We start from the raw sequence: 115,343 nt of genomic DNA, 5'->3' as shown, positions 1-115,343 counted from the left end.
CCCCGGTCATCATCGATTCATCGATCGACGTCTCTCCTTTTTGAATGATACCATCCACCGGTATTTTTCCGCCAGGACGAACAAGGATCATATCATTCTTCACTACGTCACTTACTGCAACATCGACATATGCGTTATTTCGATATACTTGTGCTGTTTTCGGTTGGATCGACATCAGATTCTTCATAGCATCTGATGCACGTTTTTTGGCACGAGCCTCAAGCATTTTACCGAGAAGAATAAGCACAATAATCGTTGAAGCTGTATCGAAATAAACATCCATCATTCCAACAGTGTCAGGAAGCCATTCCGGAAACAACACGACAATTGAACTGAAGAGATATGCTACCCCCGTACCAACGGCAACAAGCGTGTTCATATCTGCTTCAAAATGTTGCACTAGTTTCCATGCAATCATAAAGAAACGTTTTCCTGAAACAACCATCACCACTGTTGCCCCAAGAAAAAGTAATTTATTCACTTCATCCATTCCCAGTGGAGAAATCTCCATAAACCAGTCAGTCATACCAATCATACTCAAGATCATCACCGGAAGTGCAAAGATCAGACTGATGATAAATTCTTTCTTAAGTTTTTGATACCCGTCTAAAGATTTTGAATCGTTCGTTGGCTTTATATTTTCAATGACAAGTTTATATCCTGCCTCATCAACAACTTTTGCAAATTGTTCCGGGGTCGCTCTCGCGGGATCATATTTGATTGTTGCTTTTTCCGTGGCGAGATTGACTGTTGTTTTTTCCACGCCGTCCACTCGTGTCAGGACTTTTTCCACACGCGCAACGCAACTGGCACAGGTCATCCCTTCTACGGGAAGCGTGAGTGTTTGAATTTTTAGATCTGTCATTTTTCACCTCATCATAGACGTCCGACACCACTAAGGTGTCGAACATCTGCATTTCTTTATCGAATTGAAACCACTTCATATCCTGCTTCTTCAACAGCATGTTGAATGGTTTGATTCGTCACTTTAGATTCATCAATCTCAACATCCGCTGAACCAATTGCGACGGAATTGACTGTAATTCCTTCCACTTTACTTAATTCTTTTTTAACACTCATGACACAATGACCGCAGGTCATTCCTTGTATTGCAACATGAACAGATTTCATTGGTATCTCCTTTTATGTTCAAGCTAAATATACGGAGACTTTGCAACTTGTCTTTACATTTTAGGGAAAAAGATGTGCAGAATTATGAAGAGACTATTTTACCTTATCCAAAGGAATGCGATGGTGGTGGTGATGTGCGGGAGTAAGTTTTTTGAATTGACTGGGAGTAAATCCGGTAACAGATTTAAATTGATTGGAAAGGTGCTGCACGCTACTGTAATTCAGCATATATGATATCTCGCTCAACGAACGATCATCATATTTAATCAATTCTTTCGCTCGCTCGATCTTTTGTTTGATGATATACTGTTCTATGGTAACATTCTCTACAGACGAAAAAAGCACACTCAGTGAATGGTAATCCCTTCCAACTTTTTGACCTATATATTCGGAATACTTAATCTTCATTGGCTTGGCATCATGATTATAATGAACCAGTTGAATGATGGCTGTTTTGATCGCCTCAATCGTTTTTCCATTTTTATCTTCAATCAGTTCAAAACCGTTATTCTGCAACATATTTTTTACTGTATCCATCTCACTTTGCTTCAATGTATTACCAAGCTCCACTTCGCCAAGTTCTACTGTTCGAACATCATGACCAAGTAATACCATTTCATTCCGAACAACACGAATGCATCGATCACACACCATGTTTTTAATATAGAGCTTTTGAAGATTTGATTTTTGTTTTTGTTTTTTCTTCATAATGCTTCATGATACGCAATAGTAGAACCAACCCATGTCTTGTTCTTATTAAAATCCACTCCCATCATCGCTCCTTTACTTAAGCGGACAAGATTCTTCACGAGTGTTGGTTTCTCCTGCCAAATGAACATCATCCTCACCTCTGCTTTTGAAAATCCATCAGGAGTATTTATCAACTCCGCATATTCTACTTTTCGTTGCAGCAAGTATTGCGATTTGTCCACCAACGCATCTAATTTTTCCTTTGTCACATTGATATCAACACCTAGTCCTGCAAAAGAATAGAGCGGCTTAAGAACATAATTCTGAAGATCGTTCGGATATTCTTTAAGATCATTAACGAAATAACATATCGGCACATATTTGCTTTTAAGAAATGGCAGCGTGTGTTTGCTGATTCTAAAATACCAATTGGGATGCCCTACCCAATGCACATCAGCTTCATCAGTAAATCTAAATTCAGATTGAACTTTCTTTCGCTCCAGTTCGTCAAAAATGACACGATTATAAATCCGTTCAATCCGAATCTCTTTCCCATTTTCGATATAGAATACTTGTTTGCCATGCTTCTTCACTTTGGTGAGGCAGACTGTCTGAATGCCAAGCATTTTTTCCATGACAGCAAAATCTATTCGTGTCTTTTGCTTTTCCGGTTCGATCTCCAATAGCACGACGTTCTTTGGATCTGAATCTCCAACAATCACATCGCGAAGTAAATTTTCATATGATGCTCGGACAAATCCGTTGAACGATGCACCATATGTTGGTGGTATAGAAAAATGTTTTCGAATCGTATCGTTAAGAAATGCCTGATATCCATAGAGCGAAGGAAATCCCTGCAGTTCAATCAATTGAGGAATAAAATTACCCTTGGCATCCTTACAAATCCCGAAATCGATTTGCAGAAAGATAGGATGAGAAGTTTCGTTCGGAACGGAGAGTCCTGCCGGTATAGCATTTGCTGCATGGTTGGTAAATTGTTCTGTTTGTAGTTGTGTAACGATTTCGTTGCACGCTTCAATCAATTGCCTCTTTACATCTTTCGTTAAAAAGATTGGAGTTTCTGCTGTTCGAAATTCGGTCGGGTATTGATAGGTACTATTAAGCTCGTGCACAAACGATTGATACTTTGCGTCTGTGAACTCCGCATTTATTTTTTGCCGAATCTCAGGGATCATGATATGAGAAATCCCCGAAGTCTTTTGGACTTCGGGGATGTAATTGTGGAGTTAAAAATTTTCGAAGATGAATTTCCCTTTTTCCATCACTTGTACGTCATCCATCCAAATATCAAAATTTCTTCCGACGCAATCGATGTGTGTGGTAGAAACCCAATTTTGCCCGGTATGATCAGCATATGGATGTCCGAAAGCGATATGGATGCCGGGAAACTTTTCATCCTGCAGTATATGGCCGATAATGCTTTTTAGTGCGATGTTTGTACCGATAGCAAACTCACCTACACGGTCGCTGTTTCCATCGGTATGCGTATAGTCAATAAACTCTTGCAGTAATTCTTTGTTTGAACATTCAACAGATTTAATTCTGTTCTCAACCACCTGAATGAACAAGGGATATTCTTGAATATTGCCCCACTTTTGACAAAGGTAATCGCCAACCACACCGTCAACAACAAATAAGCCATTCGTATTGCTCGGAGATGTAAAGATCTCTCCTCCCGGAAGATTTCCCCATTTATCCGGAGAAATAATGCCGCTGGTTTTTAACCATTTCAGATGCGGTGCAAACTCCGCAACAAAATCTGTCCCAGCGGGTGTTTTTGCTTTAATTATTTTCGTTTTTCGTGCTTTGTTTACGAGTCGTTCACTGATTTTATCAACTTCTAAAAAATCAGCGCACATCCCCTCCATCATAATCTGCTTATTGATATTCACCATGTGGCCATGACGGATTTTATTCTTATTCACCACGCTTGTCATTTGAATGCGTGAACCCAGTTCTCCGGTCTGTGTAATGGCGGCAAAAATGCTTACTTGAGATTTCCCAAGATCATCCAAAATCACCTGCGGCATATCTTTCAACGGGCGTACGGCATAATCTTCCATCACAAACACATTAAATTCCGAACCGACTTTTTCAATTTCATGAACAAGTGATGCGGCAATTTCGATACAATCTTTATCGGTGATAATGGTAATGCGTTCGGAGGGTTTTATACGAAGGCAATCGTTGACAGCATTTCGAGCTCCTTTGCTCAACGCAGTATCAAATTCAACTGAAGTTATTTCTGTGCTCAAACACTATCCTCATTTAATGTAAAATAATAAAAATACAATTACCAAAATCTCATCTGAAGTACACTGTCAATCTAAACCCATAGCAGTTTCTTTAATAATCAAATCAACCACAGCATTCAGATCCTTTGTTTCATTCCAAACTTTAATTTGCCGATCGGCACCGGTTCCTGTTTTCAGAATCTCTTTGACATATTCAACTTCTTTTCGACTTCCTAATTCATCAATCTCATCATCAACAAATTCGAGAAGTTCATCCACCAAACTTGAAAATGGAACCTCCTCCTGTTTGCCAAAATCAATTAGCTTACCTTGCACTCCGTAACGAGCTGCGCGCCACCGGTTCTCATTCAACAAGCGTGTTTTGTAAATCCGGAAACCGAGATTCTTTTTAAATAATTTGTACAACTTTGCCGTTACCGCCTGCATCAATGCGGCAAGGGCAATTGTTTCATCCACACGCATGGGAATATCGCATACTCTCCATTCAATCGTATCAAAGAACGGATGCAGTCGAATATCCCACCAAATGCGTTTCGGATTATCGATGCATTTCGTCTTCATCAACAATTTTATATAGTCTTCATAATCCGACAATGATTCAAAGATATCGGGAATTCCAGTGCGAGGAAAACGTTCAAAGATCTTGATGCGGTAAGATTTGAATCCGGTATTGCTTCCCATCCAAAACGGAGAATTTGTGGAAAGAGCGAATATGTGCGGTAGGAAATATCTTGCTGTGTTCATCACCTGGATAGCAGTTTCACGATCCGGCATACCTACATGTACATGCAAACCAAAGATCAGATTGGCGCGGGCAACTTGCTGCATATCTTCCACAATTTCCCGATATCGTGCATGATCGGTAATTTTTTGCGCATCCCATCGAGCGAACGGGTGTGTTCCTGCGGCAGCAATCCTTAATCCTTTTTTTCGCGCGAGCTGATCGAGCGTACTGCGCAATTTTGATACTTCTCTTCGTGCTTCCTGTACTGTTTCACAAATTTCCGTCCCGACTTCAACAACGGACTGATGCATTTCCGGTTTAATATTTTCACGAAGAATAAACTTCCCATCTTCAAGAATCTCCTCTATGTGGGATTTTAAATCTCGAGTATCAGGATCGACAATCTGAAATTCTTCTTCAATTCCTAACGTGAATAATTTCGAACTCATCAAATACCTTTACCGGATGCAAACGATGTGATAAATTTTCCCCATCGCAAATTATTTTTTCCATCCTGATGCGCTTTTGCTTTTCGGATAGCCATGTTGGCAGCCGCTTCAACAATCCAATCAAAATTTTCCTGTCCAACAGAATGAATGTCCGCATCCGGTGCCGGATTGCAGAAATCAATCGCATACGGAACACCATCGCGGATGGCAAACTCTACCGTATTAAAATCATATCCGAGATATTCATTCAACGCAAGCACACCTCGTTTCACTTCATCGAGGATCTTTTGCGCTACTGGAGGTCCGTCCTTCACATAACGCAGATGGTGAGGATTCCGGGGTTCATACTGCATGATATGAACATCTTTACAATCGATACTATAACAACGAAAATATTCCGTGAAGGTAATTTCTTCCTGCAGCATCATTACTAACTGCCCGGTCTCGTTGTACGCCTTGAAGAACTCTTCGACCGTATTCACCTTATACACATTTTTCCAACCGCCGCCGGCAAATGGTTTAAAGAATGCCGGAAAACCGATGTAAGCAAAAATTGCTTCCCAATTGAGAGGGTAAGCAAGATTGCGCATGGAGCGTTCATTGGTGTCAGGCGGATGTTGATTTGAAGGCAAAATGACCGTCTTTGGAACGACAACACCGATTTTTGTTGCAAGACAATTGTTGAAGAATTTTTCGTCTGCGCTCCACCAAAATGGATTGTTGATGACTGCAGAGCCATTCAATGCGGCATTTTTTAGGTATGCTCGATAAAATGGGATGTCCTGTGAAATGCGATCAATAATTACGGCGTATTCAGTTGATTCCCCTTGAATTACTTTATCAATCGTTACCGATTCCGCAATAATGCCGTTTTCTTTTTTTGAATTCACATGTTGTATGAATGCATGTGGAAAAGTATTTTCCTGTCCGTAAAGAATCCCAATTTTTTTCATATCACCCCTTTGATATTCGAATCCAAACTCAGATTGAATATAGCAATTTATTGTAAATCGTCAAATTTGCATTGTTTGCAGGGCAATCTTTCATTATGATTAGGAAAAACCAGGCAGGAATATGATCGTACGTTACAGTTTTCTTTTTCTCATTTGCACCCAATTTTTGTTCTCACAAGTCACAGTTGTGGAAGATAGTCTGTTTTCACCTTCTCTGAATTCTTTTACGAAGTATTATGCCATTTTACCTGACGGCTATTCCAAAGTACAGGAACGATATCCCGTGTTATACCTTTTGCATGGACTGACGGGTAACTATACTAATTGGGTTAAATATTCTAATATCGTCCGATACGCTAAGGAATATCAACTGATTATTGTTACGCCAGACGGGAAAAACGGCTGGTATACAAATTCTCACACTCAGCAGAATGCAAAATACGAAGACCAGATCATGAACGATCTGATTCCAAATGTGGAAAAAAAATATAGAACTATCCAATCGAAATTCAGTAGAGCAATTGCGGGACTTTCGATGGGAGCCTATGGAGCAATTAAATTTGGCTTGAAATATCCCGATAAATTCTTTTTTGTCGGAGGAATGAGCCCTGCCATCCAATTTCCGAAAAGCCTGGAAGATTCTGCAATTATTGCACGACGCTCTAAGGAATCTACATTGAATTTACAAGATATTTTTGGAACAGTCCGTAATGAATCGTGGGAGGAAGACGATGTCTTTTCCCTTGTTGATAAATCCACCTCCACATCACTCCCCTATTTTTATCTTTCAATTGGTTCACAGGACGGAATTCTAGAGCTTGTCGATCTTACTCACAATTTTGCTGCGGCGCTTCGGAGAAAGAAGATCGCGTTTGAGATGCACGAAACTGCCGGTGCACACGAATGGAAATTTTGGGATAAAGAAATAGAAATAATACTCAAACGTATCGCTGAACTGAGCGGAAAGAAGAAATAGTCGTGAAAGAGACATCCAATCCACAAACATCAGATATCCCTCTCCGATCCAACATTCGTCTTCTCGGAAATATTCTTGGAGAAGTAATCAAAGAACAAGAAGGAAAACCGTTCTTTGAATTGGAAGAGTTCATTCGTCGTTCAACAAAAGAGTATCGATCGACACATAATAAAGACGTTCACCACCAGTTAATAAAAAAAATTAGAACGCTGGAAACACGTTCCATGAGGAAGCTCATTCGTGCTTTTTCTACGTATTTTCAACTCGTGAACATTGCGGAGCAACACCATCGAATCCAGCGATTGCGAGGACAAAAACAACTCGGAACTTCTCATTATCCGCAAGGTTCATTACGGCATACGTTACTCTATGCAAAAAAGAAAAAAATCACTGCAGCTGAGATCCGACGGTTTCTTTCACAATTGTTCATCTCCCCTGTCTTCACTGCTCATCCCACAGAAGCTCTTCGGCGAACAGTGCTGGAAAAACATTCACGCATCTGGGAGCTTCTTGAAGAGATCGATAAGAAAGATTCGCTGCCGAGTGAGCGTGAAGAATTACGTTTATCCGTGAAACGCAATATTACCAGTCTTTGGCAAACGGAAGAGACAAGAAGTTACGATATCACTCCATTGGATGAAGTAACTAATGGCCTGTTTTATTACACACAAGTGCTTCAACACACGATTCCTGCATTCTATCGCGAACTTGAGTATGCGTTAGCAGATACCTATCCAACGCTGATCGAACAGATCCCCTCATTTATACAATTTGGCACGTGGATCGGCGGCGACCGGGATGGAAATCATTTTGTCACAGCCGATGTTACTTGGGCGGCGTTGAAACGGCAGTCTCATTCCGTGGTCGATTTGTATATCAAAATGATTGACGACCTTTATGTGGTTCGAAGTGAATCAAAAAAGAGCGTTCCCGTTGATACGAAATTGGAACAGTCCATCGATGATGAGTTGAAACAATTTCAGGAAGCATTTCCTCCCGGTATACGAAATAAAAATGAAGTATACCGAGTGAAAATTGCGCTTATCTATCGTAAACTTCTTCGGTACAAGAAAAAATTGGATGGAACTCTTCCTTCTGGGGAAACGACATATTCCTCTTCTGCTGAATTTCTCGATGATCTTTATCTCATAAGATACAGTCTGATGAAAAATAAGGGTGCCGATCTCACGAGCGGAACATTAAAGGATCTTATTCGAAATGGTGAGACGTTTGGATTCCATCTTGCAACGCTTGATATTCGACAGCATAAAAAAATCCATTCCGCTGCCATTGCAGAGATCTTCGCACAATCCTTAGTATCGTATTCATCCTTTTCCGACGATGAACGATTGGAATGGCTTACAAAGGCTATCTATGGACGGTCAACATTTACTTTTAAAGAAGATACACTGACCGATCAGTCAAAAGAAGTTTTTGCAACATTCAGAACGATTAAGCGCGCATTGGATGAAATTGATCATCGCGCAATTCGTTCGTACATCATCAGCATGACAGAGTCTGCAGCTGATGTTCTTGAGGTCTTATTCCTGATGAAATTAACCGGGTTATATTCACCCGACAAGAATTTCAGTGGATTAAATATTGTTCCTCTGTTTGAGACTATTGGTGATTTAAGAGGTTCCGTAGAGATTATGGAACGATTATATACGAATCCGGCTTACAAAGAACATCTTGCATTACGCAACCAACATCAGGAAATAATGCTAGGGTATTCAGACAGCAGTAAAGATGGTGGAATCGTAACGTCGAATTGGGAATTGTACAAAGCACAGCGCGCGTTGGCAAAGTGTTCTGCTCACCATAAAATTGATTGGATGTTCTTTCACGGGCGCGGAGGAACAGTTGGACGCGGAGGTGGACCGGAGTTTCAAGCGGTAATGGCATTGAACGGACATTCCATCAACGGAAAGATCAAGATTACAGAACAAGGAGAGGTGATCTCGCTGAAATATTCACATAAAGAGATCGCACAACGGACTCTTGAGTTAACGACATCGGCGATGTTGCTGAAATATTTCGACAAAACGAATCTTCATAAGATAAAAGTAGCTCGTCATCCACAATGGCTAGAAACAATGGCGGAACTTTCTCAGCAATGTTTTGAAAATTATCGTAAAGTGGTGTACGATGATCCCAACCTTGTCCGATATTATTTTCAGGCGACACCGTTAAAAGAAATTACAAAAATGAAGATCGGCTCCCGTCCGGCAAAAAGGACGAATACGGAACGGATTGAAGACCTTCGTGCTATTCCTTGGGTGTTTGCATGGATGCAAAGCCGTCACAACTTACCCGGATGGTTAGGTGTTGACGAAGTGTTGGATGCTTCTCAATCGGCAACGGTAAAATCTTTACAGCAAATGTATCGACATTGGAACTTTTTCCGAGCAATGATTGACAATATTCAAATGATCGTTGCCAAAGCTGATTTTGATATTGCACGACATTATGCTGAATTAGTTCAGCCGACTGCTCTCGGCGAAGAAACTTACTCGCTATTGAGAAATCGATTTGAAAGAACAAAACACGTTTTAGTGAAAATATCTGAACAAAAAAATATTTTAGATAGCAATGCGGTGTTACAGCGATCTATAACCCTGCGTAATCCCTATGTCGATCCAATGAGTTTGATGCAGGTAGAATTATTAAAGAGACTTCGCTCAGAGAAAATCACCGAATCGCAACGGAAGGAATTAGAAGAAGTGGTATTCCTCTGTATTAACGGAATTGCTGCGGGATTACGAAATACGGGGTGAAAATAATGGTGCGACTCACTCTATCATCAAGATTCAAATGAATGTCCTCGCGGCAAACCGCGAGGTAACTTGTCATGTCCCGCCTTTCGGATTCCGCATAGCGGGATTCAAAAAGGCGGAACCAGCGTACGCTGGCATCCAGGTCCTGGATTCCGGCTTCCCGCCTGAACGCTTGGCGGGCAGGTCGCCGGAATGACACCGCAAGCGGCGGGTCTACGACCTCGTAGAGGGAATTAGGCCCTGAAGAGATTAAACACAATCAATCTAAAATTTACCTCCAATGTGAGTCGCTCATACTCCCTCTTATTCCAATAATTTGCCAACTAACTTTGGCAATTGTTCGCTTGCACTCCCCTGCAAAACAGTATATCCATCCAATAATTCGTAATTCGGATGCGGATCGATGAAATATTTTTCTTTCGTCCGGCGAAACATCGGTAATAATCCTGCAGCAGGATACACTTGTGCCGACGTTCCAACCCCAATAAATATATCGGCAGATTTGATCAACTGCCTCAGAAACTCGTCCCGCATATCAACAGGTTCCCCAAACCAAACAATATCCGGACGTAGTTGTCCACCACATTGCGGACATTCCTCTCCCAACTTTATCGGTTTGACGATTTGTGATTTATAATCACAGTCGAAATTGGAATCAAACTGAAATGCTAACGAATGATGAAATTCACATTTTTGGATATCAATTCTTCCGTGAAGATGCCATACATTTTCGCAGCCTGCCCGTTCAAGCAGAGTATCGATGTTCTGCGTGATATTTGTAATCGTGTAGTGTTGGGAAAGTTTTGCGATGGCGTGATGTGCGGGATTTGGTTGACACTCAGCTTGTTTCAGAAAGCGCATGGCGTAGAAATCAAGAACAAGTTTCCGATTTTTTTGCCATCCCTCAGGCGATGCAACGTCTTCTATGCGATGCTGTTCCCACAACCCTCCGCTATCTCGAAAGGTCGGGATTCCGCTTTCTGTTGAAAGACCAGCACCGCTGAAGATAACAATATTCATAAAACAAAAAAGGACAAACATCGATGTCTGTCCTGCAATATTTCTATTGATAAATAGTTCTTGTGCCGTTTCTAATAAATCGTATTGTAAAAAATTATGTTCATACTGAGCAAGATGTCGCCGTTTTAGAAATCCTTCGACGCATGCCGATAAACAACATCGGCATTTGCTCAGGATGAAAATTCCGGCGACATCGCGCCTCCCAAAGGGACCCCTTTGGGGGAAGTATGTTCTAAAAATACAAGATTACTTTCTAAAAATTGCACTAGTTATCTGTTGTCAGCCGATATAGTACAATCCTGTTATTGTCTGTATCGCACACAAGCAACGTATTTTCTGCAACAGCCGCTCCGCCGGGATGGTTGAGCGTAATGCCTGAACTCTTTTTCCCGAATGATTCTACCTTAAATTTTCCACGATTATTGAACTTAACCACGCTATCTAATTGCGTGTCTACAACAAAAATATCCCGACGAAATCGGTCAATACCTACACCAGCCGCATTTTTAAATCTATTTGGACTGATGAATTCTACTGTTCGGTGATCAGGATTTGTCGGATCGAATTTTGGAAGCCACCCTTCGAAATCAGCATTTTTAGTAAATGCCATCCAGATTGTTGAATATTGAATTCCATCTGAGCTTTGAGTTACAATAAAATCTCCGCTATTGGGAAATGTAGCAATTCCTGTAGGGTGGTTGATATTGGTAATAGAGCTGCCGGCTCCAGATTGCAATTCGCCCAACGGTGTAATAAAGGAATCTTTTTTTGTCGTAGCATTCGGTCGATACTTAAAGCGCAGCACACGTGCATCGGGATCAACAATACTGCTGTTATCCGGTCCGTCCCTTACCACTAAATATTCATTATTCAAAATAATGCCGATACCGACAAATCGGCGTTTAGGACGGGCCGGTTCTTTCCAGATTGTATCAATTTGTGCATTATTCAAATTATGATTTGCAGCAACAAGTTTGATTCTCAGCAACACACCAATGGTATCTCCAGTAGTCGGTTCGATGGTTTCAGCACCAACTAAAAGATCGAGCTTCAAATCCTGTGCAAGAGATATTGGTTTTCGAATCGGTTTGCTAACACTCATTATTTGTCCTGCTTGATTCAGCATGACAACACGATTATTTTCAGTATCCGTTACGTATAACAATTGATCCAGTCCGTAAATAATCGTTCGAGGTTTGTTAAATATTCCGCTCCAAGTGTTTTTCTCAACATACGAAGTATCACCAATCTGTGGCAATGGTACTCCGGTCGGAGTATCGATTGGTTTTACACAACCGATCATCGTCAACCATATTGATGCAACTCCAATTACCGTAATATGTGAAAATAATTTGTTCATACTTAATATGTCAATAGCACAGAAATCCTGTGAACACTCCCTAGCTCATTAAAATTTGAAAATGAATAATCCACATTAGCGACGGTGATACCGAGCGGGATTTTTACACCGCCACCAAACGAAACATCCTCGGCAGAAGAGATCGATTTTCCAAGCAACGATTCGCCAATCGTTCGTTTTACTCCAGCGCGCAGGAAGAACATTTTATCGTATTCATATTCTACTCCAAAGCGAACATTCTCTGCATTATCGTTCGGATGATTCAGCTGTAGAGATGTTGTTAATCGGTTGGTCTCATCCTGCCATGGCTCAAAGGCATATCCCAATTTGAATAATGTTGGCGGAGAAAATCCTTGGAAAGAATTGACCTTCTCCCCTGCCCCATTTAAAGTTGATCCTTTTGGTTCAACGTTATCTCCAAAATTGGTAACCACAACGGAAAAACGGGACGAACCTAATCCCATAAAATAATATGTTCCAATATCGACCAATATCGCATCTGTATGCAACTCCGCAATATTTTCTCGGACATATCGCGCGGTAATCCCAAAACTAAATTGATCAGTCATCTTTCGAGCATATGTTCCGCCGATGGCGACATCGCTAAAATTAAAATAATTTCCATTCCCGGTCGGTTGATATTCCGTTGTAATCGGCATCGGATCCGTATGAAGCGATGTGAATGAAAAACCAACAAAGTCATTTTCGCCGAGTGCGTAACTCATCCCAAAAAATTCATGTTTTAGGTCAACAAGCCATTCTGCATGTGATACGACTATCTGATTTGAGGTTGAATTTACTAAGCCTGCAGGATTCCAATACAATGCTGAAACGTCGTTTGTTACTGCAATCACTGCTTCGCTCATCGCTGAACCACGCGCATCTCCGCCGATCTTTAAGAATTGGAATGAAGAAATACCTGAACGCTGACTGCCGAGATTCGGTACCAATTGGGCAAACGAAGAATAAACAAATACTAAAGAGCAAAGAGCAATAAACACTCTTCTACTCATTCCAAATATATTTTTGTTATTCAGTCTCATTAAGTCAAATTGATGAATACTTAAAACCGCAACGCAACACCCAATCGGGCTGTGCGTGGTGAAAGATACCGCGCCGGATTATAGGGATACGGCGAAATAGTACCTTGTAGATCCGGGAAGCGTGGATCGTTAAACGAAGCCGGAGTATTATCACCATACTCATACGCTTTTCCGGTCACTGAATTAATAATCTGTGAATTCTTATTGTCCAAAAGATTTTGAATTTCCAGACTCACCGTCATTCTACCAAAACCAAGATCAAAATATTTTTCAATATTCATATTGATATAAAACCAATATTCGGCAAGTTCTTGCAATGGATCTTCAATCTTTCCGCGATATTGCGGTCTTCCCTCTGCATCAATCCCTGTATAGATCTGTTCCGTATATCGTTTACCGGATTGAAAAAATGCTCGCATATAAACGGAATAGTCATCCAGAATACCCGGCGCAAAATCATAGAGAGGTTCATTCTTTTTCACGCTGAGAATGGATGTGAGATTCGCCTGCCAGGGACGATCCCATGAAACAAAATTCTCTTTAATGGTTGCATCACCGCTGCCGGTGGTCAGATTGAATAATGCTTCCGTTGCCGAAGAACTTTTACCGGTGGCGATTGAGTAAGATCCGGCAAATGTCGACCGGAACTGCGATGTGAAACGATGCGTGTAATCAAATTCAAATCCGCGTGTTCGCGCATAATCAGAATTGACATATGTTGTGTATGTTCCTCGCGAGATACGAGCACTGGTAGCTCGAACGCTTCGGGCAGTGATGTAGTCAAAGATATCTTTGTAATATGCTGTTAATGTGAGAACATCATTTTCGGTGATCTGATTTCGTAGACCAAGTTCGTATGCTACTGTTGTTTCAGGATTCAAATTAGGATTACCGACTGTTTGCACAGAAGAACGGGCACTGCTTTCGGTCAATTTTGAATAGACGTATGTCGGTCTCGGTAGTTTGGAGAAATGTCCATAAGAAAAGAATAATGTTTGATTATCAGATACGGGATGTGAAATTCCAAGGCGAGGACTTAATCTTCCTTTCCATCGATGGCCAAACAACGATGATGTTTGTGATCGATATTGGTCACGAATATCTTCCGAAGCTAGTGCAACATTGGGATTATTGATGGCATCGTCAACAAATTTACCGGGGAACCAATAATCAAACCGTAACCCAAAATTTAAAACCATTCCGCTGATCGAAATATTATCCTGAGCATACAACGCACCAGAAGCGGGACTAACTTTGTAGATATCGTTGTTCAATCCAAGCGGTTTAATCCACGGCTGCGAAATATCAATCATTTGCAGCTGTTGGAATTTCATTTCAATTCCGGACTTGAATTTATTTTTTTCTGTAAAGTGATTGGTAAAATCAAATTTTACAGTATAATCGTCGATGTAATGATCGCGCCAACTGTATGGTCCGCCGAGATCATAAAATCCGTCACCGGGAATGACGCCAATTCTGTTTGTATCAGGATAAAAATATTCAATTGGAAGTGTTACGATGTCACGCGGTTCGTTGTATAGTTGATATCCCTTCCCATTAGCGTCGCCGCGAACATGCGCCGTATATCTGCTAATGCGCAGATCAAAAAATGTTTTCGATGAAAGAGTTTGCGTCAGCGATAACGTATGCTGAATATTGATCTGTGTAAATGTATTGGCGCTGTCCAGAATATTTTGGTACTCATACTGATATCCCGGAGTTGGCTCTTCACGCTCTAATGATGTTTTGATCGTTGCAGAATTTTGGTCAATAGAAACCGATTGATTAAATGCGTATGCTAATTTAAATGTCGGCGAAGGTTTCCAGGTCAATTTGCTTGAGACGGAAAAACTATTTGCCAATCTCAATGCATAATCCGATCCGTTAAAGATTGTTGAATTAAGCTGTTGAGGAATGTACTTATCATATTGACCGGTTGGGACACCTTTTCTAATTCGTTCGCTCCATCGAGTGTAGCCATCTGTTACATTACCGGATACATTGGTGAAAAAGCTCACCGTCCCTGGCAATAGTTCAGTAATCAACGGAACCGGACCGCTGATATTTCCTTCAATCTGATCGGAGTTAAAGAAATGCCGGGATGATACACCGACAACACGGTCCGTCTTGTATGAAACACCACCACTATATTTATCACTTCCCTCTTTGGTGGTAATATTCACGACGCCCGAAGTTGCCTGGCCATATTCTGCATTGTAGCCACCGGTGATCACTTCCATTTCCTGAATTGCTTCAGGGCTGATCTGCAAACCAAATCCCGATCCTCCAAGAACATCCTGCACCGAAACACCATCCACAAGATAAGCGTTCTCGTATCCGCGGCTTCCGCGAATATGAATTTCATTATCGGATTGAACAACACCGGTCTGCAAACCGACAACATCTTTTACGTTCGTTACAGCAGCAACTGTTATATCTTCTGTTTTAATCGTCCGCTTACTTGATGTTTCTTCAACATCGAATAATCGTTTTTCACCGATGATAATTACTTCCTGCCCAAGAGAAAGAACAGATTCAACCATTTTCACATTCAGTTCAACTGTTTTTCCTGCTTCAACTTTTATTCCTGAATACTGAACGGTCTTGTAACCAAGCAGAGTCACGTCGATATTATATGTACCGGGATTAAGTTTTTCAATTTTGTAATTACCGTCGAAATCAGTCGAAGCTCCATAATATGTTCCTTTGATAAGGATATTCACACTCGGAAGACCATCTCCAGTATTTTCATCGACAACTCTGCCAATAATCTTTCCAACAGAGCCTTCTTGTTGTTGTTTCTCACGCATTTGATCCAGCACTTGCGCAGTGGACGTTGTGCAAAACACAAATAGGGTAAATAAAGATATGTGGACAATTTTCCGCATCAATTCAAACCAAACTCGTCAACAATCACTTTTTTAAAGAAATTAGGAAGATTTTTTTGTCGACCGTTGAGTAGATGTAAAGGAACAGCTATAAAAACAATTGATCTATTTGCATCAATTGTAGCAATCTCTGGAGAACCTTGATATCTAAATGTGCCGTTGGTATAATAAAACTTTGAAGAATCAAGTTCATACAAATATCTAGCGTCAGTTCGTTTGTACACTCTGCGCATATTTACCGAATGAATATTTTGTGTTGAATCAAACGCTAAATCAGGATACCCACTTTCAAGTGAAAAGACTTTTGTACCAGCAGGAATTCGTGTATCAGCATTAGTATGTACGGGGGGTGTCTTTGACGGAGTTGAGACCGTATCAGTACTTATACTGTCAATTGGTGCATAATCGTTTATAGTCCTTATTGCTCCTGGAATAATTGCTTTTTCATTTGTAGGAAATCCTGTCGTGAAAATTACTTTCCCTCCAGTTAAATTGTAATTAAACAAGCTAACTTGTGCAGGTATAAAACTAGGTGATAAATCACTAATCCACATTACAATATCATATAATTTAAGGGTGTGTATTAAAGCTGGATTGAGATAAGCAGGAACAAACGATCCATATTTTGGATTTGAAAACTGGTTCGCCTTCTCACTAGCTGTAAGACCATATCCAACATCTAAAATATCAAAGTTGCTAAAACTCTTACCAGGTAATCCTTGCTCAAGGGCATTTCTGTAATTGTTTAATGCGGTTTGACGATCAAACTGATTATAATCTACCACGACTAACATTCGACTCGTCGGTTTTTTCACATACCATTTCTTAGTGGTTGGACTCGACGGCATAGTGATTGTTACGCTGCTATCACCTGCCACGTCCCTCGCTTGAATGTATAAGACATTGTTTGAGTTCAGTTTCAATCCGGAAATCTTACCGCGAAATTGCATCGATGGGAATGTGCCGGTATAGACATCGGCCTCCACTTCACCCGTTGCATTATTCGTTACCAAACGAGGAGCAATGAATGTAACAAGTTTCACTGCACCACTGATTGAGAACCAGCGTTTATTTGGTCCCGAATCATTCAACGCTAATCGGAAATTGGAGATAGTATTATCGCCATCAATATCCGTTCCATACCAAGAGAATGTCGCAACGGTGAATGTTGTATCCGGCTGTTGAATGGTAGCGGAGTCGATTGGATTGACAGAGAAAAATACTTTCGGTGGAGTGTTACGAATCGGCAACAATTGTGAAGCGCTTTTTTTATCAATTGATGAATTGAGAGATGTTAAGAGAAGATCTCCGCCGTCAAAAATTCCATTACCATTTTTATCCCAATACGGCTGAGGCGTGAGACGAATGATGGCCCCTTCTTGCAGCAAAGAATGTTCTTTAAACGTATTGTCTGTTGCACGAGCAATAATGGTAAAGATACTTCGAGCTTTAATCAATGGGAGCGCAATAATACTGTCTGTCTTTGTCGTCCACGCATACGTAAACGTGTCAGGAAATGCGATATTCGATGTTGCGATTGATTCCGGCGTAGCGATCAAAAATCCATTAACATAACCGTCCGGATCTTCGCCATACCAATATGCATGCTGACGCGAAGAGGTTTCATTTAATGTTGTAGAAGACGACAACCATAACCGGGTCAGCGGCGACTGATTTGCCTTCGGCTGATTCGGAAGATCTTTTTGGCACGATCCGATGATCAGTCCCACAAGAATAAGAACGATATTTTGTAAAATATTTTTCATGCGTTGAACCTTGTCAAGGTTTCAAACCTTGACAAGGTTATTGTACTTTTATTTCAGCAACAACATTTTCTTCACTTGCGAAAAATCTCCAGTCGTAATGCGATAGAGATACATACCGCTGGACAATTTTGACGCATCAAATTTTACAGAGTATACTCCGCTCGATTGATATTCGCTCACCAATGTCGCTACTTCCTGTCCAAGAATATTAAACACCTTTAACGAGACAACTCCTGAAACCGGTATTGAATATCGCAATGTTGTTGCAGGATTGAATGGATTTGGGAAGTTCTGTTCCAATGCAAATTCATTCGCAATGACATTTTCACGACGAACAAACATGGGGTTGTATCCTTTAAAATCAGTATCAGTTCGTGGGGTAACTTTATACCGACCGCCACTGTAATAGAGAATTCCCGTTACATTTGTAAATTTATGACCAACTTTCACAATGGTCAGACCAACACCTGTATCAGCAAGTGCATTGGAATATTTATGCCGTCCATCGCGACGTACCAACACTGCTTGTGAGCTGTTACTGATCCAGAATTCCGTCGGTTCCGAAAAGACAGGATCAATACTGGTTACCGTTACCGAATCAAAAGAAACCAACATCCCTTCATACGGTTCAGCAACAAGATTTCCGTTGCTTGCTCCATCACCAAATACTTCTGTTTTTAATTTTACAGGAGTAGGAAGTGTTTTTCCGGATGCGACGATTCTCCCTTTGGTGATATTGGAAAGACGTGTGACATCAAAATTTTCCTGAATCGATCCGGTGACAACAACGCTGTCACCCATTTTCAATTTTCCCATAATCGAATCAGGTCCGACAATCCACAATCCACTGAACAGAGCATTGCCACTCTGCATATACCATGCATTTGTTCCACCGGTCGATAATGGAGACAATCTCAGCGCCGATGTATCTGCAGTAATAATTCCACCGACGGAATCAATTGCACCAATGTACGGGCTGCGTCCATTTGCATACAATGTTTTTTGAATATCGCTCGGGGTCAAAACAGGTTTTGTGGAACGGTCGATGACTGTATAGAAGAAAAATCCTTTTGATGTATCATATTGTGTCAACGCTCCACTGTTTGCCAACATGGTTACTTGAGTATCAACATCTGACACCTTAATAAAATATCGCACGGTACTTCCGGGTGTTTGCGCAGGAATGGATGCCGTTGATGTTGAATCACTCGAAATTGGAATAGGCATTGCAATCTGCTGCCATGCACCATTATTCACGCTGTAGAAAAGAATTTGTGATGCTAAATTAGCACCATTAACAACTGCCGATGTCTGTTTATAAATCTTTGCAGAGATAACGGCTAAACTATCCTTGCCGACAATGACCGGATTACGACGATGCGTTGTGACAGCCGGTGCAATTTTTCCATACTTAACATCACCGGGATAGATCGGACAAATTCGGTACCCTCTGTTTGCTTCCTGACCGGATGAGGTTGAAATATAACCGCGCATTGTATCAATCTTCGTGCCGACAGGAGGAACTTTATAATTTGGATCACCGGGAACAATTATTGAACCATTACCAATCGTAAAATAATATGACCAGTCATAATCCGACAATGTGTTACCGTTTGCGTCCGTCACCGCCCATGTTCCGCGAGCAGAGTTCACAATTGCAGTAACTGTCAAATTGGTAAATTCCACCTCCATTGCTTCATACGGTTCACCGGTTGTGAACTTTGCCGTTCCACCAGGATTTGCTCCCACATTGAAATCAGTAATACTTTTCTTTAATGGCGGTGGAAGTGGATTTCCGGAAGATAAAATATCAATCGGGAACGGAAGAACGTTATTGGAGTTGTCTTTATATGTAACGATTGGTGTAAATTGGGTTAAGCTATTCATGCTCGTTGAAGGGAACTCATCGATGTATCCGGTAATTTTAATGATATCACCACGCTCGATATTATATAATCCGCTAGCATCTGCGGAGGCGGAATCACCTGACCAACGGACAAATATACCAGCAAAAGGATTTGAAACTCCTGCACCGGTATCACGAAGACATAACGTTTTTCCTGCTGCCGTATAAGAGATTACACGGGGTTGAACAGTAACTAGCGCAATGATCGTCACAGTTTCACGTAATGCCGCCGTTGTTTTGAAAATCGGAGAGGTCTGTGTTAACCAACGGGTAGAGCCAATTCCTAATGAATCGGCAATTTTTAACGAATCCAGGCTGACTGACTGAAGTTGTTGAATCGTCTTTGTGGGATAAACTTTTTGTGCAAAAAGATTTGTCATTCCGAAGATGACAAGTAGTAATAAGAGTTTTTTCATCTCTTCTCCTCTATCATTGGTGATTGTCTGTTGATTAAAAAAATTATTTTATGATAGCAAACTTACCGCGTTTGACATCATTGTTTTCCAAATTCTTCACCGTAAACAAATACAGACCTGTGGCAATCGCCTGGTCGTATTTTGTAATAAGATCCCACGCATGCTCGCCGCCAGCAAATTGAGCAGAAGCACCGAGCGTGGAAAAATCATCGAACCATTTTATTCCTGAACCGGCATATGTGGCAGCGTCATGGAGTAATTCGGCTACCAGATCACCGGTTAGTGTAAAGATTTTTATTTCTGCGCGTGCAGGAAGATTTCGAAAATAAATTTTTCTGGAACGTTCACCGGCGCCATCCCACGCTGCTTTTGCATAGTATGGATTTGGATAGACAATAATTTCAGTATTCCGATCGGTAGTTGGTCCAACACCCGGAACAACTCTCTTAATGATTTTTGCACTTTCTAAGCTAGGCAGTCCGTTAACCGAATCGCCTCCATCAAATGCAGAAACTCCATAAAGATATTGCCATCCGTTTAAGCTCGTAATCGGATCATTCTTCGGAGGAAATTGATAGCGGCATACCACGGTATCTATACCGTTGATAAATATTTTCGGCGTATCAAGTTTAATGTTGGAGAAGCCGGTGTTGTATCCGATGGTATTGTCATTTCGGTCAAACTCGCCGATCATCTGCATGGACAGTAAAAAGTTCTCAGGATTTTTAATATCAGCGCCGGGAGTGGAACGATAAATACGATAACCTTCAAAATCGAATTTGCGGCTGATGGGATCAAAACTTTGTTCGGAACGAACGCTATCCCAATATAACGTTACACGCTGATTTTCGACAACAGAAAAAACTCTCGGCTGCCTTGGAGGCTGCGGAAGTGTAAACCGATCCAATCTGCCATTATCGTTAATGTCTTCTCCGTTATCCAACCGATTGTTTCCATTCAGATCTTCACCGTTATATGTCTGCTGTGACCATGCAGCGTTTGCATATAACCGTGATCTCATTTGTGGTGTTTTATAATCCTCGCTTGCAGCAACGCTTCCTGTTTTTTTTGCACCAATCAATCCAAAAACAACTTGAACACTTTCCCCCGGCGCGAGAGATTTGAACGGACCAACAGAAAGCAGATCGCTTAAACTTGCCGGCAATTCTCCTGAAGTTATTCCATCCGATGTCAGGACGCTATTGTGTCTGCCAAGTGCTTCAATATTTGGTTTCGGCATCATTCGGGACAAGCGTTGGTAACGTCCAAGATAGAAATCACCCGGATTATATTCATCACTGGGAAATGCATAAATAGAATTTCCCGAACCGCTCGATCCAAATCTCCACCCATTGTAGTATGTATCTTTTGAAAGATCACCGATCGAATCGATCTCCGACAGGATTGGAACGCCGACGGAATCTTTTTTCAACGGGAATGGTGTCGTGCCCAACATTTTAATTCCCAAATAACTGTTTGCCGGAGGTCCATACGGTGCACCGTCGAAATCAAAAACATAGCTCAAACGAAGGCTATCAATATATCCTCGTCCGGAATGACTAAAAAACTGACTCGCCGAAGAAGGATTACCGGTTAATTTTGTATTGCGAACAGCGCCATTATTCCACAATCCAACGTAGAGACTGTCGATGATGGTGTTACTGACGTTTTTAATAGTATAGTTGAGAATGACAAAAAAATCTGCGAAGGGATAGTTCCACGCATAACTTTCCAAATGTATATTAATACCAAGCGGTTTATGCAATGGTATTGCCAACGTTGATCCGGGGAGTGTATCATTTTTATCGGTGAAGTCCATCACCAGATCTTGATGACTGACAGCATTTAAATCGAAGTAGGGAGATTCGAGAAGTGTTGAACGCTGCGAAATTACCGAACCAATGTTATTGGTAATTTCCAATCCTTCCAGAGGATTTGTCGTCGTAGCTCTGTCTAATCCTGCAGTAGAAACACGAGCAACAGTTTCATTCCGATGAATGCCGCCGATCCAGATTCCTCCGACCGAAAGATGTTCAATGCCAGATCCTTTTGGATATTCTAACGAAGGTTGGATCGGCCATTTTTTGAACCGATTACCGATCTGTCCGAAATTGGTGATGGTAACATTAAGATTTCCGATGGATGTATATTTCGTGTCATCATCTTCTGTAATCTTATTCAGAGATTGACCAAACAGCGGGAAACCACCGATGGTGAAAAGGAAGGATACATAAATAGGTAAAAAGCGTCGTAGCAATGATCTCTATGAGTACGTTGTTGGATTAATTAACTGAAAAAATATACGCCGTATTAGAGAGAAAAACAAGGCAAGTTTAAGAGATAAACATTTGATAAAACTGGACAGCCTCGTTAATACAACGAGGCTGTCCGGGAGGGATCAACTTTGGATCTTGAGTTTTTGTCCGATACTAATGCGTGACGTTTTTAGGTCGTTCCATTTTTTTAATTCAATGATGCTGACACTGTACTTTTCCGCAATCTTCTCCAGCGTATCGCCGCGTTGAACCACGTACATTTTTGATTTGGCATTTTGTGTCACAATTTGTTTTTTTGACACCGGTTCATCAGCCGGTTCTTCCGTTTGATCCGGCGCATATATCTCTAACACTTCTCCGGCATTGATCCTGCTTGTCTTAAGTTTGTTCCAGCTTTTAACATCGGCGATTGCAACATCGTAATTCGCTGCAATTTTTTCCAGGGTCTCTCCTCTTTTCACTTTATGCTGAATCCATCCGATCCCGGTTCGTTCCGGACGGTCCGTCTGCTGTTTTTTCTTTGAAGTTTGTGAAACCAGCTTCATCTTTTCCGCTAATGATTCATTCGCAATTTTTTTATACTGCTCAAGTTTCTCTTCCGGTACCCAAATTGCCAGACGTTGTCCTTTGTAAATATGTTTGCCATACGGAATGTTGTTCCAGTTTCTGATGTGACTTGCGCGAACGTTAAACCATTCAGCAATATGTCCCAGTGTTTCACCTGTTTTTACCACATAGGAAATTTTTTCTCTCCCTTTTGGTTCATACGTAGTTCGTAATGCTCGCGATTTTCGCTTTGATGTCATTTGCGCCACTGATGTCCCGGCAGAAGCCGCAACATATTTTCTTCCTTCTTCTTTTAATTTGTTCGCGCGTTCAATATCACTTTTTTCTTTCTTCTTCTGCGCTTCAACAAGTGCCGATGCAGAGTTCGAACGAATTGGGATAACAAGTGTCGATCCAACTTTCAATCGTTTGGAACGAGTAAGTTTATTCACTTCAAGCAACACGGCAGTCGTTATTTTATAACGATTTGCTATCTGACTAACTGTTTCACGGCGACGGATTGTATGTGTTGCGAAATCAAATTTCTTTTCTTCCGGAATTTTCAAATAATTGTCAGCAAATATAGTCGACTTTCCAACCGGGATCCGAAGACGATAACCTTTGTAATTCGGAGGAGTGCACCATTGCGTCAGTTCGGGATTGAGATCTTTAATTGTTTCAAGATCTGTTTCGGCACACTCAGCAAGGATGGAAAGATCGATACAATCATCAACCGTCACCGTCTCAAATGACAGCGAGTCCGCTTTTTTTATATCACCAAAGCCAAACGCTTCCGGACGCATGATGATAAGTGCAACAGCAATATATTGTGGAACATAATTTCTTGTTTCTCTCGGTAAACGACGGCGCATTTCCCAATAATCAGTTGAACCGGATCTCCGAATTCCCCTTCGTACCCATCCTCCTCCGGCATTGTATGCAACAAATACTAAATGCCAATCATTAAATTCACTGTATAAATCCTTCATATGACGGGCCGCGGCTCTTGTTGCTTTCTCAAAATCACGCCGTTCATCGTACCAATAATTGGAACGTAGTCCATATTGCGACCCTGTTGCTTTCATAAACTGCCACAATCCGACAGCTTTTGCCCACGATCTTGCAGTAGGATTTAATCCACTTTCTGGAAGAGATAGTATCATCAATTCCGGAGGAAGTCCTTCTTCGGCGAAAATACGGGACATTGTCGGAAAATATTTCCCAGATCGATTAATCCAATTTTCCATGTGCGAACGCCCTTTTCCCATAAAAAAAGCTAACGTTCGCTTTGTGTACTCATTAATGTGTAGAGGGACTTCTGTTTTGGGTATGAGCGATGGTGGAATTTGAATATTTGTGATATCAATCTTTTCAATTTCCAGATTCAATTTTTCCCGAAGAGCAAAAATAGAACTGCTGGAACCCAAACTATCGATAGCAGCGATATATTTTTCATAATCTTCAATAACACTTCTGGTCAATTCATTAAAATCGGTATTCCCATCGATGTTTGGAAAGTAACTTGCTTCGTTAAGATGTTTTATGGCCTCTTCAAACTCATCGGCAGACATCATTGAATCACCTTCTGCCTGCGCTTGTAATGCAATGAGATAATGTTCACGCGCACGTTCTAGAAGCTCTGAAATTTCCTTTTCATCCATATCACCGGAGGAATCCGCGGCTGTGGAATCACCTACATCAACAGACTGATTCGGACGTTTTTTGAGAGTATCTGTATCCTGGAAAAATCGAGCGGATGAAGCTAATAATACTGGCTTACTGGAAGAATTTTTTATGAGCGAAAATGAGGACTGAGATTCAGGTTTTTGAGGAGTTGTATTTGTACAGCCGGCCCACAGCACGAAAACTAGACATACTACTAACGTTTTTTTCAATACTTTTCCCTTTTTTTAGATATTCTTATCTATTAAATATAAGAATTGAGCATCAAAAATCAAGGAGTTATTGAGTTTACCTAAAGTGTTAACATAACAGAGGTTATTCTACGAAGATTTTTATTGGAGCACTAACCATTCTTTTACCCTTGGTTGTTCCAACCAATTGAAATTTATGCTTCCCCTTGCTTAATTCCCACCAAATTTGATTCTTTTGAAAGGGAAGTTCTTTGTTATCATTAATCTTTAATCGGACATTTAGAATATTCTGAGGGATGACAGCATCCACTTTAATTTTTTGATATTCCTTCCGCAATATCGGGTCTACCTTAAATACATCACCCGTATGGGGAAAAATAATAGAGAACGAGTGATCTCTACCGGACTTTTCTGAGTCATTTGCTTTATACGCATTTAAAGGAGGTTTAGGAATCTGCTCAATGAAACTCCACTCATCATATTCAGGAGGGAAAATTTCGTACACCTTTCCCATCGTTGTTGCATTCATTGCCGTAGTGTAATATCGCTGATGGATTGTACATTTTTTCACCGGCATCGAAGCGGGAAGAAAATATTCAAATCTTCCTTTTTCACAATTCTCCCCCTTCAACATTCCGGATCGCGCACATACTTCAATTGAGTGAACGGTCGTAGGCCGTACAAATTCTTTTCCTGCAGCATCGTACTTTGTCGCCAGCACATTCATAATATCTGTAAATATTTGTCCAGCGCCGCTGACGCCTGAAACTTTCCGCATGGGTGTTGCATCGAAATTTCCAACCCACACTCCAACAGTATATTCAGAAGTAAACCCAAGTGTCCAGTTATCCTTATAATCTTTTGTCGTTCCGGTCTTCACGGCACAAGGAAATGAGAAATTGAAATTTTTGCCGAACGCCGGACGGCGGGCTGAATGATCAGAGAGTATGTCGGATAAAATAAATGAAACATCAGAATCAAATAGTCGATGCTCAAATTGTGATTCCATTACCATAGGGGAAACATCTGCTACTTTTCCATCAATGGTCATAACTGACTGCATCAACTTCATCGGCGATACCATTCCAGCATTTGCTATAGCACGATAGGCATTTGTCAATTCCAACAACGATACTTCTGCGTTACCGAGTGTTAATCCAAACCCATAATGTTTTGGCGATTCAGTAAGAGAAGTCAGTCCTGCGTTTTGCATTCGTTGATACAAAGCATCAACACCAATTGCATGCAACACTCGCACAGCAGGAATATTATAGGAACAAGCAAGCGCTGTCCGAAGCAGAACAGGACCGTGATATTCTCTGTCATAATTTTCCGGAACATAGTCTCCCCCTTCATTCGGGATGGAGGTCGGAATATCAGCAATCATTGAAGCGGCATTAAATCCCGATTCCAAAGCGACACCATAGGTGAATATCTTTACGGATGAGCCGGGCTGACGCAAAGCAAGTGTGCCGTTGATCTTCCCCTGAATTTGATCATTAAAATAATTTGCTGACCCAATGAGTGTTCGTATCTCCCCTGTCCGATTATGGAGAATGACTACAGAAGCATTGGTGACATTTTTATTTTTCAAATGCTCAAGATGCCCTTTAATCATCCATTGAACGTCCGTTTGAATCGCCGCATCGATAGTAGTATGAATTGTTGAAAGGTTCGATTGATGCTTCACATGTGCATACACCATTTCTACGGCATGAGGAGCTTTGAATTTTTTTTCGGGAAGCACAATGGGAATCGGCTGTTGTAATGCACGTTGATACTCTTCTGTGGTAATCTTTTTTTGTTCCGATAATTTTTTCAAAATCAAAGACTGGCGACGAATTGCCTGTGTGTAATGCAGATGTGGATTCAATAATGTCGGTGAATTTGGAAGCGCTGCTAAAAATGCAGATTCGGCGATAGTGAGATCAGAAGCAGGTTTATCAAAATAATATTTGCTGGCAGCTTGGATGCCGAACAATTGATTTCCGTACGGAGCACGATTGAGGTATTGCTCAAGAATTTCCTCTTTCTGCATCATCCTTTCAAGACGCAATGCAAACCATGCCTCTGTTATTTTGTATAATATTGTCCGGGGATAATGATATACATTTCGAATCACCTGTTGAGAAATTGTTGATGCACCATATCGGTCGTGATCGGAAGTGATATTTTCTCCGATAGCCCGAACGATAGCGATTGGATCGATACCAACATGACTGAAAAATCGCCTGTCTTCAATCACAACAGTTGCATTGATCACCGATTGTGATATTTTTTGAAGAGGAATCCATTCACCCCGCCCCTGTTCATCGTTCAGAAACTCCCGCAATAACTGATTGTTTCGGTCGAACACTTTGATCGAATGGATATTCTCTTTCGTCAATCGACTCTGTTCTAAAGGAATAAACAGCGTTCCTATTAATACCAGTATCATCACTAACGATGAGACAATACAATATTTCAAAAATCGTTTCACTGAATGGTCACGACACCGGATGATGTTTGGCCGAATACTTCCGGTTCATACATTTGTTCTATCCGCGTTGCCGGCATTTGGAATGTTCCATATGACGTAACTCGGACAAGATATGTCAGCGTGTGAACACCGGCTGGTAAATAATCTGAGAAGAACATTACGCGATCATCTTTTCGTTCTTTGTGATTAAAATACCAGCTTTGGCGATCGTTTTCGTCGAGATTCCTTCCGGTTGTCTGAAACGACGTGTTAATCACTTCAAATCCTGCCGGAAGCGGATCATCCACAACAACAAACGAACGGTCCTGCTTTGTTGTAAGCACAAGTGTTACGCGCGCAATATTGCCAATACCGATGCGTTGAATGCCACCCTCCCCTTTGACAAGATGTTCAACTGATTTGGAGATACTGAACCCTTCTTCTTTTACCTGACTCATATCTTTTGGGTAATAATACATCCGCATTGTATAATACATTCTTCCCACACCGGTGCGTGTTACATCTAAAGGAGCTGTTTCGATCGGCATCATAGCGATTGGAGTCGAAGCCAAACGTGTCTTTAATGTTCTGCCTTCGAAAGTTTCTTTCAGAATTTGCTTCCCTGCTAAAGAGATCTCCGCAGTGAAATGCGGCTCATCTTTTTCATAGACTGAAAAGTATGTCGTTAAAGCGTCAATCACATATAAATTTTCCTGAGTTGTCCTCCAGATTCCGTTCCGTTTCTGATCCAACAGCCACCGAACAACTTTCGGAATGATCTCATTGGTCGGCTGCGTTTCAACCAATGCCTGCATAATTACTGCAGTAGTTTTTACGTTTGAGTGAAACATCCACCACCAATCATTTCCGTTCCGTTCTTCAAAATGAGCTGTTGTGGGTGAAAGTTTAACGCTGTTCATAAATTCCGATGCAAGTGTGGTGATCATGGAGCTGTTCCCGTGTGATCGTTTTAGCGCTCTCAATAAATATGCTTTTGCAACTAATGGGAGTTTTGCGCGATCGGAATACAAGCGCTCCATATATCCAAAATCCGGTTTGCCATTTAACGCAAGCACGTACAGGATCAGCGATTTCGTCCCCGCGTCGACATCCCAGCTATATCGAACAGGAATTGATCCCGTCAATACTCCCCGAATATAATTCATTCCCTGATCGAACGAACTCTTATCCACACGGTAATTGTTTTGCATTGCCATCGTTAAGCCGAGCATGGCATACGAAGAAAGATATGGATATGGTTCGCTGTCATACGAATTTTTCCAGTATGTGAATCCGCCGTTCGATTGCTGAAACTGCGGTACTTCATCTAACACATCCTGAACAACTCTACGATGGTCTTTTCCTTTTAATATTTCAAGATTGAACGACTTCACCATGTCACTACCGATGATAATCGGCAAGGCGCGGGACATTTTCTGTTCTAAACATCCATAAGGATACTCGAACAAATATTGCACGCTGTTCTGCAATCCGACAAGTTGCGTGGAAGATACCGAAACATCAAAACTGCCGAGTTCTTCAAACACATCCGCGGGTCTGGTGATTTTCTCTTGCACAGAATTCTCAGTTAAGGAACTTGAACTTGCAACAGTTTCCCGAACACGCGGAATTTGAATAGGAATCGTCCACTGCATACCATCATAATCATCATCCGTGTATGCTCTAAAAATGAACTTTGCCGTTCCAATCTTTTCCGCCCGGAGTTTCAACCGGATCTCTTTTGATTCTCCAGGTTTCAATATATACGTCATTGTATCTTTGCTTTCCGAGACAATACCTTCTACAGAAACAATGATTTTTACACTTTTCTCTTTCTCGGAATAGTTCAATGCAACCACACCTCCTTCAAAAACATCGCCGACTCTCGCAAATCGCGGAAATGATGGCTGAAGCAAAAGCGGCTTGCTGACAGTAATGGTATTCTCCCCATAGCCGAATTCCGATTCAAGTGTATGGGCTGCGGCCATCAATTGAAATGCCGTAATGTTGTCCGGCAATTTAAATTTTAACACTGCCTTTCCTTTGGCATCTGTGATAATGCGAGGATTCCAATACGCTGATGGACGGAAATCTTTGCGTATGCCGTCGGCATCAACTTGAGATGCCATTTTTTCCGCTCCACCTCCGCCAATCTCTTCCGCTTTTTCTCCAAAATTCCTTTGTTCGATTAAATGAGCCCGCGATTCTGTCGTAGAAACAGCAAGACCTCGCTGTCGATAAAATTCATCAAACAATTCCGGCAGCCGGTATCCAATTAAATTCAAAACACCAAGATCGGCTACGCTGAGTGTAACTTCCGCCGGAACTGGTTTGCCGTTTGATAATTGTGTCATGATCCGAACTTCTACGGAATCTCCCGGACGATAATCTTTTTTGGATGTTTCAATCTTCACTCCCAATTTTTTTTCCAGAGGTGAAACCGACAATTTTGCATAACCAATCTTAAATGAAGGACGGCCAATATCAGAATCCTTTGTAGCAGCGATACTGTCCACTCGGCCCTGCAACAGAACGACTGAGACATAAACGTTCGGAAGGAAATCATTACGAATGGGAATATCAATCTGCGGAGCACTCCCTTTCACTTTCGTTGTAAAATGTTGAAGCACACCCTCCCGTTCGATGGAAATAAGCGCATCGGCGGATTCATACGGATTCTTAATGATTATGCTTGCAACATCACCCGGTTTATAATTTGTTTTGTCCGTAATAAGTTCTATTCGGTCATCATTCGTCCGTTCCCACGGGACATAACCGGAACCGCTCACATAGAAATAACTATTGGATGAAACGGTATTCCCTCGACTATCCGTACCGGAAAGCTCCGTAAAATAGAATCCTGGATCTTTTGGTACATACCGATGTTCAATTGCCTGCAGAGAACTTATGATATTCCCTGAGTCAACCAAAACATTCTCCACTTTGGAATCCCAATAATATCTTCCACCAACTTCTGCGCGTCGAACAGAGCGCCAAATGCGGTTAAAGATTTTGAATTTCATGGCAATGTTTGGTACGAACTTCCCTTCGGGCGTCACAGCAATTAATTTGAATTTCATAGATGAATCAGATTTGACGAACGAACTCTGTTGCCCAATACCGAGATAAAATTCACCAGGATGGACAACTACGGAAGTTCTGCCTGAAATCACCTGACGGTTGGATGAAGTTGCATCTGCTTCGAGCATCAACATGGAAGTTGTATGAATCTCTCCGACTTTCAAATGAGAACGAATTTGAAGATTCCCAAAATCGTCCAGCGTTGCATCTGCATTTTCCAATTCTCTGTAGTGGGATTGATCGTAGCGCGAGAGCCAATAGAGTGTTGAGAAATAGTACCCGTCAAATCCGGGCGGTTCATACGATCCGCCGTTGATTGTCAGGCGCCATCGGACATCAGCATTTTTCAACGGAGCACCGAAGAGATACTTTGCCGAAATGATTCCGCTGACGGAATCACCAACGATAAAACTTTTTTTATGCAGCATTGTGGTAACATCAAATTCTGCGGGACGAAATGCTTCTACCCGAAAATTTTGATACGCAATATTCATCCAATGACCGATTCCGCTTCTTACCTCCTTCAATTCCAATGTCATGGAATAATATCCCAACGGCGCATTTGCTGAAAGTTCCACAGTAGCATCGGCTGTACTGTATGAAGAAAGCTGCATTGTTTTTGTAAAGATCTCCTCATTGCGGGAATTTCTTACCGTCAGCCGGACACTGTCCCCTTTGATAATTTTCCAGCTCCCCTCTTTTAATGATCGAATCACTCCCTTGACTTCCACTTTTTCGCCTGCTTTATAGAGACCTCTATCCGTAAAAATATTTCCCTGCACACGCTCAAACGCAGGCCGCCATTCATAATTGATGTCGAATGACCAGGGATCGATTCCGCTTCCGTCATGTGAACTGATGTAGGTAAAATCATTCCCTTCTTTTACAAATATCCAAAGCATCGGTTTGCGAACGTCATAATATTCTTCATCATCATAAACGTCGGAAATTCGTTCTGTATAGATTCCTAATTTTCCCCATCCCGGAGCTTTCACCGTACCGTCTTTGGTGGATTTTCCTTTCCAGAGGATTGCATTATCGTCGTTTCGAATCTCAATTTCTGCATTTGCCACCGGACCGGCGTTGTTCAATTTCGTTACCCACACCAGAATATCATCCGGAGAAAATTTTGCCGTTACACCCATATTGCTGACATTCACCAGCGTTTGATAGAAGGAGTTTCGTTCGGAGGAAAATAGCAGCACGGTACCTAATTTTGTTTTCCCCAACACAGTATCCAGACCTGCATAATAATATCCGATGGAATTTCGTTTCGTACTTGGGACGACTGAATTGGTAAAGGTGAATATGCTGTTATTTCTATACGATTCGAATGTGGGAGTAACTTTTCCATTTTGCACGGTGGTCAATTCCCCGTATTCGCGAAATTGTTTTCGCAGACCAATAATATTTTCAGGATCGACTTTTCCCATTTTTACTTCAAATTTGTCGATGTTCACTGTAGTAATAGGAATTCTTCGTTTTGCGTACGCTTCAAGCAAGCCAATACCCGTCGGCATACTATAATAAGGCCAAAATTGATCTGTCGTAAACTCAAACGTAATCGTATCGGTTGTTATTTGACCGAATTGATCTTTAAATCCCGGAAGGATGAAACCCTGATACGTTTTCTCCGGTTCCAGTTCAAGATTCACATACCATTCGTTGCTTGCATAGTTCGAATAATATTCTCTGTCCGCTATACTCACCGCAGGAATAAGGCGAAGATGATCAAGAAGATCCTGCTCGAAGACTGGATTAGAAAAACGCATTCGTAACGGTTGTCCCGGCGTAACAAACTGTCCATTCATAATACCGACAAAGGACAATCGATTTGCGGTTTGGAATTGAAATGAAAATTCATTGGTCATGGAGAGGTTTCCTTCCACTCCCTTTGCTCCCGGTTTTACTCTCACCACGACAGTTGATTGCAGAGGAAACGGCTGTTCTGTTTTAATATGAACCTGATTGGTATCCTTTTTCCCTTTCCACAATGTCAGAAATTTTGGAAATGACGATTTCCCATCCGCTCGCACCTCGACAGAAATAAATTTCGCAATATCGGTCGGAATAATTCGCTGATTAAATTCGATCATAATGGAATGATTGGCTTCCACATATTGTTGATTTGTATACGGCGATGTGGAAATCACTGCCGGAACCGGTGTAACAAATCTCCATTCGAATTGTTCAGATAATTTCTTCCCTGAGACAGATTTTATTCCGGCAGGAATAGTGACAGTATACGCAGTAGAATATTCCAGCCGCTTGCTCGGAATAAATGTTAACGTGGATGTTCCCTGCCATCGAAACACTCCCGATACTTTCGGAGAGACCTCTATGAATCCGCTTGTTTGATTATTCGAAACAGCTTGCAAAGCAATCATCGGTTCGGAGAACGTTACTGCGATTGCTTCCACTTGATCCAACGAATTTACCGTTCCGGTAGGAGAAACCACCATGATCTGAAGAGGCTGTTGCGCAACAATGATTGATGTAAACAAAAGAAGGGAAAGAAATATATTTTTCATACGAACCTTTTTGTGGGTATAAGCGGGATGAGTTTCGATAAAAAAAAAGAGTTTATTTTTTTTGAACTTCACGAATAAGTTATATTGACATAAAAAAAGGTATTGATTACACTAGTCTTTGGGCGGGAACTGCGTAGCGGGTCTCGCTTTTTGTGTTTTAGGGAGCACCACTACCCGTAACTCTCAAATTTTCCTGCGCTATTCTTTCGAAATTTCTGAGATTTAGGAAGATTTGAATGAAGAACCATTATCAGTCTTTAAGCAAATTTGTTATCAAAGCGATCATCTGTTCTTTTTCCTTCGGGTCGCTTTCTGCAATAAGCAGCGCAAGAGCCGTCAATGCGGTATCATTGATTTTTACTGTACGATCTTTCTTAAACAACGCATTGTTCCTTCTTAAGTATTCAAGAAAAAGAAACGCTCCGCTCCGTTTGTTGCCGTCGGAAAACGGATGATCTTTTATTGTGAAATAAAAAATGTGTGCTGCCTTTTCTTCAATACTTGGATATAATTCTTGTCCGCCAAATGTTTGATCTATCGCGCCAAGTATTTGCTCTATTCCGTGGTCGCGTTCTGCTGCAAACAGATCGCTCGCTTCACCTTTGCGAATCAATTCTTTTTTCAGTGCAGCAAGTTTTTCACGGACATCACCCGGTGTAAGAGAAATGGATTGCTGTGACGACGTTCGCTTTTGTAATTTTTTTGAATCGTATGCTTCTAACGTTGTCCACGTGTCGGCGTACTGCTTAATGATTGTCAGCAATCCCTGCGCTTCATCTGAAGAAAGCTTCTTATCGCGGACACTGGTAACTAGCGCGATGGTTTTTTGTAACTCTGCAATGCTTGCAGTCGTTCTGGCAAGTGCTTTTTTGTTAACCGTATATCCTTTTACTAGATGATCCCGCAACACATTCGTTGCCCAGATGCGAAATTGCGTCCCTCGTTTTGATTTGACCCGGTAACCGACAGAAATGACCACATCGAGATTATAATACTGCGTTTTATATGTTTTTCCATCCGCTGCAGTATGTAAGAAATCCTTACATACTGATTTTTTTTGCAGTTCTTTTTCTTTAAAAATATTGCCGATATGTTGTGTAATAGCCACCCGATCTCTGCCAAACAATATTGCCATTTGTGATTGATTCAGCCAAACAGTCTCATTTTCCAAGTGGACATCAATTGCTTCTCGCCCACCTTCGGTTTTGTAAATGATTACTTCGCCTTTATTTTCGGATTTATTTTTCATGTGATAACATTAGTCAACAATATAAATGCACTGTTCCATCTGCAGCAGTATGTCGGAAATCCCGACATACTGATTTTTCATTAAGTTCTTTTTCCCTGAAAACATTGCATCAATAAAGGCAAAGAGGGATGATTCACAATATTCAAAAGAGGACAAAGCAAAGATATATGATAACTCTATTCTTACAATTGAAAAACTCCACTACTTATACCCATACCATAATTCTCTCAATTAAATACTCTTATATTTTGAATTATCTCTCAACATTTCCTTAAACATTTGACTTGCTAAAAATGCGCGAAACTCTGGATTATCAGTATATTCTTTGAATACTTCAAAATTGCTATCAATATGATTTATCATTTTTTCTTTCAGCATATCGGTAAATGTGATCTGAGCATTCTGAATATCCTTTTTTGAGAATGATGCATTGATATTTTCTATCAAACTTTTGTAGATATCCCAAAAGTATGTTGTAGGTAACGGTACGAAGAGAATAGTTGAATTGCTATACCGTACATCAGGTATGCTATGCGATGTAGGCCCCTCGTTGAGTAAACAAACCAACCGTAATGATGCAAGTGGCAGCAAAATTAAAAGGCTTGCGCGAATGTGAGGCAATAAATGAAGAGGCGTTTTTATGGCCGAATAGCGCCATCTATTTTGCGGAGAGAGTAGGATTCTCCCGAAGGGATGCCGTCACGAAATGATCCTTTGGATCGGCAGAACCTACAAATCCTTCAGGACATCCGCCAAAGGCGGATGCAATAGCCGTTCTTATAAAAATATTGTTGTAAAAGATTACGTGCAATACTTTGCGGAGAGCGTAGGATTCGAACCTACAAGCCCGTCAGGGCGCCAGTTTTCAAGACTGGTGCAATAGCCGTTCTGCCAGCTCTCCAAAAAAAAGTGCAATAGTTGAGTCCCATTTTTTATGGGACGAAATCCCGCGTTCTTTGCAGGACCGTTCTGCCAGCTCTCCTCATTTCAGATGTAAATATACGAAAATCAGCTTTCTCAACAAAATGTTTTTTCGCAAAGCGTACAAATTTTCACATCAGAAAAATAAATTACTGATACGTATAGACACTGTTCTCCATAAATTTTTATATTGTCCTTGTCATTATGGACTCATCATCGTTCGACATATCTAGAGTTTTGATCGCAGCCGGTCTTGCGGCAATTTCAATGATATCCATGATCATTGGAACGGCCATCGGTGTCTATACTAAACCGGCACAGCGAACAACGGCAATCATTATGGCCTTCGGAACCGGAGCATTAATCCAAGCGTTAGCCATAGAACTTGCCTTAAAAGGTGCTCATCGATTAACCAATCAAGCAATGTTTAGCGGAGTCGATGCGTGGGCATGGGTTGCTTCAGGTTTTGTTGCCGGCGGATTGATCTATTATCTGGTCAATAAATGGTTGGAAAAAAAAGGTGCCGCCATTCGTCATCCCGCGCTGGCAAAATTCTATTACTTGCAGAGAAAACGAGCGGACTCAAGCATTGTTCTTAATCAACTTTCGAAAGTCGAGCTTGTCCGTTCCCTTCCTCCTGAAGAGATGGAAGGTGTGCTCAGTTGCATTGAACCGGTTACTGTTAAAGCCGGAGAAATAGTGTTTCACCAAGGCGACCCTGGAAATGCGTTATATCTTATTGATAACGGAGAAGTTGATATCACATCCGGTTTGGGAAGTGATCAAAAAATTATTGCAACACTTGGAGTGGGACAATCGTTCGGCGAGATGGCGTTATTGAATAACGATCTCCGGACTGCAACAGCAGTTGCCAAGAGCAATGCTCATCTTTTAAAAATTGGGAAGGAACAATTTGACGCGTTGATGGAAATTTCGCCAGCATTGCGGAAGTCCGTTGAGCAGCTAAACACTAAACGGATACTGATGAATGTGCAGAATCTACGAGACGCGGGCGATTCACAACATTGGAGAAAGGTAGCAGCGGCAAACATCAATCGAATCTCACGAGCCGAAGAACTTACCTACATGAAACAGAGCGTCATCAGCGGAAATCCGTTGGCATTATTTCTCGGAGCGATGATGGATACCATACCGGAATCGATCATTATCGGCGCCGGATTTCTTTCGCTTGATTCGTATACGTTCACATTCATTCTTGCCGTTTTTCTTTCAAATCTACCAGAATCAATGGGAAGTTCCATGAACATGCTTGAGGCAGGCTACAGCAAATCGAAGATTTTCGGATTGTGGTTTGGATTAATTGTTGCTGGTATCATCGCAGCAGCGCTGGGAAATATTTATCTGCTGAATGCCCCTCCCACAATTATTACGGTGGTAGAAGCATTAGCAGGCGGTGGCATTCTTGCAATGGTTGCATCTGTAATGATGCCGGAAGCATATGAAGATGGCGGCGCCGAGGTAGGTCTTGCAACGATTGTCGGTTTCCTGGCAGCGTTCTTTTTTACATTAGTGTAATGTATCAACAAACTGCACTATACATTATTTCCCCTTCCAAACAGGTTTTCTCTTTTCTGCAAACGCTTTCAGTGCTTCGCTTCTGTCTTCTGTAGGAATCAACGGTTCATAATATGTTCGTTCATTTTCAAATCCGTCCATCAACCAATCGCTGTAGGATGATTCAATCGCTTTTTTCGCCTGACGAATTGCAAGGGGTGCATTTGCTGTAACTGTTTGGACTATCTTCTCAAATTCTTTTGCAAAGGTTTCTGCCGGAAAAACAAAATCGACCACACCATCTTCCTTTGCTTCTTTCGCGGAAAAATGTTTTGCCGTCAAAATCCATTTCTTCGCAACTCCCGATGAAGTCCGTTGCGCTAACCGTTGCGTTCCTCCTGCAGCAGGAATAATACCCAAACTCGTCTCCGGTAATCCTAATGTTGCAGTTTCGCTCGCTACGAGAATATCCCCCGACAAGGCAAACTCCAATCCTCCACCTAGAGCGGGACCTTGAATTCCCATAATGACCGGTTGAGCAATATCGCACCATGACGCAGCGACAGATTGGATTCCTTTCACAAAATTGATCACTTGATCTTGCGACACTCCCGCTCGCTCTTTAAGATCGGCACCGGCACAAAATGTTTTTCCCGCCGCTGTTACGGCAACTACCCAAACTTCACCATTCGCTTTAAATGTATTTGCTGCATAGACAAGTTCAGCAACGAGCTCTTTATTTAAAGCGTTCACCGGCGACCGGTTGAGCATTACTCGTGCGATGTGATTCTCAATTGTTACGATAATATGTTGATAGTTCATAATACTGTCTGGAAAGTTGTTCTCTTCACGTGTTAGAATGTTAACTTTTGACTTTTTTATCTTTTAACTTTTTACTTTTATTTTTTAATTTTTATCTTTTAACTTTTATTTTTTAATTTTTATCTTTTAACTTTTATCTTTTTCCTTTTTACTTATGTCTTTTCTTTTTACTACTAACGTCAGTAATGTATACACAGCAACTTGTTCATTCTTTTGGTTCATCACAATCACATCCCATTCTACAACACCTTGATTCTCCCCTTCTTTAGGACGAGTAGATTTTACCGTTAACCGTACCTGAATCGTATCGCCGGGATAGACAGGTTTAATAAATCGCAATCCTTCAAGCCCGTAGTTCGCCATCACCGGAACAAATCCGGGTTCTACAAACAATCCTGCCGCTGCAGAAAGAACAAAATATCCATGCACTACGCGCCGTTCAAAAATTGATTTCCGTGCAAGATCATCATCCATATGCGCATAGAAATGATCGCCGCTCAAATCTGCAAACCGTTCGACTTCATCAATGGTAAATGTTCTTGTTTTGGTTAATAATGAATCACCAATCACCAAATCTTCAAAATATTTTTTGAATGGATGGACTCCATCTGTATGTGTCATTGCTCCAACAGTGTATTCACCATAAATATTTCCCAGAGTTGTCGGCGATCCCTGAAGCGCAGTTCGCTGCATGTAGTGAAGCACGCTTCGAATTCCACCCAATTCCTCTCCACCTCCAGCTCTTCCCGGTCCTCCATGAACCATTTGCGGCATCGGTGAACCGTGACCGGTCGATTCTTTCGCGCTAAAACGATTAACCATCATAATCCGTCCATGATATGGAGCGATTCCCAAAGCAAACTCTTTGCAAAAACGATCATTGTTTGAAAAGAATGAACCGACTAAACTCCCTTTCCCTCGCCGCACAATTTCAATAGCTTCATCCATATTCGAATATCCCATTATCGTGCTGACAGGACCAAATGCTTCTATGCTATGCGGCTCAATAGCGGATAATGGTTTGGCACAATGCATCAATGTAGGGCGAAAGAACGAACCATTTTCAATACTGTGTCCATTCTTTTTGAATTCACCGGAATACTCAAATACTTTTTCACTCGATCGTGATAAGTCTCCAACGCGTGCGGTTACTTCTGTAAACTGATCTTTTCCAACCAATGGACCCATTTTTACATCATCAAGAATTGGATCGCCGATAATGACTCCGGATAATCTTTTTTGCAACGCAGTAATCACATCCTGCACTCGGTCATTCGGAACGATAATTCTCCGAATTGCAGTGCAGCGTTGTCCCGCTTTTGTGGTTAGTTCTCTCGCAACTTCTTTTATATAGAGTGAAAATTCTTCCGAATCCGGCGTTGCATCTTCTCCGAGAACGCAGCAATTCAAAGAATCTGCTTCCATATTGAATCGGATCGAGTGTTCAATGACATTTTTGTGTTGTCGGAGTTTTATCCCGGTGGAATGCGAACCGGTAAACGTCACCACATCCTGCATGGAAAGATGATCGAACAGATTTCCGACACTTCCGCAAATGATCTGCAGTGAACCAATAGGTAGAATGTTCGAAGCAATGATCTCTTCCACTACTTTTTGCGCAACGTAACTGGTGGAGGTTGCCGGTTTGATGATACACGGCATTCCGGCAAGAAAAGAAGGGGCAAATTTTTCTAACATACCCCAGACAGGAAAATTAAATGCGTTGATATGAACAGCAACACCTTCAAGCGGCACGCAAATATGTCGTCCGACAAACGTACCACCTTTTGAGAGTGATTCCGTTCCGCCGTCAATATATACTGTCTGGTTAGGAAGTTCTTTGCGTCCTTTGCTGGCAAACGCAAAGAGTGTTCCGATACCACCGTCGATATCAAACCACGAATCAGTCTTTGTTGCACCGGTAAAGTATGAGAGTTTATAAAATATTTCTTTCCGTTCAGAGAGATACTTCGCCAATTCCTTCAACATTAATGCTCGTTGATGGAATGTATATTTTCGAATATTGACACCGCCAACTGTTCTTCCAAACTCAATCATTTGGTTAAAATCGAGTCCAGTGCTATCTGCATCAAAAATATGTTCGCCGCTAACGGCACTCAGAAGTTGTGTCGCTGTGCCATTCCCTTCAATCCATTGTCCGTATGCGTATGATTTTATTTTCATAAGATTTTTATATTTTCAAGTCACTCACCACTTCTATAACCAACGGCATCGCGGATATCTTTGGAGATGAGTTCTGAGGTTTCCAATTTTGCTTCACCTTCAACAAACATTTGTAAAGATGTTTGGGAGGATAGTATAGCAGAGAGAAAAAACGGAAAAAGTTTGACCATGTGATATGTTTGATGAAAACAAAAACGCCAAGATTTGCTTGGCGTCAGAATTGATAAATGTTCACTCACTTCGTTTCAACGATGTACTTGTGGACGTTTTTTTGTAGTAAAATGTACGATAGCAACTAAAATTGTCCCCACAACAGCTGTGATAACGCCAAATAGAATGATGGTATCCATAGTATTATTCCTCCTCTACATTTGTCCTACTAATAAAGTATAATCCAATTCCAATTGCATATGCTCCCAGAAGATAAGCCACAATTGAATCAACAATAGAGGTATCATGTTGAATCAATCTTCCCACAATTCCAGCTAAAATCAAACCTTGTCCGATATTAAGAAACACCTTACCAAGTTGTTCCGATACTCTCGAGGTCAATTTTATCATATAAATATATTGGTAATGTAATCAACTGGTTGTAAATAAGCAAAATTCTCACACCTGATGTCACTTTTTCCAATTCTCAAATAATTTTTCTTGCTTTGCTCTGTTTTTCGGAACTTTCCTCAACGGCTTCACTGGCTTCATCGCCTTACGAAGATCATTGGGGAGTGTTTGATATAAGGCAGTCCCTTGTGTTTTCCATTCAAGCATCTCATCCGAAACCTGTTTTACGATTTTTCCCGGATTACCGACAACGACAGATCGTGGCGGGATTTGCATTTCCGCCGGGACAAACGTTAAAGCCCCTATGATAGAATTATCACCAACGTCCGCTTTGTCCATCACAACAGCATTCATTCCCACCAACACATTCTCACCAATGTTCGCTCCATGGATAATAGATCCATGTCCGATATGAGCATTTTTCTTCAGTGTGATCGATTTCCCTGGAAAGACATGAACTACGCACGTTTCCTGGATATTACATCCATCTTCGATAACGATACCTCCCCAATCACCGCGAATGACAGCAGACGGACCGACATAGACATCTTTTCCGATAATCACATTGCCGATGATTGTTGCCTGCGGATGGATGAAGGCACTTTTATGAATGACCGGAATAAAACTCTTAAAGGAAAAAATATTTTTTATTTTCATGATTGCAAATTTTCCAAGCTTTAAAAAACCATTCTTCGTGCTACGGGGTTTGAAAGTTTGAAAGTTAGAAAGTTTGAGAGCTTGAGAGTTTGAAAGTTTGAAATCTTGAACCTTAAAACGTTACAACTTTCTAACTTTTGAGCTATCAATAATGATATTTTGTAATTTTGATAATCTTGATAATCTTGATAATCTTGATAATTTTACAATTAAACTCGTTCAATTATAGAAGCCATTCCCTGCCCAACTCCAATACACATGGTACAAAGTGCATATCGTCCGCCATTGGATTGCAATTCGTATGCTGCCGTGGTGATTAGCCGTGCGCCGGACATTCCAAGCGGATGACCGAGAGCAATCGCTCCTCCGTTTGGATTTATGCGGGGATCATTATCAGCAAGACCGAGTCCGCGTAGCGTTGCAAGACATTGTACTGCAAACGCTTCGTTCATTTCTATCACCGACATATCAGAAATATTTAAGCCGACTTTTGCTAGTACTTTTTGTGATGCGGGAAGCGGTCCAATTCCCATGATACGGGGTTCTACTCCCACAACTGCAGAAGCAATGAATTTTGCGATCGGTTTGAGTCCATATTTCTTTACCGCTTTTTCGGATGCTAAAATCAAGGCACAGGCACCATCATTCAGTCCGGAAGAATTTCCAGCTGTCACACTTCCTTTTCCATCTTTACGAAATGCCGGTTTCAGTTTGGAGAGTTTTTCAAGCGTCGTATCCAGTTTTGGAAATTCATCATCTCCGATAATAATTGTTTCCTTTTTTGTCGGAACTTCGATCGTAATGATTTCTTTGAAGAATCGTTCGCTTGTGATTGATCGTTTCGCTTTTTGTTGTGACCATAAAGCAAATGTATCCTGATCTTCACGTGAAATTTTGTATTGCTCGGCAACATTCTCAGCTGTCTCTCCCATGGAATCAATACCATATATCTCCATCATTTTTGGATTAACGAATCTCCATCCCAACGATGAATCCGCAATCTCCGGAGAACGGGAAAATGCTTCTGAAGGTTTTGCCATCACATACGGTGCGCGGGACATGCTTTCCACTCCGCCGGCAATATATATATCTCCATCTCCTACTTTGATCTTATTCGCAGCAATTGCAACAGCACTCATCCCCGAGGCACAAAGTCGATTGACAGTTTCTGCAGGAAGCGTAACGGGTAATCCTGCAAGTAACGATGACATCCGCGCAACATTTCGATTATCTTCTCCCGCTTGATTCGCACAGCCAAGAATCACTTCATCATACACTGAGGGATCTATTTGTTGATTTCGTTCTACAAGTCTTTTGATAACAATAGCAGCCAGATCATCGGGACGAATTGACGATAATGCCCCGCCGTATTTCCCAATGGGTGTTCTGATGGCATCGATTATATATACTGGTTTCATTGTTCTCTCAGTCGTCCGGATGTTTTGGATACTATCCGGTGAATTTCATTAGAATGACTTAAAATATTCAAATGCTTGGTGACAAGAATGACAAAAATAATAGGACTTGCATGCCGTGGAACCGAATTCGCTTTTTATTTGAGTATCCATTGAATTACAATGAGGACATTCCACATGCGGCATTTCAATTTGCAACAGCGGTGATTGATCCGCAACATGCGGAGGGGCAATACCATATTTTCGCAATTTTTCTTTTGTTGAATTGTCGATCCAATCTGTTGTCCATGCAGGAGAAAATACCGTCTTTATGGAAATCGACGAAATACCATTTCCACTCAACACACGATAAATTTCATCTTCGATCATCTTCATGGCGGGACATCCTGAATAGGTCGGCGTAATTGTAATTGACACAGTATTTTCATTCACAATGACATTCCGAACAATTCCCAATTCCAAAATATTTATTGCCGGAACCTCAGGATCATTGATCGACGAAAGAAGGTTTTTTATTGATTCAACTGTAGGGTTGCTGGATATAATCATTATTATTTTAACAGATCGTTTTTAATCTTAACCTACCATTGTATATCCGGATAGGAACGCGCGACAATCTGCATTTCTGATAACAGATGTCCAAGATGCTCGGTGTGTTTCCCTTCTCTTCCCCCTTGATGGATAAACGAACTTGCCTCCGGAAGAGTTAGTGTTGATGTTGCAATTATTTCCGTCACCGTTTTTGACCATCGTTCCTTCAGGGACGATGAGAGGATTGCGATTCCTTCCGTTGATAACTCACTCTCTAAAAGATCCGAAAGAAACATTTCATCCGTATACTTCCACAAGTTATTGACGGCATTCTGTGCTCGTTCGTGACTCTCTTTTGTTCCGTCACCTAATCTCAGCATCCATTGACTACTATGCCGGAAATGATATCGAAGTTCTTTAACAGCTTTTTGGGCAATGCCTGCAAGAGGAGCACATGTACTCTTCTGTAATTCATCAAACAACAAAATACCAAACGAATCGTACAGAAACTGACGAACAATCGTCTGTGCAAAATCGACATTCGGTTGTTCTAGAAGTAAAAGATTTTTGTATTCAACAGCTTCACGAAAATAGACGATTTCATCAGCAGTTCGTTTTTCCCCTTCCAACTCGGCCGCGGCACCATACAAATAATTTGCCTGGCCAATACAATCCAATGCAATATTTGCCAACGCAATATCTTCCTCTAAAATCGGAGCATGTCCGCACCACTCAGATAAACGATGACCAAGAATCAACCGATCGTCTGCAAGGCGGATGATATATTCAACTATCTTTTCGTTCATGACTTTTTCCACAGTTCATCGTCCAACGTATGTTTATAAAACTGTGGGTGACGATAAACCTTATCAGATGTCGGATCAAAAAAAGGGGCTGCGTCCGTCGATGTTGTAGCAATAATGTGCTCAGATTTCACCACCCACATATTTTTTACTTTTCCCCGTCGAGCAAAAACATCCCGTGCATTTTGGAGCGCGTTCTCTGCGTCAGCAGCACGAATACTTCCGGCATGTATATGAGGTGCGTTATCGGATTCCTGAATAAACACTTCCCAGAGATCCCACTGGTCGTTTGATTGTGTCGTTTTATTAATGTCAGACATATTGTTATTGATTGAATACACCTGTGAATATTTCAAAATTACTTCTTTTCAAAACTCAAAGTGACAATGGTTCGGAATTTGATATTTGTCATTTGGAATTTTTCACTCGTTGTTTCTCATCATATGCTCTTGCCGCATCACGAACCCACTTTCCATTGTCGTGTGCATTCCGGCGGGCGGCCAACCGTTCATGATTACAAGGACCATCGCCATTGATGACAGCATTAAACTCTTTCCAGTCAATATCACCGGTTTCCCAACTTCTCGTTTGTTCGTTGAATTTCAATTTCGGATCGGGAACAGATAAACCCCACGCTTGCGCCTGTTCCACGGTCATATCAATAAAACGCTGGCGAAGCTCGTCATTTCCTTTTAATTTGATCTTCCACTTCATCATATCAGGGCTGTTCGGAGAGTTGGAGTCATGCGGTCCGAACATCATTAACGTAGGCCACCAGAAGCGATTAAATGATTCTTGAACCATCGCTTTTCCTTTTTCACCGGATGCGATGAGAGTTGCAACGATTTCCATTCCCTGTTTTTTATGGAAATTTTCTTCTTTACAGATACGAAGCAGCGCGCGGGAATAAGGACCGTAGGAACATTTTGCCATGGTTGTTTGATTAATAATCGCCGCACCATCCACCAGCCAGCCGATCATTCCCATATCTGCCCATGAGAGGGTTGGATAATTAAAGATAGAAGAGTATTTCGCTTTACCGGCATGTAATTGGTCAAACATTTCCTCGCGGGAAATGCCAAGTGTCTCTGCAGAACTATAGAGATAATGACCATGCCCTGCTTCGTCCTGTACTTTTGCAATGAGCGCAAGTTTACGACGAAGCGATGGAGCACGAGTGATCCAATTTCCTTCGGGGAGCATTCCAATGATTTCAGAATGCGCGTGTTGTGAGATGAGCCGCATCAGTTGCTTGCGGTATTTTTCCGGCATCCAATCTTTCGGTTCGATTGTTTCGCCGCCGGAAATGCGTTGATTGAACTGTTCTTCCAAGTTTGCGATGTTTTCGCCCACGTACTACCTCGTTAGAATTGTGGTTCTGCTGAGATGAATTGCATGAATATACAAAAGGTGGAAGGTTTTCCAAAATCAAAACTTACTATTTATAGAGACATTATTCTTCAGCCATTTCATGTGTTTCAGTATTATGCTCGATACTAAAGAGGAATTTCGCTTTCGGATTATTATCGATAGCCCTTTGCAACGCATATTTCGATTCTGAGATAAAGACGAGATTGCTATGTTTGTCATAGAATAATGATCCGGGATGAATCGATTTCAGCCACTCAATGTCGGCTTCTTTTTCGAACTGTACCCAGGATGCCTTATATAAGCTAAGGGGACGGAACATACATGGAGCGCCGTATTCATTCTCCAAGCGATATTGGATGACGTCGAATTGCAGATCACCGACTGTTCCAACCACTTTCCTATTCCCTTGATTCTGCAGAAACACTTGCGCCAGACCTTCATCCGTTAACTGAAGAATTCCTTTTTCCAACTGTTTGGATTTGAATGGATCAGTTAACTGCAGTTCTTTAAATATTTCGGGAGAGAATGTTGGTATCCCTTTATACATCAATTGATCCCCTTCCGTGAGCGTATCCCCGATCTTAAAATTACCGGAATCGTAGAGTCCGATAACATCCCCGGGATAAGCAACGTCCACCACGCTTTTATCTTGTGCCATAAAAGAGGTTGGATTCGGAAACTTCAAATCACGTTTTAAACGTACATGATAATAAAACTTATTTCGTTCAAACTTTCCGGAACAGATTCGCAAAAAGGCAATGCGGTCACGATGACGAGGATCGAGATTGGCGTGCAACTTAAATACGAATCCGGAAAATTTATCGCTCATCGGTTCAATCAATCCACGCGTTGTTTCCCGCGGTTGAGGTGCCGGAGCAATCTTCACAAAAGTCTCTAGCAACTCTTTCACTCCAAAATTATTGAGCGCACTGCCGAAAAAGACAGCCGCAGAATTTCCGGCAAGATAATCTTTCACATCGAATTCAGGATAGACGCCTCTGATTAATTCAATATCGTGTTTTAATTGAACCGCTTGTTTCCCAAATTGGTCCATCAATGCGGGATCGTCAACGCCGCTGAATGTCTCAATATCCTCTTCAACTCGTTGTTTATTTGGTGTGAAAAAATTAAATGTGTTCTCATGAATATTGAACACACCTCGGAAATTCGATCCAATTCCCATCGGCCATGAGAGAGGTCGCACATGGATACTTAATTTCGCTTCAATCTCATCCAGCAGTTCAATCGGCTCCCGTCCTTCACGATCCAATTTATTGATAAATACAATCACCGGGGTATTTCTCATCCTGCAGACGTTCATTAATTTTTCTGTCTGTTCTTCCACTCCCTTTACACAATCAATCACTAAAATGACACTATCAACTGCAGTGAGAGTCCGGTACGTATCTTCAGCAAAGTCTTTATGGCCCGGCGTATCAAGCAGGTTCACTGTATAATTGTTGTAGGAGAATGTCATCACTGAAGTAGAGACGGAAATTCCGCGTTGCTTTTCAATCTCCATGAAGTCGGAAGTTGCTGTTTTTTTGATCTTGTTGGATTTTACTGCACCGGCTATTTGAATTGCTCCGCCATACAACAGCAGTTTTTCCGTCAACGTCGTTTTCCCGGCATCTGGGTGACTGATAATGGCAAATGTTTTTCGATTTTGAATTTGTTTCAAAATGCTCATACTGGTATAAGAAATTATTGTTCGGTAGAAAAAGAGAGTATTAGACTAAGAATTAGTCAGGAGAAACAGAGGCTGAAGTAGTTACGTGTGTGTTTGAACTTGCATGGTTTAATATACCGAAAATTGGGGAAAAAATGAAAATGTATTTTATTTATCGCTTTTGCACCTTTTCATCCAATTTTTTGAAACCCTTGAATGATAAATCATACCCTTTATTAACGCGGGAGCAATCAAAAGACTGTTCCTGTACAAAAAAAAGCAAAATCGTTCTCGTAGGAATGATAGGAAGACCGTTTAATGTAGGAACGGATGGTAATCCGTTCAATGTAGGAACGGATGGAAAATCGTTTAATGTAGGAACGGACGGATAATCGTTTAATGTAGGAACGGACGGATAATCGTTTAATGTAGGAACGGACGGATAATCGTTTAATGTAGGAACGGACGGATAATCGTTTAATGTAGGAACGGACGGATAATCGTTTAATGTAGGAACGGACGGCAGTCCGTTCCATATAACACGAACTTCCGTCCGTGTCTACAATGTTACATCATCATATTTTCAGGATTATTTTTGTCTGCTTCCCATCGTAAGGGATTATCCTGAATATATTTTCGAACATTTTGCAATTCTTGTTCACTTCTTATAATTCGATCATAAAATCGGGATTGCCAGATCTTCATTTCGGGATAATTTTCTCTTGATAATAAAGTCACAGTTGATTTGAAATTGCGAACAACAATTGACAATGATTTTTTCTCAGGTTGAAATTTCATCGTTTTAATTGAAACATCTTCACCAGGATTATCAATTCCAAAGATAACATGAATATGATTTGGCATAATTACAAACTCATCAATACGAACATATGATAATTTTTCAGGAAGGTTCGTCAAACACTCCAAGATATACTCACCAACCGTTAACAAGTGGATGTTCCCTTGTTTAACTTCGCTAAATATATTTTCCCGATTGTAGGAACAGATGGTGACAAAATACAAACCTGAAGACGCATAATTGTAATGCGGTAGACGGTATTGTTTACGTTGTTTGTATTTCATTTGTGGAAAAACGGTTGGAGATCGTTCCCTGTATTAGGATAGACTTCTTTCCATATCTACAATATTTGAAGAATGTATAGGAACAGTCGGAAGGCCGCTCCTTGTATTTTGGTCGGACTTCCGTCCTCCCCTACATTTTTGTTTCCTACAACTTTGACACTATATTTCTTGCAATCTGATCGATTTGATCTTCTGATGAGATTGCAAACCACTGGATTCGTTCTTCCCTTCGGAACCAGGTCATTTGGCGTTTCGCAAAACGGCGGGTATTTTGCTTCATTAACTCAATCATTCGTTCTTTAGAGATGTCGTTACGGAGGAAGGCAAACGCTTCTTTATATCCAACTGTTTGCAGGGATTGAAAACGGTCGTCAAAACCCATTTTTTTAATCTTTTTTACTTCATCTAAAAACCCTGCGGCAAGCATTGTATCGACTCGATGGTTTATGCGTTCATAAAGAGTGTTGCGCTCCCACTGTAATCCAAAATATAACGCGTTATAAATATTTTTCACTTTGTGTTGTTTATGGAACTCAGAAATTGGTGTCCCAGTTTCATAAAATACTTCCAGGGCACGAACGACTCTACGATACTTTGTTGCATCCATTGTTGCCGCAGATTCAGGGTCGACAGATTGCAGTTCTGCAAATAATTTTTCCTTTCCATCCCGAAGTAGTTGTTCTTCCAACTGTTTGCGAACCTCACCGGATATTTCGGGCTGTTCAAAAAATCCGTCAATAAGTGCTTGTACATACAACCCCGTTCCGCCGACTATGATAGGTATTTTCTTTCGGCTATGGATTTGCGTAATCACTTTCCTTCCCTGTTCCTGAAAATCACCAGCATTAAATTTTTGATCGAGCTCCAATAGATCAACAAAATGATGTGGGACTGTTAGCAGTTCTTGTTGAGAAGGTTTTGCTGTGCCGATGGTGAGATGTTTATAGATTTGACGGGAATCTGCGGAAACAATTTCGCATGGCATCATCGTAGCAATCGATAATGCAAGAGAGGTCTTGCCTGATGCCGTTGGTCCGACAATAACAATTACAGTTGCAAGAGTATCCATCAGTTATAATTCACTCGGAACACCGTAGGAACGTTCGAGTTTTGTCATCATCCCAAAAATACCAAATCCATTATTGATATTAGTGTAATCGGGTTCATCTAATCGAATGGTCGCGGCTCCGCCAAAAGAATTTGTTACACTATAATACGTATACAAACCTTTGTCAAACTGGATCAACGTCAGAATGGCACGACGAAATTTTACTGATGTGCTGTTTTCTTGCCGAATGTCTGCGATTGCCGCAATGTATGCAGCACTTTCGAAATAGATCATTTCATAATTTCCATCGATATTGGACGACGCATCTCTAAAAGCAATATTGGGGTAAATTCTTTTCGTTACATGGCCAAATTCATCTTTCATTACGACAAAAGGAACTTCCCTAATCAACGTGTCATTACCCACCACATATTCCAACGAAATCTTTGGAAGATATGCATGAGCATTCTTTCCCAAAAACACTCTGAGCGGGATATATTTTTTTGTAGATGGTTTTGATAATAAGGTAATATCTCCCGGGAGAATGTCGCCTGGGTAAATTCCCACCATACTGCTCATTGCGGTATCAAAACCGGTTGAGTACACGGACAGAGTATACAATTTCTCTTCTACTGGTTGAAAGCCTTGATGAACATACGCTCTCACTTGTCGCGTCCCAGCAGATCCATCATTGACGGTAATGAGCGTATCATGAAAATTATGAGATACTTTCCCATCAACAATTTTTACCGAAGCATTGGAAATTTCTTTATTTGGAGAAGGGGTCAATGGGTTATATTCTTCCGGACTGAAAGTTGAATACACACGGATGAATTGTTTATCCGTGCTTGCATCGATAACGGCATAGACGATCAATTTTTTTTGATACTCGCCGTTAGGATTAAAGTTATCGGAACAACCGGCTAGAATCAGAACAATGCCTATGAAGAGTCTTTTCATCTTAAAATTCCAATTTCATAAATGCGCTGGGCAAAAAAGGAAGCATGGTAATTTTCTGTAATGTTTTCCTATCGTAATACAAAATATTTTTGCTGTTGTAGACATTAACAATACTGACACCAACATTACCTCCACCATATGGGAGAAGGAATTTATAGGTTGCAGTGATGTCCATTCGATGATATGTCGGCAAACGTCCGGCATTTTTTTCTCCGAGTATCGAATACGGTTTCCCCTGATCATTTATGATTGATCCCCTTCCAAGATCGGATATGGTCAAACGATCATAGAATCCAATCGTTTGGCTGTAAGGATAACCGCTCCCTACTTCCCAGCGAATTGAAAGATCAATATTTTCATTCAATCGAGTAACATTAAGCACATTCAAAGTATGCCGTCTGTCGTACCGTGGTTGATACGTAAAATTATTAATCGTCACCGATGTCCACCCGAGCGTATAGGCCAGATACAGATCTAAAAATGAATATTTATACCGAAAAAGTGTTTCAAAACCGTACGCTTTTCCTCTACCATTGATATAATCCGGCTCAGTAAAATATTTTTTCTCCCGATTATAGACCACAAGTGATGTATAGTCCTTAAAATAGGTCTGCACATCAAGAGAGAGTTCCGAAAAAATATTCCCGCTGAATCCCGCAATATAATGTGTTGCCGTTTCCGGTTCTAATTTTTCTGGAATATAGATCCATGCTTCAAAGAGGGAAACAATATCATCTTCATTGGTTAACGTAATCAAATTTTGGGAAAACATTCCGTAAGATAATTTTATTCTCCAATCAAACTCAAAGAGATAACTGAAATTCATTCGCGGCTGTAAAATTGTTCGCATACTTTTTCCGCCAAAAAGAGAAATAATATCGGAATGAGCACCAACATCAGCTTTCAATCGCTCAAAATTGATCTGATAGCGAAACCACGCCCATGTTTCAATCGAAGTTTCATCGACAAGAACATCGGCATTGGAGGGAGTAACAAATTTATAGGTGTACCGTGGAACGTTTACGTCAAAACCAATAAAATACAGATCTCGTGTTTCGGTATAGATCGTTAATTCTCCGCGAATTCCTCCGTCACCAATTTTTGATTCAGCAGGACGAATGATGGTAGATTGTTTTGCATCCCGTTCAATCTTAAAATTGCTGGAGTAAACAACGGCATCAAAATAGATTCTGTTTTCCATTAAGTCGGAGATGGTAACGGCAAAAGAACTGCTTCGCCACCGGTGATCCGCTTCATTCGGATCGGGTGATAACACATCATCAGCGCTGAGAAATGTTTGAATACTGTATCTGCCATATTCACTTCCGCCAATATTTGCCTTTGCAAAAATATCATAGAAAGAAATCGGCGGTGGATTCTTCAAAAATTTTTTAAAGGTATCATTAAAGAGTGACTTCCGACCGCTGAAAATCCAACTGTTATTATTCGGTAAAGGGCCTTCCAAATTGACTTTGCCCGATACAAAATTTGCCGATGCTCCCCCGTGAACTCCGGTCGTACTTCCGTTTCGCGAAGTAATATTGATTACTGATGAAAGCCGGCCGCCAAATCCCGGCGGAAATGCTCCTGTGTATACTTCCGTTGTCTTCACGATGTCCGGATCGAAGATGGAAAATATTCCAAACGCATGGTAGGGGTTATAAATCTTCATCCCATCAAAATAGATCAGGTTTTGATCACCGGCTCCGCCGCGAACAAAAAATTTTGAGCTGACATCCGCAGACGAAACTATGCCGGGTATAATTTGGATTGAACGGAAGAGATCTCCTTGCGCTGCTGTCGGAACTTTTTGCAGCTCTCGCTGATCAAAGACATGAACACTGGTATTAATTTCTTCGAGTTCTTTCTTCCTTCCGCTGGAGATAATAACCTCGTTTACTTCAACCGGTTTTGATGAAAGATTGAAATTTAAAGTCATCGGTTCTTTTCCACGAACCGTGATGGTTCTTGTTAATGGTTCAAATCCCAGAGAGGTTGCAATGATCTGATAAGTTCCATGCGGCAAATTCGCGAGCAAATAAAATCCATTGTTATTTGTCACGGCGCCACGGGTCGTACCGATGACCGTAATGGTTGCATACGGTATCTTTTCGCCGGTAGAACTGTCGGCAACAACACCCCGCACATCGGCTTTTTGTGCCATGACATTGTGCACGAAAACAATCGCCGAGAATATGAATACGAAAACAATTCGTTTCTTCAATTCCATCCGTTCTTTCCTATCAATGGTACGAATTTGAATCCGTTGACGATCTTTTTTTCTAACACATCTTTTATTTTCGTCCCGACAATCAATTCCTGCGACTCGCGATCTCCCACGGGAATTGCCAACCGGCCCCCTTCCTTCAATTGATTCACTAATGATTCAGGAACTTTCGGGGCGCCCGCTGTTACAATAATTGCATCATACGGTGCATGCTCACTCCATCCGATTGTTCCATCTCCCCCTTTTGAAGCAATTCGTAAATTTAATGTATCAAATATTTTCCGAGCACTATTCAGTAGACTTAAATGTCGTTCAATAGTGAAAACCCTGCATCCAATTGCAGCCAACACAGCTGCTTGATATCCGGAACCAGTTCCGATTTCAAGAACCTTCATCTCTTTGGTCAATTGAAGCGATTGCGTCATAAACGCAACCGTATATGGCTGCGAAATAGTTTGCTGACTTCCGATAGGAAGCGCATTATCTTCATACGCGCGGTTTATGTACATCTGATCGACAAACAAGTGCCGCTCTACTTTCGACATTGCTTCCAAAACAATTTCGTCCGTGATCCCTTTGCCTCGTAATACTTCAATCAGTTCTTTTCGTTCGGTATCAAATCTACCCATATCAATACTGCTTAAATAATACTTTAATAAAATTAATCGTTGTTTGAAGATGTGTCATATTGCTTTTTTCGCCGGCATAGATTGTTTCAATCGGTATTGAACCAAATGAAAATCCACAGGCAGCCGCTTTAATCAAAAATTCCGTCTCTGCCTCAAAACCGGCAGACTCCAACTGTACTTTCTCCAATACTCTTCGGGTAATAAAGCGATATCCGGATTGACTGTCTGAGATTGAGGCGCCGGTTCGCAGCTTCACCATAAAGGTAGTGACTAAATTTGAGAACATACGATGCAGTGGCATCCCTTTTTTATTATGCAACCTGCTGCCGATAATAATATCTTTTTGCGTTATGCTATGCAGTGTGATAAAATTTGGAATCTCTTCCGGTTGATGCTGAAGATCAGCATCCATGGTAATGACCGCATCAATATTTTCATTCAATGCGATATTAAATCCGGTTTGCAATGCCGATCCTTTTCCTCTATTCATTTCGTGTGAAATCATTGTCACGTTGAATTGTTCCGCAACATTTTTTGTAGCATCACGTGATCCGTCATTCACAACAATGATATTCTTGCTCGGAACAAAACGTATTGTCCGTTGGAGCAATTTCGGCAACGAATTTGCGGCATTATATGCGGGAATGATGACGGCAACATTCATTATTGAGGACGAATCGCCTCCTTCACATTCTGCACAGTGCGCTGAACGGAAAGGACTAATCGTTCACGCAATTCCTTCCTTAAATCTTTAACAGAAATTTTATAAAGCAATTCTCCATTGTCGGCAATAGAAACAGCACCGGTCTCTTCGGAGACGATAACCGCAACAGCATCCGTTTGTTCTGTTACTCCGAGTCCGGCGCGGTGGCGAGTCCCTAACACTAAATCCCCAATGCGATTTGTCGCTGACAGCGGAAGAGTACATCGTGCAGCCTCGATGATGCGGTCATTTACAATCACTGCACCATCATGAAGCGGAGATCTTGGATTAAAGATAGAAAGTAAAAGTGAACGGCTGATTTGCGCTCCAAGGATGACGCCTGTTTCGGTAAATGATTTCATCCCGGTTCCACGCGCGATAATTATCAAAGCTCCCTGTTTCTTCTTTGACAGCTCCAATGCAGTTGCGGAAATCTCCTCGATTGATTCCGTTACATTCATTCGCAAAAACACTCTCACTAATCTATTTCTCGCAATTGTGGAAAGAAGCCTGCGAATTTCCGGCTGGAATATAATGATGAAGGCAATCACCCAAATATCGGTCAATGTTCTGAGGATCCATCCCATTGCTTTCATATTTACCGTTTGTGCAATAACGGAAAGAATCACAATCACTAACAAACCGACAAGGATCTGCGCCGCAATAGTGCCGCGCATTCCACGGTACAATTCATAGAAGATGAATGTCACCAAAAGAATATCGATGACATCCACGGCTGTAACTGATAAAAATCCTATCTTGACGAGTTCCATATTTCAATGACGCCAGGTCGTCCTTAAGGGCGCCTGCAACGTTAGATTGTTTTGATTGCATCCACAACGGATGCAACACGTTTCATTTCTTTCACATCATGAACGCGAATAATATTTGCTCCATTCATAATCGACACAGCGACTGTTGCTGCCGTCCCTTCCAATCGTTGATCAACTGCAGTATTCAGTATCGTTCCGATGAATCCCTTTCGTGATGTCCCAATCATAATAGGATGGCCAAGTTCTTGAAATTCCTGAAGATGTTTCAACAGAGTCAAATTATGTTCAAGATTTTTCCCGAAACCAATTCCGGGATCAATAATAATATTCCGAACTCCTGCTTGTTTTGCTTTCTCGACAGAAATACGCAGTTCAGACTTAACTTCGGCAACGACATCAACGTAAGAAGGATGCTGCTGCATCGTTTCCGGTGTCCCTTGAATATGCATAACAACAAGTGTTGCGTGATGTTTAGCTGTAACATCTGCAATTCGTTCATCAAACTTCAATCCGCTAATGTCATTGACAATAGATGCTCCAGCTTTTAATGCTTCATCAGCAACCACAGATTTTGTTGTATCGATCGATATGATAACATCAGTCGATGATGCGAGTCGTTGAATAACAGGAATAACACGCCTTAACTCTTCGTCAACAGATACATTGTTCGTCTCTCCATACACTCCTTTGGGCCGGGTCGATTCGCCACCGACATCAATGATATCCGCTCCTTGTTCAATCATATCCATTGCATGTTTACATGCAGTATCGACCGAAAGAAACTTTCCCCCGTCGGAGAATGAATCCGGAGTAACATTCAAAATTCCCATGACATATGTCCGCTTGGAAAAATCAAATGTTCGCATTCCGATGATCATCGGTTCACTATGGAAAGAAACGGGCTTCATTTCAGTCAAAATATCGAAACTGCGGCGCAGATGCAAAGTATTCCTCTTTACAACAATAAAAAACCCGCATCTTCTGCGGGTTCAATGTTGCGAAACTAGACTGCTTTCTTTTTCGCGCGCATTGCTTTTGCTTTCTCTTTACTCTTTGCGCGTTTCTTACGATGCTTCTTGGTAACACGGTATCCTTTTTTGTTCACAACGACTCCTTTGGTTTTTGATTATGGTTCACTGCAATTATGATAAAATCCGCATGTAGGGCAGAACAATTTGCATTTGCGGCTGTCCATCTGAGTGCCGCAATTCACGCAATAGTTCCAATAATGTTTTTCAGATTCAACGTGTAGTTCCGTAATTCCGAACTTCAACAGCGATGGTATCTCTTTAATTTCCTGTTTACTGTTCTCCATTGCGCTACTAACTTAACGAAGTGAAAAGTTGAAAGCAACATTTTTCTCTGTTTTGATTATGCAAAACACCTGTCTGCTGTTCAGATCATTCTTGAACATAGCCATCATTCTTCGCCATTTCTTCCACAGACTTTTTCGACGCAAGAAGCGGCAGCAGAGATTCCAAATGCTGAATTAAAAATTTCAGCCGATTGTTTTCGGAATTCATTGACAGGAATACTTGGCGCTGAATCAATTCCATACCGGATTTCTGCACAAGATGAAACGATCTCGATTTCCGGATATCATGAATATTCACTTGTTGAACGATTCCAGTAAAAACTATTTTCACAAATTGATTATGAAGATTTACTGCCTTGAGGCGAAGTTGTTCATCGACATCTTCGGCAATATCTTCCAACCACGAAATGCGTCCCGAATAATACGGATGCGGCGCTTCTACAAAATTGTGTAATTGAAAACGGCGGCGTCCTTCAACAACAATATCCATCCTTCCATCATCATACCGCTTAACAACTTCCTTCACTACCGCGGTACAGCCAATGGTGCGCACATCTTGTTCATGCACAAGAATAATACCAAAGGAGTTATCGTAGGTAATACATTCGCTGACGAGAATTTTGGATCGCTCTTCAAAGATATGTAAATGCAGTTGTGATTGAGGGAACAACACAACGTTCAGCGGAAACAGCGGCAATATTTCGGTCGGGAGCTCGGAAAAGGGCATACAAAAAGAACTTTCCAGGCTGTTAAGACCTGGAAAGTTTTGAAGGTAATTATTTCACCGCTTGTTCGTAACGAGCAACGACATCATCCCAATTCACAACACTCCAGATTGCTCCAAGATAATCTGCACGACGATTCTGATATTTTAAATAGTACGCGTGTTCCCACACATCAACGCCAAGCACCGGATTTTTTCCATCCATAATTGGACTGTCTTGATTTGGTGTTGAGGAAATGACGAGTTTCCCACCGTCAACAATTAACCATGCCCAGCCAGAACCGAAGCGACCGAGGCCTGCTTTGCTGAATTGTTCTTTGAATGCATCAAGAGAACCGAATGTTGAAGTCAAAGCCGATCCGAATTTACTTGAAGCAGGAAAAGCAACATCCTTCTTCAATTGCTGCCAGAACATTGTATGATTCACATGTCCGCCAGCATTGTTTCGGACAGCACCGCGAATTGATTCAGGAACTGTGTTAAGATTCGAGATCAATTCAATCGCTGATTTGGATTGAAGATCTGCATGTTCCTTTAATGCATTATTCAAATTGGTGACGTAGGCGGCATGGTGTTTACCATGATGGATTTCCATTGTTTTTGCATCGATGTACGGCTCGAGTGCGTCAAACGCGTACGGAAGCGGGGCTAATTCATGTGCCATTGATGTATTCTCCTTTGTTTGTGATGAAAATAAATTATTCGATTCATGTGCGTTCATCGAAACTGTTGCCGCTATGGAGCCAAGCACAAGCGACGATGATGTTTTCAAAAAATTTCTTCTGTTCGTTTCCATATTGTTTACGAATGTTCTACTATATCGGCGTTGATAAACCAGCCGTAAAAAAAGTGCTACATCCCTAATGTCAGGCGGGCTTCTTCACTCATCATGCTCGTTTCCCAACGCGGCTCCCAAACGATATTCACGTTTGTTTCTGTCACCCCTTTTACCGTTTCAGACTTTTGCTTCACTTCTACCGGTATCGATTGAGCTGCAGGACATGCGGGAGATGTCAGCGTCATGGTGATATCAACCAAACCGCGGTCGTTTACCTCAACATTGTACACAAGACCGAGTTCATAGATATTTACCGGAATCTCAGGATCGAACACCGTACGGATCTGTTCCGTCACTTGCTCTTTAATGATCATTTTTTCGATCGAACTTAATTGTTGTTCAGTCGGCAGATGATTTGTTTCCATACGTTAGTTTTTTTCACTTTCTGTAGAAATGGATTTTTCTGATTGTGTTAAGGCAGCATTCAATGTATGCCACGCCAAGCTTGCACATTTAATCCTGGCAGGAAACTCCCTTACGCCTGCTAAAGCACCAAGACTTCCTAACTCCTCAATTTTTTCTCCGGGAATTGCATCCCCTATCTTTGTTAAAATGACGGAATGAAATTTCTCAAATAACACTTTCGCATCGTTGATGCTCGCACCTTTTAGCGCCGAGGTCATCATCGAAGCGGAAGATTTCGAAATGGCGCATCCGCTTCCTTGAAATCCAATATCGGAAATGATATCGCCATCCAATTTCAGCCAGAGATGGTAATGATCGCCGCAGAGTGGATTATATCCATCCGCATCGTGCGTAAAGTGTTCCAGCTTCTTAAAATTGCGGGGAGACTTATTGTGTTCAAGAATCAATTGTTGATATAACTCATTCAACTCACTCATCCGAAGATCTCCCTCACCTTTTCAATACCGCGCGCTAATATATCCAGTTCTTCACGCGTATTGTAGATGGAAATCGACGCCCGTGCGGTTGCAGGAATTCCGAATCGCTGCATCACCGGTTGTGTGCAATGATGTCCGGTGCGGATTGCAATTCCTTCTCGATCCAAAATTGTCCCGATATCATGCGGATGTGCATGTTCAAGCACGAACGAAAGAACGCTTGCTTTTTCTTTTGCTGTTCCAATAATTCTAAGGCCTTTTACTTGCTTCAACACGTCTGTTCCATAATCAAGAACGCTATGCTCGTACTCTGCAATTACATCCAAACCGATAATATTGACATAGTCTATTGCAGCACCGAGGCCAATTCCGCCCACAATGTTCGGTGTTCCTGCTTCAAATTTGTACGGAAGATCGTTGAAGGTTGTTTTTTCAAACGTCACGGAACGGATCATATCACCGCCTCCTTGATATGGTTTCATCTGTTCCAAAAGAGATGCTTTTCCATACAACACACCGATTCCGGTCGGACCAAAAATCTTATGTCCTGAAAATGCAAAGAAATCGCAATCAAGTTCCTGGACATCCACTTTTTTATGCGCTACTGCTTGTGCTCCGTCAATCAGTACTTTTGAACCGTTGCGGCGAGCCAGTTCGATAATCTGTTTGATGGGATTGACCGTTCCCAGTGAATTGGAAATATAAACGACTGATACAATTTTCGTCTTTGACGACAGCATCTTCTCATATTCTTCGAGAATCAACTCGCCATCATCAGTCATCGGAATGATTCTGAGTTTCGCTCCTCGTTCTTCACAGATCAACTGCCACGGAACGATATTCGAATGATGTTCCATTGCTGAAATGATTACTTCATCACCCGCATTAAGAAATGTCTTTCCAAAACTCGATGCGACAAGATTGATACCGGCAGTCGTCCCGGCTGTAAAAATGATCTCTTTATTATCCGCAGCGTTGATGAAGTTCTTTATTTTTCCACGTGCTTTTTCATACTCAAATGTTGCAACTTCACTTAAATGGTGAACGCCGCGATGGATATTCGCATTCTGCTCGCGATAATAAACATTTTGCATATCCAGAACAGCATTCGGTTTCTGTGTGGTCGCCGCATTATCGAGATAGACAAGCCGATTTCCATGAACCATTGAGGAAAGGATCGGAAAGTCTTTTCGGATTTTTTCTACATCAAATGATATTTCGTGTTCCAATATATTCATTTTCATTAGCAGACCGTAGAAGATACCGGTCTGGTCCTTACATTAAGCGTGAACAATATCCGGCAGATTTGCCGTACCAAATTTCTTTCGGAGATGATCTACAACAATCAAGTCAACGTGTTGACGTAGATCAGGATGCATTATTTTTTGAGTCGCTTCTGCTGCAAATCCTACCGTTAATATTCCGTTGGCGCTTTCTTCGCTGATACCCCGTGTTTTAAGATAGAATGAATGTGTTTCGTTCATGCCGCCGACAGCTGCACCGTGAGTACACTTTACATCGTCTGCAAATATTTCCAGTTCCGGTTTTGTATCAACAATTGCCTCATCCGATAATAACAGATTACGGTTTGTCTGTTTGGAGTCTGTCTTTTGCGCTTCGGGTTCCACATACACTTTTCCATTAAACACCGCGCGCGATTTGTCCATCAAAATTCCTTTGAACAATTCATGACTCGGGCAGTTCGGATGGATGTGATGCATAAATGTATGATGATCGATCAACTGAGTTCCGGAGGTGATATACAATCCGTTTAAGTTACATTCGGTCGACTCGCCATCGATGATAACACTCATATCATTGCGGGCAATCGCTGCGCCAACAGCAAGGGAAAATATATGAACTCTGCTCTCTTGGTATTGATGGACATGAAGATTCTCAATATGATACGACAATTCACTTTCACATTGCACTTTTACCAATTCAACAACGCTCCCCTTTTTTGCTACAACTTCCGTAACAACATTGGTTAGATTGTTATTTGATTGTGCAGATGCAAAACTATGAACAAAATTTACCGTGCTCCCTGCTTCCACCACAATCAGATTGCGAATATGGGAGACTAACTGATCATTATCATTTTTTGTGGAAACGAATATCAGATGGATCGGTTTCACAATGTGAACGTTCGCAGGCACATGGATAAAAGCTCCATCATTAATAAACGTTGTGTTGAGGGCAGTGAAAGGATTTTTTTGAAGCTTCACATATTGTGAAAGATGTTCTTTGACAATATCATTATGGGTCGAATATGCATCGATAAGATTTTTCACAACAACATTGCTTTGCAATCCGTTCAACTGTGAATGTGTTTTTGAAAAATGGCCGTTCACGAAGACGATGACATGTTGTTCCATGCCTTCCACCAGCAACGATTGGACAAGCTCTGCCGAAACATTTGCCGCACCGGAAGAATACTTGAACTGTGATTTCGCAATAGGCGATATGTTGGTATACTTCCAATCTTCCTCTTTTGTCGTCGGAAATCCTCGCTCCGTAAAAACCGAAAGCGCCGATTGACGGACATCATTCACCCACAACGGACTTTTTGAAGCACCGTTCTGCTGGAACGCCTTAAATTCTGAAATATAATGATTCATTTCGTTCGACATACTCTCTTTTCCCATTATGCTGTCTGCAGCATTTCTTCGCGGATAAAGTCGTAGCCGTTTGCTTCGAGTTCCATTGCGAGTTCTTTTCCGCCCGATTTTACAATACGTCCGTTGACCAAAACATGGACAAAGTCCGGAACAATATAATTGAGAAGGCGCTGATAGTGAGTCACAACAATTGTGGCGTTCGTCGGTGATTTTAATTTGTTCACACCGCTCGATACGGTCTTCAATGCATCGATATCAAGACCGGAATCCGTTTCATCGAGAATGGCCAGTTTCGGTTCGAGCACCGCCATCTGTAGAATCTCGTTTCTCTTTTTTTCGCCGCCGGAAAAACCTTCATTCACGGGACGATGGATGAAACTTTGATCCATTTCAACCACTTTCATTTTCTCTTTAAGCAGTTTCAAGAATTGCATTGAATCCAACTCTTCCTCGCCTCTAGATTTGCGAATTTCATTAAGACCCGCTTTAAGAAAATAACTATTGCTCACTCCGGGAATTTCTACCGGATATTGAAAAGCAAGGAACACACCTGCATGTGCACGCTTTTCCGGTTCCATGTCCAGGAGATTCTGACCTTCGAAGATCACTTCACCTTGAGTTACCTGGTATGCAGGGTGACCGGAGAGAACTTGAGCTAGAGTGCTTTTTCCGGAGCCGTTCGGTCCCATAATTGCGTGGACTTCACCGGCATTTACTTTAAGATTGATTCCTTTCAGAATCTCTTTTCCATTGACTGATGCATGTAAGTTTTTAATTTCGATCATTATTTTCTCTTGAGTTGAATTACAGTAATATGTGATTAGCCGACTGAACCTTCTAAACTGATGCCAAGCAATTTCTGCGCTTCCACAGCAAATTCCATCGGAAGGTTCTTGAATACTTCTTTCGCAAAACCGTTGATGATCATTGAGATAGCATTCTCCGTATTGATGCCGCGTTGTTTACAATAAAAAATCTGATCTTCACCGATCTTCGATGTGGATGCCTCATGCTCAACGCTTGAAGAAGAGTTTTTCACTTCGATATAGGGAAATGTATTAGCGCTGCATTGATTTCCAATCAACATCGAATCGCATTGTGTATAATTGCGCGAGTTGGTTGCATTTTTGCCAATACTCACTAATCCTCGATAGGTATTATTCCCGCGTCCGGCCGAAATTCCTTTTGAGACGATTGTGCTTCGAGTATTTTTTCCAATGTGATGCATTTTCGTTCCAGTGTCTGCATCCTGTCGATTGTTAACAACGGCAACAGAATAAAATTCTCCAATGGAATTATCTCCTTGCAAAATCACGGAAGGATATTTCCACGTGATCGCCGAACCGGTTTCTACTTGCGTCCACGATATTTTAGAATTGACACCCTGGCATTTACCGCGTTTTGTAACAAAGTTATAGATACCACCTTTACCATTTTTATCGCCAGCATACCAATTCTGCACGGTAGAATATTTTACTTCGGCATTATCAAGAGCAACCAGTTCTACTACTGCTGCATGCAATTGATTTTCGTCTCGCATAGGAGCAGTGCAGCCTTCAAGATAGCTGACATACGCTCCCTCTTCTGCAACAATCAGTGTCCGTTCGAATTGGCCTGTGTTGGAAGCATTGATGCGGAAATACGTCGATAGTTCCATCGGACAACGCACACCTTTAGGAATGAAACAAAATGATCCATCACTGAACACTGCAGAATTTAATGCTGCAAAATAATTATCAGCGTAGGGAACAACCGATCCGAGATATTTTTTTACAAGTTCTGGATGTTCGTGAACCGCTTCAGAGAACGAACAGAAGATAATTCCCTTCTCTTTTAATGTCTCCTTGAATGTGGTTGCAACAGAAACAGAATCGAACACAGCATCAACTGCAATTCCGCTCAATCGTTTTTGTTCCGTCAACGAGATACCAAGTTTTTCATATGTTTCTAACAAAATCGGATCAACTTCATCCAAATTATTCAGTTTCTTTACTTGCTTCGGCGCGGAATAATAGCTGATGGATTGATAATTGATCTGCGCATATTTCAGATTGGGCCAGCGAGGTTCTTCCATTGTCAGCCAAACACGGAATGCTTTCAACCGCCATTCGGTCAACCATTCCGGTTCATTTTTCTTTTTGGAGATTACACGCACCACATCTTCGTTCAATCCCGGCGGGATGGTGTCCGTTTCGATATCGGTCGTAAATCCGTATTTATATTCTTGCGATACTAATTCTTCAATTGTTTCCGGCATTGTTTTCCTTTAATGATAGCAGGTTGTCCCTAAGGACGATCTGCCAATTTTTCAAACACCAAATGAACTGCCGCAACCGCATGTCTTTGCAGCCTGCGGATTGTTAAATACAAAACCGCGCCCGTTCAACCCATCGGAAAAATCTAATGTTGTGCCGGACAGATAAAACATACTTTTTTGATCAACGACAATCTTGACACCATGTTTTTCGAGGATCATATCTTTTTCTTTTACAACGTCGTCAAACGCTAGGATGTATGATAATCCCGAACAGCCGCCCCCTTTTACTCCCAAACGAAGCGAGTGTGTTGCAGGAATGTTGTTCTTTTCTTTGATCGAAAACACTTCTTGTGCCGCGCGTTCAGTAAGGACAATATCATCTTCCATTGTTTGCGGCGCTGTAGCAGTCATTACTTCCGACATAATTTCATCTCCTAATAATTTTTTCTATACTGTTTTTTTAATCGCGTAATCAGAATAATTGAGCATCCAGGTTTGCATATTCAATTTTTTAAAGATATTTCGTCTTTCGAAATGCACCGCAATTTCCCGCGCAACTGTTTCTGCCTCAGTTTGCCCAACACTAACATTTTTCTTCTTGAGAAACTCCATCACAGCAAAATGCAGGTCGCGAAAAAACACATTCGACAAATGGATCAATTGCGCCCGCGTTTTCATAAAATTTAAGAATTCAACTTGATTGCCGATGATGTATTGGGATTTTTTAAATTTAATATTCATAATGCTCCTACGCTTACATGTTCTTTGAGTTTTGGAACAATTGTTTGAATTGTCTTCACTGTGTATTCTATCTCCTCATCCGTTGTAAATCGTCCAAGACCAAATCGAATTGTTGATCGTCCGGCTTCTGCGTCTACCCCAATTGCATGGAGAACGTGAGAATATTGAATGTCTCCAATTTCCTCCGATGTACAGGCGGAACCTGCTGAAACTGCAATGTCATTCATTTCCGTCATCAATCGATCCGCATAAATTCCGTGAAAGGTCATATTCAAATTTTGCGGTAACCGGTCAAGTGGATGTCCATTGAATGTAGTTTTTCCAAACGACAATAATTGTTCCTGCAAACGATTCCTTAACCGGTAAAGCCGTCCATTCTCTTCATCCATTTCTGTCACTGCAATTTGCACAGCTTTTCCAAATCCAACGATTCCCGATACGTTTAATGTTCCGGAGCGCAATCCATTTTCGTGACCGGCACCGTCGATCTGCGGAAGAATTGATGTTCGTGGATTTTTTGATCGGAGATATAATGCTCCGACCCCTTTTGGTCCATACATTTTATGGGAAGCAAATGATAACAAATGAATATTCATCGCTGCAACATCAATCGGCAACCTGCCGACTGCTTGTGTTGCATCCGTATGGAAAAGAACGGAACGCTCTGCACACATCTTTCCGATCTCAGCAATCGGTTGAATTGTACCAATCTCATTGTTTGCCATCATCACGGAGACAAGAATTGTTTTGTCCGTGATCGCATGTTGAATCTCGTCAACAATTACTTTCCCGGTTGAATCAACCGGAAGGTATGTGACGACAAATCCTTCTTGCTCCAGTCTCTTGCACGATTCAAGCACGCATTTATGCTCAATCTGCGAAACGATAATGTGATTGCCGTGAGAGCGATATGCTTCCGCAACACCTTTGATTGCAAGATTGTTCGATTCTGTTGCTCCGCTGGTAAAAATTATTTCTCTTGGTTGAGCATTAATCGCTTCGGCAATTTTTTTTCTGGCAATCTCCACTGCTTCTTTCGCAATCCATCCAAACCGATGTTGAAGACTTGCCGCATTTCCAAAATGCTCCTGAAAAAACGGCATCATTGCATCCAGCACACGTTTATCGACCGGTGTTGTTGCATGATAATCCAGATAGATAGGAGTTTTCATTATTAAACTATCTCCGAGACTTTCATGGAATTAAAAACATGTTCTAGACTGTGTTGAATTTTTGCAAGAGGGTTTTTAATAGTACAGCTTGAATAGATTGAACAATTTTCCGGCTCTTCGGCAAAACATTGTGCTATCCCTACTTGCGTTCCTTCTATCACTGAAATAACATCCATCACCGAGATTTCATCTGCTCTTTTGGCTAATGTGTATCCACCCATCGCACCTTGATGCGAAAGGATCAACTTCCCCTTCGTCAGTTTCTGCATCACTTTGGCAAGCACATCGCCGGGAACAGAGTACTTCTCCGAAATTTCCTTCACATTAGAGATATGATTGTTCACCGACGCAATATGCCGGATTGCGATCAAACCATATTCAACTTTTTTCGATAACTTGAGCATTCTTAAATACGACTTGCGTAGTCCTATTTCATTCCAAAAAAATAGAAGAACTTATGATTATTAACAATGTTGCGAAGAAAATTGTTTCATCGATTCTTCCTACTGGACAAATATACCTCTTTTTGATCTAAAATTCCAAGCTATTGACTCAGAAAATATATTTAGAAACTTGGCGCAGAAATTGCGATATTTCCAGTGTAACTGAACGCAAAATCTGTATAGAACATCACAATGTGATAATGTAATATTAAGAAAATATATGACTACATCCCAATTTTCAGAAATTCTAGGCGATATTCAACTCTCCAAAAGAGACTCAGACGGATTCCACACCATTGCTGTTATTGGATTAGGAGTAATGGGACAAGGAATTTCACAATCCATTGCCACTGCCGGTATTGAGGTGATTGCTATTGAAAAATCAGAAAAACGACTTGCTCATCAAATCAAAACAATGGAAGAATCGTTGGACAATGATATTCATCGATGGACGATGACGAAAAGTGAGAAACGCGCGATCCTATCCAGAATAAAAGGAACAACCGAAATTTCCGCAATCGCGAATATTCCAATCATTATAGAAGCCGTTGACGAAAATTTCGAAATGAAACGGAAATTGTTTCATGAACTGGATCAATTATGCGGAGCTGGAACTATTCTCGTCTCCAACACATCCACGTTGAATCTCTCAAAATTAGCAGCGTCAACCAAACGTCCGGATAAAGTGATCGGAATGCATTTTCTTAATCCGGTGCCAAAAGTGCCGCTGGTAGAACTTGTCCGAGGAATGAAAACATCGGATGAGACATTTGATTCCATCAAAAAACTTGCACTACGTCTTGGCAAAACTCCTATTGAGGTATTTGAATATCCCGGATTTGTAACAACAAGAATCATTATTCCATTGTTGAACGAAGCAATGTATATTCTTATGGAAGGTGTGGCTTCCGCTGAAAGTATTGATACTGCCATGCGACTTGGATATGAATTCCGGTATGGTCCGTTGGAACTTGCGGATATGATGGGACTGGATGAAGTGTTGGCATGGATGGATTCTCTCTTCCATGAACTTGGTGAAGCAAAATACCGACCCTGCCCATTGCTGCGCCAGATGGTGAGAAAAGGAAAACTCGGAAAGAAAATGGGAGAAGGATTCTTCAAATACGACGATCACGGAAAGAAAATATGAATATTTTAGTTTTAAATTGTGGCAGCTCCTCTGTAAAATACCAATTAATCGATGTTGATAAAAAACTCTTTCTGGCAAAAGGTGTTGTTGATCGTGTTGGAATGAGTGGTGCAGTCCTTACAAATACAAGAGCAGATGGCGATGAAATCAAAATCACCGGTGACATCCTTGACCACACAACGGCCATTGAATATATTCTCGCCGTACTCCTCAGCAAAAATCACGGAGTCATTTCCACAAAATCAGAAATCCACGCAGTGGGTCACCGTGTAGTTCATGGCGGCGAAACATTTACCGGTTCCGTGTTGATTGATGAGAGTGTCATCAAAGGAATACGAGATAATTTCGAAATTGCACCTTTACATAATCCGCACAATCTTCGCGGTATAACTGCCTGCCAGACGCATCTGCCGGAAATACCGCAAGTCAGTGTTTTCGATACAGCATTCCATCATGAAATGCCTCCGCATGCTTACATTTATGGAATTCCATATTCACTCTATTCCCAATATAAAATTCGACGATATGGATTCCATGGAACGAGCCATTCATATGTGTCGCAGCGTGCTGCAGAATTGATGAAGAAAGATCTCAAAAAGCTGAAAGTGATAACCTGTCACCTTGGAAACGGCTGCAGCATGGCAGCAATTGACAAAGGAATTTCCATAGATACTTCCATGGGATTTACGCCACTGGAAGGATTGTTGATGGGAACCCGTTCCGGCGATATTGATACATCTATTATTCTGTATGTAATGGCAAAAGAGGGATTAAATTATTCAGAAGCGAATACGCTATTGAATAAACATAGCGGATTGCAGGGTATTTCAGGCGTTAGCAGTGATATGCGCGAGGTCATCACCGAAATGAACGAAGGGAATAAAAAAGCAAAATTGGCGTTCGATATCTTCTGTTATAGAGTGAAAAAATATATCGGCTCATATATTGCAGCTCTGGGTGGACTTGATGCATTGGTCTTTACGGGTGGTATAGGAGAAAACTCGCCGGATATACGAAAAGCGATTTGCGAAAATCTGGACTATCTAGGAATTGAATTCGATAAATCAGCAAACAATACAAAAGAAAAAGAAAAAGCGATCAGTACCGCAAAATCGAAAGCAATTGTCTTTGTCATTCCTACGAACGAAGAATTGATGATTGCCTTGGAAACAAAAGAAATTGTTAAAAGCATCAAGAAGAAATAACTGCAGCAAAATCCCATGCGAGTAATTTTCTATTCGCATGGGATCAGATTAGAGATACCGTACAATCATTCTGATCGCACCGAGAATCATCACCACAAGCAAACCCCGAATGATCCATTGACTTTTTATTTGATGCGATAATTTTCCGCCCAACTGCGCACCCATAATTGCTCCCAGACCGAGATACGGAACAAAACTCCATTGCACTTCTCCGATTGATGCATGACTTGCAGCAGCAAACGTTGCGGAGATTGATAAAATAAAATGAGAAGTGGGAATAGCAATAAACGGCGGGAAATAAAATAGATAGATCATGGCCGGCACATGAATAACTCCGCCTCCTATTCCAGCCATGCTCGCGACGAATCCTACAAAGAAACTGATGCTCAAACCTAATATTTTGTTATACGCCGGACGTTGAAACGATGCTATATCGATGATTTCACTGAGCGGTTGTTTCCGAATACCAAGATACAAGACGACTCCGCATAAAAAAATTCCGAAACCGATATCAAAAACCGGTTTGGAAATATATTGCAATATATATGCACCGAGAAATGATCCCGGCAGTGTAGCAATCGCAAAAAGAAATCCGGTCTGATAATCAATTCTTTTTTGCCGCACATACGCAATCGTTCCGGAGATGGCATTCAATGCCACAATCACCATCGACGTGCCGACTGCAACCTGAGGAGAAAATTGATACATAATTGTCAGCAACGGCACAACAATGAATCCTCCGCCAACTCCGAGGATTGTTCCAAAAAAACCGACAATAATTCCGACAGCAAAAAGAAAGAATGATTCAATCATTGCCACACCACTGTTAATGTATTTCCAACGGTAATTTCGGCCGAGCCCCGGGTAGCATTAACGAAAAGAGATTGGAGATTTTCTACATGAGAAGGTAAAACGTGAAGAGTGATGATTGACCGTTCGTCAGAATATGTTGTCCCGCCAATTTTAAGTTTGTTGGAATGGATGGCGTTCATCATCGGATTAGTTTCGGAAAACGGAAACGCAACAATCAATTCTTTCACCGTCGCTTTTGAAATAATCTTTACGTTGGATAGAACAGTCTTAGCAGATTCAAAGTACGCTCTTCCTAATCCACCAACTCCAAGTTTTGTCCCCCCAAAATATCTGGTGACTACAACGAGCAGATCGGAAAGGTTTTTTGCTTGAATGGCAGAATGGATTTTTACTCCTGCGGTGCCCGAAGGTTCGCCATCATCAGAATATCGAAAATGTTTCTTCTCCGCTCCGATGACATAGGCATAACAATGATGCGTTGCATCAAAATATTTTTTGCGGATAGACTCGAGTTTTTGTTTTACTTCTTCCTCATCCCCCACCGGAAAAACATCGGCAATAAATCGTGATCCTTCTTCTTTGATCTGCGCCGACGTTTCCGATTGAACGGAAGAATATACTTCATCCATTATTTAAAATAGACAGCCGTCGTCAAACGAACCATGATATCATCAGCAATCTCGGTTCCCGTACTTTTCTTAAGATTTTTTACGTAAGCAAGATTTGGGATTAAACGCACTTCCGGAATGGGTGAATAATCAACACCGGCGTTGAGATACACTTCTCGGTACCCTGTTGTAGAAACATCTAGATTATCATCGGTTATATCGACCCGAACCACTCCACGGAGTGATTTCATTAATTCATACCAACCAAAGAGCGACGCTCCCACAGGTGTTATATCACTTGTTCCGGCAAATTTACGATTCATGCGATAGAATCCTTCTCCTCCAAAAGTAAATTTCATTGCTGTCATTCCGTAGAACACTTTTCCTGTTAATGTGCTTCTTCCACCTCCGACATTCTCATAATCAACATATAACTCAATCACAGAGGATTTATCAAACCAATTACCAATCACCAATGCTAGTTTTTTCAATTTATCATTTTCTATAGCCAGTCCCGATCCATTATACACTGCAAGTCGTGCATATGTTGTTCCCTGAGGATTTACTCTCCCTGTTAACGTCAATCCCATATCAAATTCATTTGTCATCCCCTTTTTGTCGAGAACTGTTGCTTCCAACGAGCGATAATCCCATATCTTCTCAACAATTTCAGAAGAAAGTGTCTGGTTCAAACCTAATTTCAAATCCATCATCGGACCGATGTTTTTGACCTCGGCATATCCCTGCTTCAAAACATTACCAGTTCCGTCGTAGACCAATTTTGCAGAAATATCTTTGTTATATGAATATTCATACCCCAACATTGCTCGGCGTAACACCGAAGCATTTCGTCCTGAAATGCCAACACTGACGTTTCCAGTCTGTGGTTCTTGTACAATATAAAAAAAATCGTTGAAGATCATCCCGGTAAATTTTCCGGATGACATCGGCTGCGGTTCGGTAGGTTTCTGTGCTTGAGTTTTTATAACATTCTTTTGCTGAGCAAAGACCAGAACAGTGAAAGAAAGCAAGAGAAACACCAGGGAACTTTTTTTCATGATAAATCCTTTCGTTATGTGGGGAGAACTGAGAAAAAGTAATCTTTTTTCCATCACTAAGCAACTGTTTAATGACTTGGTTCTTCAAATGAATAATTGTAATTTTAACTAAGAATTTAACAAGGATTTATCATGAAAATCGGCATTACCTGTTATCCAACGTATGGCGGAAGTGGAGTTTTAGCAACTGAACTTGGAAAGGCACTCGCAAAAAGAGGTCATCAAATTCATTTCATCAGTTATGCAATGCCCATGCGGTTAAACGGCGGGTTTGACAATAATATTTTTTACCATGAAGTCGAAATGACTACCTATCCTGTCTTTGAATTTCCTCTTTATACTCCGGCACTTGCCAGCAAGATGGTGGAAGTAGCAAATTTTGAAGGACTGGATCTGCTCCACGTTCACTATGCCATTCCCCATGCAACAAGTGCCTATCTAGCTAAAAAAATGATATCCAATAAGGATTTTCGCACTGTAACAACACTGCACGGAACAGACATCACACTTGTTGGACTTGAGCCAAGTTTTCTTTCTGTGATGAAATTCAGTATTGAAAAAAGTGATGGTGTAACAGCTGTTTCGCGGTATCTGAAGGAAAAAACACTCACTAATTATAATATCAATAAAGAAATCGATGTTATCCCCAACTTCGTTGATATAGAAGAATACCGTCATGTGGATGATTCCTGCGTTCGGAAAAAATTTTCGCTGGACGATAAACGAATCCTCGTTCATGTTTCAAATTTCCGACCGGTAAAAAGAGTACAAGATGTTATTAGAATTTTTGATCAAGTCCAAAAAAAGATTCCATCAATATTGATTCTTGCAGGAGACGGACCTGATCGTTCCAACTGTGAAATGCTTGTTCGTGAACTGGGAATTCAACATTCCGTAAAGTTCTTAGGAAAACAGGTTGAACTGAGGGAGATCTTATCCGCAGCAGATATTTTTTTAATGCCCAGTCAGCAGGAAAGTTTCGGTCTTTCCGCTTTGGAAGCAATGGCGTGTGAAGTTCCGGTGATCTCCTCTAGTGTTGGCGGACTGCCGGAACTTGTTGTCCATAATCATACGGGATATATTGCGGAAATTGGGGATATCGATCGAATGGCGCGATATGCAATTGAATTATTGACCAACGAGGTAAAACGCGATCAATTTGCAAAAGAAGGGCGTAAACGTGCAGTGGAAATGTTCAATCTTGAGAAGATCGTCGGCGAATATGAAAAACACTATGAAAAAGTGATGAACTCGCCGAAAGTGGAGTAGTAATTTTTTATTGGATTTACCGACATCATTTTTTTGATTTCTTTATTGACATCGGTTTCGTGACTTTTATTAAATCGCGCGCAGTGGGAACATCAAACTCAATCTTTTCGATCATCTCCGGAGATTCTTCGCTTCTATTGACTACGGGAAATACGGTCATCTTTTCTGAAGGATATGCGACGAGAATTGTCTTAAGAAAATCGATGTCATTCATTCCCCTATCCAGCCACACTTCATAATTATTCTGATCGAGAATGACAGGCATTCGTTCATGAATACCAGAAATAATTTCATTGGATGATGTTGTTATGATAGTATATGTAGGGAACTCCTCACCATCTTTATTTTTCCAAACTGAAAATAATCCGGCCATCATAAACGGTGAACGGTCTTTCATGCTGATGAACATTTTTTGTTTGTGTTCTACTCTCTTCGGTTTCCCATTCACCACAGTATCAATCTCATATTTTTTCCATTCATAAAACCCATCTGCGGGAACAAGGCATCGTGCACTTTTATAGTATGGTGCATAGAGCTTACTGGTGTGAAGGGTTTCGGATTTTGCGTTGAACGTAGAGAATTCTGATTTGCCGTCTTTGCTCCAATGCGGCACTAATCCCCAGCGCATGAGCTGTACTTGATATTGGTTATCCCGTTGTGCAACGATAGGCATAAGACTGGTAGGTCGTGCATCGTATTTGGGAAGGAGATCAAATTCTTTTCCCTGATTGCGCCACGTTTGTAATTGCGCAGAAACGGCAAAGATTACTTTTCCATCAATAAGAACATAACGACCGCACATTTGTCCTCCTTTAAAAATGTGTATCGCAATGGCACCAATATTACGGAAGTTTTACATCCTTGTTTTGCCAGTAGTTAATCCATCCTGTCTGAGGAATAACGAATGGAACGGCAAACATTCTTCCACCAAAACCAAGGTACCGATAGACAAGAGATGCAGTGGAACTCACCTGAACATCCTTAAAATTTTTTTCATAAAATATAATCTCTGTTCCATTGGCAATCGTTCCCACATATCGATCTAGATTATTTTGAATTTTTAATTGCTTCATTTTTTCTTTTGCCACAGTATTATTATTGACAATGGACGTATCGTTATAAAAAATTCTTTTTAACTCTTCAATATCATTTTGAGAAACAACTACCGTATCTTCAGTCCTATTTCTTACCATCTGTGAAAGATATGAATCACGCCATACCTTCAAATCATTTCGAACAGTAGCGGATTGGTGTAAACCTTTTTTGTATGCTGTTTGGATCAAATATTCCTGATCAATAAGATCTCGCAGACGCAATTCTACATCCATTCGTATTTTTTTTAAGGATGGGCGTGGAGTGGCAAGGTTTGATTCAACAATCTTTTCAAGCGTCAACTCAAGAGTCCACGAATCATGAGGAAATGTTACAAATGGCATGTGTATGGAATCGGTCATTCTAGCTCGCAAACTGTCAATGACACTTTTGTCGGTATAAAACATTGTTGTATCGTTGATCGCGGGATATTTTTTTTGGGCAATATCCCACATATGGAAGATAACGCTTTTCATTAAACGGGCATTCACTTCTGTTTTGATTTCGCGTAATTCCTTATTCATATACTCCGTCATACGCTTTTGTTCTTTACGTTTACGAAGGACTGATTCCGCTTTCTCCCGAACACCTTTTCGTTCTTTATCTCCGACCAAAACGGTTACCGTTTTGCCCATCAGCTTCACTATATACCATCCATCTTCCAATTGCACAGGTTTTGAAGTTTCATTCAATTTCAAATTATAAATAACCTGTTCCATTCTTGCATCAACATCTCCCCATCGGGCAATTGCAGAATCCGGTCCATCAAATTCATCTTTCGATTCAATCGTAAAAGAAAAACTTTCCAGCACTTTCCCTTTTTTAATCTGAGAATAAAGAAAATCAGCTCCTTCTTTTGTTTTCGCATAAAGGAAGTAGACTTTCATGTCGTTCAGTGAACGTCTTACAGAATTATTGATCTCCGTTTCCGTAAGTACAATTTTACTTTGCACTTCCTGGCGGTATAATTCATCTCTAACCAGTGCCCGCTCTATTTCTTTAACGGCGTTATTCAGAAGAGAATCATTATCCCACCCTTCCTGCTGTGCTTTCACAATGAGCAGTTTTTCGGCAATCATTGAAAGAAGAAATTCTGCTTTATTTGCTTCAGTATCACTCTTCCGTCGGTTGATTCCCGGTGTGAGTTCATACCGAGAAAGGAATTCCGTTTTGGTAATGGTAATATTGCCGATTTTTACCAATGGAATATCATCCGGCTTCTGCGCGGATACAATGCCGCTGAAAATAATACAGAAAAAAATTTTCTTCATTTGAGAATTGTTGACCGAATCATATGAATGAATAATGGAAAACCGAAATAGAATGCATGCGCCAACATCGGTGTAATTAAACTGTTTGTCTTCCAATAGACAATACCACAAAAGATTCCGAGTGCGAATGTTGGAATGGCTGAATATAATCCCAGATCAAACTGTGAGGAAGTTGCACCAACGGCGAATAACAATGCTGAGAAATATATATAGATGGGTATTCTGCCAATATGGGTTGAATCCCCCCAATGTTTCATCAAAATAGTCTGGGCAAAACCGAAAAAGAGGATTTGATTGGCGACCGGCGAAGACATCCAATACACGAGTATTGCCATCACTGTCTCTTTCCCGCCGTGAGGTACATGGGATGGATCTACGGGCAGAATTTCGATTCCAAATCCGATTGCAACAAGTGTGGCAAGAATGGAAAATCCGTATAACCAAACGAGCCATACCATGGATGTTTTCAGATTCTGTGAATTAACACCATAGCTCCACAGATGTCCTCGAGAAAGAACGACAACTGTAATAAAGGCAAAAAGGTATTGCCAAAAATGCTGTTCAAATTGAAGAAAGAACGGAGATTGATCAACAGAAATTAATCGTGAAAAAAATGTAATCGGAGATGCCCAGATAATGACATAACAACTCGCAGTCACTCCCGCAAGGGAGAGAAATTTATTTTCAATCGTTGTCGGCAAATTGTTATTAGCCATTATGCACCCAACACTCGCAGTCGTGCAAATTTAATCATTAAATTTTTGGGACCGACGCTTTGAAAATTTACAATCGCTTTAGCAGAATCTCCCCTTCCGCTAAGATTTGTTACTTTTCCCCTACCAAAGACTTCATGTTCTACATAGACGCCAACTTTCAATCGAATCTCTTCTTGTGATTCTTTGTCGTAATCGACCTCTTCGTCAGGAGTAAAATGTTCGTTCTTCGCTGTTTTTTTTGTTTGAATGGAACCGAGATATCGATCTCTCGAACTTTGCAACGATGAAACAACATTGGCAGTATATGCCGGACGACGAGTCGTCTCTTTTTCAAGAAGAGATTCGTTGATCTCGGATAAAAATCGAGATACAACGGGATACGTTACATCACCAAATCGATATCGAATTCTCGCATATGTGATAAAGAGTTTTTTCATTGCACGAGTGATACCGACGTAACAGAGGCGTCGTTCTTCTTCTAATTCCCCCGGATCCGGGGTGACTTGGTACAACGGAAATAAACCTTCTTCCATTCCGGAGATGAACACAACGGGAAATTCCAAACCTTTGGCGGCATGAAGCGTCATTAACGTAACAGCATTCTTTTCATCCACCATCGAATCAATTGCCGCGACCAACGCAACCTCTTCCAGAAAATTCTCAAGAGTCGCCTTATCTTTATTTTGATCAACATATTCCGAAATTGCTGAAAGCAATTCTTGAACGTTCTCCCACCGACCTAATGATTCAGGGGTCTGTTCATCTTTATAGAGTCGAAGCACTCCTAATTCATCCACAATTGAACGGGCAAGTTCGCTGGCGGACATTTGCGATTTCAACTCTGCATACTTTGTGATCAAAACACCAAATAGTTTGACCGAATTTTTAGCGCGATCCGATAATGTTGTAATCGGTCCGGGATTATTGACCACATCAAAGAGCGAAGCATTTGTTTTGGTTGCATGCTCCAACAGTTTTTCAATAGTCGTGTCACCAATCCCTCTCGCAGGATAATTGATAACGCGCATGAGACTTTCTTCATCCTTGGGATTGACAATCAGACGAAGATAGGCAAGCACATCTTTAATTTCTTTTCGTTGATAGAATGCCACTCCGCCTATGATGACATAAGGAATTCCTGCGCGGCGCATTGCATCTTCTATTGAACGGGATTGTGCGTTGGTCCGATAGAGAATGGCAAAATGCTTCAGGTCAAGTTTTTCTTTTGTGATGGATTCCTGAATGCGATGAGCTATTTGTACTCCCTCGGCTTTGTCATCATCCGCTTCAATAACGGTAATCTTTTCTCCGTTCGGATTATCTGTCCATAATGTCTTTTGGATTTGATTTCGATTGTTCTTGATAACAGAATCCGCGGCAGATAGAATCGTTTTTGTGGAACGATAATTCTGTTCCAGCCGAAATACTTTTGCTGCCGGGTAGTCGCGTTCAAAATCCAGAATGTTTTTAATATCGGCACCGCGGAATGCATAGATACTTTGAGCATCATCGCCAACAACACAGATATTTTTGAATTTTTGAGCAATCAAATTGATCAATGTATATTGAGCACGGTTCGTATCCTGGTATTCATCCACTAAAAGGTATTTGAATCGATACTGATATTTCTCCAAGACTCGCTCATGCTTCTTGAACAGCTCAATTGGTTTCAATAACAAATCGTCAAAGTCCATGGAATTATTTTTATGGAGCTTCTGCACATATTCCGGATAAATCTCCGCGACCTTGGCTTCAAAAAACTCTTTTGCAAAATCCTCATACTCTTTCGGCGTAATCATTTGGTTCTTTGCACCGCTGATGCGCGACATCACCGCACGAGGATTGAACTGCTGCTGCGATATATTCATTCCGTTCATAATATTTTTAATAACACCAAGAGAGTCATCGGTGTCATAGATCGTAAATGAACGAGAATATCCAAGAGGTTCACACTCCTGCCGAAGGATTCGGGCGAAGATTGAGTGGAACGTTCCAGCCCAGACCTGGTGCGCTTGATGGCCAATCAACCGCTCGATGCGTTCTTTCATTTCTTTAGCAGCTTTGTTGGTAAACGTTAATGCCAGAATTTCGTATGGTGGAACACCAGATTCCAAAAGATGGGCGATTCGATATGTGAGTACGCGAGTTTTACCGCTACCGGCTCCTGCAACGATCATTACGGGACCATTAATGACAGAAGCAGCGTCGCGTTGAACAGGATTCAATTGATGTAATAGAGACATTCGATGGAATTTCTTTTGCTTTCAATTTAAAAGGAGTAAAACGATGTACAGAGAAAATACGGAATTAAGAGAGGCGATGCAATGTGTGAAGCATTTGGTTGCATCATCGATGATAAAACTGTGTTAATTTTTTTATTCGGCGTTTACATTCAGTTTTTGATTCACAAGAGACATCAATTCATTTATCTTGAACGGTTTCGAAAGATATTCTACGGATGGATCGGATTTCCAAGCCCCCGCTTCGTTCGCTAATCCTGTTATGATGATCATTGGAATTCTTGCCGTCAACGGATCCTGCTGAAGTATTTCGCGCAACATAAAACCATTCATGTTGGACATCATCACATCACTGATAATTAACTGAGGATATTGCGTTTTAATCAGATCAAGCGCTGTTACTCCATTATCTGCTTCAATTGTTTCATGTCCTCGCGATTTCAGAACCGCTGAAATCATATTTCGAATAGAAGTTTCGTCGTCAACAACTAATATTTTTGCCATAACTTCCCCTAAGAATAAGTTATTTTCTGTTGTTAGTTAAGCATAATTTAGTGCTTTTACAACTTCTATTTGACGCAGATCAAACTACTGAATACAAAAAATGAATGATTTTTTTGGCAACGAGTGTCACGGCGAATATTTGTGAGTTTTTAAAGGAAAATTTCGGAGGAATATTTAAATGAGTATCGCGCCTTCGGCACGGAGAAGAAATTCTTTCGTCTTAATTCCGGCAGCATAACCGGTCAATGAACCGTCTGAACCGATGACACGATGGCATGGGACAATGATCGGTAAGGGATTGCAGCTATTGGCAAGCCCTACTGCTTGGAAGCCACGCGGAACGCCTGCCCGCCGTGCGAGTTGTTTATAGGAGATTGTCGTGCCGTAGGGTATGTTCCGTAATTCTTTCCATACGCGGAGTTGAAACGAGGTTCCAATGAGATCAATCGGTGCGGAAAACTTTGCGAGCTTGCCATTGAAATACCGTGTCAATTGATCGATCACTTCTTTATTCCGGCTTTTATTATCGACGACATCGTCATCATTAAAATTTGTCCTCAGCCAAGAAAAAAAATCTTTCTTCGTTTCTTTGGGAATACAGATTTTACACACACCTTTTTCTGTGGATGCGATGTAGATGGTTCCGATTTTGGAATCGATTGATGTGCAGTAGACTTTTGACATTGACTTGGTATGGAGATAGAATAACGGCTGGAAAATATAGGTAAGATAAAAATAGAGCGCAAGAAAGAAATTCTTTATTTTTTTGTAAGACTGAGAAAAATAAAAAGCGGGATGAGCCTTCACCATCCCGCTTCGTAATTTGAAACCGCCTTCAATTTCCCACCTCCCCAGATGGAAATACGCGGACGATTTCAAAAGAGCAAAAGTCTGTTTTTTCGAATATTGATAACGACAACATTGAACGACACTAGTCAATCGTATTCCTTACCGAAAGTAACTTCGCAATTGTCTTCTGAAAGTTGTTATACGACAAGAGCAAAAAATTACAGTTTGTAGTCGATTCCGATATTTAGGATTCCTAATCCAAAACCGATGCCTGCTGTTGCGAACAACTGTTCGGTGAGCATATATCGAGCATTGGCAGAAAGGCCAATAACAAATCCACCTGCGGTAACAGCTGGTCCGCTAAACGCCGGAGCCGGCGTAGATGTCCACTTAAAACTTGCTGAAGCAACATTATAACCAACATTTAGCGCACCCCAGGTATCCAATTTTTCATTTTTCAAAAGGTCGATATGATACGTTCCAGTTGCAAGAATGAGAATATTAGTATAATTATATTCACCCTGAGCAACTCCAAAATTGTATGCTTCGCTGTAACCGGAATAAGCAAGTGATCCGCCAACACCAATGTTTTCCTGTAATCCCATTTCATAACTACCGATAAAACCGACGGATGCGCCACCGATTGAACCTAACGCAAGTTTTACGCCGGCATATTGATCGCCTTTATTAATCAGCGTTCGTTGACTAAGGGAAACCGTCGAAATTGTCATAATGAGCATTATTGCAAAAAGCAGTTGTTTCATTGTATTCCTTTTGTTATGTGATTAAGTGATTATTAGTTATTGGGGATTATCGTATCAAAGACATTTTTTTTGTAAGAATATTTGTTCCGGATCGTAAAGAATAGAAATAGATACCGCTTGAGAACTTTGATGCATCAAAGGTGACAGAATATGATCCAGGCTGCATTGAAGAATTCACGAGTTCTTTCATCTTCCTGCCGATTAGATCATAAACTGTTACTGATACTATTCCGGCATCGCGCACCGTAAAGCGAATTGTGGTAGAAGGATTAAACGGATTTGGATAATTCTGATAGAGTGTGAATGATTCTGGGACAGATGTTGAAGCATCGAGAATGTTTGTAATCTTCGACGCACTTTGAAATAATCCCGAAGAAGTGCCGGCAAAAAGATCTCCGTTAGACGACGTGAACAATGATCGTAGCGAGGCTTGATTATCAATTGTTGTAATGTTGTTGGAAATCAAATTCCACGTTACGCCAAAATTAGTCGATTGATAGACATTTGAATTGATTCCGCTATTTGCACCGCCAAAGAACAGCTTCCCGTCAGTATTGACTGCGATATAAATGCCATACGGTTTACTTACTTTTTGCGTATCGATACGAACCCAATTGTCCCCATCATCCGTCGACCGAAAAGCTCCCCCATTTGCTCCAATGAAAAGATTTCCATTTGGCGCAAATGCGAGGCTGTAGATTGAAGTACTTCCGATACCATTTTTTAATTCAACCCACGTGCTTCCGCTATCGATTGAGCGAAAAACACCGGCACCGAAGAATGTTCTAAATCCAAACATCGTTCCGTTTGAAAGCTGATAAAGATATGATAACGGACTGTTGGAAACTTTTAACCAATCTTTCCCATGATTTGTACTTCGAAAAATTCCTGTGGATGTTCCTGCAATAATCGATTGATACGATGTTCCGAGCAGCGCGTTCACATAACCGCTCAAAACGGTGATCCCGGAAATAGGTTTAAACGACTTTCCATTATCGATGGAGCGATAAATTTTTGCGGCATAATAGTTATCAGCAACCAGAAGCGTATCTGCATAAAATCCCACAATAGGAATCCCTACCACTCCGGTGTTCATTGGATTCCATGTCTGCCCAAAATCTGAAGACCGATATAGCTTCTGATAGGCGCTGCCACCTGCCGTAAAGAATAGTTCGTGTCTCGGACTTTCCGTCATTAATGTGACGTTGGGAAAAGAAACCGGTAATCCTTTCCATGTCGTTCCCCCGTCTGTTGAACGATACATTTGGTCTTGTCCAAGAAAAATATTTCCGGATTTATTTACCGCAAGACTGCTGCCGGAGATAAACGGCGTTGTTATCTTCGTCCACACAACTCCATTGTTAGTTGTTTTATAGATTTCGTTGAGATTGTTATTATCTACAACGGCAAAAATTTCTCCGTTTGGTCCGTACGCAAGATCGTTGACGTACTGCTGATAAAAACCAATTGCGCTCCAAGAATTTCCGCCATCGGAGGAATACCGTATCCCATTTCCCGAGCGTACATAAATGGATCCATTCGGATGGACAATTGCTTTATACACAGCAACTGAATCTAACTTATTTGCACTCTTCGTCCAGGTAACACCATCGTCTGTGGAACGCACAGCATAACTGTAATCAAAAGAGGAATTCACCCTTGTAAAAGCGTATACCGTTTTTCCGTCGTACGTTGCTAATGCTCCAATTGTTGTATCACTTCCAAGTTGAGCTCCTCCGGCAATTTTTTGCCAACCATCCCCATTATTTGTTGAACGATAAATTCCAGCAGCAGTACCAACAAGCAGCGCACCACTTGCCGTTGCAATGACACTACTGCACGAAGTTTGTGTAATACCATTCCCGACAACTGTCCAACTCGTGCCTTTGTTTGTGGAACGGGAGATCTTTTTCTGATTTTCCGACAAGAAAATATATCCGTTCGGTGCAACCGCCATGTCAGTGACGTAATCAACAATCACCGGCGTTGACCACGTTGTGCCATTGTCTATCGAACGAGTGAAACCGGAATTCTGCGTACCGTAAATTGTATCGCCGCCGCCAAAATACATTTTGTTTAATGCACCGCTATACGGTTCTGTCCGTTTCCAAAATACTTGAGAATAAACCAATGAGATTGTTAGAAAACTCAGGAAAAAAACTTTTGCACGCATGGTAAATACACCCTCCTTATTTAATGAAATTCATTTTTTTTGTTTCAACAAAATTGCCACTGCGCAACTGATAGAAATAAATTCCGGTCGAAAGTTTTGTTGCATCGAATTTCATTTCATATGTTCCCACATTAAGTTTTTCATGTACAAGTGTTGTTACTTCCCGCCCGACAATGTCATAAATTTTCAATGTCGTCGCATCTGTATTTTGGATCTCAAAGCGAATTATTGTGGCAGGATTAAAAGGATTGGGATAATTTTGTTCCAAGGTAAACCTTGCCGGTATGTTTTCATCTATTCGTTGTACCGTGGAAATAGTTGCTGCGCTGTTCCATCGTGCGATACCAAGCATTGGTCTATTTCCGGCGAAATTAAAATTACCCGCGAACCAAACATCTCCGCCATCAACAAATATTCTGCTAGGTGCAACAGGACTTTTCGTATCATACCATAGAAAATTTTCAAAACCGCTCCCCAACTTCGTCCAACTGTTATTGATAAAATATCCAACTCCTGTATTGAATTGATACCCCAAACCTGCAATATTTCCACTCACAAACAAGGTGTCCCCTTGGAATGCAAAATCCTGAACTTGACTCACGGCTGACGATACGGTATCCCATTGAGATCCATTCCATTTTGCCAGCGAGATAATGGATTTACCACCGATGTTGGTAAAATCACCACTTACAAATATCGCGTTACCTTTGGAAAGGATTTTTCTCACCGATGCATTCGGTTTTATTCCAAGCGAATCCCATTTTACTCCATTCCATTTTCCCAGAAATTTTAATGATGCATTATTTGCCAAAGAAGTAAATTGACCTCCAATCACGAGGTCACCATTTTGAGCAAATGCAATACTTCGCACCACGCCGCCGACAGATGTAATAGAATCCCACTTGACACCATCCCACACGGCAAGATTCTTGATCTTATTGTTACTGTTTACGGTAAAGGAACCGCCAACATATAATTTCCCATTTTGATAAACGAGAGAATAAATACTGTTATCAAATATTCCTGTTCCCAACGCTTCCCATTTATTTGTGGTCCCGTTCCATTTGATAATGCTGCTTGCCATAACTTTTGAGCTATCCGTATTTAGTCCAAACGAGATTTTACCTGCAACATACACATCGCCATTATCGCCGGATGTCATTGCTGAAGGTTCAGCGTTACTTCCTAGTCCGTAATACAATCCTCGCCCGACTGGTGCCCAGCCGTACCCTGTCCACCGTTGAATACTAGGAGACCCTGGAATACGGATTTCACCTGCCAGAAAAAGATTTCCATTCGCTTTTGCATAATGACCGTATGCTAAATCGATGCCAAGCGTGGAGAGTGAATTCAGAGCAAGCCATTCTTTTGATGCCATTGAATAGCGTGCAACATTCTTTACAGAGACATTTCCTGCTCCGGTGATCTGCCTTCCGGCCACAATCACTTCATTTTGATACGATGCGATCTTTTCAATCTGCGCCGAAGCATAACCGGAAATCATACCAAGCCCTTCCCATTTACCGTTACTGAATCTTGCCAAATTACTCATTACAGAATTACTTGATTGAGATTGACGATGCACACCCGTGGCGAACAACTCACCATTGACCACAGTAACATTTCCGATCCCTGTATCGAGCAGCGAATCCACAGCACTCCACGAAGACCCGTTCCATTTTGCAAGATTGGGGATCAATTTACTACCGACTTTCACATAACTGCAACCGACATAAATATTCACTCCATCCAGGGCAATAGAATAAATGTTTCCAACTCCAGTTGCGCCTGAATTCAGGAATGAAAATCCGACGGAATCCCACGAAGTACCATTCCATTTTGCAAGTCCGCGTATCATTTTCCCGTCAAGGGTATTAAACTGACCACCTACAAGCAGAACATTTGTTACGGCATCATAGATCATGGTATTTACTGATGAAGAAATTCCAGCACCAAGCGGATTCCATTTTGTCCCATCCCATCGGGCAATACGTACCGCATTCACACCTGCGATTGTCACGGATCCATAAGAAACATACAAATCACCATTGTTTGGATTTATTGTCATTGCAGTAATACCTTGATAGTTATTGCCTGAAATTGCCGACCAGGCAGTACCGTTCCATTTTGCCAATCCATTTGCGCTGAACTCCCCTGCCGTTGTAAATCCTCCGGCAACATAAAGATCACCGTTTCGAGGATCTACAACCCATGCCTTTACTTCGGGACTAGGATTTCCTCCGATAATTCCTGATCCAAGTGCTTCCCATCTTCCTGTTGCACGGACCCACTTTGCAATATTTTTCGCCGCCACTGTTCCTGCATGTGTAAACTGATCGCCACCGACATACACATCCCCGTTACGTGGATCAACGCAGAGTTTCGTTTGGTAATAACTCGTACCAGGAATTCCAAAACGATAATCGAAATGAACATCGCCAGGATCTTGAGAAAATAAGGTTGCCGAAAAAATCAATAATGAAATGATGTGTAAGCGAATCATACCGTTCTCCCTCAATTGTGCACTTTATTTTTTCCCAAAACCGAGCAATTCGGCTTCCCCTAAAATAAATTTTACTGGAATCTGTTCACATATCTGTTTTGCCATAGTACTATCTGTCGCCGTCATAACTCCGAAACCTTCACGGGTTAAGACTTCTCGAAGTCGTCGAAGTTCAATTGTGTTTTTATCAATAATGAGGATATTTTCCTGCATAAAATTCCATAGTTGGTATTCAATTTTTAGATGGTAATACAAATGGTGTTCCAAAGATCTTAAAAATTAGGTTCGTTTTTCCCTGAATTTAATGGAGATTTTTTACTTGCAAGCAGAGTGTCGCAGGTTAGAAACAGATTGAAGGGGAATACATGTCGCTTAAAAGCGACAGGAAGTTAAGGCTCAACTTCCGAGATGGTTTTTGAGCGCAGTTTTTTGCAACGGCTTTATTAGATTTCAATTCCTAATTGAGCTAATAATTTATAGAAGTGTGTGCGGTTTACTCCAAGCATTTGAGCTGCTTCGGATTTTGATTTCGCAGCTCGGAGTACTCGAAGAATGTATAATTTTCGGAATTCCGTTTCAGCTTCTTCCAACGATTTCCCTCCGGCAACGATCGGTTCGGATTTTTCCTCTTCGATGATTTCCGGCGGAAGGTCCCACACTTCAATGACATCACTTTTCATCAAGACAACAGCCCGTTGAATAATATTATCCAATTCGCGTACGTTGCCGGGATAGACATAACTTTCTAACACATTCATGGCATCAGAAGAAATTTCGATCAATTTTCCATTGGAATATTTCTGCGTAAAGTATTTGGAGAGCTCGGCGACATCTTCCCTTCGTTCGCGCAGCGGAGGCATCGTCAACTCAATCACTTTTAAGCGGTAATAGAGATCTTCACGAAAACTTCCAGCTGCAACCATTTCCGGAATATTTCGATTCGTTGCAACTATAATTCGAACGTCAATTTTTTTGGATTGCACGCTCCCCAGACGCTCGAATTCTCTTGTCTGAATAACTCGCAGAAGTTTCGCTTGAAGATTGACATTCAGTTCACCAATCTCGTCAAGAAATAATGTTCCACCGTTGGCAAGTTCAATTTTTCCTGGTTTTGATTTTGTGGCGCCAGTGAATGCCCCGCTTTCATAACCGAATAGTTCTGATTCAAGTAGATCGTTTGGAATTGCTCCGCAATTGATTGTTACTAACGATCCGCTCGACCTTCTACTGTTGTGGTGAAGGACATGTGCCAGCAGATCTTTTCCTGTTCCATTTTCACCATAAAGAATTACACTGGCATCAGTGGGAGCAATTTTCGATGCTATCTTCAGGACATCAAACAATTTTTTGCTGGAGCCAATAATATCTTTACACTTCAAGTCCTTTCGAAGGTCCTCAAATTTCATCACAGTTTCAGCAACAAGCTTTTTCTCCAGCGATGTAATCTCAATAGATATTTCAAATCCCCGAACAATCTGTCGGGCAAAGGAAAGAAGGTAGACTAAATCTGCTTCCGTAAATGCTTTTTCTTTATTTCGCCTGTCCAGATAGACAGCACCAAACACTTTATCTTTTGCCACCAAAGGAACGCACATTGCAGCAGTGATGCCCAATCGAATAATACTGTTCTGTTTTGAAAATTTTTGATCAAATTGTGGAAATTGGGTTGGCTCAGATTTGGTAATTGTATTCCGAATAACAGTGGAACTCATTTCTTTCGCTTCGGGGTTTTTTTCGGGATCCATATTGCATGATACCACCGATTCTGTTGCTCCACTCTCATCAGCTAACACAATAAATCCTTGATCCGCCCTCAATTCTTTCACAACGGTTGTTATCGCCTTCTCCATCAACGAACGCATTTCCGTTTCCGACGAAAACAAAATTCCGGACGAATACAATACTTCGAATTGCCGCTTCGCTTCGGAGATTTGCTCAATCGATTTTTCCAACTTCTCCATCTGGTCGAACATTATATTCGTTTCACTATTTTGCCTGCGGTTTGCATCCATCAACATTTTGAATAGTTTATCTACTTTTTTTGCTACATCAGAATCAACGTGAGATGATTTAAGCAGAGTCGTCAACTCCATAAACTCGGATGAGAGTTGACTCATGGAATCGCCGAGCAGTTTTTGATATTTTTGTCGAAGGTCAGACATGTGAAAAACAATAATGAATGATGAATTACAAATGTTGAATTTTAGTTTTTACTTCATCGGTTGTGGCGAACCGATCGTTCATATCTTTTGCCAGACATTTCGCAACAATCTCATCCCATCCACCCGGAAGACCATCCCTCAGATGTGACGGAGATGGCGGAACCGTATTGAAGATAGAATGAATCAGAGCAATCTCATTCTCCCCTTTGAATGGTAATTCTTTCGTCAGCAATTCATACATGACCACGCCCAAAGAGAAGATATCGGTTCGCCGGTCTACATTCAAACTGGTCACTTGTTCCGGCGCTACGTATCCAAGCGTTCCCAACACAGTGCCGAGCGATGTCATTGTTGTTACCAATGGCGATTTAGATAATCCAAAGTCCATAATACGAAGATTTCCGTCAGCACCGAGCATTAAATTTCCTGTTTTCAGATCGCGGTGAATAATATCGTTTCCATGCACTTCCGATAATCCATCGCATACTTGAAGAAGATATCGCTTGATCTCATGGATCGAAAGTGGATGTTCTTTCTCCAATCGTTCGCGCAACGTTCCCCCGTTAAGATATTCCATTGCAATATATCCTCGTTCGCTCGATTCGCCAATTTCAAATACTTTAACAATGTTCGGATGATTGAACGATGCAAGCATATGCCCTTCGGCAGAGAGTCGGCGTCGGTTTTCTGGATCCTTCAACAATTCGGGATTCAATACTTTTAAAGCAACAATCTGTTTGGTATTCGTATCGATTGCTTTATAAACCTTTCCCATCCCACCTGAACCGAGAAGTTCCATTAGTCTATAATGAGAGATAAATGATGCTTCACGTTTTTTCAGGATTGAATGTCCGAGGAATAAAAAGATGACGGAAATTCCGGAAGTGCCAAGAAACGCAATAGTTGTTGAGGCAATTTCGGATTCATACACACTGATATGCACCAATATCAAAAACAAGATCACAACGCTTACAACGAAATACCATCTGGACATAATTTTTTGTGCCCCGATTTTCCTACCAATAATAAATATGATCCATAAAACAACGCCGAGTGAGATGCATTTTTGGATAATTGATGAAAGTGATAGTAAGGAAAGATTTCGTTGAATCGATTTTCTCCAATCAATCAACCGTCCGGTAACGAAATTTGATTCTGAAAAAGTGACGATAACACCGGAAGACACTTCCGCACTTTCTTGAATATTACCAGATGGGAATATTATTTTAATAGAATATTTCTCATCCGGCATTACACCAAAATGAATCTGGTTAACATTTTGAGTAGTTAATTGATTCCCCCCGCTTCCGACAACTCTTGATTGAATTTCTCCTTTAGTATTTCGCAAAACAATTTTTGCGCCGATTGAGGAGCGGTTCGATTCATCACCAACAATTTTTATTTTAATATAATTTTTCTCGTTCAAATTATTTCGAAACAATACTGCCCGATCTCCTTTACCAAGCGAAGCGCGTGAACTTCCGATAAACATATCCAGATCTCCGTCATCATCAATATCCGAAAGCGATGGTGTACCGACAAACTGGATACCAACGCGTTCCGAAACTTCCGAAAATGTGAACTGGGGAGAATTCAGAAAAAGTTTCGATCCGGCAAAGATGTCAACCCATCCGTCATTGTTCACATCTCCTGTTCCTACAATTCCATTTATCGGTTCCGGATGATTTATCAATTGCGTAAATCCTGCCTGTTGTGAAACATCCTTAAAAGATCCGTTTCCATAATTAGTCCATACCATTGGTGGAATTTTTTGACTATGGATGAACAAATCAATATTTCCATCATTATTAAAATCGGAGAGGGCAATCGCCGTCGGAGAAAGATCGGTTTGTGAGTAAAATAGAGAGTCATCCTTCTCCGAAAACCTCATTCCACCGTTGTTCAAAAAAAGACTGAAGAATTTTGTTTTGCTGCTGACATAATATGGAATAAAAATATCGGTCAGTCGATCGTTATTAAAATCTCCAAATACTGCTCCATAGGATGCATGGTTGAGCACCTTGTTAATTCCTGTTTCCGTTGTAACGACAGAGAATGTTCCTGAACCGTCACCGAGAAATATCTGATCCGGAAGATCGTAATTGGAAATATACAAATCGAGATTCCCGTCATTATTCAAGTCGACAAATTTTGCACTGTTGGGTACAAGAGGATTTATCTCAGCAAAGTTCAACATGGAACGCTCGGAGAAATCTCGAAAACCCCCTGCCGTTGTACCGAGATAAAATTTGAAATTTCGATTGTCAACCAATTGAAGAATATCGTCTTCTCCGTCGTTATTTACATCACCAACCGCCATTGTCATTGCATCGCGTGGTGCTGCAAGAAGATTTGTTTCAGAAGTAACATCCGAAAAGAGATCCGAACCGTTATTTTCATACAAAAGGCTCGTTCCACCATCGTTCGCCACCAGCAGATCGGGAAAATACTGATTACTGCGAAAAAAGAAATGAGCAAGTTTCCCAGCCCGACGAAGACCTGCCTGATTCGTAATATCTGTAAAAGAAAATCCCAGCGATTGAGACGTGGTATAAATTCCCTGGTTCCCAATCACCCACAAATGGAATTTGCCTGCCGAATCTTTCACAACTGAAATATCTGAGAACAAATCATCGTAATTTTTTATTGACTCGTCCTGTCTCCAAGAACTGCCATCATACGATAACAACGTGGAATTATTTCCAACGATCCAAGCACGCTGCTCATCAAGAGTAAAAACAGAGAACAATTGTTCACGAATATCGATCGAAACTTTTTGCCATTGATAATTTCTGCAAATCAAAATCGTCCCGCTATTTCCAACTGCCCATCCTGTGGAATCGTTCACCATCGATATTTTTTGTAACGTCTGGTTTGTTGGAGACTCAATTTTTTCCCAGCGTGTATTATCATATCGAATAATGACTCCATTTCTTCCCACAGCCCATCCGCTGTTTTTTGATGTCATGACAACATCGTTTAGGTCCCCATCATATGCCGTTGTTCGATTGGGATTGATAAGGGGACTTTCCACTTCTTTCCATTTCCCTCCGTCATAATGAAGGATGTGTCCCTGTTGTCCAACCATCCATGCTGTCCCATCAGAATAACGATGAATTCCTTTGAACATGACATAATCAATATCATCCCACATTATTTTTGGAATTGGTACTTCTTTGCGAACTCCATGCAGAAATGTTGATTGAATAGGTTGGTAAGCACCCTCATGTGTGCGATGATTCACTGTCCAAACATCGATAGAATCAGATCCTGCAATTAAAGGATAGTCAGAATACGGATATTCATAAAACGGTAACCATTGTCCCTTGTGAAATCGATATACCTTCCCTTTCACTTCTTTCCCCATTCCGCGGGAGATTGCAATACCATCGTCTGGGGAAAACATAATGATCCGGGCGCCGAGATCGACCGTTGCTTGCCGATACCATGTAGTTATTTCGGATGGATATGGTCTCTCGTTATTTGTTTTTGAAGTGCAAGAAAAAGCCCCAAAAACAAGTGCCGCACAGATTAATCTGATAATGGAAGTATTTATTGATGAGAATTCTCTAGCAATGTTCATTGAATAAAATTTACAGAATCTTGGACCGATAATCTATATAACAGTCCCTTAATTTGGATTTCCTAAACCACTGAAGTAACTATCCAAAATTCACCTTTGCTGAGCATTAAAAACCAATTCTTTCAATATACCAGATTCACGGTATTGCTGTTGTCGACTTATAAAGGTAGACTTTGGACAATTATTTTTTCGATTTCTCTCATACATACAATTATATCCCTTCTTGCTTTATTCACAGGATTACGAAGAATGAATTTAATTGAATCTGGAATACAAATAGATTAACTTCTCAACCATTGCTGACCAAATCTCTCAAACATCTGAAAGGCATTCCTATGAACACCCTCCTACGTCACAGTACTATTTCGATATTGCTTCTTCTTCTTTGGGGCATTTCTTCAGCGCAATCCCAACATGTTTTCAGCACAACAGATACGTTGGGTATTTCACCTCAAATACTTGTCGGGACGCTTTCCAATGGTATGCACTATTATATCCGTGAAAATAAGAAGCCGGAAAAACGAATGGAACTACGCCTTGCTGTGAAGGCAGGGTCTGTATTAGAGGATGACGATCAACAAGGTCTCGCACATTTTGTGGAGCATATGGCTTTCAACGGAACGGCCAGTTTCCCAAAAATGGATCTTATTAATTTTCTGGAAAGAACTGGAGTCCGTTTTGGTCCTCACTTGAATGCCTATACCAGTTTTGACCAAACGGTATACATGATCCAAGTCCCAACAGATTCAATTACCGTCGTAAAAAAATCAATGAAAATACTTGAAGAGTGGGCACACGCTCTTACATTTGACGATGGTGAAATCGATAAAGAACGGGGTGTTGTCGGTGAAGAATGGAGACTGGGACGCGGAGCATTTGAACGAGTGAACAATAAACATAATCCTACAATTTTTTATAATTCTCAATATGCAAAAAGACTTCCCATCGGAAAGAAAGAAGTCCTTGATACTGCTCACTATGATGCATTGAAACGATTTTATCAAACATGGTATCGTCCGAATCTTATGGCTGTTGTTGCTGTGGGCGACTTTGACAAATTTGAAATGGAGAAAATGATCAAAGAGCAATTTTCTGTATTGACAAACCCCGCTAATGAACGTACACGAACGGAATACACTCTTCCGAATCATTCCGAACCGGTTGTCTCCATTGCGGCAGACAAAGAACTTCCGTTTGCTTCGGTGAATATTTATTTCAAACGAAAAAGAGATGCGGAAATTATTGTCAGCGATTATAAAAAATATATCCTCGATCAACTATACGATGGAATGTTGAACGCACGCCTCCAAGAGCGGCTGCAGAAACCAAACCCTCCGTTTGTTTTCGGTAATGCAGGGAATTTCAAATTTATCGGAGGTGCACAAGCATATGGCCTTTTTGCAAACGTAAAAGAAAATGAAATTCTTCGCGGCATTGAAGCATTGGTCACTGAAGCATATCGAGTAAAACAATTTGGATTTACACAATCCGAGCTTGACCGCCAAAAAATGCAAAGTGTCAGGACGATTGAACAATCGTTCCGGGAACGTGAAAAGACAGAATCTCGAAGCCATGCTGATGAATACCTTCGTCATTTTTTACAGCAGGAACTGATCCCGGGTATCGAAGTGGAATTTGAACTTTACAAACAGTTCGTTCCGGGAATAACTCTTGCAGAAATAAATGCTCTCACCAGTGAACGGATCACCGATAACAATCGTGTTATTACCGTATCAGTTCCGGAAAAAGAAGGAGTCGCTGCTCCGAAAATGGAAGAAGTGCTCAATGTATTACGTGACGTAAGCACAAAAACTTTAGAACCGTATGTAGATGCAGTCAGTTCAAAGCCGCTTCTTGGTACCGCTCCAAAACCGGGTAAAGTTGTGAAACAAAAAGAAATTAAAGATTTAGGAGCATGGGAATGGTCACTGTCGAACGGTGCAAAAGTAGTTGTGAAATCGACCGACTTTAAGAATGATGAAATTTTATTCTCAGCGTTCAGTCCGGGTGGTCACTCTCTCGTGTCCGATAAAGATTTTATGTCCGGAGTGATGTCGTCGCAACTTGCGCTGTTGAGCGGCATCGGAGAATTTGACGCAGTGTCGATCCAAAAAATGCTTACCGGTAAAATTGTCCGTGTCCTACCCTCCATTTCGGAATTGTCAGAAGGATTCAACGGAAGCGCAGCTCCGCAGGATATTGAGACAATGTTCCAACTTATCTATTTAAGTTTCACCTCGCCCCGTCTGGACACCAATGCTGCCGGTGCGTTTCTTTCGCGAATGAAATCCTATTTACAGAATATGAATGTCTCACCGGAAAAAACATTCCAAGATTCTCTTCAGGTGACGTTGACTCAGCATCATTACCGTGCCCGTCCACAACAACCGGAATTGTTGGATGAAGTGAATCTTGTCCGTGCATATACCATTTACAAAGAACGATTTGCGGATGCCAGCGACTTCACATTCATTTTTGTCGGCAACATAAAACCAGATTCATTAAAACCACTTATTGAAAAATATCTTGCCAGTCTTCCTTCAACAAAACGAAAAGAGAATTGGAAAGATGTGGGAATGAAAGCTCCAAAGGGGATCGTCACAAAAGAGGTGATTAAGGGAATTGAACCAAAAAGCTCTGTGGTATTAACATTTACTGGACCATTCGTGTGGAATGATCAAAACAGATTCGAATTTAATGCCATGATCGAAGTATTAAGGATAAAACTTCGTGAAGTCCTTCGAGAAGACAAAGGGGGCGTTTATGGTGTAGGCGTTTCAGGTTCACCCTCACTCTATCCACGAAAGGAATATTCAGTCCGTATCGGTTTTGGCTGCAATCCTGAACGAGTTGATGAATTAGTCACCGCAGTGATGCAACAAATTGACACTTTAAAATTGAAACCCACAGATCCTCTGTACGTTGACAAAGTAAAGGAATTGCAACGCCGGGATCGTGAAGTAAACCTGAAAGAAAATAATTATTGGATGAATGTTTTCCGTGGAGCCTATACAAACAGCGAGGATCCCAGATCAATGTTAAAAATACCGCAGCAGATCGATAAATTATCTGCCGTTTCTATTCAACATTCCGCCAAAACATATTTTGACATGAAGAATATTGTAAAGATAGTTCTGAAACCGGAAAAAAAATAGACATCGACATTGAATCATGGGAACTTATCTGGTATCTTTCAACGTTAGGTTCATACACCAATTAAAGGAATATCATGAAAAAATATATCGTACTGATCACCGTTGTATTTGCTCTTTCGGTTTTTGCAAAGGATAAAACAAAAACCATCTCCCTTTCTATCTCAGGAATGACTTGCCAATCGTGCGCTAGCACAGTTGAAAAAGCATTAAAAGGAGTAAGCGGGGTTACCAAAGCAAAAGTTGATTTGAACGACAAAAAGGCAACTGTAACGTACGCCAGCGCTAAGACATCCACTTCTTCGTTAATTAAAGCTGTTGTTGATGCGGGATTTGATGCACATGAAGGAAAAGCAGGGTCAAAAACCGAATTGAAAAAACAGTCGAAATCGGATGGTGAGGAATGCGAAGATGACTGCTGTGGTGACGAGGGCGACAGTCATTCAAAATCCATGAAGACAAAAAAGTCAGAAACAAAAAAATCATGACAATTATAGATTTTCCAAATCTTGGAGATTTGGAAAATCTGTTGGGAATAAAAAACGCCGTTGAACCTCCCCAGGTCAACGGCGTTTCTGTTTTGTCATTCAATCGCCTTCATATATGAACGACAATATTACTTTGGCTTACATTTTATCGATACTATTTTTGAAGCAACCATTCGCAATATTATTTCAGCAAAGTCATTATTTTCATTTCCACAAATTTTCCAATTTGTAATCGGTAGAAATACACTCCGCTTGCTAAGCCTGTTCCGTTGAATGACGTTTTATAAGACCCGATATTCATTTGCTCATGCACGAGTGTGGCGGCTTCCCTACCTAAAACATCATACACTTTTAATGTGACAAATCCATTCTGTGGAATTTGAAATTCAATAGTTGTCGTGGGATTGAACGGATTAGGATAATTTTGTTTGAGCGTGAATATGTCGGGTGTTTGTCCAACGAATACTTCGACAGATTGTGAATATTCATATTTTCCATCACGATCGATTTGTTTCAAACGATACGAATATTTTCCTGTTGAAATAGTTCGATCGGTATATGAATATTCTTTAGGAGAATGAGATGTTCCCGCCCCGCTAGTAAAACCAATGTTGGTCCACGAGTTATTGATATGCCGCTCAATTTCAAAACCATAATTATTGATTTCCGTTGCCGTTTTCCAATAAAGTATATTTGTATTACCGACAGTGCGGACATCAAAAGAAACAAGTTCAACGGGAAGAATCGTTGATACTGTCCTACGCCAAACACCGTTGTTTTTTGTTCCTGCAAACAAATAATTTCCAAACTTAAAAAGAGAATTTACATCATATTTATTAAGATTGTTCGTATTAATATCAATCCAAGTAGTTCCTTTATTGTTTGTGCTTCGAACTCCACCTGCATATTTTGCATCAGATCCAACACACACAACAGTGTCAACGACTTCCCAACATCGTGGATCTGCATTTGTATTTGTTCCAATACCAGTCAAGGCAATCCAGGAACTTCCATCATCATCTGAGCGATACATTTTACCAGTTCCACCCGAGCCTACTTGAAACATTCCTACATATATTTGTGTCGTGCCGGATTTTGCCCAAATTGTTTGAGCAAAGGAATCGGCTGCAGCAAATCCAGTATTTATTGCTGCCCAATTTTCACCGTAATCGGTTGACTTATAAACGCCTTTTCCGTTTAAAGCAGCATAAAGGTTTGTTCCTTTCGTACTGATGAATCGTATTTTGGCACTTGCAGGCAATCCGGTACTTTTTACACTCCATCCATTCGTGATTGTACTTTCACTTGTAACATCTAATCGAAAAATACCGGAACCTTCCGTCCCGGCAAAGATGAAATCACCAAGTGCATAGAGAGAATTACAATTTAAAAGAGTTAAACCGGTATTAAGAGAATTCCAATTTTGACCATTATCGGTGGATCGATAAACACCATTGCTCCAGACGCTTGCAACTGTGCTTGAGGAAAAATTTGTAATTGATTTGACATCAGAATTCGCCGGTAAGCCAGTATTCAATGCCGACCAATTATTACCGTTATCTGTTGAACCATAAATTCCAGCAGAAGATGTGCCGGCAAGAAGAATACTTCTCCCCGCTAATACGTTTATGGTCACATTTTGAGCTAACCCCGCTCCCAATGAATCCCACTGCGCCATAACAAAACTATGAAATAAAATATTACAGGCTAGCATAAACGAGACATAGTGTAACTTTTTCATTGTGTTTTCCTTATGACTACAACGATATATCATTGAATCCATTGAAATATCATATTATGTTTTTATCTATCTATCTTTAAACTTTAAAATTATTTTATAAGCATCATTCGTTTTGTTTCAATGGTGTTGCCTGCCTGTAATCTGTAGAAATACATTCCGTTAGATAATTTCGGTGCCTCAAAATTTATTGAATAATTTCCTGCTGCAAGTTCTTCGTTTACCAACAGGGCAATTTCTTTTCCTAACACATCATATATTTTCAATATCACATGACTGTTCATTGGTAACTGATAATTTATCACTGTGCTTGGATTGAACGGATTGGGATAGTTTTGTGAAAGAGAAAATTTTTGAGGAATGGTTCTTTTGGAAATATTCTTCACTTCCGTTAAACCTCCGGCATTATTTGTTCGTGCAATAAGACCGGAATACCCAGCCGCATAACCAACAGTTGGTGAAACAAAATACAATGCATTCACGTCACCGGCACCGGACTTTTTTGTCCATGTTGTTCCTCCATCCGTGGTTCCGTAAAACCACGAATTTTGACTGCAGGCAAATCCGATAGTGGAATTTACAAATTGAATATCTCTTAAATTTTCGATACCAATGGATACAGAACTCCAGGTACTGCCACCATCGGTTGTTTTTTGGGCCGCTGAACTTCCAAACGTAATCCAACCAGTATTCTCATCAATCATCCATAATGATGTAATACTGGTTGCAAAAGGTGCTAATTTATTTACCCACGTTTTTCCACCATCGGTGGTTTTATACACTCCTCCCTTGTCATCTGTTGTATAACCTGTTGATGCATTCACCATCCATATTTCTGTCATTGCTCGCGATGTACCTACCAATGATTTTGTCCAAGTCGATCCCCCATCGGTCGTACTGACAACATATCCGCTATCCACAGCAATCCAAACGTTATTGGCATCCACCATTGAAACAGCATAATGAGTTTTATTTACTCCGGTAGAAAAACCAGTCCAACTTAATCCTCCATTATTCGTCTTCCAAGCTGAATTCAATCCTCCCTGGGAATTTCCCACAACCCAGCCATTTTGACTGTCAACAAAACGGAATTCATATGCTGAGAAACCGATAAATGTCTTAAGCTTATTCCAAACAGTCCCTCCATTTGTTGTTTTTAAGAATTCTGTATTGGTGATAACCCAGCCCGTATCCGCATTGAAGAATTGCACGTCAGCGCAGGAATTAGTTGTTTGCGAAGAGTTTTTTTTCGTCCATGTCACCCCGCCGTCCGATGTTGTGGCGACCAAACCTCCATTTCCAACAATCCATCCAACGGTCGATGAAATAAATTGATGTCCTGCCGCACCACTCGGGGGATTTCCAACAGCTGTCCACGTGGTTCCACCATTCGTAGTCTTACTCAAACTTGATCCGCGCAGCCAGCCATTGTTGACATCAATAAAACTAAATTTTCCACTATTTGATCCGGCCACTGTTTTAACACCCCACGTTTTTCCACCATCTGTAGTCGCATAGAGTCCAAGTTCAGATGCCGCCACTCCCGATGTTGAATCCTTAAAATAGATATCTGTCAAATATTGACCTGCACCGGTAAGCGTCTGCCCCCATGTCGTTCCGCCATCGGTTGACTTCCAAATGGAACCATCTTTAAAATGACCGATCCAAATATATTGTGGATTAAGTGCAAACATAGAACTGATTCCGGATTTTGTACTCACTGTTGTTGAATTCCACGTTGTTCCGCCATTTGTTGTTTTCAAAAAGTAAAGTGTATTGCCATAACTGCCCCCCACATAGATAGAATCCGGACTAAATATTTTTATGGAATTATAAAACGCCGATATTGTCGGAGTAATTTTTGTCCACGTCTCTCCACCATCCGTGGTTTTGTGTATGTCGCTACCCAAAATAAAGCCGAGAGTGGCATTAAAAAATTGGATCGTAAAATTATATTGTGTTGAGGTTGGGATATTTTTCCAAGTCACACCGCCGTCTGTCGTCTTTATGACAGTATAATTTCCAACAGTAATTGCGGTTGTTTGATTAAAGGCATGGATAGAACCCAACGATACTGCTGTTGGATACGGATGTTGTGTTTGCCATCCAGTCTGAGCAAATAACGAAGTGAAAAAAAATACAACCAGTACATATAGTTTCATGGTTTCCCCTATGAGTAAGTATAAATTTTACGGACTATTTATCAATAAATTAACGTCAGGAGGAGTAAGCATCAATAACGCATATGTGTCATTTTGCGTCAGAGAATCTATGGGAAGATGTTTATTTCAGCAAGCCTTGTTTGATTGCTTTAGAGACAGCTTCACTGCGGGAGTGGACATGAAGTTTTTCGTAGATGTTGCGGATATGGTTTCGAACGGTTTCTGGTGAAATGAAAATTTTCTCTGCAATCTGTTTATAGTTATATCCTTGAACAAGCAGTCCCAATACTTCTTGTTCTCGTGTTGAAATATTTTCGGTGGTTGCATCCTTTATCTCTGCGCGAGTTTTGAACGCTTCCAGTACCCTTCGCGCAACAAACGGTGTCATGGACGTTCCACCATTCATGGTCTCGACTATGGCATCAAGAATCTTATGCCCCGGGGTTTGTTTTAATAAATATCCGTCGGCGCCGGCAAAAATTGCTTGCATAATCTTTTCATCATCGGTAAAATTGGTCAGCATAATTATGCGAAGCGGATTTGCACGCTTCTTCAATTCTGCAACTCCCTCAATCCCGGAGCGCTGCGGAAGTCCGATATCCATCAGTACAACATCCGCCTCTGGCATATGCTCCAACGCATCATTGACATTTTCAAAGACGTCAGTAAGGACAAATCCTTTTGCCGATTCTATCACTTCACTGACTATTTCTCTGTAAGAAGGATGGTCTTCGACTAGAACGACACGAATATTTTTTCTTTTCTGTGGCATAATCTGTTTGTTAATATGTCGCTGAGTCTTCGCAGAATCAATGACGCAACTGCGCTATTTTTACTTTCACGGAGATACTTGTCCCTTTATTTTTTTTCGATTCAACAGTGAATTCTGCGCCGATAGTTTTAGCTCTTGTTTCCATATTCAGCAGTCCATTGCCGCCGACCGTATTCTTTTTTATGCTTTCTCCACCCATTCCTTTCCCATTGTCACGAATGGTTAGATAAAAGAACTCCTGCTCATACCAAGAGATCAATTCTATAGACGAGGCATTTGAATGTTTGATTATATTGTTCACCGCCTCTTTAAAGATAAGATAAACGTTTTTACGTATTTCTTCTGAGATCATGATATTTGGGGGAATAATACAAAATGCCAGATGACATTGTAAGGAATGGTCAGCACACCATTGAGCGGCAAGATCGCCAATTCTATCAACAAGATTATTTAAAGTATCATGTTGCGGCGATAAAGACCATACAACTTCTTCCATCGCTTGTTTTGCATCAGAAGAAAGAGTAGAAATTTTTTCGACTGCATCTACAAGATCACTACGTTTTTTTCTCGATCGATGATGTACCATTTCGGCATAGAGAGAAATACTACTAATTGTCGTGGCAACATCGTCGTGCAAATCGCGTGCAATTTGTTCACGGGTCCGTTGGCGTTCCTCAAGAATCGCCTTCTGCTGTTGTAATTCAACAATACTTCGTTGAAATTTTCGTTTCGAAGTATACCAAACACCACCAATGATCAAACTAACAAAAAGAAATACTGAAGCTCCTCGAAATAACACTGTTCCCCACCATGGTGGTAAGATACGAATGTTGATCGATGTTCCTGTTTCATTCCAGATTCCATCATTATTCGTTCCTTTCACTTGAAAAACATATTCACCCGGATCAAGATTGGCAAAACTAGCATATCTACGAACATCGGTATAAGTCCATTGGTCGGTAATACCGAGTAGACGATACGCGTAACGGTTCTTTTGCGGGGATTCAAAACACAACGAAGCAAATTCAAATGATAAATAGTTTTCATTATACGGCAGTACGATTGTGTTGTGTTCAAGAAGTTCATTTCGCGGTTTTTCAAATATCCTAAAATCCGTAATGGCTATGTGCGGAACAATCGTATTTTCTTCAATCTGCGATGGATAAAATTCAACAAATCCAGAAACTCCTCCAAAAAACATTTTTCCCGTTTGGTGGAGATAAAATGCATTTTGATTAAACTCGTTCGAGGGTAGTCCATCTTGATGAGTGTAGTTATAAAAGGTTTCCGTACGCACTTCAAATTTAGAAATTCCCTTATTGCTGCTCATCCATAAATCCCCATACAAATCCGGCAAAACACAATATAGATTATTGTTGATTAAGCCCTCCTTTTCTTGATAATGGGTGTAAGAACTTTTTCCATCGATTTCTTCGATCTTATCCAGTCCACCTCCATATGTGGCAGCCCATAATGTATGATTGGGATCTTCATACGCATGCATCACAATCGAATTGCTGAGCGATTGAGTATTCCCTTTGCTGTATTGATAGTGGCGGACAAACATTCGTTTTTGTGTATCATATCGAAATATTCCCCTCCCATTAGTGCATACGATAATTGAGTGAGCTGTACTACCTTTGACAAGATGAAGCACTGGAAATATTTTTGACAATGAAGTATCGAACGGGATTGGTTCAAAGCGTTCGTATGTTTTGCCGATCGATTTAAAAAATCCATCACTTGAACCGATCCATAAGGTACTATCCATCTCGAGGAAGGAATAGATGCGCCAATGATAGATTGATGACGTCGGTTGAATATTTTTATACTCAAACTGTTTCAAACGTGTATTCCACACATACAATCCATCCCGAGTACCTGCCAATAATTTTCCTTCATTATCCTTAAAGAGTGAATAAATTGTTGTTTTAGGAATATTAAAATATTTTCCCAATACGGTATAGGTATTCTGTGTTCTTCCTAAAAGAAATACTCCTTCGCGGGTTCCAATCCATAATGTATCCTCCCCGGATTGAAGCAATGTAATTATTTCCCCGTTTGTCAATGATGGGATCTTTTGTTGCGTGGAGCCAAATGAAACAAACTTTTTCCTTTGAGGAATAGATTTATTCAACCCGGAAGAAGTTCCAACCCAAATAACTCCTGATTGATCTTTTCGAAATGAGAGTAATGAAACTGCATTCAGGCTTTTACTATTGATCGGATCGTGTCGAAACTCTTCGTATTCTTGAATTACTATTTTTGAACGAGAAACCTGAGCATATTTTTTGACATGCATTAATTTTTCGTACGATGTAAACCATAACGAACTATCCCGATCGAGGTGGCTTTGATGTACATTATATTCACAGCGAAGAAATGAATTTTTGTAGGTGGGTTCTAAATAATTTTTCCCCACAGGATCAAAAACCACTACTTTATCGTTCGAAGAAACACACCAAAATTTCCCTTGCGTATCCCGAATTGGTTCAAAAACACCAAATTGTTTCCCGTTGGTATCGGTATAGGGATACCGCTCAACTGTATTAAAACGAAGATGATATCGAAGTAAACCATCCAGAGACCCCATCCACAAGATGTCATCAGATTCAATGAGTATTCCATGAATGGTCAATTTATTACCCAAAGAAGTGTTGACGCTTGGAAGAACATAGTTTGTGAATTGTTCACTTGTTGTATCATAGATTCCAAAACCGTCATTGGAACCAACGAATATTTTTCCATCGTTTCGTTGCACCATTGAATAAATATTCAACGACGGCATCGAAAATTGATCTAAAGAATCGGGTAGGAATTGTTTCACCTCACCAGTGCGCGGATGAAATCGATTCAATCCAAGCTGCGTCATTGCCCAGAGAAAACCTGACGAATCGTAGAACAAAGCGCGGACATTGTTGTTTGATAGTGTTGTTGAATCGTTTGGATCACTCCGATACGTAACAAAATTGTATCCGTCATACCGAACAAGGCCATCCCATGTCGCCAGCCATAAGAAACCCTCTTTATCCTGCACAATGTCACTGACTGTGCTCTGAGGTAGACCATCGCTTAATCCCAATCGTTGAAATTGAAGTTGTTGCGGCGTAATGAATTGAAAGAGAAAAAAAATGAGGATTACTGTTTTCTGCATACAAAGAATATACAAGGAGTGAAGGAATACAGCAACATCGGTGAATGCAATGGTCGTTGCATTCTCTATTGGTATCGTTTGTTTTTTGAGCAATCTCTTTCACACAAAATCCCTTGCATAAATCATGTATCTTCTGTACTATTTCGAACATTCTCCCACAAACATCAATGAGACTTTTTTGAAGGAGTATTACAATGTCGGAAACAAAAAATGCGCAGGTCAATCCCGCAAAAGATGAAATCTACTACCCATCCCCTGACATCATCGCTCAAGCAAATGTAAAAGATCCTGAAGCCGTCCGCAAAGAAGCAGCAAAAGATATAAAAGCCTATTGGGCAAAACGGGCGGAAGAACTTGAGTGGTATAAAAAGTGGGATACTGTCTTGGATGATTCAAACAAACCATTTTTCAAATGGTTTACGGGTGGGAAAACAAATATTGTTTTGAATGCTTTGGACCGACATGTGAAATCGTGGCGACGCAATAAACTTGCATTGATTTGGGAAAGCGAAAAAGGTGAAGTTCGTTCGTTTTCCTATCATGCCATGAATCGAGAAGTCTGCAAATTTGCCAATGTTCTCAAAAGTATGGGTGTTGTTAAAGGCGATCTTGTCACCATCTACATGCCGAGAATCCCCGAGACGGTAATTGCCATGCTTGCTACAGCAAAAATCGGCGCAGTCCATTCAGTTGTGTACGGAGGATTTTCCGTGGAAGCACTTCATGGGCGTATTGAAGATAGTGGATCGAAAGTTGTCATCACCGCCGACGGCGGAAATATGAACGGAAAAAAAATTGAACTGAAAAAAATTGTGGATGAAGCTTTAAAGCGTTCAGGAGCTCCGGAAAATGTCGTCGTCATTAAACATCTCGGCATTGATGTGACGATGGAACAGGGACGTGATTTTTGGTATCACGAACTGATGACGATGCCAATGTCAAAAAACGGTTTGAAATGTGAGACCGAAGTAATGGATGCAGAAGATCCCCTCTTCATTCTTTATACTTCCGGAACTACTGGAAAGCCAAAAGCTATTCTTCACACACACGGCGGTTACTCCGTTGGAATTAATGCAACTATTAAAGATGTGTTCGATTTAAAAGAAGAAGATCGCTGGTGGTGTACGGCTGATCCGGGATGGATTACAGGACACTCATACATTGTTTATGGACCATTAATTGCCGGTGCAACATCCATCATGTATGAAGGGGCGCCGACTTATCCTTATCCAGACCGCTGGTGGTCTATTATCGAAAAATATGGAGTTACAATTTTTTATTCTACACCGACTGCCATTCGTGGATTAATGCGTTTTGGTCAATCATGGGCAAATCGACATGATCTCTCTTCCCTTCGACTACTCGGCAGCGTCGGCGAACCGATCAATCCCGAGGCGTGGCGATGGTTCCACAAAATTATCGGAAAAGAAAAATGTCCAATTATGGATACATGGTGGCAAACGGAGACGGGAATGTTTATGATGGCACCGATGCCTGCGCAACCATTGAAACCGGGTTCTGCCACAAAACCATTCCCCGGCATCGACGCTGATGTTGTCAATGCTGAAGGGAAACCTGTTGCCGTTGGTGAAGAAGGATTTCTCATCCTAAAAAATCCATGGCCGGCAATGATGCGAACCATCTTTAAAGATCCGGAACGATATGTCAGTACTTATTGGAGCACTTATCCCGGATTTTATTTTGCCGGCGACTCCGCCCGAAAAGACAGTGACGGATATTTCTGGGTTATTGGTCGAGTAGACGACGTCATTAAAGTTAGTGGTTACCGCTTGGGAACAGCAGAAATTGAATCGGCATTCATAACGCATCACGCGGTTGCTGAAGCCGCTGTTATTGGACTACCGCATGAGCTGAAAGGAATGGCAATTCATGCCTATCTAATATTGAAAGCGGGAAACGAAGGGAATGATGCACTCATAGAAGATCTTCGAAAACACATTTCCCATGAACTTGGACCAATTGCAAAACCGGAGAAGATTGAGTTTGTGACGACATTGCCAAAGACACGGAGCGGGAAAATTATGCGGCGTTTGTTGAAAGCACGAGCTCAAGGATTAAGCGAGGGAGATATTTCAACATTGGAAGAATAGATTTAATAACCTTGCGAAGGTTTTAAGTTTTTTTCAGTCAACCTTCGCAAGGTTTTCCAAACCAAATACAAACATTAACTCTTCACCTAGCATAGCTTATTTGCTACTGCCCTTCTACCCAAAATACTCCGCGTTGTTCACTTTTTTCATCACTCTTTTTTTCAAGACATGGTCAAACCAAAAATATATGCTGACGAAAACAAGGATAGATATTCCGTAAGAAATTTCGGTGGAGTATATCAGCGGGAAAAGAAACAATAAACCAATTGTAACAATAAACGGTAAAATTCCTATAATGAGCCCTGTTATCGTCGCTTTTTCCGCGAACTGAACCGGACGACTAAATGGTATTCTCGGATACATGATAAAGAGTAACTTTATTGTCACAGCACTGAATAAGAGTAAAATGATACTGTGCATCACAACATGAAAACCATTTGGGATAATGAAAAAAAACACAGATCCGAGAAACAGAATATACGGTAGCATGTAAAATCGAAACAATAATTTTTCCATCGCTAATATCAATTCGGCTTTGCTGACGGGTGTTGCAAAAAATATCCACGATGCAAGATAGGAACGGGATTTCGAGGTTCCTTCTACAAGAACCGTCGGTAAAAAAAGAAGTGGAAGATACAGAAACGCCGATTGCATAACATCGTTCATTGTAAAATAGAATGGATCAAATTCAACATCGCTCCTATTTAATCCCATGAAGAGGTAAAAAATCGTCAATGGAAGCATCCCAAGAATACTTAACCTGAATTGTGTGTCATGCTTAAACTGTCCCCATACTAATAAGGCCATTGCACGCGTTTCGAATTCCGACGTAAACCAAAGGGAAGATGTTGCTTTACCGCTCCCCTTTTTTATAGACGTTTGAGACTCGGAAACTGTTCTGGAAAGATCTTCAGCATACGAGAGTGAAATTTTACCAAGCGCCATAGGAATGATTGCCACAAACATCAACATCCCTGTCAATGCTCCAATATACGTAGCAGTATTACTTGATCCATTCACCAAAAAAACAATTGATGCAAACCAGCTTTGAGGAAGAAAATATAATGACGTTGGCAGTATATCTCCATTTCCAAGATCGAGATCCCGCATCATTTTGGGGAGAATAACATACGAACCAAATATCAGAAACGACATAATCATTTGGAGCATACTTAAAATATTTTGGAGATGCGTTTGCTTGATAAACCGCATGATGGTCGTATAGAAGAGGATCATTAACATTGACACTGAAATACCGAGCAATACGACTGCAAAAAGAGAAGCTATTATTATTCCTGGTTGAAAGGTCAGCGAGGAGATAGATTTCGAGTTTTTGAATGCAAACATGATGCAGCTTGGAAGTCCTAATGATAACGATGTAAGAAAAACGTAGACGAATGTAAACGATATCTTCACAGCAAAATATGTTCGGGATGAAATCGGTTGATAGGAAAGAACTGTATAATCTTCTGGAGAAATGATGAGGCTTCCGAATTCAACCAACATGGTCATGCCGATGGAAATAGCAATAATTGAAAAAACAAAAAACACCGACCACGACAATGATGGAATCGCAAGCACCATCATACTGTAAGCAATTCCAAAAATAATATTCATAATGAAAAACGTGACCAATGCTTTGTTGACAGCTTTCCCTTGATCTTTTGGCTGTTGCCCTCCAAGAGATCTTACACTTCTGTTTGCGGATTGCAGTGAATAGTGCATCATTACCCGCCACTGATGATAATCTACACCAACCGCAGTCAATAATTGTTGAATCATTGTTTCCCCATTGCATTCATAAATTCCTGCGCAGATTCTTTTGCATCACGCACACCGGTTAATTTGGCAAACGCTTCTTCCAGCGATTTCTCTCCCGTTGCCTGTAAAATTTCAAGTGCAGTTCCGTCGATGAGCATTGATCCATTATTAATAATGGCAATGCGGGTACAAACCCGTTCAACCACATCTAGAATATGTGACGTAAAGAAAATCGTTTTCCCTTGCGCGGAGAGTTTTTTCAACAATTCTTTAAATATCAGCGAGGCATTGGAATCCAAACCGTTCATTGGTTCATCAAGAAACAACACGTCTGGATTGTGCATGAGAGCAGCGGCTATTAAAATTTTCTGCTTCATTCCTTTGGAATATTGTTGAATCCGTTCATGCTGACTCTCCTGAAGATCAAACAATGATAGAAATTCAATACTTCGTTTTTCAGCAATTTCAGCGTCCAGGTGGTGCAGATCAGCAACAAGCTGTAAATACTCCCTTCCTGTTAGACTCTCAAATAACGCCCCGGATTCCGGGACATAGCCGATCCTTTTTTTCACTTCAATTGGATCCGTTACAATATTAAACCCCGCAACCCGCGCCAATCCGCTTGTGGGAAAAACCATCCCGGTTAAAATTTTAACCGTGGTCGATTTCCCGGCTCCATTCGGACCAAGAAATCCAAAAATCTCTCCTTTTCCCACAGACAAGGAAAGATTATTTACTGCATTCTTATCACCATACTGTTTTACGAGGTTTTGAATTTCAATCATTGTTCAACTCCGGTTTAAAATAAAAATATCCATCGATCAATGGATTCAAAAATTTAGCTGAGCATCGTACATGCATGATAGACAAACAACAATTTTGTTACTGAGCATTATCCATGTTCATCATAAGCATGATTGACAAACAACGAAGGTGTAATTGGTAAATGTCTAGAAGCCATCTCAAAGACACAAAATCACGGTCATTCTGAATCCCGATGCAATCTCCGAAGGAGTCCTTCGGACCTGAGCGGAGCGAAGGATATCGGGATGAACCTGTCCGCCAAAGGCGGAGAATCTGAAAATAGTATCAGATTTGCCGACATCATTTTGTATTGTGCGGCACTTCCCGTTTTTTGAGATTCCGCCTTGCAGGATTCCCAAATGCGGAACCGTACAGCGGAGCTTCGCTGCGCTTAATAAAAAACATCCATGGCTTGCTCACATCCTTCGCTCCGCTCAGGATGGCAATAGTTTCATTTTTGAGATGGCTACTACTATTTTACATAGCGTATTCTTTTAACAAATTGTAGCCAAGCACTAAACTGACTATCAACAATATCATTCCAAAAAACCTGGTGACTTTTCTGATTCTGCTGATTTCAAACTTCATTTTTTGTTTTTCGACCAATTCAACTAAGGTAAAAAACCAGCCCGTAACTCCGACACCTGTGCCGAGTGCAAACAATGCATTATCCAGCAATACGGGTTGAATAATATGATATCCATGAACAATACCCCCAATCGTTATCCAATACGCAAGGAATGAAGGATTAGAAAAATACATCGCCATTCCCAATAAAAAATAGCGTTTAAATCCGGGAGCATCTTCTTCACTCGGTTGGAAATGTGCCTCGGGCAATTTCCCGAATGTGGTTTTTAATCCGTAAATGAAAAAGATGAGGAATGTAGAGACACGAAAAGCCAGTTCAAGAGAAGGATGTGAGATTAGGGAACCAATTCCAAAAACAGCTGCGGCGCAATACACAACATCCATTAATGCAGAACCTATTCCGATCAACAGCGCCTGCGCCGTATGGTTTCGCAACGCTTTCATGACAACGGCCAGGTTAATAGGACCAATGGGAATTGTTGTTACATAACCGATGATAAAACCGACAAAGAATGCAATCATTAATTACCTAAAGTTGATGCCGAAATCCATATTAGATAAGGAAGTTTACAGGAAAGTGCAAGTTAGAACTTTAATAAGTCAGAAATTTCACGGTAGAAATTTCATCTGTTCTCTATTCTCTATTTGAGAAAATGGCGAGGAAATATTTCAAACCGCTGCGTGTGCCGGCAGAAATTTTTCTTCTTCGATCACACCTTTCTCTTTGACAGAGAGTAGGGTATCGATGATTGGACTCGCTTCATAGAATTGCATTAAATAATTTCGAAGTTTTGCGGCGTTCGCTTCCCCTTTTAAATATCCGATATAAAATTTTCGCATTTCAATCACTGCTCTCTTTTCTCCTTTTCGTTCTACAGAGAGCGTGAGCAGTTCAATACATTTATCAATTCGTTCTGCGAGTATTCTTTTCGGAGTCAGATCCCCAGTTGCAAAATAATGTTTCGTATCAGCAAAGATCCACGGATTATCAATAGCGCCCCTTCCGATCATCACTCCATCACACCCTGTATCGTCAAACACTTCTTTAATCTGCCGCGGTTCAACTAAACTTCCGTTGACGAAAATCGGCATAGAGACAACTTGTTTCACTTTCTGAATCCATGAATAGTCTGGGTCACCATTATGTCCCTGAGAACGTGTTCGACAATGGATTGTCAATCCCTGAACACCGATACCCTCGAGCATCTTTGCAACTTCCACAATTTTTACGGAATGTTCATCCCACCCTAATCGCGTCTTCACAGTCACAGGAATGTTCGTTGCTTTAACTACATTAGAAACCAACCGTTCCATTCTCGGAAGATCTTTCAATAATCCAGCCCCTGCACCGCGCCCGGCCACTTGCTTCACCCAGCATCCACAATTGATATCGATCAGATCAGGATTGAGTGAATCGGCCAGTCTTGCCGCCCCTTCCATGGCGTTCTCATCACCACCATAAATTTGTATACCGAACGTCCGTTCCTCTTCCAGAAACCTCATTTTTTCAAAAGTCTTCTTATTGTTTCGCACAAGACCGTCGGAATTGACAAATTCAGTATACATAATATCTGCACCGAGTTTTTTGCAGACAAGACGAAACGGCATATCCGTCACATCTTCCATGGGAGCGAGTATCAGCGGTTTATCAATATTGATGTTGCCAAGTTTCATATTTGTGTTATTGTAGGTCAACATTAATGCCGACCTACAATAGAGTATTCAATTTGATTTAATATGTTGAACAATAAATTCTGCGAACTGTTTTGTTCCTACAGTCGATTTGGGATTTAAATCCCGAGTGACTTCATTTGGATTCATTAGTGTTTCGCGGATTGCTTTATAGATTTTTTCGGCTGCGACAGTTTCACCTAAATGGTTCAACATCATAGCCGATGCAAGAATTAATGCTGAGGGATTCGCCAAGTCTTTTCCCGCAATATCCGGCGCGCTTCCATGAACAGCTTCAAAAATCGCTGCATCTTTTCCAATATTTGCACCCGGAGCCACACCAAGTCCACCAACCAGTCCGGAACAAAGATCAGAAAGAATATCACCAAACAAGTTTGTTGTGACAATAACATCGTATTGATTCGGATTCAACACAAGCTGCATTGCCATATTATCGATGATAACATCATTACATAGAATGTCAGGAAACTCTTCAGCAACCTTCTTCGCGACTTCAAGGAACAATCCTCCCGTAAACTTCATAATGTTTGCTTTATGAACAATCGAAACTTTCTTACGGTTAAATTTTCGAGCATATTCAAACGCCGCCCGAACAATACGTTCACTGCCGTAACGGGTAATAATTCCAATTGTTTCCGCCGCACTCTTTTGTGCATCGATATAATGTTCAATACCGGAATAAAATTCCTCGATGTTTTCCCGAAACATCACAATATCCACATCGCTGTAACGTGACGGAACACCTTGAAAAGATTTTGCAGGACGGAGATTGATATAAAGATCGAATTCTTTTCTCATCGCAACGTTGACGCTGCGAAATCCTTTACCCAGCTGTGTTGTTAACGGGCCTTTCAGTGCGACTTTATTTTGGGAAATTGAGGCAATGGTTTGTTCAGGAATTGGATCTTTATGTTTTTCAATTCCCGCCATTCCTGCATATTGTTCATCCCAGCGAATATCAACTCCGGTCGCTTCAACCACTCGAACTGTTGCTTCTGTAATACTTGGACCGATTCCATCACCGGGTATAAGAGTTATAGTGTACATTAAATCCTTCAGTTATTTTTAAATTAATTTATCAAATTTACGAAAAAACCGAGTAAGTTCAAAGAATCGGCAAAACACCTGCAAACACTAAAAATGTATTTTGATGAATAAGATTGCCCTTTCCCTTTTCTCTATTTCTATATACATTTTCTTATCGATGAAAGAATAGATAACAACGGAAAGTCAAGTAATCTGCATATGATAAGCTATAGCGATATCTCCCACGGCACAACACAGAAGATGTATCAATACTGATGAATCTTTTTTTGAAATAATGAGTGATACACTTCTTCATAATGCCAGGAACTTCTACGAGCAGCAGGCATACAATAGAAGAATGACCATTGTTTTTATTCTCCTCTTCATTATTATTTTCCTCGCGCTTGGGATAGGATTTGATCTTTATTTTGGGATCAGTTCAATTAAAAGCTTTTTTCTTTTGCCAATGTTAATTTTGACGATTGGATCTTTAATTAAAAATCTTCAAGGAAGAATTGCATTGCGGTTATGGGATGAAAACAAAGAAGAGGACGATTCAGGCTTCGAGTTTGAAACATTTATGATAAAGTTGGTTATTGGAATCATCGCTACATTTATGATTTTCATGTTCATATGGCATTATCAATTACTTATATACATGGATGAAAATACTCATTCAGGATCAACTATACCGAAACTCTTCATTTATATTTATAAAATTTTTGAATTCCTTGATTCCCCGTTTATGAAAGCCATGCCTTGGGGAACTGCCATTACCATTATCGTCACTATAGTACTAACAATTACGAGTTTGCGATGGGGAGCCCAATCAATTGTTTGGTCAATCAATCCTATTCCATCTGATAATTTAACGGAAAAATATACGCTGCTTAAAAATGTTACAAATGAAATGAGTCTTGCGGCAGGAATTGAGATGCCAAATGTTGCAATAATCGAAGATGATGATCCAAATGCATTTGCCATCGGCACATTGTACAGCGAAAGTACAATCGTCGTTACGACAGGATTATTTTCTACCCTTAACAGGGAAGAATTACAAGGAGTTGTCGCTCACGAGATTAGTCACATTCGAAATAACGATACGCAGGTTTTGACAGTAGTTACTGTACTATTTGGAGCGATACTACTTATTTCAGAATGGATGCGAAAAATGGTATTTTTAGGGAAAGGGGTCGGCGTCAAGATTTCCGGAAGTTCATTCATTATCCGTATTATTTTTTTTATCGGTTGGGTCGTGACAATCATTTTTGCCCCACTTATTGCACGCATGTTAGCAATGTCTGTTTCGCGTCAGCGGGAATATCTCGCGGATGCAAATGGTGCGGAGTTGACAAGAAACCCATTGGCGCTTGCCAGTGCGCTCTCTAAAATTGAACTGTGCGCTGAGCCGACCAAATCCATCCCAAAAAGTATTGCTCATTTCTGCGTAATCGATCCGCTCGGCAGGAAGATCAATAATAAGGAAGGATTTTGGGCAGATTTGTTTTCAACACACCCTCCATTTCAGAAAAGGATAATGTTTCTGAGATCGATGGCATACCATCCTTGAACCGTATCAAAATAGCGTATACTACATTGCTTCCCCCTTCTTTTTTCGGTAAATTTAAGAAGCCACAGATTAATGCTGTGGTTTTTTGTTAATAGATTGAGTTGATTTTTGAAAAAATATTTATCGTTTATTAAAATAGAACACACCCTTTTTTCCCTGCCGATGATCTATAGCGGTGTGTTCCTCGCATCAAAAGAAAGACCGACAACACTATTGCTCATCCTTGTCCTTATTGCTGCAGTCGGTGCCCGACTGGTTGCAATGACGTTGAATAGAATTATTGACCGTTCGATCGACAGGCACAATCCCCGCACAATAAATCGGGAACTTCCCAGTGGAAAGATGAACTTAAAGGAAAGCTACGGCGTTCTGATTTTGGGTTTAGCATTATATCTTATATCCGCAAAATTAATTTCTGATTTTTGTTTCTATCTTTCTCCCATTCCGTTGATCGTCTTTGTGATATACCCATACTTAAAACGCTTTACTCCTCTTGCACATTTTGGAGTGGGAATGGGATTAGCGATGGGACCTCTCGGCGGATTTTTTGCTGTGACTGGTTCAATTGACAGATTTGGTGAAGCATTGCTTTTACCTCTCTTCAACCTGTTTTGGGCTACCGGATTTGACATTATTTATTCTACACTTGATGAAGAATTCGACAAAAAAGCCGGTTTATTTTCCTTTCCATCCCGTTTTGGAAAGATACGAGCATTGCAAATTTCCGGCTTGTTGCACATATTGGCATTCGTCGTTCTTGTCGCTCTGGTACTGATTTCGTTAAAGGCATTAATTGCAGTCCCGTTTTTGCTGCTGAGCGGATTCCTCCTTTGGCTAGAACAACACAAAGCAGAAGATGTAGAATTGGCATTTTTTAAGATCAATATTATTGTGGGATTCAGTATTCTCATAATGATACTTGTCAGTATATAGAATTTAGGATTTACCGATGAAAATAATTTTGGGCATCACAGGCAGTTCGGGGGCAGTTTATGCTTTAGATTTTTTAAAGAAATCTATTTCTGAAAAATTTCTGGTCGTGAGCAAATGGGGAAAAGTACTGCTGAAAGACGAATTGAAGATGGAAGAAACTGAACTTCTTCCCTATGTAAAGAAACAATTTGACGACAAAGATCTCACAGCACCAATAGCATCCGGATCTAATTACTTTGATGCGTTTGTAATTCTCCCCTGTTCTACATCGACTTTAGGCAAAATCGCATCCGGAATCGGCGATACATTAATCACCCGAACAGCACAAGTTGCCTTGAAAGAACGGTATAAACTTGTTATTTGCGTCCGTGAAACACCGATGTCCACGCTTACCCTTGAACAATGCGCAAAACTTTCATCGTACGGCGCCATTATCATGCCGATCTCTCCTCCGCTCTATTTTGTTCCAAAAAACGTCGATGAATATATTGGCGCTTTCACTGATAAAGTTCTCGGAGTGATTGGCGAAAAAAGAGGCAACGGCTGGAGAGCTGAGGAATTAGAATAATTTATGTTTGATAATCTACAAGATTTTGTAAAACATCTCGAAAAGAACGGCGAACTTCATCGCGTAAAAGTCGAAGTCGATCCGGAATTGGAGATTACCGAAATTGCAACACGCGCTCTAAAATTGGGGAAGCCGGCCTTGCTGTTCGAACATGTGAAAGGGGCAGATTTTCCTCTTGTCATTAATATGCTCGCAAACGAACGGCGAATTGAATTGGCATTGGGAAAACATCCGGATGAACTCGGCGAACAATTGATCTCGTTTGCCGAAAAATTGATGCCCCCCTCTCCGAAAATCCTGCTAGAAGAATCCGCAATGATTCGCAGATTATATAATGCCAGACCAAAAAATGTTACCATCGCTCGTTCACAGGCTGTAATTGAAAAACCAAATCTCTCCGCACTTCCCATCTTAAAAACATGGCCGGAAGACGGTGGGCGTTTTGTGACATTGCCGCAAGTAATTACGTACGATCCGAAAACAGGGAAAAGAAATATTGGAATGTACCGCATTCAAAAATTTGACGATCAAACCACGGGGATGCACTGGCAGATCGGCAAAGGAGGCGGTTATCATTATCACTCCGCTGAAAAATTAAATCAACCCTTGGAAGTAGCACTTGTTATTGGAAGCGATCCAGCGTTGCTCTTGGCAACAGTTGCAGCACTCCCGGAAGGAATTGATGAAGCAATGTTTGCTGGTTTCTTGCGCGGCAAACCGACAGAATTTGTTAATGCACGTTCATTAAACATAGCAGTCCCTGCCAATGCAGAATTTATTTTTGAAGGAATTGTAAAACCACACGAACGCCGTTTAGAAGGACCATTTGGAGATCATTTCGGACATTATTCCAATGCCGCTGAATTCCCTGTGTTCCATATTCAAACTGCCACGCGCAGAAAAGATCCGATTTATCCAGCAACAATCGTCGGAATTCCTCCGATGGAAGATAAATTCATCGGAGACGCTACACAACAAATTCTTGCACCGCTCGCACGACTGATTCACCATGAAGTGAAAAATATCTGGGCATATTATGAAGCAGGTTTCCACAATCTGTTAGTAGTTTCTGTCAATGAACGATATCAAAAAGAAGCAATGAAAGCAGCGCTTGGTTTAATGGGAACAGGACAGCTTTCACTCACAAAATGTCTGATCACTGTTTCAGAACAAGTGGATGTCCGAAATTTTAATGAGGTACTTAAAGCAATCCATGAGAATTTCGATCCGCATTTTGATTTTATCATGATCCCAAAGGTACCTCTTGATACGCTCGATTTTACATCGTTCAAAATGAATCTCGGCAGCAAGATGATTATCGATGCGACTCAGAAGAAAAAGCCGAAACAAAAAATTAATGTGAAAAAATTAAACGACGTGGTAAAATCTCTTTCTTCTTATGATAGAAGAATTATTGACGCTCGTTTGATTGAAGGTGCTTTTCTTCTGGTGAAAGTGAAAAAAGATGGTGACGCTGTTATTAAAAAAATTGTGAAACATCCTGAACTTCTCGGGGTGAAGATGGCGGCGACAGTTAGTTTCGACGTGGATATTAACGAACAAGAGAGTTACATTTGGGGCGTTTTCACACGTTTCGACTGTGAACGAGATATTATTTTTACGGAACAAAAATTGATCGGCATCTCCCCCATTTATAAAGGTATCCTTGGGATCGATGCCACATGGAAAACCGGTTATCCCAATCCGTTATCAATGGATGAAAGTATCATAAAGAAAGTGGACGAACGATGGGACAGTTACTGGAGATAATTTTATTTACTAATCGATTATCATGAATACGACAATACATTTCAGAGACAAAAATCTATTCCCTATTTGGGATAAAGTTCAACAAGGAAAACGCCTTTCGCTTGATGATGGATTAACCATGTTCGCTTCACAGGACTTGATTTCCATCGGCAAGATGGCTCATGCTGTACAACAAATGAAAAGCGGCGATGCCGTGTATTATGTTGTCAATCAAAAAATTGAACCGACAAACATTTGCGTACTCTCATGCAAGTTCTGCGACTTTGCCGTGAAACAAGGGTCGCATAATGCATATGAAATGACAATCGAAGAGATTCTTTCTAAGCTCAACTCTGATGTTCATGAAGTTCATATCACCGGCGGTTTACATCCTGACTGGCCGTGGGAATATTATCTTGGTATGGTTCGAGATATTAAAAAGAATTTTCCTCAGGTTGATGTGAAAGCATTCACGGCGGTGGAGATTGATTTCTTCCATAAAAAATTTAAAATGCCGATTGAAGAAGTGTTAAAACAATTATATGCGGTCGGTTTGCGCACAATGCCGGGCGGCGGTGCGGAAGTGTTTTCGGAACGTGTTCGGAAATTATTATTCAATCAAAAGATTGGTGCAAAAACATGGTTTGAAGTCCATAAAACTGCGCATAAAATGGGAATCCCTTCAAACGCCACTCTTTTGTATGGACATATCGAAACATACGAAGAACGCGTTACGCATATGACAAAACTGCGCGATGCGCAGGATGAAACGCATGGATTCCTTTCGTTCATTCCGCTGGCGTTTCAACCCGGCGACACCGGAATTAAACCAAAGAACAATTTTACTTCTGCTGTTGAAGATTTGAAAACAATTGCCATTTCGCGACTGATGCTGGATAACTTTCCACACATCAAAGCATACTGGGTGATGTTAACGGAAGAAGTTGCATCGGTGGCGCTGAATTTTGGAGCAGACGATATGGATGGAACGGTCGGTGGTGAAAAAATTGCACACGATGCCGGTGCCATCAGTCCTATGACGATGGCAAAAGATAAACTGATCAAGATCATTAATGACGCCGGAAAAATTCCTATTGAACGGGATGTCTATTACAATGCGTTGAATGTGAATACGGAAAATGTTATCGGTAAGATTCCATACCTCAATTCTGTCCCATTCTATGAACACTTCGAACAACGCCAGTTTAAAATGCTTCCGATCGTTCCAAGACGTATGGGTCAACTTTCGCAAAAAGACCAGATTGATGCAGGTTTGTTTTCGTTGATGGATTATTTTTCTCAGGAAGACAAACTACAGGCCATGAATTTTTGCATTGCCACCCGCGATCAAGTAAAAAGTGTTATGCTCTTCTCAAAAGAAGGATGGCAGGGATTAAAAGGAAAACAGATCGGTATTATTGATGATACTGCAACATCTATTCGATTATTACAAGTATTGTTAGAGAAAAAATACAACGTTAAAGCGACTTTTACCAGAATGCACGCCAGTGTTAACGATTATTCACAGTTTGATGCAATTTTATTAATCGGTGACGAGGCCTTAAAGGCAAATAAAACCGGATTACTAGGATTTGACCTTGTTTTCGATCTTGCCAAGGAATGGTACGAATGGCAAAAGCTGCCATTCGTTTTTGCAGTTTGGGCGCATAAGAAGTCACTTTCCGCCGAAAAAATTTCGGAACTGCAGGAAATCATTCAACAATCACTTGAAAAAGGTGAAAGCCAGCTCGAAACAATCGGCCAAATACACGGACAAGCGATAGCATTAACAAAGTCTGAAACATCAGAATTTCTTGAAGGATTTAACTATCGACTCGGTGAACGAGAAAAAACTGCAATGAACATATTCAAAAAACTTATTGAAGAAGTTCAAGTAATTTCGTAACTTAGCCAATCTAAAACATATTGAGACAATGGATCAACAGACCGTTACGAAACTTCA

Annotated in this window: 90 protein-coding genes and 1 tRNA gene (2 of these 91 running past the window's edge); 15 read left to right on the top strand and 76 right to left on the bottom strand. The window is 40.9% G+C overall.

All coding sequences use genetic code 11. The features are described from left to right. The 7 genes from WDA22_04730 to WDA22_04700 form a co-directional block, all read right to left on the bottom strand. A protein-coding gene (locus WDA22_04730; protein MFA5832767.1) for a heavy metal translocating P-type ATPase crosses the window boundary here: on the bottom strand, positions 1 to 865 show its beginning. It extends 1,355 nt beyond the left edge of the window; 865 of the gene's 2,220 nt are visible here — the first part of the coding sequence; its start codon is at positions 863 to 865; the stop codon falls past the left edge of the window. A gap of 56 nt (positions 866 to 921) precedes the next feature. Then, a complete protein-coding gene (locus WDA22_04725; protein ID MFA5832766.1) occupies positions 922 to 1,131 on the bottom strand; it encodes a cation transporter in 210 nt (69 codons plus the stop codon). Between the two features lie 93 nt (positions 1,132 to 1,224). After that, on the bottom strand, positions 1,225 to 1,839 hold the full coding sequence (locus tag WDA22_04720) for an AraC family transcriptional regulator (GenBank protein ID MFA5832765.1): 615 nt from the start codon (positions 1,837 to 1,839) through the stop codon (positions 1,225 to 1,227). Continuing rightward, positions 1,836 to 3,017: a hypothetical protein gene (locus tag WDA22_04715; protein MFA5832764.1), complete on the bottom strand. Its 1,182-nt coding sequence runs from the start codon at positions 3,015 to 3,017 to the stop codon at positions 1,836 to 1,838. The genes WDA22_04720 and WDA22_04715 overlap by 4 nt, the downstream gene beginning before the upstream one ends. 51 nt (positions 3,018 to 3,068) lie before the next feature. Beyond that, the gene (locus WDA22_04710; protein ID MFA5832763.1) at positions 3,069 to 4,097 is read right to left on the bottom strand and encodes an aminopeptidase; all 1,029 of its coding nucleotides are present in this window, start codon (positions 4,095 to 4,097) and stop codon (positions 3,069 to 3,071) included. A 66-nt stretch (positions 4,098 to 4,163) separates the two neighbouring features. Next, positions 4,164 to 5,270 carry a carboxylate-amine ligase gene (locus tag WDA22_04705; GenBank protein ID MFA5832762.1) on the bottom strand — a complete coding sequence of 369 codons (1,107 nt, stop codon included), beginning with the start codon at positions 5,268 to 5,270 and terminating at the stop codon, positions 4,164 to 4,166. Then, positions 5,270 to 6,223: a hypothetical protein gene (locus WDA22_04700; protein MFA5832761.1), complete on the bottom strand. Its 954-nt coding sequence runs from the start codon at positions 6,221 to 6,223 to the stop codon at positions 5,270 to 5,272. The genes WDA22_04705 and WDA22_04700 overlap by 1 nt, the downstream gene beginning before the upstream one ends. 166 nt (positions 6,224 to 6,389) lie before the next feature. Between WDA22_04700 and WDA22_04695 the strand changes: the two genes are divergently transcribed. Beyond that, positions 6,390 to 7,199 carry an alpha/beta hydrolase family protein gene (locus WDA22_04695; protein MFA5832760.1) on the top strand — a complete coding sequence of 270 codons (810 nt, stop codon included), beginning with the start codon at positions 6,390 to 6,392 and terminating at the stop codon, positions 7,197 to 7,199. A 2-nt stretch (positions 7,200 to 7,201) separates the two neighbouring features. Further along, positions 7,202 to 9,976, top strand: a complete 2,775-nt coding sequence (gene ppc / locus WDA22_04690; protein ID MFA5832759.1) for a phosphoenolpyruvate carboxylase — start codon at positions 7,202 to 7,204, stop codon at positions 9,974 to 9,976. Between the two features lie 303 nt (positions 9,977 to 10,279). On the opposite strand, the gene WDA22_04685 is transcribed toward ppc, so the two are convergent. The 13 genes from WDA22_04685 to WDA22_04625 all read right to left on the bottom strand — a co-directional run bounded on the left by WDA22_04685 (position 10,280) and on the right by WDA22_04625 (position 35,291). Then, a complete protein-coding gene (locus tag WDA22_04685; protein ID MFA5832758.1) occupies positions 10,280 to 10,996 on the bottom strand; it encodes a Sir2 family NAD-dependent protein deacetylase in 717 nt (238 codons plus the stop codon). Between the two features lie 265 nt (positions 10,997 to 11,261). Continuing rightward, on the bottom strand, positions 11,262 to 12,356 hold the full coding sequence (locus WDA22_04680) for a hypothetical protein (GenBank protein MFA5832757.1): 1,095 nt from the start codon (positions 12,354 to 12,356) through the stop codon (positions 11,262 to 11,264). Positions 12,357 to 12,358: 2 nt separating this feature from the next. Continuing rightward, positions 12,359 to 13,399 carry a PorV/PorQ family protein gene (locus WDA22_04675; GenBank protein MFA5832756.1) on the bottom strand — a complete coding sequence of 347 codons (1,041 nt, stop codon included), beginning with the start codon at positions 13,397 to 13,399 and terminating at the stop codon, positions 12,359 to 12,361. A 20-nt stretch (positions 13,400 to 13,419) separates the two neighbouring features. Beyond that, positions 13,420 to 16,209, bottom strand: coding sequence for a TonB-dependent receptor (locus WDA22_04670; GenBank protein ID MFA5832755.1), 2,790 nt, complete (start codon positions 16,207 to 16,209; stop codon positions 13,420 to 13,422). A gap of 77 nt (positions 16,210 to 16,286) precedes the next feature. Next, positions 16,287 to 18,053, bottom strand: coding sequence for a hypothetical protein (locus WDA22_04665; GenBank protein MFA5832754.1), 1,767 nt, complete (start codon positions 18,051 to 18,053; stop codon positions 16,287 to 16,289). A 48-nt stretch (positions 18,054 to 18,101) separates the two neighbouring features. Further along, on the bottom strand, positions 18,102 to 20,375 hold the full coding sequence (locus WDA22_04660) for a T9SS type A sorting domain-containing protein (protein ID MFA5832753.1): 2,274 nt from the start codon (positions 20,373 to 20,375) through the stop codon (positions 18,102 to 18,104). Positions 20,376 to 20,418: 43 nt separating this feature from the next. Continuing rightward, entirely contained in the window at positions 20,419 to 22,632 is a 2,214-nt protein-coding gene (locus tag WDA22_04655; GenBank protein ID MFA5832752.1) for a hypothetical protein, read from the bottom strand. A gap of 141 nt (positions 22,633 to 22,773) precedes the next feature. Then, positions 22,774 to 25,092 (bottom strand): LysM peptidoglycan-binding domain-containing protein, encoded by a 2,319-nt coding sequence (locus WDA22_04650; protein ID MFA5832751.1) that lies wholly within the window; start codon positions 25,090 to 25,092, stop codon positions 22,774 to 22,776. Between the two features lie 103 nt (positions 25,093 to 25,195). Beyond that, complete coding sequence (pbpC, locus tag WDA22_04645) at positions 25,196 to 27,550, bottom strand: penicillin-binding protein 1C (protein MFA5832750.1); 2,355 nt, start codon at positions 27,548 to 27,550, stop codon at positions 25,196 to 25,198. Further along, on the bottom strand, positions 27,547 to 33,141 hold the full coding sequence (locus WDA22_04640) for an Ig-like domain-containing protein (protein ID MFA5832749.1): 5,595 nt from the start codon (positions 33,139 to 33,141) through the stop codon (positions 27,547 to 27,549). Before WDA22_04640 ends, pbpC begins: the two co-directional genes overlap by 4 nt. Before the next feature lie 250 nt (positions 33,142 to 33,391). Beyond that, positions 33,392 to 34,390 (bottom strand): virulence protein RhuM/Fic/DOC family protein, encoded by a 999-nt coding sequence (locus tag WDA22_04635; protein MFA5832748.1) that lies wholly within the window; start codon positions 34,388 to 34,390, stop codon positions 33,392 to 33,394. 231 nt (positions 34,391 to 34,621) lie between these two features. Continuing rightward, a complete protein-coding gene (locus WDA22_04630) occupies positions 34,622 to 34,837 on the bottom strand; it encodes a hypothetical protein (protein ID MFA5832747.1) in 216 nt (71 codons plus the stop codon). Between the two features lie 371 nt (positions 34,838 to 35,208). Further along, positions 35,209 to 35,291 (bottom strand) — tRNA-Ser (locus tag WDA22_04625). A 224-nt stretch (positions 35,292 to 35,515) separates the two neighbouring features. Between WDA22_04625 and WDA22_04620 the strand changes: the two genes are divergently transcribed. Continuing rightward, positions 35,516 to 36,847, top strand: coding sequence for a cyclic nucleotide-binding domain-containing protein (locus WDA22_04620; protein MFA5832746.1), 1,332 nt, complete (start codon positions 35,516 to 35,518; stop codon positions 36,845 to 36,847). Positions 36,848 to 36,871: 24 nt separating this feature from the next. Here WDA22_04620 and WDA22_04615 read toward each other — a convergent pair whose 3' ends face one another. The 32 genes from WDA22_04615 to WDA22_04460 all read right to left on the bottom strand — a co-directional run bounded on the left by WDA22_04615 (position 36,872) and on the right by WDA22_04460 (position 65,173). Beyond that, positions 36,872 to 37,648, bottom strand: coding sequence for an enoyl-CoA hydratase-related protein (locus WDA22_04615; protein ID MFA5832745.1), 777 nt, complete (start codon positions 37,646 to 37,648; stop codon positions 36,872 to 36,874). 126 nt (positions 37,649 to 37,774) lie between these two features. After that, positions 37,775 to 39,832, bottom strand: coding sequence for a phenylacetic acid degradation bifunctional protein PaaZ (gene paaZ, locus WDA22_04610; protein ID MFA5832744.1), 2,058 nt, complete (start codon positions 39,830 to 39,832; stop codon positions 37,775 to 37,777). A gap of 20 nt (positions 39,833 to 39,852) precedes the next feature. After that, positions 39,853 to 40,002: a hypothetical protein gene (locus WDA22_04605; protein ID MFA5832743.1), complete on the bottom strand. Its 150-nt coding sequence runs from the start codon at positions 40,000 to 40,002 to the stop codon at positions 39,853 to 39,855. A gap of 184 nt (positions 40,003 to 40,186) precedes the next feature. After that, the gene (locus WDA22_04600; GenBank protein ID MFA5832742.1) at positions 40,187 to 40,393 is read right to left on the bottom strand and encodes a hypothetical protein; all 207 of its coding nucleotides are present in this window, start codon (positions 40,391 to 40,393) and stop codon (positions 40,187 to 40,189) included. 60 nt (positions 40,394 to 40,453) lie between these two features. Next, on the bottom strand, positions 40,454 to 41,050 hold the full coding sequence (locus tag WDA22_04595) for a transferase hexapeptide repeat family protein (protein MFA5832741.1): 597 nt from the start codon (positions 41,048 to 41,050) through the stop codon (positions 40,454 to 40,456). Between the two features lie 209 nt (positions 41,051 to 41,259). Continuing rightward, positions 41,260 to 42,468: a 3-oxoadipyl-CoA thiolase gene (gene pcaF, locus WDA22_04590; GenBank protein MFA5832740.1), complete on the bottom strand. Its 1,209-nt coding sequence runs from the start codon at positions 42,466 to 42,468 to the stop codon at positions 41,260 to 41,262. 48 nt (positions 42,469 to 42,516) lie between these two features. Continuing rightward, positions 42,517 to 43,014: a 1,2-phenylacetyl-CoA epoxidase subunit PaaD gene (gene paaD / locus WDA22_04585; GenBank protein MFA5832739.1), complete on the bottom strand. Its 498-nt coding sequence runs from the start codon at positions 43,012 to 43,014 to the stop codon at positions 42,517 to 42,519. Positions 43,015 to 43,046: 32 nt separating this feature from the next. Further along, the gene (gene paaC / locus WDA22_04580) at positions 43,047 to 43,802 is read right to left on the bottom strand and encodes a 1,2-phenylacetyl-CoA epoxidase subunit PaaC (protein ID MFA5832738.1); all 756 of its coding nucleotides are present in this window, start codon (positions 43,800 to 43,802) and stop codon (positions 43,047 to 43,049) included. Then, on the bottom strand, positions 43,799 to 44,155 hold the full coding sequence (gene paaB / locus WDA22_04575; protein MFA5832737.1) for a 1,2-phenylacetyl-CoA epoxidase subunit PaaB: 357 nt from the start codon (positions 44,153 to 44,155) through the stop codon (positions 43,799 to 43,801). The genes paaC and paaB overlap by 4 nt, the downstream gene beginning before the upstream one ends. A gap of 52 nt (positions 44,156 to 44,207) precedes the next feature. Beyond that, positions 44,208 to 45,152 carry a 1,2-phenylacetyl-CoA epoxidase subunit PaaA gene (gene paaA / locus WDA22_04570; GenBank protein ID MFA5832736.1) on the bottom strand — a complete coding sequence of 315 codons (945 nt, stop codon included), beginning with the start codon at positions 45,150 to 45,152 and terminating at the stop codon, positions 44,208 to 44,210. A gap of 100 nt (positions 45,153 to 45,252) precedes the next feature. Then, positions 45,253 to 46,860: a peptide chain release factor 3 gene (locus tag WDA22_04565; GenBank protein MFA5832735.1), complete on the bottom strand. Its 1,608-nt coding sequence runs from the start codon at positions 46,858 to 46,860 to the stop codon at positions 45,253 to 45,255. A gap of 230 nt (positions 46,861 to 47,090) precedes the next feature. After that, positions 47,091 to 47,375 carry a hypothetical protein gene (locus tag WDA22_04560; GenBank protein ID MFA5832734.1) on the bottom strand — a complete coding sequence of 95 codons (285 nt, stop codon included), beginning with the start codon at positions 47,373 to 47,375 and terminating at the stop codon, positions 47,091 to 47,093. A 31-nt stretch (positions 47,376 to 47,406) separates the two neighbouring features. Continuing rightward, on the bottom strand, positions 47,407 to 47,922 hold the full coding sequence (locus WDA22_04555) for a transposase (protein MFA5832733.1): 516 nt from the start codon (positions 47,920 to 47,922) through the stop codon (positions 47,407 to 47,409). A gap of 145 nt (positions 47,923 to 48,067) precedes the next feature. Next, positions 48,068 to 48,991 (bottom strand): tRNA (adenosine(37)-N6)-dimethylallyltransferase MiaA, encoded by a 924-nt coding sequence (gene miaA, locus WDA22_04550; GenBank protein MFA5832732.1) that lies wholly within the window; start codon positions 48,989 to 48,991, stop codon positions 48,068 to 48,070. 3 nt (positions 48,992 to 48,994) lie between these two features. Then, the gene (locus WDA22_04545) at positions 48,995 to 49,930 is read right to left on the bottom strand and encodes a hypothetical protein (protein MFA5832731.1); all 936 of its coding nucleotides are present in this window, start codon (positions 49,928 to 49,930) and stop codon (positions 48,995 to 48,997) included. A gap of 1 nt (position 49,931) precedes the next feature. Continuing rightward, positions 49,932 to 52,094, bottom strand: coding sequence for a TonB-dependent receptor (locus tag WDA22_04540; GenBank protein MFA5832730.1), 2,163 nt, complete (start codon positions 52,092 to 52,094; stop codon positions 49,932 to 49,934). Between the two features lie 56 nt (positions 52,095 to 52,150). Beyond that, the gene (locus WDA22_04535; GenBank protein ID MFA5832729.1) at positions 52,151 to 52,786 is read right to left on the bottom strand and encodes a protein-L-isoaspartate(D-aspartate) O-methyltransferase; all 636 of its coding nucleotides are present in this window, start codon (positions 52,784 to 52,786) and stop codon (positions 52,151 to 52,153) included. A gap of 1 nt (position 52,787) precedes the next feature. Beyond that, entirely contained in the window at positions 52,788 to 53,450 is a 663-nt protein-coding gene (locus WDA22_04530) for a glycosyltransferase family 2 protein (protein ID MFA5832728.1), read from the bottom strand. After that, a complete protein-coding gene (gene cdaA / locus WDA22_04525) occupies positions 53,450 to 54,262 on the bottom strand; it encodes a diadenylate cyclase CdaA (protein ID MFA5832727.1) in 813 nt (270 codons plus the stop codon). Before cdaA ends, WDA22_04530 begins: the two co-directional genes overlap by 1 nt. A gap of 41 nt (positions 54,263 to 54,303) precedes the next feature. Beyond that, the gene (gene folP / locus WDA22_04520; protein MFA5832726.1) at positions 54,304 to 55,170 is read right to left on the bottom strand and encodes a dihydropteroate synthase; all 867 of its coding nucleotides are present in this window, start codon (positions 55,168 to 55,170) and stop codon (positions 54,304 to 54,306) included. A 492-nt stretch (positions 55,171 to 55,662) separates the two neighbouring features. After that, positions 55,663 to 56,304, bottom strand: coding sequence for an LON peptidase substrate-binding domain-containing protein (locus WDA22_04515; GenBank protein MFA5832725.1), 642 nt, complete (start codon positions 56,302 to 56,304; stop codon positions 55,663 to 55,665). Between the two features lie 49 nt (positions 56,305 to 56,353). Beyond that, positions 56,354 to 56,965, bottom strand: a complete 612-nt coding sequence (locus WDA22_04510) for a superoxide dismutase (GenBank protein MFA5832724.1) — start codon at positions 56,963 to 56,965, stop codon at positions 56,354 to 56,356. Positions 56,966 to 57,153: 188 nt separating this feature from the next. Then, the gene (locus tag WDA22_04505; protein MFA5832723.1) at positions 57,154 to 57,462 is read right to left on the bottom strand and encodes an iron-sulfur cluster assembly protein; all 309 of its coding nucleotides are present in this window, start codon (positions 57,460 to 57,462) and stop codon (positions 57,154 to 57,156) included. Positions 57,463 to 57,507: 45 nt separating this feature from the next. Further along, positions 57,508 to 57,981: an SUF system NifU family Fe-S cluster assembly protein gene (locus tag WDA22_04500; protein ID MFA5832722.1), complete on the bottom strand. Its 474-nt coding sequence runs from the start codon at positions 57,979 to 57,981 to the stop codon at positions 57,508 to 57,510. After that, positions 57,978 to 59,225, bottom strand: coding sequence for a cysteine desulfurase (locus tag WDA22_04495; protein MFA5832721.1), 1,248 nt, complete (start codon positions 59,223 to 59,225; stop codon positions 57,978 to 57,980). The genes WDA22_04500 and WDA22_04495 overlap by 4 nt, the downstream gene beginning before the upstream one ends. Positions 59,226 to 59,261: 36 nt before the next feature. Next, on the bottom strand, positions 59,262 to 60,611 hold the full coding sequence (gene sufD, locus WDA22_04490; GenBank protein MFA5832720.1) for a Fe-S cluster assembly protein SufD: 1,350 nt from the start codon (positions 60,609 to 60,611) through the stop codon (positions 59,262 to 59,264). Positions 60,612 to 60,625: 14 nt separating this feature from the next. Continuing rightward, complete coding sequence (gene sufC, locus WDA22_04485) at positions 60,626 to 61,384, bottom strand: Fe-S cluster assembly ATPase SufC (protein ID MFA5832719.1); 759 nt, start codon at positions 61,382 to 61,384, stop codon at positions 60,626 to 60,628. 35 nt (positions 61,385 to 61,419) lie between these two features. Next, positions 61,420 to 62,856, bottom strand: a complete 1,437-nt coding sequence (gene sufB, locus WDA22_04480; protein MFA5832718.1) for a Fe-S cluster assembly protein SufB — start codon at positions 62,854 to 62,856, stop codon at positions 61,420 to 61,422. A gap of 51 nt (positions 62,857 to 62,907) precedes the next feature. Further along, on the bottom strand, positions 62,908 to 63,279 hold the full coding sequence (gene erpA / locus WDA22_04475; protein MFA5832717.1) for an iron-sulfur cluster insertion protein ErpA: 372 nt from the start codon (positions 63,277 to 63,279) through the stop codon (positions 62,908 to 62,910). A gap of 24 nt (positions 63,280 to 63,303) precedes the next feature. After that, on the bottom strand, positions 63,304 to 63,597 hold the full coding sequence (locus WDA22_04470; GenBank protein ID MFA5832716.1) for a hypothetical protein: 294 nt from the start codon (positions 63,595 to 63,597) through the stop codon (positions 63,304 to 63,306). Beyond that, positions 63,594 to 64,769, bottom strand: coding sequence for a cysteine desulfurase family protein (locus WDA22_04465; GenBank protein MFA5832715.1), 1,176 nt, complete (start codon positions 64,767 to 64,769; stop codon positions 63,594 to 63,596). Before WDA22_04465 ends, WDA22_04470 begins: the two co-directional genes overlap by 4 nt. Positions 64,770 to 64,771: 2 nt before the next feature. Continuing rightward, entirely contained in the window at positions 64,772 to 65,173 is a 402-nt protein-coding gene (locus tag WDA22_04460; GenBank protein ID MFA5832714.1) for an Rrf2 family transcriptional regulator, read from the bottom strand. Between the two features lie 259 nt (positions 65,174 to 65,432). Between WDA22_04460 and WDA22_04455 the strand changes: the two genes are divergently transcribed. Both WDA22_04455 and WDA22_04450 read left to right on the top strand, forming a co-directional pair. Then, positions 65,433 to 66,362, top strand: coding sequence for a 3-hydroxyacyl-CoA dehydrogenase NAD-binding domain-containing protein (locus WDA22_04455; GenBank protein MFA5832713.1), 930 nt, complete (start codon positions 65,433 to 65,435; stop codon positions 66,360 to 66,362). Continuing rightward, positions 66,359 to 67,567: an acetate kinase gene (locus tag WDA22_04450; GenBank protein ID MFA5832712.1), complete on the top strand. Its 1,209-nt coding sequence runs from the start codon at positions 66,359 to 66,361 to the stop codon at positions 67,565 to 67,567. The genes WDA22_04455 and WDA22_04450 overlap by 4 nt, the downstream gene beginning before the upstream one ends. 48 nt (positions 67,568 to 67,615) lie before the next feature. Here the strand turns inward: WDA22_04450 and WDA22_04445 are convergent, their stop codons facing one another. Genes WDA22_04445 through WDA22_04435 form a run of 3 tightly spaced genes read right to left on the bottom strand, consistent with a single transcriptional unit; the run spans position 67,616 to position 70,046 of the window. After that, the gene (locus tag WDA22_04445; GenBank protein ID MFA5832711.1) at positions 67,616 to 68,380 is read right to left on the bottom strand and encodes a sulfite exporter TauE/SafE family protein; all 765 of its coding nucleotides are present in this window, start codon (positions 68,378 to 68,380) and stop codon (positions 67,616 to 67,618) included. Then, positions 68,377 to 69,009, bottom strand: coding sequence for a YigZ family protein (locus WDA22_04440; GenBank protein MFA5832710.1), 633 nt, complete (start codon positions 69,007 to 69,009; stop codon positions 68,377 to 68,379). Before WDA22_04440 ends, WDA22_04445 begins: the two co-directional genes overlap by 4 nt. Then, on the bottom strand, positions 69,009 to 70,046 hold the full coding sequence (locus WDA22_04435) for a hypothetical protein (protein ID MFA5832709.1): 1,038 nt from the start codon (positions 70,044 to 70,046) through the stop codon (positions 69,009 to 69,011). Before WDA22_04435 ends, WDA22_04440 begins: the two co-directional genes overlap by 1 nt. 132 nt (positions 70,047 to 70,178) lie before the next feature. On the opposite strand from WDA22_04435, the gene bshA reads away from it, so the two are divergent. Continuing rightward, on the top strand, positions 70,179 to 71,315 hold the full coding sequence (bshA, locus tag WDA22_04430) for an N-acetyl-alpha-D-glucosaminyl L-malate synthase BshA (GenBank protein MFA5832708.1): 1,137 nt from the start codon (positions 70,179 to 70,181) through the stop codon (positions 71,313 to 71,315). A 25-nt stretch (positions 71,316 to 71,340) separates the two neighbouring features. On the opposite strand, the gene WDA22_04425 is transcribed toward bshA, so the two are convergent. The 12 genes from WDA22_04425 to WDA22_04370 all read right to left on the bottom strand — a co-directional run bounded on the left by WDA22_04425 (position 71,341) and on the right by WDA22_04370 (position 89,112). Next, positions 71,341 to 72,117: an SOS response-associated peptidase gene (locus WDA22_04425; GenBank protein MFA5832707.1), complete on the bottom strand. Its 777-nt coding sequence runs from the start codon at positions 72,115 to 72,117 to the stop codon at positions 71,341 to 71,343. A 40-nt stretch (positions 72,118 to 72,157) separates the two neighbouring features. Continuing rightward, on the bottom strand, positions 72,158 to 73,678 hold the full coding sequence (locus WDA22_04420; protein ID MFA5832706.1) for a peptidylprolyl isomerase: 1,521 nt from the start codon (positions 73,676 to 73,678) through the stop codon (positions 72,158 to 72,160). Beyond that, positions 73,675 to 74,394: a CPBP family intramembrane glutamic endopeptidase gene (locus WDA22_04415; GenBank protein MFA5832705.1), complete on the bottom strand. Its 720-nt coding sequence runs from the start codon at positions 74,392 to 74,394 to the stop codon at positions 73,675 to 73,677. Before WDA22_04415 ends, WDA22_04420 begins: the two co-directional genes overlap by 4 nt. Next, positions 74,394 to 76,637 carry a UvrD-helicase domain-containing protein gene (locus tag WDA22_04410; GenBank protein MFA5832704.1) on the bottom strand — a complete coding sequence of 748 codons (2,244 nt, stop codon included), beginning with the start codon at positions 76,635 to 76,637 and terminating at the stop codon, positions 74,394 to 74,396. Before WDA22_04410 ends, WDA22_04415 begins: the two co-directional genes overlap by 1 nt. A gap of 132 nt (positions 76,638 to 76,769) precedes the next feature. Then, positions 76,770 to 77,138, bottom strand: a complete 369-nt coding sequence (locus WDA22_04405; protein MFA5832703.1) for a response regulator — start codon at positions 77,136 to 77,138, stop codon at positions 76,770 to 76,772. Between the two features lie 174 nt (positions 77,139 to 77,312). After that, a complete protein-coding gene (locus tag WDA22_04400) occupies positions 77,313 to 78,017 on the bottom strand; it encodes a methylated-DNA--[protein]-cysteine S-methyltransferase (GenBank protein ID MFA5832702.1) in 705 nt (234 codons plus the stop codon). A gap of 128 nt (positions 78,018 to 78,145) precedes the next feature. Beyond that, entirely contained in the window at positions 78,146 to 78,691 is a 546-nt protein-coding gene (locus WDA22_04395) for a hypothetical protein (GenBank protein ID MFA5832701.1), read from the bottom strand. Between the two features lie 46 nt (positions 78,692 to 78,737). Then, complete coding sequence (locus WDA22_04390; protein ID MFA5832700.1) at positions 78,738 to 80,864, bottom strand: T9SS type A sorting domain-containing protein; 2,127 nt, start codon at positions 80,862 to 80,864, stop codon at positions 78,738 to 78,740. A gap of 16 nt (positions 80,865 to 80,880) precedes the next feature. After that, positions 80,881 to 83,367, bottom strand: coding sequence for a T9SS type A sorting domain-containing protein (locus tag WDA22_04385; GenBank protein MFA5832699.1), 2,487 nt, complete (start codon positions 83,365 to 83,367; stop codon positions 80,881 to 80,883). Positions 83,368 to 83,391: 24 nt separating this feature from the next. Further along, a complete protein-coding gene (locus WDA22_04380) occupies positions 83,392 to 83,580 on the bottom strand; it encodes a hypothetical protein (GenBank protein ID MFA5832698.1) in 189 nt (62 codons plus the stop codon). A 230-nt stretch (positions 83,581 to 83,810) separates the two neighbouring features. Further along, positions 83,811 to 85,529 (bottom strand): sigma 54-interacting transcriptional regulator, encoded by a 1,719-nt coding sequence (locus WDA22_04375; protein MFA5832697.1) that lies wholly within the window; start codon positions 85,527 to 85,529, stop codon positions 83,811 to 83,813. A 25-nt stretch (positions 85,530 to 85,554) separates the two neighbouring features. Continuing rightward, positions 85,555 to 89,112: a protein kinase gene (locus tag WDA22_04370; GenBank protein MFA5832696.1), complete on the bottom strand. Its 3,558-nt coding sequence runs from the start codon at positions 89,110 to 89,112 to the stop codon at positions 85,555 to 85,557. A 335-nt stretch (positions 89,113 to 89,447) separates the two neighbouring features. Here WDA22_04370 and WDA22_04365 point away from each other — a divergent pair, with 335 nt between their 5' ends. Together WDA22_04365 and WDA22_04360 are read left to right on the top strand one after the other, a co-directional pair. Continuing rightward, a complete protein-coding gene (locus WDA22_04365; protein MFA5832695.1) occupies positions 89,448 to 92,267 on the top strand; it encodes an insulinase family protein in 2,820 nt (939 codons plus the stop codon). Between the two features lie 74 nt (positions 92,268 to 92,341). Further along, complete coding sequence (locus WDA22_04360; GenBank protein ID MFA5832694.1) at positions 92,342 to 92,752, top strand: heavy metal-associated domain-containing protein; 411 nt, start codon at positions 92,342 to 92,344, stop codon at positions 92,750 to 92,752. A 181-nt stretch (positions 92,753 to 92,933) separates the two neighbouring features. Here the strand turns inward: WDA22_04360 and WDA22_04355 are convergent, their stop codons facing one another. The 4 genes from WDA22_04355 to WDA22_04340 form a co-directional block, all read right to left on the bottom strand. Continuing rightward, positions 92,934 to 94,493 carry a T9SS type A sorting domain-containing protein gene (locus WDA22_04355; GenBank protein ID MFA5832693.1) on the bottom strand — a complete coding sequence of 520 codons (1,560 nt, stop codon included), beginning with the start codon at positions 94,491 to 94,493 and terminating at the stop codon, positions 92,934 to 92,936. An 89-nt stretch (positions 94,494 to 94,582) separates the two neighbouring features. Next, positions 94,583 to 96,652, bottom strand: coding sequence for a YCF48-related protein (locus WDA22_04350; GenBank protein ID MFA5832692.1), 2,070 nt, complete (start codon positions 96,650 to 96,652; stop codon positions 94,583 to 94,585). Between the two features lie 121 nt (positions 96,653 to 96,773). Further along, positions 96,774 to 97,424, bottom strand: coding sequence for a response regulator transcription factor (locus WDA22_04345; protein ID MFA5832691.1), 651 nt, complete (start codon positions 97,422 to 97,424; stop codon positions 96,774 to 96,776). Between the two features lie 37 nt (positions 97,425 to 97,461). Then, on the bottom strand, positions 97,462 to 100,671 hold the full coding sequence (locus WDA22_04340) for a two-component regulator propeller domain-containing protein (protein MFA5832690.1): 3,210 nt from the start codon (positions 100,669 to 100,671) through the stop codon (positions 97,462 to 97,464). A 101-nt stretch (positions 100,672 to 100,772) separates the two neighbouring features. Here WDA22_04340 and acs point away from each other — a divergent pair, with 101 nt between their 5' ends. Continuing rightward, positions 100,773 to 102,689, top strand: coding sequence for an acetate--CoA ligase (gene acs / locus WDA22_04335; protein ID MFA5832689.1), 1,917 nt, complete (start codon positions 100,773 to 100,775; stop codon positions 102,687 to 102,689). Positions 102,690 to 102,803: 114 nt separating this feature from the next. Here acs and WDA22_04330 read toward each other — a convergent pair whose 3' ends face one another. From WDA22_04330 to WDA22_04310, 5 genes are all read right to left on the bottom strand, one after another. Then, entirely contained in the window at positions 102,804 to 104,471 is a 1,668-nt protein-coding gene (locus tag WDA22_04330; GenBank protein ID MFA5832688.1) for a hypothetical protein, read from the bottom strand. Next, complete coding sequence (locus tag WDA22_04325) at positions 104,468 to 105,235, bottom strand: ABC transporter ATP-binding protein (protein MFA5832687.1); 768 nt, start codon at positions 105,233 to 105,235, stop codon at positions 104,468 to 104,470. The genes WDA22_04330 and WDA22_04325 overlap by 4 nt, the downstream gene beginning before the upstream one ends. A 496-nt stretch (positions 105,236 to 105,731) precedes the next feature. Then, positions 105,732 to 106,364 carry a LysE family transporter gene (locus tag WDA22_04320; GenBank protein ID MFA5832686.1) on the bottom strand — a complete coding sequence of 211 codons (633 nt, stop codon included), beginning with the start codon at positions 106,362 to 106,364 and terminating at the stop codon, positions 105,732 to 105,734. A 147-nt stretch (positions 106,365 to 106,511) separates the two neighbouring features. Next, positions 106,512 to 107,516 (bottom strand): tRNA dihydrouridine synthase DusB, encoded by a 1,005-nt coding sequence (dusB, locus tag WDA22_04315; protein MFA5832685.1) that lies wholly within the window; start codon positions 107,514 to 107,516, stop codon positions 106,512 to 106,514. A gap of 48 nt (positions 107,517 to 107,564) precedes the next feature. Then, on the bottom strand, positions 107,565 to 108,581 hold the full coding sequence (locus tag WDA22_04310; protein ID MFA5832684.1) for an isocitrate/isopropylmalate family dehydrogenase: 1,017 nt from the start codon (positions 108,579 to 108,581) through the stop codon (positions 107,565 to 107,567). A gap of 274 nt (positions 108,582 to 108,855) precedes the next feature. Between WDA22_04310 and WDA22_04305 the strand changes: the two genes are divergently transcribed. From WDA22_04305 to WDA22_04280, 6 genes are all read left to right on the top strand, one after another. Next, entirely contained in the window at positions 108,856 to 110,130 is a 1,275-nt protein-coding gene (locus WDA22_04305; protein ID MFA5832683.1) for a M48 family metallopeptidase, read from the top strand. 108 nt (positions 110,131 to 110,238) lie between these two features. Next, positions 110,239 to 111,063 (top strand): UbiA-like polyprenyltransferase, encoded by an 825-nt coding sequence (locus WDA22_04300; protein ID MFA5832682.1) that lies wholly within the window; start codon positions 110,239 to 110,241, stop codon positions 111,061 to 111,063. Positions 111,064 to 111,079: 16 nt separating this feature from the next. Continuing rightward, on the top strand, positions 111,080 to 111,631 hold the full coding sequence (locus WDA22_04295; GenBank protein ID MFA5832681.1) for a UbiX family flavin prenyltransferase: 552 nt from the start codon (positions 111,080 to 111,082) through the stop codon (positions 111,629 to 111,631). 3 nt (positions 111,632 to 111,634) lie between these two features. Next, positions 111,635 to 113,401 (top strand): menaquinone biosynthesis decarboxylase, encoded by a 1,767-nt coding sequence (locus WDA22_04290; GenBank protein ID MFA5832680.1) that lies wholly within the window; start codon positions 111,635 to 111,637, stop codon positions 113,399 to 113,401. Positions 113,402 to 113,423: 22 nt separating this feature from the next. Beyond that, the gene (gene mqnE, locus WDA22_04285) at positions 113,424 to 115,286 is read left to right on the top strand and encodes an aminofutalosine synthase MqnE (GenBank protein MFA5832679.1); all 1,863 of its coding nucleotides are present in this window, start codon (positions 113,424 to 113,426) and stop codon (positions 115,284 to 115,286) included. A 28-nt stretch (positions 115,287 to 115,314) separates the two neighbouring features. Beyond that, positions 115,315 to 115,343: the 5' end (the start) of a TIR domain-containing protein gene (locus tag WDA22_04280; protein ID MFA5832678.1), read on the top strand. Its footprint extends 838 nt past the window's final position; only the first 29 of its 867 coding nucleotides appear in the window; its start codon is at positions 115,315 to 115,317; its stop codon lies off the right edge, out of view.

The sequence above is a fragment of the Bacteroidota bacterium genome (genome assembly GCA_041658205.1).
Taxonomy (GTDB): domain Bacteria; phylum Bacteroidota; class Ignavibacteria; order UBA10030; family UBA8401; genus UBA8401.
This window is presented reverse-complemented; position numbering and strand designations above follow the sequence as displayed.

Coding starts and splice junctions, on each gene's coding strand:
- acs (MFA5832689.1), top strand. CDS start 100,773: ATGTCGGAAACAAAAAATGCGCAGGTCAATCCCGCAAAAGATGAAATC.
- paaD (MFA5832739.1), bottom strand. CDS start 43,014: ATGATTATATCCAGCAACCCTACAGTTGAATCAATAAAAAACCTTCTT.
- WDA22_04600 (MFA5832742.1), bottom strand. CDS start 40,393: ATGATAAAATTGACCTCGAGAGTATCGGAACAACTTGGTAAGGTGTTT.
- sufC (MFA5832719.1), bottom strand. CDS start 61,384: ATGATCGAAATTAAAAACTTACATGCATCAGTCAATGGAAAAGAGATT.
- WDA22_04640 (MFA5832749.1), bottom strand. CDS start 33,141: ATGAAAAATATATTTCTTTCCCTTCTTTTGTTTACATCAATCATTGTT.
- pcaF (MFA5832740.1), bottom strand. CDS start 42,468: ATGAAACCAGTATATATAATCGATGCCATCAGAACACCCATTGGGAAA.
- WDA22_04510 (MFA5832724.1), bottom strand. CDS start 56,965: ATGGCACATGAATTAGCCCCGCTTCCGTACGCGTTTGACGCACTCGAG.
- WDA22_04720 (MFA5832765.1), bottom strand. CDS start 1,839: ATGAAGAAAAAACAAAAACAAAAATCAAATCTTCAAAAGCTCTATATT.
- WDA22_04635 (MFA5832748.1), bottom strand. CDS start 34,390: ATGAAAAATAAATCCGAAAATAAAGGCGAAGTAATCATTTACAAAACC.
- WDA22_04350 (MFA5832692.1), bottom strand. CDS start 96,652: ATGAAACTATATGTACTGGTTGTATTTTTTTTCACTTCGTTATTTGCT.
- dusB (MFA5832685.1), bottom strand. CDS start 107,516: ATGAAACTTGGCAACATCAATATTGATAAACCGCTGATACTCGCTCCC.
- WDA22_04500 (MFA5832722.1), bottom strand. CDS start 57,981: ATGAGTGAGTTGAATGAGTTATATCAACAATTGATTCTTGAACACAAT.
- WDA22_04595 (MFA5832741.1), bottom strand. CDS start 41,050: ATGAAAATAAAAAATATTTTTTCCTTTAAGAGTTTTATTCCGGTCATT.
- WDA22_04615 (MFA5832745.1), bottom strand. CDS start 37,648: ATGAACTATCAACATATTATCGTAACAATTGAGAATCACATCGCACGA.
- WDA22_04495 (MFA5832721.1), bottom strand. CDS start 59,225: ATGAAAATGAATATATTGGAACACGAAATATCATTTGATGTAGAAAAA.
- WDA22_04685 (MFA5832758.1), bottom strand. CDS start 10,996: ATGAATATTGTTATCTTCAGCGGTGCTGGTCTTTCAACAGAAAGCGGA.
- WDA22_04295 (MFA5832681.1), top strand. CDS start 111,080: ATGAAAATAATTTTGGGCATCACAGGCAGTTCGGGGGCAGTTTATGCT.
- WDA22_04705 (MFA5832762.1), bottom strand. CDS start 5,270: ATGAGTTCGAAATTATTCACGTTAGGAATTGAAGAAGAATTTCAGATT.
- WDA22_04545 (MFA5832731.1), bottom strand. CDS start 49,930: ATGAAAAGACTCTTCATAGGCATTGTTCTGATTCTAGCCGGTTGTTCC.
- WDA22_04310 (MFA5832684.1), bottom strand. CDS start 108,581: ATGTACACTATAACTCTTATACCCGGTGATGGAATCGGTCCAAGTATT.
- WDA22_04670 (MFA5832755.1), bottom strand. CDS start 16,209: ATGCGTGAGAAACAACAACAAGAAGGCTCTGTTGGAAAGATTATTGGC.
- WDA22_04680 (MFA5832757.1), bottom strand. CDS start 12,356: ATGAACAAATTATTTTCACATATTACGGTAATTGGAGTTGCATCAATA.
- WDA22_04665 (MFA5832754.1), bottom strand. CDS start 18,053: ATGAAAAATATTTTACAAAATATCGTTCTTATTCTTGTGGGACTGATC.
- WDA22_04515 (MFA5832725.1), bottom strand. CDS start 56,304: ATGCCCTTTTCCGAGCTCCCGACCGAAATATTGCCGCTGTTTCCGCTG.
- WDA22_04390 (MFA5832700.1), bottom strand. CDS start 80,864: ATGCGTGCAAAAGTTTTTTTCCTGAGTTTTCTAACAATCTCATTGGTT.
- WDA22_04605 (MFA5832743.1), bottom strand. CDS start 40,002: ATGGTCAAACTTTTTCCGTTTTTTCTCTCTGCTATACTATCCTCCCAA.
- WDA22_04460 (MFA5832714.1), bottom strand. CDS start 65,173: ATGCTCAAGTTATCGAAAAAAGTTGAATATGGTTTGATCGCAATCCGG.
- WDA22_04700 (MFA5832761.1), bottom strand. CDS start 6,223: ATGAAAAAAATTGGGATTCTTTACGGACAGGAAAATACTTTTCCACAT.
- WDA22_04540 (MFA5832730.1), bottom strand. CDS start 52,094: ATGGCACAAAAAGCCGATGTGCGGGGTGTTGTTGCCGACAGTTCTACC.
- WDA22_04345 (MFA5832691.1), bottom strand. CDS start 97,424: ATGCCACAGAAAAGAAAAAATATTCGTGTCGTTCTAGTCGAAGACCAT.
- WDA22_04370 (MFA5832696.1), bottom strand. CDS start 89,112: ATGAACATTGCTAGAGAATTCTCATCAATAAATACTTCCATTATCAGA.
- miaA (MFA5832732.1), bottom strand. CDS start 48,991: ATGGATACTCTTGCAACTGTAATTGTTATTGTCGGACCAACGGCATCA.
- WDA22_04330 (MFA5832688.1), bottom strand. CDS start 104,471: ATGATTCAACAATTATTGACTGCGGTTGGTGTAGATTATCATCAGTGG.
- WDA22_04385 (MFA5832699.1), bottom strand. CDS start 83,367: ATGATTCGCTTACACATCATTTCATTATTGATTTTTTCGGCAACCTTA.
- WDA22_04450 (MFA5832712.1), top strand. CDS start 66,359: ATGAATATTTTAGTTTTAAATTGTGGCAGCTCCTCTGTAAAATACCAA.
- WDA22_04470 (MFA5832716.1), bottom strand. CDS start 63,597: ATGAATATTAAATTTAAAAAATCCCAATACATCATCGGCAATCAAGTT.
- WDA22_04445 (MFA5832711.1), bottom strand. CDS start 68,380: ATGATTGAATCATTCTTTCTTTTTGCTGTCGGAATTATTGTCGGTTTT.
- paaC (MFA5832738.1), bottom strand. CDS start 43,802: ATGAACGAAAAGATAGTTGAATATATCATCCGCCTTGCAGACGATCGG.
- cdaA (MFA5832727.1), bottom strand. CDS start 54,262: ATGGAACTCGTCAAGATAGGATTTTTATCAGTTACAGCCGTGGATGTC.
- WDA22_04660 (MFA5832753.1), bottom strand. CDS start 20,375: ATGAAAAAACTCTTATTACTACTTGTCATCTTCGGAATGACAAATCTT.
- sufD (MFA5832720.1), bottom strand. CDS start 60,611: ATGTCGAACGAAATGAATCATTATATTTCAGAATTTAAGGCGTTCCAG.
- WDA22_04415 (MFA5832705.1), bottom strand. CDS start 74,394: ATGGCTAATAACAATTTGCCGACAACGATTGAAAATAAATTTCTCTCC.
- bshA (MFA5832708.1), top strand. CDS start 70,179: ATGAAAATCGGCATTACCTGTTATCCAACGTATGGCGGAAGTGGAGTT.
- sufB (MFA5832718.1), bottom strand. CDS start 62,856: ATGCCGGAAACAATTGAAGAATTAGTATCGCAAGAATATAAATACGGA.
- WDA22_04325 (MFA5832687.1), bottom strand. CDS start 105,235: ATGATTGAAATTCAAAACCTCGTAAAACAGTATGGTGATAAGAATGCA.
- WDA22_04410 (MFA5832704.1), bottom strand. CDS start 76,637: ATGTCTCTATTACATCAATTGAATCCTGTTCAACGCGACGCTGCTTCT.
- WDA22_04290 (MFA5832680.1), top strand. CDS start 111,635: ATGTTTGATAATCTACAAGATTTTGTAAAACATCTCGAAAAGAACGGC.
- mqnE (MFA5832679.1), top strand. CDS start 113,424: ATGAATACGACAATACATTTCAGAGACAAAAATCTATTCCCTATTTGG.
- WDA22_04395 (MFA5832701.1), bottom strand. CDS start 78,691: ATGAAACAACTGCTTTTTGCAATAATGCTCATTATGACAATTTCGACG.
- WDA22_04560 (MFA5832734.1), bottom strand. CDS start 47,375: ATGGAACGGACTGCCGTCCGTTCCTACATTAAACGATTATCCGTCCGT.
- folP (MFA5832726.1), bottom strand. CDS start 55,170: ATGAAGCCCGTTTCTTTCCATAGTGAACCGATGATCATCGGAATGCGA.
- WDA22_04555 (MFA5832733.1), bottom strand. CDS start 47,922: ATGAAATACAAACAACGTAAACAATACCGTCTACCGCATTACAATTAT.
- WDA22_04455 (MFA5832713.1), top strand. CDS start 65,433: ATGACTACATCCCAATTTTCAGAAATTCTAGGCGATATTCAACTCTCC.
- WDA22_04425 (MFA5832707.1), bottom strand. CDS start 72,117: ATGTGCGGTCGTTATGTTCTTATTGATGGAAAAGTAATCTTTGCCGTT.
- WDA22_04420 (MFA5832706.1), bottom strand. CDS start 73,678: ATGAAGAAAATTTTTTTCTGTATTATTTTCAGCGGCATTGTATCCGCG.
- WDA22_04535 (MFA5832729.1), bottom strand. CDS start 52,786: ATGGGTAGATTTGATACCGAACGAAAAGAACTGATTGAAGTATTACGA.
- WDA22_04715 (MFA5832764.1), bottom strand. CDS start 3,017: ATGATCCCTGAGATTCGGCAAAAAATAAATGCGGAGTTCACAGACGCA.
- WDA22_04320 (MFA5832686.1), bottom strand. CDS start 106,364: ATGATTGCATTCTTTGTCGGTTTTATCATCGGTTATGTAACAACAATT.
- WDA22_04565 (MFA5832735.1), bottom strand. CDS start 46,860: ATGAGCATTTTGAAACAAATTCAAAATCGAAAAACATTTGCCATTATC.
- paaZ (MFA5832744.1), bottom strand. CDS start 39,832: ATGAAAATAAAATCATACGCATACGGACAATGGATTGAAGGGAATGGC.
- WDA22_04465 (MFA5832715.1), bottom strand. CDS start 64,769: ATGAAAACTCCTATCTATCTGGATTATCATGCAACAACACCGGTCGAT.
- WDA22_04440 (MFA5832710.1), bottom strand. CDS start 69,009: ATGGATGAAGTATATTCTTCCGTTCAATCGGAAACGTCGGCGCAGATC.
- WDA22_04380 (MFA5832698.1), bottom strand. CDS start 83,580: ATGCAGGAAAATATCCTCATTATTGATAAAAACACAATTGAACTTCGA.
- WDA22_04405 (MFA5832703.1), bottom strand. CDS start 77,138: ATGGCAAAAATATTAGTTGTTGACGACGAAACTTCTATTCGAAATATG.
- WDA22_04725 (MFA5832766.1), bottom strand. CDS start 1,131: ATGAAATCTGTTCATGTTGCAATACAAGGAATGACCTGCGGTCATTGT.
- erpA (MFA5832717.1), bottom strand. CDS start 63,279: ATGTCGGAAGTAATGACTGCTACAGCGCCGCAAACAATGGAAGATGAT.
- WDA22_04305 (MFA5832683.1), top strand. CDS start 108,856: ATGAGTGATACACTTCTTCATAATGCCAGGAACTTCTACGAGCAGCAG.
- WDA22_04360 (MFA5832694.1), top strand. CDS start 92,342: ATGAAAAAATATATCGTACTGATCACCGTTGTATTTGCTCTTTCGGTT.
- WDA22_04675 (MFA5832756.1), bottom strand. CDS start 13,399: ATGAGACTGAATAACAAAAATATATTTGGAATGAGTAGAAGAGTGTTT.
- WDA22_04375 (MFA5832697.1), bottom strand. CDS start 85,529: ATGTCTGACCTTCGACAAAAATATCAAAAACTGCTCGGCGATTCCATG.
- WDA22_04620 (MFA5832746.1), top strand. CDS start 35,516: ATGGACTCATCATCGTTCGACATATCTAGAGTTTTGATCGCAGCCGGT.
- WDA22_04365 (MFA5832695.1), top strand. CDS start 89,448: ATGAACACCCTCCTACGTCACAGTACTATTTCGATATTGCTTCTTCTT.
- WDA22_04355 (MFA5832693.1), bottom strand. CDS start 94,493: ATGAAAAAGTTACACTATGTCTCGTTTATGCTAGCCTGTAATATTTTA.
- WDA22_04530 (MFA5832728.1), bottom strand. CDS start 53,450: ATGAATGTTGCCGTCATCATTCCCGCATATAATGCCGCAAATTCGTTG.
- WDA22_04435 (MFA5832709.1), bottom strand. CDS start 70,046: ATGAAAAAAAGTTCCCTGGTGTTTCTCTTGCTTTCTTTCACTGTTCTG.